Origin of the sequence: Streptosporangium sp. NBC_01810, assembly GCF_035917355.1 — a bacterium.
Classification (GTDB): domain Bacteria; phylum Actinomycetota; class Actinomycetes; order Streptosporangiales; family Streptosporangiaceae; genus Streptosporangium.
The window spans coordinates 1,085,147-1,200,489 of sequence record NZ_CP109070.1; the positions used below are offsets into that span (position 1 = coordinate 1,085,147).

Below are 115,343 nucleotides of genomic sequence, written 5' to 3' on the forward strand. Positions count from 1 at the left end.
CGCCGGGGTGGAGTGCATCGAGGTCAGCGGCACGTTCTCGTTGTCGCGCAGGTCGGGATCGGGCAGCGGGTTGTTCTTCCGGTCGGTCTGTAGCTCGCCCTCGGGGTCGCCGGTCGACACCTCGGCCCAGATCGCCTTCTCCACCGGGGCGGGCAGCTTGCTCAGCCCGTGCTCCGCCATGGCCGCGTCCAGCTTTCCGGCGAACTCCAGCTTGGTGCCGCACCCCGTACCGGCCAGGGATCGCAGCGCCGCCAGCAGCGCGTCGCGCTGCTCGAACTTGGCCACCGCCTTGGCCTCGGCCACCGTGTCGGCGGTCTCGGCGGTCACCTCGAACCGCTGCCGGAGCGGGCGCTCGACGGTGATCCGCTGGTAGCCGAACGCGTGCCGCGGGAAGACCTTGACCTTGGGGTTCGGCTCCTGGCCGTCGGTCAGGGAAAGGACCTCGCGGTAGAGGTCGGTGATCTCGGCGATCCGGTCGTCGGGGATGAGCTTGCGCTTGTCGCCGAGGGACTTGCGCATCTTGGCCCAGCGATCCCGGGCGTCCAGCAGGATCACCTTGTCCTTCAACGCGGGCGCCTTGCGGTTGGACAGGATCCAGAAGTAGGTGGAGATCCCGGTGTTGTAGAAGAGCTGGTCGGGCAGGGCGACGATCGCCTCCAGCCAGTCGTTCTCCAGGATCCAGCGGCGGATCTCCGACTCGCCGGAACCGGCGGCGCCGGTGAAGAGCGGGGAGCCGTTGAAGACGATCGCGATGCGGGAGCCGCCCTGGTCGACGGGCTTCATCTTGGAGATCATGTGCTGGAGGAAGAGGAACGACCCGTCGTTGATCCGGGGGGTGCCCGCGCCGAACCGGCCGGCCCAGCCGAGCTGGTCGGCCTCGTCCTGCACCTGCTTCTGGACCTTCTTCCACTCCACGCCGAACGGCGGGTTGGCCAGCAGGTAGTCGAACCGCCCCTCGGGATGGCCGTCCTGGGTGAAGGAGTTACCGAAGGCGATCTTCGTGGGGTCCTGGCCCTTGAGCATCATGTCCGAGCGGCAGATCGCCCACGACTCGGGGTTGAGCTCCTGGCCGGAGACCTTGACCGTGGCCTTGGTGTTGTAGCGGGTGATGTGCTCCTCGGCGGCCGAGAGCATGCCGCCGGTGCCGCAGGCCGGGTCATAGATCGTACGGACGATGTTGGGCGTCATCACGTCCTTGTCGTCCGGCGCCATCAGCAGGTTGACCATCAGCCTGATGACCTCGCGCGGGGTGAAGTGCTCACCGGCGGTCTCGTTGGAGATCTCGGAGAACTTCCGGATCAGCTCCTCGAAGACGTAGCCCATCTGGTGGTTGTCGACCACGTCCGGATGCAGGTCGATCTCGGCGAACTTCGAGGTCACCAGGTAGAGCAGCCCGGCCTCCTCCAGCCGGGTGATCTGGTCGTCGAAGCGGTACTTCTCCAGCACCTCGACCGCGCCCGGGGAGAACGCGCCGATGTAGGAGCGCAGGTTGCGGGCGACGTTCTCGGAATCCTTGCCCAGGGTCCCGAAGTCGAGCGGGCTGGTGTTGTAGAAGCTCGCGCCGGAGGCGTTCCGCAACTTGAGCTCGACCAGCCGGGGCGGCAGCAACTGGCCCTTCAGCTGTTTCGCCTCGGCGAGCACCGCCTCCTTGGTGGGCTCCAGCACGCAGTCGAGCCGCCGCAGCACGGTGAGGGGCAGGATGACCTTGCCGTACTCCGACTGCCGGTAGTCGCCGCGCAGCAGGTCGGCCACCGACCAGATGAAGTCCGCGTACCTCTGGTGGTTACCGCTCAAGGTTTTTCCTTCACGTCGTTCTCGGTGTTCTCAGTGTGCTCGGTGTTCTTGATGTCCTCGGTGGACGGCCGGACGGCGCCGTGGGTCAGGCCGTCGGATATCAGCTGGATCAGATCCTCGCCGAGGGTGGCGACCCGGCGCAGCGAAGCCTCGAATTCCGCCAGTTTCCGGAACGTCTCGCCGTACCCGCGCTGCTCCTCGATCGGCAGGGGCGGGAGTTCCGCGCGGCGTACGTCCACCTGGGCGCGGCTGCCCACGGTGACGTAGTTGCGCAGGTTGACCGAGCCGCTCAGGAAGCCCGCCACGAAGTGGGGGTCGAGCAGGGCCGGGTCGGGGCGGAGCAGGGAGAGGCGGAGGCCGAGGACGGGGCCGCCCTCCCCGGCGACCCGCGCCACCGGGCGCCGCGCGATGTTGGGCACCAGCACGTCACCGGGCCGCACGATGATCTCGTGCTGTACGGCTACGTCCGGCGTGGTCGCGGTCGGCGGGGTGCCGTCGACGACGTCCTCGGCGGTGAGGACGGTCAGCCCGTCCGCGACCTCGGACGGCTCGCCGGGTCTCACCGGGCTCTGGTGGTGGATCGTCAGCATGCCGCGCCGCAGGAGTTCGGCGAGCGGGACCATCGGGAGGTCCTTCGGCTCCGGAGCCGACTCGACGGTCGGCACCAGCTCCGCGGCGAGGCGGAGGAAGTCGGCTACTCGGTTCCGCTGCCCGGTGACGCGCTCGGGCGACAGGTCCGCAGACGGTGGCGCGAGATACCGGGCGGGGGTGAGGTCGACGTCGTCGTCGAGCAGTTCGATGGAGGGGACGGCCCGGCTCACGCCCGGCTCGTCGGCGCCCGCACCGGCCTCGAAGCGCGCCCAGGCAGCCGCGGCGACCCGCGCGAAGTCCTCCGGACGGTCGGAGGTGTCGACCATCAGGACGTGATCGGGTGTCTGGGAGTCCGCAGGTCTGCGCAGCACCCACAGGGCCAGGGCGACCGCCATGTTGGGGATGCTCCCGAGCGGGAGTGTGATCACCGCTTTGAGCGCTCCCCGGCGGATCAGCTGGGCGCGGATGCGGCGGCCGGATCTGCGGCCGGCGACGGCGGGTGGCATGAGTACGACGGCTGTGCCGCCGGGTTTCAGCTGGAAGAGGGCATGCTGGATCCAGGCGAGTTCTGACTCCATCCGGGGTGGCAGGCCGTACTCCCAGCGGGGGTCGGCGGTCAGCTCCTCGTATCCCCAGGCGCGGTCGTTGAACGGCGGGTTGCACACGACCGCGTCCACCCGCGTGCCGGGGAACGCGTTCTGGCGGAGTGAGTCGCCGTGCGAGACGCGCACGGTGGCGGCGTGCAGCGCGAGATGCGCGGCGGTCAGCCGGGTGGTCGCCTCGTCGGCGTCCTGGCCGAGGAGATGGCGGACCTGGTTGCCGGGGCGGTCGCGCAGCGCTTTCAGCAGGGCTCCCGAGCCGCAGGCCGGGTCGAGGACGATCTCGGGGGAGGGGCCGCAGAGCTCCGCCATGAGCCGGGCGACCGGTTCGGGGGTGGCGTACATCCGCTTGCTGTGCAGTTCGAAGTAGCGTTCGCGCAGGAAGGTGAAGGTCTCCTTCGCGCCGTCCTCGGTGGCGAGAGCGGCCACCCGGCGCAGCAGCGGCAGCCGGTCCCGGATGAGGCACTTCGGCGGCGGCGGGTTCTGCATCGGCGCGGCGCACGCGGCCAGGACCCGTTCGGGGAGCACGGCCGCCACGGCCGCGTCGTCGGTGGCGGAGAGTGCCGCCCAGTCGTCGTCCTCCCGATCGAGGTAGACCAGGAAGGCGCCGAGGTCGGCGATCAGGTCGGCGAGTTCCTCCTCGGGCACGCCCGCGCGCAGGTCCTGCCAGAGCCACTCGCGCGCCGGGAGCGGCTTACCGTCGCTGTGGCCGAGCAGCCACTCCTTGATCTCGCCGAGGGAGAAGGCGGGGCTGGTCGCGGTGCCGCCGACGGGCTGGGGGAAGTCATCGTGCCTGCGCCGCCAGTTGCTCACCGCGGCGCGGCCCACATCGCCCAGCCGGGCGATGTCCGCCGCGGTCACCTGGACGTCCCTGTCCATCGGTTCCTCCGTGTCCGCCGTGGTCACCTGGGCGTCTCTGCCCATGGGCGCCTCGTCATGCCCGCCGCGGTCGTCCGGGCGTCCCTGTCCATCGGTTCCTCCGTGTCCGCCGCGGTCACCTGGGCGTCCCTGTCCACCGCTCCTCCGTCCGCTGTCGATCGGACCGTACCCGAGCGCGTCGCCTGCATGCAACGTCCCCAAAATTGTTGGTCGATTCCATCAACACGTGTTTTACTGAATTTAATTGGACACTAAGCATCATCATCACGGAAGGAACCGATGACACGTGATCACCCCCACCACGCGCATCGATCAGTTCCAGGCCCCCACGTCACGCGGCAGGAGGCGCCTTCGCTCCGGGCGGGCCGTGCACCTGCTGGACATCGAGAACCTGACAGGGGCCAGTCGCCCCACCACCTCCGAGGTCGCCGAGGTCATGGCCCGCTACCGGCGGACCGTCCCGATCGGCCCGATGGACCAGTTCGTCGTCGCGGTCAACCACGGCGCGCTCGTCGCGGTCGGGATCGCCTTTCACGGTGTGCAGTTACTGGCCCGCTCCGGCCCCGACGGCGCCGACCAGGCCCTGGCCGAGGCCGCCCGGGGCGACCGGATGGACCAGCGGTTCGACCGGGTCGTGATCGGCTCGGGGGACGGTTACTTCGCCGACCTGGCCGCCTGGCTCGTCGACTGTGGTGTGCACGTCACGGTCGTCTCCCAGCGCGATTCGCTCAGCCGCCGTCTGCGCGCCGAGGTGCCCGCCGTCATCACGCTGGAACCGCCCGCCGTCATCACGCTGGAACCGCCCGCCGTCATCACGCTGGAACCGCCGGCTGTCATCACGCTGGAACCGTCGGCCGCACAGGTGGCCTGACCTTTGTGCGGAGGGTCGGGAATGGGGACGGTGCCCGCGTCGGGTCTGGCGTTCATACTTTCACCATAGGAAGCGGAGCATGTTCGCGTCATGGTCCAATCACGGCAAACTGGACCGGTGCTCAAGAACGTTTCGCGCGACGCCCGGTGCTTTCAGTACGGGCGGCCCCGCTAACCGGCGGCCGTGGGAACCCTGTCGTTCACGGCCAGTGCCACTCGATCGAGGCCGCGGCGCGGCGCTCGGCCAGCCACTCGGTGAACGCCACCCGCCCGGCCGCGGCCAGGGTCCGCTCGTCCGCCGACGAGGCCGTACGCCCCAGGACGACCCCGGCGAGGAAGGCGGTGCCATGGGCCGTCGGCCCGACGACGTCTCCTGGCTCGGCGTCCCGCAGCGGTTCGGGCAGCTCGAAGGCGAAACGCTCGGCGATCGTCGTCTCCACCTCGCCGGCCGGACCCGCGAGCGCGGGAAGGAGGCCGTCCGGTGAATCACCGGCGAGGTCCGCGAGGACCCGCTCCGGCCCGATGCTCCAGAGCGCGCGTACCCGGTCGAACTTCCCGGCGTGCGCGGCCAGGTAGGCCGGGCCGAGCTCGGCCTCCCTGCGGCGGCGGAAGTTCCGGCGCCTGGCGATACCGCCGATGTAGCCGTCGAACTGCTGGAGGGTCATCCCCACCTCGGCCAGCCAGGCCAGCGTCGTCGCGCGGTCGTGCAGGCCCCGCCCCCGGCGGAACTCCTCCGAGGCGGCCTGCAGGTCCTCGTCGCCGACAGGCGTGTCGTCGTGCTGGATCTCGTCCAGGACCAGGCACTGGTCGACGATCTCGTCGTGCGGCGTCGCGTCGCGGCGTGACAGCGAACGGATCATGGTGAGCGCCTGGGCGACCGACAGGTGTATCCCGTCCACGCTGACCAGCTGGCCCGCCGCCCAGTGCGTGGAGTGGTCGATCAGCCAGGGGACGCCGTCGTCGGCCTGCGCGGTGAGCGCGATCGTCCCGCCTTCCGGGTCCTGGAACAGCAGGTCGAAGTCGACCACCGAGGTGCCGGGACGCTCGTCGACGACGAGCTCCGCCTTCAGCCCGGGGTGGTCGGCCGCCCACGCGGCGGCCGTCCGACGGGCCTGCGGCACCTGTGCGCGGCGGCGAGGCAGGCCGCGCAGCAGCCGCACCCCGGAGGCGAGCGTCGTTCCGAGGTCACTCATCGAATACCTCCAGCGAAAAAACCCCGGGTCTCGGTCGTGGGCAGGAAGTCGGTCCTGGTGTCCGCCGCCACCAGCCAGTCGGTGATCGCGTCACTGATGGGCAGCCCCGCGCGCTGCTCCAGGAAACCCCAGGCCCCGTTGGGATTGATCTCCAGAAACACGTACTCCCCTTCGGGGGTGAGGATGAGGTCGATGGCGCCGTAGTTGAGGCCCAGCCCGCTGACCAGTTCCACGCATCCGCGCTCCAGGTCGCCGGGGAGCCGGTGCGCGGAATAGAGCACCCGGTCGTCGTCGTAGTGCCGCCAGTCGTCCCTGGCGGTGCGCGACGCCTGGGAGTCGATCGCGGCGGCGAAGACCCGCTCGCCCACCACGACCACGCGCAGTTCCACGGCCTTGGGAACGTACGGCTGCAGGATGACCGGTTCGTGACGGAGACGGTGGCGCGCGGTGAGGTGGCGGCGGGTCAGGACCGTGGTGTACGTGCGGTGGTCGACGCCGTCGATGTCGAACTCGTCGGAGTTGATCTGCTTGGCGATCAGGCGTCCCGAGGCGCGCTCGTAGGCCGGCACCAGTTCCGCCGGGTCGTTCGTGAAGACGGTCTCCGGTACGGAGAAGCCGAGCGCGGCCGCGTGGGCCAGGTGAATGATCTTGTTGTGCGCCCGGCGCTCGGTGTCCCGGCGCGCGGGCAGCCACCGGGCCGGCGCCAGCTCCCAGGCGCCGTCGAGCAGGAACTCCGCCTGCCAGACCACGTGACGGCGGTGGGAGGGGTTGGTCACGCCGTCGGCCGGGGTGGGCGCCTTGGGGCGCCGCCGCCACACCGCGCGTACCGTCGACAGATCCAGCCGCTCGGTGCCGGTGTCGAGGGTGAACCGGTGCCCGTCGCCGGTGAAGGTGGCGGTGAGCGTGCCACGGGAGGGATAGTCGCCGGGGTCCCACCAGGTGACCGGCGTTCCACGGCGCCGCAGCTTCGGCAGCACCAGGTCGACCGTGTCGTCCTTCCGGTCGCTCAGTATCAGGATCATCGAATATCTCCAGCGTGGAGACCCCGAGCCTTGGCTCCGGGAAATCAGGCTCGTCTCGTCATGAAGGCGCGGCGGAACGGGAATCCCGGTCCGGCCGGGTCGGTGCTTTTCCGAGGGTCGGCGCTTTTCCGAGGGTCGGCGCTTTTCCGAAAGGAAGGGCGCCGCCCCGGGCGGGGTCTGATCCCACCCAGGGCGGCGAGCCGACCGTCAGCTGACCCACCACTCGCTGGCCTGGCCCTTGCTGTTGCGCCAGGAGACGGTCATCCGGCCGCCGGCGACCTCGCCCAGCTCGGCCTCGGACAGCTCGGCACCCTCGAACGGGATGTCGTCAATACTGATCTTGGACATGTTCGGTCCCCTCCGTAGACCGGGCGCGGCGTTCCTTGTCGAGTGCGGCGCCCGGTGTTTTCCGTTACGTCGAGGACGCTAGGTACCGGCTCTTGTGATCATCTGAAAGATAACTTGGTAACCACTGGCCGCGCTGGTCACGACGGTGAACGGGCCCGTGGCGGGTCGGTGGCGGGCCGGTGCGGAGGGGGGTTGACGCCGGAGTGAGCCGGCGCCCTGAGGGCGGACGGGGTGGGCGATCCTTACTCGTCCCCACCACAACTGTGTTCTCTTCTGTCACTCGCGTGAGCGTCCGTTTGGCGAACAGAGTGCCGACAGTCTGGAATGATCGCGTAGATATCCTGTCGGACATCGAGACTGACGGACAGTGACTGATGCCCCCCATCGATCAAATCACCACCTTCGCATCCGACCAGCCGGTGTTAACGATCATCATCGGCGTGTTCGCTCTCGCGCTCCTGGTCGTGTCCTACTTCGTGCTCCGTGCCATCCTGCGAATGGCGGTCCGCTTCTTCCACTCCCATGTCGCACCTCGTCCGGTGGAGGACATCCTCACCATCGTCGCCGCCAGCATCGCGACGGGTGTCTCCGCCCAGGGCATGTGGCGCTTCTCCGGTGACGTGCTCGGCTTCGACGGCCCGCTGCGGCTGCTGCTCTTCGCCTTCATCGAGGTCGCCGTCATCACCAGCGCGGTCCGGGCCCGCCGCAACATGCGGGAGAACTTCTCGGCCGGCATCGACGGCATCGCGGTGTGGGCGCTCACCGGCCTGACCGCGGTGCTGTCCAGCATGGACGCCCGCAGCATGGCCGAGGCCATCTTCCGGCTCGCCGCGCCCCTGGTGGCGGCGTGGCTCTGGGAGCGCGGCATGGCGATCGAACGCCATCGCATCAGCGGGCGCGCGCGCATCAACTGGCGGCTAACCCCCGAGCGGGCGCTGGTCCGCATCGGGCTGGCCGAGGTCAGCGACCGTACGGCGAGTGAGGTCGACGCCCACCGCAGGCTGACCCGGGTCGCGCTGGCGGCCAAGCGCGCCCGCGCGCTCCGCGAGTCCGGGGCGTCCGAGCGGAAGATGCGCGTGGCTCTCGGCAAGCTGGACCGTGCCATGGACCGGGCGGTGGAGCACACCGGCCTGGCCGTCGACTCGGTACGCCAGGAGGCCCTGCTCTCCCAGATCGGCGCCCTCTACAACACCTCCGCGCTGATCGACCTGTCCCCGCCGGTGCCGTGGGACCCGGAGCCCGAGCCGGTGCGCCCCGCGGTGGCCGCGGGGCGGTCGGTCATCGACGACGATGACGACGAGGTCCAGGTGCTGGACGGCCCGCCGCCGGTCGTCGACACGGCGCAGCGCGCGGCCCTGATGCGTGCCGCGCGGGAGTACTGGGACAAGCAGATCGAGCGGAAGTTCGTGCCCCGTGCGACGGACATCGCCCACGAGACCGGCGTCTCCCTGGCCACCGCCCGCGAGTACCGGGCGCTGTGGAAGCTGGAGCCCAAGGCTCACGCGCTGCTGGAGGCGGCCTTCCACGAGCACGGGATCATCGACACCGGCACCTTCCCCGCCATCGAGACCGAGCAGGTTCTGACCGTGAACGGCTCGTCCGCGAACGGCTCGTCCGCCGCACGCTGACCCCGTACCGAACGGCTCGCCCCCTGTCCGCCGAGCGCGGCCGGGGGGCGGCTCAGGTCGACTCGCCTTCCTGCCGAGGATGTCGGCGAAGCCCTCCGGTCGCAGTGCCGCCGCCGGGGCTGTCGAGCGGGCCGGTGATGGTGGCGATGGGCGTGGGTGGGGCCGGAACGATCGTCACGGACCCGGTGAGGATCCGTGGGCGTGCCTAGTCGACCTCGGCGCTCCCGTTGACGCGGAGCTTGCGGCGGGCGCGCTCGTAGAAGCTCGTGGTGCCGAGCCGGACCACCCACGCGGCGGCGCGCATCGCGGTGACGGTGAGCTCGTCCCCCGGCGACAGGTGCGCGCCCACCGAGCCGTCCACCTCCAGGGCCAGCCGGCCGCTCGTCGGCAGCAGGCCGAGCACGACCCGCTCGTCCGCCGACAGCACGAGGGCCCGGTTGAACGACGAGTGCGCCGCGGCCGGGACCACGAGGAACCCCTCGACCGTCGGCGACACGATGGGACCGCCCGCGGAGAAGTTGTAGGCGGTCGACCCGGTGGGAGTCGCGACGATCACCGCGTCGGCCGCGTAGCGCACGAAGGGGTGCCCCTCCACGGCGATCGACACCGCCGACAGCCTGTGGCCCGGTATCCGCACCAGGGCGATGTCGTTGAACGCGGTCACCGAGGTGCCGTCGGGCAGGGCGGCCCGCACCGCCATCCGCGGTTCGACGGTGTAGGCGTGGTCGTCGATGGCCGACAGCGCGAAGGGCAGCTCGTCGACGTCGATCTCCGCGAGGAACCCCAGTTTGCCGAGGTTGACGCCGAGGATCGGAGTCCGTCGCCCCGAGATGAGCCGCATGGTGCGCAGCATCGTGCCGTCGCCGCCGAGGCTGACGAGCAGGTCGGCGCGGTCGACCAGGGTGGTGCTGTCGACGGACACCGCGCTGCAGTCGATGCGCCCGACCTCGTCGGGCAGCCCGAGCACCGTGACGTCGCGGGCGCGGGCCCATTCCACGATCGTGTCGATGGCCACCTTCGAATCGCGTTGCGGGTGCAGAACCAGCCCCACGGTTTTGACCATCCCCATGGCTCACACTGTACGGGGATTCACCATCGCCCGTACGCCGGAAATCCTTGGCGCGAAGGGGGCGGGAGGGCTCTCGGCGCGCTGTCGCGCGGGAGGCGGGAGGCGGGAGGCGGGAGGCGAACTCGGTCTTTCCGCGCCATGGGAACCGCCGTCCGGGGAAATGAGCACACAATGTCCGGAATAACGGATATCCCCAGTTCACAAACCCCTTCATGTGAGCTGAACCGTAGCCATCAATGGGACATTCAATATTTTTCGGGCATTTGGCGATGGCGCCTTTATTTATTATTGGCTCGATCGTATTCAATGCTTGACAAGATATTTAAGGGCCACCCAAAATTGAGGCGCCCACGATGGCGGAGCGAATCTGGAACCGCGCATCGGGAGGTCGGTTTTGCCGTTTCCATAGCGGTTAACTGATGTTTCCTCCTGGTTGATTCATCTCTTCGCTTTCCCCCTGTCAGTACGAGCACGGATCGGTGGTGTGTGTTGTGACGGAGTTCGAGGCTGGCCGGTCGCAGCTGAGTCTGAGTACGGACGCCGCGCGTAACCTGGCGACGACGACCAAGTCGACTCCCCAGATGCAGGAGATCACCTCACGGTGGCTGCTGCGGATGCTTCCCTGGACACAGGTGTCGGGCGGCACCTACCGCGTCAACCGGAGGCTGTCCTACACGATCGGCGACGGGCGGGTGAGCTTCAGCAACGCCGGATCGCAGGTGACGGTCATCCCCGCCGAGTTGTGTGAGCTGCCCCTGCTGCGCGGGTTCGACGACTCCGGCACCCTCGACGCGCTGGCGGGCCGGTTCGTCCAGCGGGAGTTCCGGGCCGGCGACGTGCTCGCGGAGTCGGGGCAGCCGGCCGACGAGGTGGTGCTCATCGCGCACGGCAAGGTCAACAAGGTCGGCGCCGGGCCGTACGGCGACGAGATCGTGCTGACGGTGCTGGCCGCGGGCGACCACTTCGGCGACGAGACGCTGGTCGGCGCGGACAGCGAGTGGCCGTTCACCGCCAGGGCGGTCACCAGCGGCACGGCGATGGTCCTGCCCCGGCACGCGTTCCTGGAGCTGGCCGAGCGCTCCGAGGAGCTCCAGGCCCACCTGCGGCGACGGGAGACCGCCACCAGCGGGCCGCAGAACAAGTACGGCGAGGCCGCCGTCGAGGTGGCCGCCGGGCACGCGGGAGAGGCCGACCTGCCGGGCACGTTCGTCGACTACGAGCTCAGCCCGCGCGAGTACCAGCTGAGCGTCGCGCAGACGGTCCTGCGGGTGCACAGCCGGGTGGCCGACCTCTACAACGACCCGATGGACCAGATCGAGCAGCAGCTCCGGCTGACGATCGAGGTGCTGCGCGAGCGGCAGGAGCACGAGCTGATCAACAACCGCGAGTTCGGGCTGCTGCACAACGCCGATCTCAAGCAGCGGATTCACACCCGCAGCGGGCCGCCCACCCCCGACGACCTCGACGAGCTGCTCAGCCGCCGCAGGAGCACGAGCTTCTTCCTGGCCCACCCCCACGCCATCGCCGCCTTCGGCCGGGAGTGCAACGCGCGCGGGCTCTACCCGCAGGGCGTCGACGTCGGCGGTAGCGGGGTGCCCGCCTGGCGCGGCGTCCCCATCTTCTCCTGCAGCAAGATCCCCATCACCGACACCCGCACCACCTCGATCCTGGCTCTGCGCGTCGGCGAGGACAACCAGGGCGTCATCGGCCTGCACCAGACCGGCATTCCCGACGAGTACCAGCCCAGCCTGTCGGTCCGGTTCATGGGCATCAGCGAGAAGGCGATCATCTCCTACCTGGTCAGCGCCTACTACTCCGCGGCCGTCCTGGTGCCCGACGCGCTCGGCATCCTGGAAGACGTCGAGATCGGCCACTGAGACCTCGGCCTCAGTGGCCGAGGTCTCCGGTCCTGACGGACACGTTTCCCGCGGGCCGCCCGGCCCCGGCACCTCGGCCGTTCCGGCCGCATCGCTTTTTGGAACGGCCGAGTCAACGACCCTCTCCTGAGGGAGGGGGCTTGAGGCGCAGCGATGCGCTTCGAAGCCCCCTGTTGACCAGCCCTAGCCGTCACGAACTGGAGGTATCGGATGACGACCACTGAGATGAGGACGGACGGGCGGTCCGCGGACGAGGTGCTGGCCTGGAGCCGGAACATGGTCGAGACGACCATGCGTCCGGCGACCGACACGCTGTCGGCCCCGATGAGGCACATCGCCGGTTACCACTTCGGCTGGTGGGACGAGCAGGGCCGACCGTCCGCGACCGGTGGGGGCAAGGCGCTCCGTCCCGCGCTGGCCCTGCTGTCGGCCGAGGCCGTCGGGGGCGCCGCGGCCCTGGCGCTCCGTCCGGCGGCGGCGGTCGAGCTGGTGCACGACTTCTCCCTGCTGCACGACGACGTGATGGACGGTGACCGGACCCGCCGCCACCGTCCCACGGCCTGGGCCGTCTTCGGTGTCAGCCCGGCCATCCTGGCCGGTGACGCGCTGCTGACGCTGGCCTTCGACGTGCTCGCGACCGGCGGGCACTCGATCACCGCCGAGGCGACACGGGTCTTCAGCGCAGCGGTCCAGGAGCTGCTTGAGGGCCAGAGCGCGGACGTCGCGTTCGAGGGACGCCATGACGTCGGGCCGGCCGAGTGCCTGGGCATGGCGGCGGGCAAGACCGGCGCCCTGCTGGGGTGCGCCTGCGGGCTCGGCGCCCTGTTCGGAGGCGGCGGCCCCGAGCAGGTCGAGCACCTCGCGGCCTTCGGCAGGGACCTGGGGCTGGCGTTCCAGCTCGTCGACGACCTGCTGGGCATCTGGGGAGATCCCGAGGTGACCGGCAAGCCGGTCTACTCGGATCTGCGCAGCCGGAAGAAGTCCATCCCGGTCGTCGCCGCCCTGACCTCGGGCACCCCGGCCGGACAGGAACTGGCCGGTCTCTACCACCGAGAGCAGCCGCTCTCCGACACCGACCTGACCCGCGCGGCCGAGCTCGTCGAGACCGCGGGCGGGCGGGCCTGGACCCAGTTGGAGGCCGATGAGCTGCTCGCGCGGGCCCTACGTCATCTGCGGTCCGCGGGCGCGCTGCCCCGGCCCGCCGCCGAGCTGGCCGAACTCGCCCGTCTCGTCACCCGCCGCGACCGCTGACCGGAGCCGTCCGAGCGGAGCCGTCTGAGCGGAGCCCTCGCCATCCGGAGCCGGGAATGCGCGAAGACGGTGTCGCACGGAGACGGTGTCGCACGGAGACGGCGGAAGTCCGGGGTGTCCCGGGCTTCCGCCGTCGGCTGCCGTCCGGCCGCGGCGCGGCCGTCAGACCGGCCGTCAGACCGGCCGTCAGACCGGCCTATCGGTGATAGCTGTAAACGCGCACCCAGTCGGACCGGCTCCTGCTCTCGGAGAGGTCGTCGGTCCCGTCGAAGATCGCGCGGTACTCACCGCTCTTGGTGGCGCGGGCCTTGGCACGGAATGTGCCCTTCCAGCCGGTGTCGGCGGAGGTCACGTACTTCCAGGCACTGGAGCCGCGCTTGCGGAAGTAGATCTCCACCTCCTCGCCCCGTGCGCCCTTCCAGTAGTGGTCGTCGACCTGGAGACGGCCGGTGAAGTAGACCGAGCGGCCCTTGCGGACGGAGTTGGGATCGGCGGAGAACCGGTAGACGCGGGTCTCGGCCTTCTCCTTCTTCTCGTGCTTGACGGAGAAGTTGACCTCGTCGGTGACCTTCTTGCCGTCCTTGTTGTACGCGTCGGCGATCGCGACCCAGCGGCCCTCGAAGTCGGAGGCGTCGAAGCTGGTCGTGAAGCGCCACAGGTCGCCCTGGTGGAAGATCCGGGGCTTGCGTGCGTCCTGGGTGCGGAGCTGGTCGCTGACCGGCTTGAGACGCAGTTCGACGCGGGTGGCCTCGGTGGTGCGGACCTCGATGGTGACTCTCGTGTCGTCGTCACCCGTCACGACGACCGGATTCGGGTTGACGCTGTCGATGCGCACGCTGAGGGCGACTCGCTCCGCGGAGGCCGTTCCGGCGGACATGAGCAGCGAGCCGCTCACGGCCGCGGACAGCAGGCCGATGGCGATTCGTTTCATGAAGATAATTCCTTTTCTCCCCGTTGACGGAGGCGGTCGGGAGTGACCGTCTTCTCCCCATAAGACGGCCTAGAAGTAAGTGATGTTGCCCGAAGTCCCAAAAAAAGTGGCGCTAAGTCTCCGTAAAGTAACGTTTCTCCGCGGAAATGGGCAGGTCAATCGCCGATCGCCGTCGTCAGAAAAGTTTTTCCACTAAAAGAGATATGTCCGATTTGTCGGGAATAAGGGTTGCGGTGGCGTGTGGCGCCCGCTCGGGGTGGGATGGAGTGCCAATCGGACATATCGGACGTGACGTTGCGGTCTCCGCGGGCGGATAGCGTTTACGCATGAGTGCCACCATCGTCGCCAAGGATCTGGCCGCCGGACACGGCGACCGAGCGCTTTTCGCCGGGCTCGACCTGGTGGTCGCCCCAGGCGACGTCGTCGGCCTGGTCGGTGTGAACGGCGCGGGGAAGTCCACCCTGATGCGTATCCTCGCCGGGCTGCTGCCCCCCGAGCACGGCTCCGTACGGCTCAGCCCACCGTCGGCGTCGGTCGGTTACCTGCCGCAGGAGCGCGAGCGACGGGCGGATGAGACGGTCGCGGACTTCCTGGCCCGCCGCACCGGGGTGGCCGCCGCGCAGCGCGCGCTGGACGCCGCGACCCAGGGGCTGGTCGAGGGCCGCCCGGGTGCCGACGACGAGTACGCCGTCGGTCTGGAGCGCTGGCTCGCCCTGGGCGGTGCCGACCTGGAGGACCGGGCGGGGGAGGTCGTCGCCGAACTCGGCCTCGCGGTGGAGCTCGACAGGCCGATGACGGCGCTCTCCGGAGGTCAGGCGGCGCGGGCGGGCATGGCCTCTCTGCTGCTCAGCCGCTACGACGTCTTCCTGCTGGACGAACCCACCAACGACCTCGACCTGGAGGGTCTGGAGCGGCTCGAACGCTTCGTCGCGGGCCTGCGTGCCGGGACCGTCCTCGTCAGCCACGACCGTGAGTTCCTGGCCAGGACAGTGAACCGGGTCGTCGAACTCGACCTCGCCCAGCAGTTGATCCGCCTCCACGGCGGCGGCTACGAGGCGTACCTCGCCGAGCGCGAGGTCGCCCGCAGGCACGCCCGCGACGAGTACGAGGAGTACGCCGGCACCGTCGCCTCCCTCAAGCAGCGCGCCGGGATCCAGCGGGCCTGGATGGAGAAGGGCGTCAAGAACGCACGGCGCAAGGCGCCGGACAATGACAAGATCGGCCGCAGCTTCCGTAGCGAGACGACCGAGAAGCAGGCCGCGAAGGCCCGCCAGACCGAGCGGATGATCGAGCGGCTGGAGGAGGTCGAGGAGCCGCGCAAGGAGTGGGAGCTCCGGATGGAGATCGCGGTGGCCCCCCGCTCCGGAGCCGTCGTCGCGACGCTGCGCGAGGCCGTGGTCCGGCGTGGCGCGTTCACTCTCGGCCCGGTGAACCTGCAGGTCGGCTGGGCCGACCGGGTGGCCGTCACCGGCGCCAACGGCTCCGGCAAGTCCACGCTGCTCGCCGCGCTCCTGGGCCGGATCCCGCTCCAGGAGGGGGACGCCTCGCTCGGTCCCGGCGTGGTCGTCGGCGAGGTGGACCAGGCGCGTGGGCTGTTCCTCGGTGATGAGCCCCTGGTGGACGCCTTCGGTGCCGCCGTGCCCGACATGGCCCCCGCCGACGTCCGTACCCTGCTGGCCAAGTTCGGGCTGCGCGCCGCGCATGTGCCGCGCCCGGCCGTCACCCTGTCGCCGGGGGAGCGGACCAGGGCCGCGCTGGCGCTGCTCCAGGCACGCGGGGTGAACCTGCTCGTGCTCGACGAGCCGACCAACCACCTGGACCTGGTCGCGATCGAACAGCTGGAGTCCGCGCTCGCCTCCTACCCCGGTACGCTGCTGCTGGTCACCCACGACCGCCGGATGCTGGACGCGGTGCACACCACCCGGCGGATCCACGTCGACGCCGGTCGGATCACCGAAAGCTGAACGGGGCGGCTATCCGGGCGCTTGACTCTTGACGTAACTTTCGCAAGTTTACGCAAGTAATTGCTTCTTTTGCCTTATAGTTTCATCATGACGCGACGGCTTGCAGAAGTGGCCAAGAAGGTCGGGATGAGCGAGGCGACGGTCAGTCGCGTGCTCAACGGGAAGCCGGGGGTGTCCGAGGCGACCCGCGAGGCCGTGCTCACCGCGCTCGACGTGCTCGGCTACGAGCGGCCGACCCAACTGCGGGGTGACCGGGCGAGGCTGGTCGGGCTCGTGCTCCCCGAGTTGCAGAACCCCATCTTTCCCGCTTTCGCCGAGGTGGTCGGTGGGGCACTGGCCCAGCAGGGGTTCACCTCCGTGCTGTGCACCCGCACCCTGGGCGGCGTCTCCGAGGCGGAGTACGTCGACCTGCTGCTCCAGCAGCAGGTGTCGGGCGTGGTGTTCGCCGGAGGTCTGTTCGCCCAGGCGGACGCCTCGCACGAGCACTACGAGCTGCTGCGGGAGCGGCGCCTGCCGACCGTGCTGGTGAACGCCGCGGTCGCGCACCTCGCCTTCCCGCAGGTCTCCTGCGACGACGTGGTCGCCGCCGAGATGGCGCTCGGTCACCTGCGGTCGCTGGGCCACGAGCGGATCGGCATGGTGCTCGGACCCCCCGACCACGTGCCCTCACAGCGCAAGCTGGACGCGGCGGGGCTTGACCCGGAATTCGTGGAGCACACCATGTTCTCCCTGGAAGGCGGGCATGCGGCGACCGCGCGGCTGATACGCAGGGGTGTGACCGGCGTCATCTGCGCCAGCGACGTGATGGCCCTGGGGGCGATCAGGGCGGCCCGCAGGGCGGGCCTCTCCGTGCCCGGCGACGTCTCGGTGATCGGCTATGACGACTCCGCGCTGATGAACTGCACGGACCCGCCGCTGACGACGCTGCGCCAGCCGATCGACGCGATGGGCCGCGCGGTCGTCGACCTCCTCGCGGCCCAGATCGACAAGGCGCTGGTCCCGGCCGACGAGCTGCTGTTCGAGCCCGAGCTGGTGGTCAGGGCCTCGACAGGCCCGGTGAAGCGCTGAGGGAACTCGCCGGCCATCGCTGTTCTCGTAAGCGTTTGTCGTGAGCTTGGAAATTTACATTGGAATATTACGGAAATGTGCTCTAGAGGTAGACGCTTAATATTGGTGATTTCCAAAAAATAACTCTTTCCTTGCGAATCCGGATCGGTTTCCGCCTCGGGCCGGTTCCCATCTCGGGTCGGCCCGCCGAAGGGCGATGTGCTCACTCTGGGGCGTCGCGGGGCCTGTCCGGCCCTTTGGGCGTTACCGGGCCATCTGTGGGTCGCCATTTTGCCATTTCGGTCACGCTGTGTAGTTGCTGATCTCTTAAGGTGATCGGAGCGGGTGTGGAAGATCCAATGCTTGCTCGTCCCCCCCGAGGACATGCTCCGTCATTCGGAAGGAAGAGACCTTGCGTAAGAGATTCGCCGCACTCACCTCAGCGGGTGCGGGCGTCCTGCTGTTCATCCTGGCGGCTCCGGCGGTGGCGGCCCCCAGCGCCGACACCATCGTCACGTTCACCGTGTCGGCGGGAAGCCTGGACATCACCGCGCCGGTCGGTCCGATCAACATCGGCTCCGCTCCTCCGGCCGGTTCGGTCACCGGGCAGATCGGCCCGGTGTCGGTCTCCGACACCCGTGGCGGGGCCACCTCGGTCTGGACCGCGTCGGTGTTCGCGACGGACTTCACCGTCGACGCCCTGACCGTTCCCTTCGCCGCGGTGCAGTACTGGTCAGGTCCGGCGACCGCCACCACCGGCGGCGGCACCTTCACCCCGGGACAGCTCACGGCAGGCGACGCCATCGCCCTGACCGGTACGACGGAGACCGCCGTGACGGCCTTCGGCCACACGGGGGGCACCGGCGGCAGCACGGCCACCTGGAACCCCACTCTGATCGTCAACGTCCCCATCACGACCGAGCTGGGCACCTACAGCGGTACGGTGACACATCAGGTGGCATAACCGGCTCGCTGGATCGTTCATGCTGACGCTGCTGGCCGCGTTGTCCTCCAGCGCGGCCGGCGCGAGCCCGGTCACAACGAGCCCGGTCACAACGAGCCCGGTCACAACGGGCTTGGTCACAACGGGCCCGGTCGCCGCCGACCCCCATGGCACGATCGGCATCCGTCTCCTTGAGGCGCCGGTCAGCCACCGCAACGACCCGCGTGCGCTCTCCTACATCGTCGACCATCTCCATCCGGGCACCACCATCCAGCGAAAGCTGGAGGTGTCCAACACCTCCAGGAGGGCCCAGCACATCAGCCTGTATCCGGCCAGTGCCGACATCGTGCGGAATGCTTTCAGCGCGCCACCGGGCCAGGTCCAGAACGAGTTGGCGAGCTGGATGTCACTCGACCGTCCCTCGATCGACGTGGCACCGGGCGCCAAGGAGATCGCGCAGGTGACGATCAAGGTGCCGCCCGCCGCCTCGCGGGGCGAGCGGTACGGCGTCGTCTGGGCGGAGAGCATGGCCGAATCCGACGACGCCAACCCGGTGCGCGTCATCAATCGTGTCGGGATCCGCGTCTACCTCGACGTCGGGAGCGGTGGTGAGCCGCCCTCGGACTTCCGGATCGAGAATCTGACGCCCAAGCGCGCCCCGGACGGTAGTCCGCAACTGGAGGTACTGATCCGTAACACCGGTAAGCGGACGCTGGACATGAGCGGGACGCTGTCGCTGTCCGACGGGCCCAGCGGCCTGCAGGCCGGGCCTTTCCCCGCCGATCTGGGGGTCACGCTGCTTCCGGGTTCCGCCGCTCCGGTGAGCGTGACCCTGGACAAGCAGGTACCGGACGGCCCCTGGAAGGTACGGCTGACCCTGATGAGCGGCATGGTGAAACGGATGGTCACCGCCACCGTCACCTTCCCCGCGACCGGCACGGGCTCGTCCGTCACGCCCGACCAGGACTACCTGCCCCTGGCGGGGCTGATCGCGGGGCTGGTCGTGCTGCCCGCCACCGTCCTCGGCTTCGCGGTACGCCGCAGGCGCCGGGCCGTTTCCCCGGCGAGCTGACGCTCTCAGCGAGGGGCGGGCCCGGCGGCCATGCCGGGAGGCCGGGGGGAAACCCTGGCCGCCGGTCACTTCGAGACGTAGAGGACCTTGCCGGGAGGCCGGGGGGAAACCCTGGCCGCCGGTCACTTCGAGACGTAGAGGACCTTCCAGCTACCCGCGTACAGGCAGTTCACTGAGGGCTTGGAAGCCTTGGCCCCCGAGCAGACCTTCAGTTCGAGCTGGTAGAGGTTGCGCTGGGTGAACGCGAACGACTTCGGGGTGCCGTACGAGCAGTCGACGACGCTGTGGTGCTTGAACGGCAGGTTCCCGCCCGCGGTCCGGTAGGTGAGGCGGAAGACCGCCCAGCCGCACGAGGACCCCTTGGTCAGGTCGTAGACCTTGCCGGAGATCCGGCTCGTCGCGGCGGCGGGGATGTCGGCGTGGTCCTCGCCGGAGACCGTCAGCGAGCCGTGTGTCTTGGCCTTCCGGCCGGGAGCGTACTTGGTGCTCCACTGGATGGTGCCCTGGGTGGCGCTCCGCGCGGCCGTCGTGCCCTCACCGGCCGGGCCGGTCGCCGCCTGGGCGGCCGCCGGGGTGATCGAGATGAGAACGGCGGCAAGGGCGAGCCCTGTCAGGGAACGGATGGTCATCATGGGTAGGGTTCCTTTCCGGCTGCGATGCCCAAAGTCTGAAATAGGCTGCTTTCAAATGGGTTGATCGCCATCTGCAAACGAGTATCAGCCGTCGATCAGGGGGAAGAGGAGCGGCAGGAGGTGGGCCCATGGAAGCACTGGGAATCGACATCGGCGGGTCGGGAATCAAAGGTGCGCCGGTGGACGTCGCCACGGGGCGGCTGACACGGGAGCGGCTGCGCATCCCCACACCGAAGCCCGCCAAGCCCAGAGCGGTGGCCGAGGTGGTGGTGCGGATCGTCCGGCACTTCGGCTGGAACGGACAGGTGGGCGTGACCTTCCCCGGAGTCGTGGTCGACGGGGTCGTCGGCTCGGCCGCCAATGTGGACAAGGAGTGGATCGGCACGAACGCGCGGGAGTTGTTCTCCGCGGAGACCGGCCTGTCGGTGACGGTGCTCAACGACGCCGACGCGGCGGGCCTGGCCGAGGTGGCGGTGGGGGCGGCCAGGGACAGATCGGGTGTGGTCATGCTGCTGACCTTCGGCACCGGGATCGGCAGTGCCCTGCTCATGGACGGCCGTCTGGTGCCCAACACCGAACTCGGCCACCTGGAGCTCAAGGGCAAGGAGGCCGAGAAGCGCGCCTCGGACCACGCGCGGGAGGCGCACGGCCTCGGCTGGGACGAGTGGGCCGACAGGGTGGCCGAGTATCTCGAACACCTTGAGGCGCTTTTCTCTCCCTCGCTGTTCGTCATCGGCGGAGGGGTCAGCAAGAAAGCCGACAGGTTCCTGCCCCGGATCAAGATACGTACCCCGATCGTTCCCGCCGGTCTCCAGAACGAGGCGGGCATCGTGGGCGCGGCCATGGCGACCTTGCAAAAGCCACGGAACCGGACCGCTTAGGTCCCCTCTCGCGGATCCTGCCGTGGCGGGGGCCGGCCGGAGCACCATTCCGGACCGGTCCTGGACAGGGTTCTGAAACTTTCATCGGGTTCGAAACCCGCTCTCTTTCCCCGGTGGGGGATCCGGGGGGTGGATGTGGGGGTGGATATTGGGATGCGGGGAAGCGGCGGGCCGGGCAGCATGAACGGTTGGGGCTTCACACGGGGGCCTTCGCAGGGCACGCGTGAGCCTTCACGCGCGGGCCGAAAGTATCCTGGGTTTCAGTATGGGAACGCCTCCTTTGACATCTCCGCTCTCCGAGCTGCACGCGCGCCTGCCCGAGCTCACGCTCCGTGATCAGCGGCGGCTACGACGCAGGCTCGACGGCGCCCGCAAGGTCAGAAACCGGGCCGCGCAGCAGAAGATCACCACCGAGATCACCGCCGACATCGAGCGGGCCGAACGCCGGGTCGCCCGGCGCCGCGCCGGCGTCCCCGCGATCACCTATCCGGAGGCGCTGCCGGTCAGCCGGCGCAAGGACGACATCCTGGAGGCGATCCGCGACAACCAGGTCGTGATCGTCGCCGGTGAGACCGGCTCGGGCAAGACCACCCAGCTACCGAAGATCTGCCTGGAGCTCGGCCGGGGTGTCAGAGGGCTGATCGGGCACACCCAGCCCCGCCGCATCGCCGCCCGTACCGTGGCCGAACGCGTCGCCGAAGAGCTCGACACCCCGCTCGGCGACGCCGTGGGCTACAAGGTGCGCTTCACCGACCAGGTGAGCGACGGCACGCTCGTCAAGGTCATGACGGACGGCATCCTGCTGGCCGAGCTGCAGAACGACCGCGACCTCGACCAGTACGACACGCTGATCGTCGACGAGGCGCACGAGCGCAGCCTCAACATCGACTTCATTCTGGGCTACCTCAAGCAACTCCTCCCTCGCCGCCCCGACCTGAAGGTGATCATCACCTCGGCGACCATCGACCCCGAGCGCTTCTCCAAGCACTTCGGCGACGCGCCGATCGTGGAGGTCTCCGGCCGGACCTACCCCGTTGAGGTGCGTTACCGGCCGATCGCCGAGGACGACGACCAGATCCAGGCGATCGGCAACGCCGTCGACGAACTGTGTGCCGAGGGGCCCGGAGACATCCTGGTCTTCCTCAGCGGCGAGCGGGAGATCCGCGACACAGCCGAGGCGCTCTCCAAACGCAAGGACGCCGAGATCCTGCCGCTGTACGCCAGGCTGTCCGCCGCCGAGCAGCACAAGGTCTTCCAGCGGCACACCAACCGCAGGGTCGTGCTGGCCACCAACGTGGCCGAGACCTCACTGACCGTGCCCGGTATCAAATACGTGGTCGACCCCGGATTCGCCCGCATCTCCCGCTACAGCCACCGCACCAAGGTCCAGCGCCTCCCCATCGAGGCGATCTCCCAGGCCTCGGCCAACCAGCGCAAGGGCCGCTGCGGCCGCGTCTCCGACGGAATCTGCATCCGGCTGTACGAGGAGGACGACTTCGTCACCCGGCCGGAGTTCACCGACCCGGAGATCCTCCGCACCAACCTCGCCTCGGTCATCCTGCAGATGACCTCGATCGGCCTGGGCGACATCGGGGCCTTCCCGTTCGTCGAGCCGCCCGACCAGCGCCAGGTCAGGGACGGTTACGACCTGCTGCAGGAGCTGGGCGCCTTCGACCAGGGGCGGCAGATGACCCCGCTCGGCCGCAAGCTGGCCGGGCTCCCCGTCGACCCGCGACTGGCCCGCATGGTGCTGGAGGCCGACCACAACGGCTGCGTCCGCGAGGTCATGGTCATCGCCTCCGCCCTGTCGATCCAGGACCCGCGCGAGCGCCCGGCGGACAAGCAGCAGGCCGCCGACGACAAGCACCGCCGCTTCGCCGACAAGGAGTCCGACTTCGTCTCCTACCTGAACCTGTGGAACTACCTGCAGGAGCAGCAGAAGGAGCTGTCCTCCAGCGCGTTCCGGCGCCTGTGCAAGGCCGAGTTCCTCAACTACCTGCGGGTCCGTGAGTGGCAGGACGTCTACGGCCAGCTACGCCAGACGTCGAAGACCCTCGGCGTCGCCCTCAATAGCACCCCCGGCGACGAGCAGAAGATCCACATCTCACTGCTGTCCGGTCTGCTCTCCCACGTCGGTGTCAAGGACATCGACAAGAAGACCGCGGAGCCCGGCGCCCGCCGCGGCACGAACGAGCCGCGCAGGCCGATGGCCGAGCCGCGTAGGCCGTTCACGGAGTATGTCGGCGCGCGCAACGCCAGGTTCGCGATCTTCCCTGGTTCCGCGCTCGCCAAGAAGCAGCCGCTCTGGGTGATGTCCGCCGAGCTGGTGGAGACCTCCCGCCTCTGGGCCCGGGTCAACGCCAAGATCGAACCCGAGTGGGTCGAGCCGCTCGCCGCGCACCTGATCAAGCGCACCTACTCCGAGCCGCACTGGGAGAAGAAGCAGGGCTCGGTGATGGCGTACGAGAAGGTCACCCTGTACGGGGTGCCGATCGTGGTCCAGCGCAAGGTCAACTACGGCCGCATCGACCCCGAGCTGAGCCGGGAGCTGTTCATCCGGCACGCCCTGGTCGAGGGCGACTGGGAGACCCACCACGCCTTCTTCGCCGAGAATCGCAGGCTTCTCGAAGAGGTCGAGGAACTGGAGGAGCGGGCCAGGCGCCGCGACATCCTCGTCGACGACGAGACCCTGTTCGACTTCTACGACCAGCGCGTTCCCGCCGACGTCGTCTCCGGACGCCACTTCGACTCCTGGTGGAAGAAGGTCCGCGCCGACCAGCCCGACCTGCTCAGCTTCGAGAAGTCGATGCTGATCAGCGAGTCGGCGGGCGACGTCAGCCAGCGCGACTACCCCGACGTGTGGCGCCAGGGCGGCCTGCGCTTCCCGCTGACGTACCAGTTCGAGCCCGGCGCCGACGCCGACGGCGTCACCGCGCACATCCCGCTCGCGCTGCTCAACCAGGTCAACGTCGAGGGTTTCGACTGGCAGATCCCGGGGCTGCGCGAGGAGCTGCTCACCGCGCTCATCCGGAGCCTGCCCAAGAACATCCGGCGCAACTTCGTTCCCGCCCCCAACTACGCCAAGAAGACCCTGGAGCGGGCCAAGCCCACCCAGGAACCGCTGCTCGCGGTGCTGGAGCGCGAACTGCTCAACCTGACCGGCGTCCAGGTGTCGCGCGAGGACTGGCAACCCGACCTGGTCCCCGACCATCTCAAGATCACCTTCCGGGTGACCGACGGCCGCAAGCAGAAGCTGGCCGAGAGCAAGGACCTGGCCGATCTCAAGCGGCGCCTCGCCCCCAAACTCCGCCAGACCCTCTCCAAGGCCGCCGACGGCCTGGAGAAATCCGGCCTGACGGGGTGGACCGTGGGCGCGCTGCCCAAGACGTTCGAGCAGCGCAGGATGAAGGCCTATCCCGCGCTCGCCGACGAGGGCGTCACCGTGGCCGTACGAATGTTCGAGACCGAGGCCGAGCAGCGCCAGGCCATGTGGGAGGGCACTCGCAGGCTGCTGCTGCTCAACACCCCGTCCCCGGCCAAATGGGTGCTCGGCCGCCTCGGCAACCAGTCCAAGCTCGCCCTGAGCCGGAGCCCGCACGCCGGTGCCGTCGCCCTCTTCGACGACTGCATCGCCTGCGCCGCCGACCACCTCATGAACGAGTACGGCGGGCCGGTCTGGGACGAGTCCGCCTTCACCGCCCTGCACGAGGCGGTCCGCGCCGAACTCTTCGACACCACGGCCGAGGTGGTCGCTCGCGTCGAGAGCATCCTCAAGGTCTGGCACACCGTCTCGACGCTGCTGCCCGAGTCTCGCTCAACGCCGGCGATCGAGGACATCCGCGACCAGGTGGCCAACCTGGTCTACCCGGGTTTCGTCACCGAGACCGGCTACAGGCGTCTGCCCGACCTGCTCCGCTATCTCAAGGGCGCCGAGCGGCGGCTGGAGAAGGTGCACGAGGACGCGTTCCGCGACGGGGAGCGGATGGGCAAGGTGCACGACATCGAGGACGACTATCACGAGCTGGTCGAGAAGCTTCCCCCGGCCCGCCGCTCCGACGACGACGTCCGGCAGATCCGCTGGATGATCGAGGAGCTCAGGGTCAGCTACTTCGCCCAGACCCTCGGCACCCCGTACTCGATCTCCGACAAGCGCATCCGCAAGGCGATGGAGAAGCTCTGACGGTTCACTCAGGGGGTGAACCGTCGGCGCCGGAGGCCTTGTTGGCTCCGGCGTTGTGCGCGAGGTTTCCGGCTTGATTTCGGCGGAACCATTGCCGCAGGCCGAGGTTCCGCCGGATCGCGAGAGCTAGAGGAAGATCGAGGTGTCCAGGTCGAAGTCGACGGGGGAGGGGATCCGGAGCGGCTTGCCCATCTCGGTGTGCGTCATGGTCCGGTAGCTGCCGTCCTCGGGATCGCTGAGGACGGTGACCATCGGTGGCGAGGCGACGGGGTCAACGATCAGCATGATCGGGATGCCGCAGCCCGCGTAGATCCGGGGCTTCGTGGCGCGGTCCATCTCCATGGAGCCGGGCGAGACGATCTCCGCCACCAGAATCAGCCCAGAGGAGAGGATCTCCCGATCGCCCCAGAGCGGAGCGTCCACGGGGACCAGGCAGTAATCGGGGATCAGAGTGTCACGTGGCCCCTCGATGCAGATATCGACATTTCCCGCGAAACTCTCCCAGTCGTTTTTCTCCAGGATGGGCTGCAAGGCAAAGGCGAGGCGCATGGCGATCCGGCCGTGCTTGGGAATGCCAGATGGGCTCACGATGAGGTTCCCGTCGATGATCTCGGCGCGAAGGCACAGGGTTGGGGGAAGGGACTCGAAGATCTCCCTCGGGGTGCGAGGTAGCGGACGGTCCTCAGGTGCGGCGGGCTGAGCGGGCGGCTGGGGCGCGGTGCGCGAGACGGATCGCTGAGACGCTGTCATCACCATGAGTGTGTATCCCTTCGTGTCCGAACATGCACTCTAAGTGTTCCATGGGATGTCGCCGGTCGTGAGAGAAATGCGCGGCGATTGTGGATCGGCTGTGGGCCGTAGCGTGGCCGAGAGCGCGTCGAAAGCAATCCCTGTGTCGCGCTGACCTTCCGCCACCGAAATGTGGGCCGGTGCTCCGGCCTTCAGGTGGGGGAGGACGTCAAAGGAAGATCGAGGTGTCGAGGTCGAAGTCGACGGGGGAGGGGATCCGGAGCGGTTTGCCCAGCTGGACGCGCGTGATGGTCTGGTAGGCGCCGTCCTCGGGGTCGCTGAGAACCGTTGCCGTCCCAGGGGTGGCGATCGGGTCGACGAGCAGCATGATCGGCACTCCGCCCGTGGCGTAGATGCGGGGTTTGTCGTCGCGGTCGGTTCGGGCGCTCCCTGGGGAGACGACCTCGGTGACCATGATCAAACCGGCGGAGCGCAGCTCCAGGGCGCCCCAACGCGGGCAGTTCGCGGGAGCGATGACGAAGTCGGGGATGAGGCTGTCTCGGGGGTCGTCGATGCAGATGTTCACTCCGCCCACGTGTGCGCGCCAGTCGCGCTCCATGACGACCGGCTGCAACGCGTAGGAGAGGAGCGTCGCGCTCCAGCTGTGCTCGGGGGTGCCCACGGGGCTCACGATCAGACTCCCGTCGATGACTTCGGCACGGAAGCCGGGTGTGGGGGGCAGCGTTTCGAGGAGATCTCGCGCCGTACGGGCGGGTGGCGGATCCTTCGGGGAAGCATGGTGTGAGGGACGTCCCCGTGTCGTTGTCGCCATTGACTTATCCCCCTCCGTGTTCGAACAAGCACCCTAAGTGTCGCACGGACTCTCTTTGGACACGGGACACATGCCCTCCGGTTATGGATCGGCTTGGCGGGGCGTTGGCAGAGGGGCGGGTGTGCCGGTGTCCGGGCGCGTCCGTTCGGTCATGCTCCCGCCTGATGTCGTTTTGTCGGGTCGGGCTACGATCGGATGGGCTTGGGAAAGGGGTGGCGTGGTCAAGGCGCTGGTGTTCGACGTGGGTGAGACGCTGATCGACGAGACGCGGATCTGGTCGCGCTGGGCCGACCGGCTCGGCGTCACCCGGTTCACCATGCTCGGCGTGCTGGGCGGCATGGCCGCGCTCGACCGGTCGTTCGAGGACGCGTTCCGGCTGCTGCGGCCCGGGTTCGACGTCGAGGCCGAGCAGGAGGCGTGGAAGCGTGACGACCCCGCCGGGCTCCGGGTGAACTTCGACGCCGACGACCTCTATCCGGACGTGCGGCTCGGTCTGGCCGCGTTGCGTGGGCTCGGATACGAGCTGATCATCGCGGGCAACCAGCCGCCGCAGGCCTATGACGCGCTGGCCGCGATGGATCTGCCCGTCGACGCGATCCACACCTCCGACGGCTGGGGCGTGTCCAAGCCCGATCCCGGCTTCTTCGCGAAGGTCGTCGCGGTGTCGGGGCGCGAGGCCGGCGAGATCCTCTACGTGGGCGACCGGCTCGACAACGACGTCCGGCCCGCCCGCGCGGCCGGAATGCGGACCGCCCTGATCCGCCGGGGGCCGTGGGGTCACCTGCACGCCGCCCGCCCCGAGGCGGCCGAGGCCGACCACGTCATCGACGACTTTCCCAGCCTCGTCGAGGCAATGGTTCGCAGGACCGCCGGCTGACCGCGTACGGCTCCGGCGGCATCCTCGGCGAAAGGTATCGCCAAGGGCCGGATCAGTCGGGTTCGATGTGGATGGCGCGTTCCTCGGCTGACAGGTCTCCGCTGTCGGGGCCGACGTCCCGGGCGTACTCCTCGGCCGTCTCGTCCGGGCCGATGCCCTCATCCGGCGCCACCAGACGGTTCTCCTCGCGCGGGACCCGCTCGTGGTTCGGGGCCTCGCGCCAGAGACGTTCGTCAAGCGTGTCGTGATGCTCGGGGTCGTTCGGAAGAATCTCGTGGTGCAGACCGAGGTCATCGGTCCACTCCTCGACTTCTATCGCCTGCTCGTCGCTTAGACCTTCACGGTCCGGGGGCTTTTCCGTCATATTGCGGCCTTACCCGTTCTGCGCCCGAAAACCCACAGGTCAGAGCATGGTTCGGCGGCAGTCCCTTCGGCCGCCGAGCCATCTCGTGTCAAGTGGGTACGGTTACCCGTCGCCGTCGCCGTCGCCGTCGCCGTCGCCGTCGCCGTCGCCGTCGCCGTCGCCGTCGCCGTCGCCGAGCCAGACGAGGCCGGAGCCGAGCCGGTGGGCCGCGCTCTGCGCGCTCATCCACCGGCCGAATCCCCGGGTCGCGCCGACGGTGGCCGCGTCGCCGCCCGGCAGGGCCAGCCCGTACGCCACCAACCGCGCGATGATCTCCTCACCCTCTCCCTCGGCCTCCCGGACCAGCGCGAACACGCGGGGCAGTCCCCCGGCCAGTGCCCGAACCTCCTCCCTGCCGAGAGCCGAATCGGACTGCCAGGACAAACCGCCTCCGCCTCCTCCGGTCTCGCCGCGCCACGAGACCATGCCGTGGTAAACAGTCGGGTAGTCGGAACCGTTGAAGTGCTCCATCTCGGGTGCTTCCTTCCGGCTTCGGGGCCGGGGCGAGCGTGGCCTGTCAGCGAAGCCCGCCCCGGTCTCTTTATCTTCCTTGGGGTGCGTGCGACCACAGGGCTCTCTGGTTGACCGGTAACTGCTGAACCATGCACTTATTGTGATCGCTCTCTCACTCTGGGTATAGTTGCATGCACGATACGTGCTCCACAAGTTGTCCAACTTGATTGTTTGAATTGGCTTCCGGTTTGCGTGGATCTGTTCAGAAAGGAGGAGTGTGGCTGCTCCAAAGTGGGTCACGTTGCGTTCTCAGTGGCTTGGTCAGCAACTCCGAGAGCTGCGCGAGGCCAACGATCTGCTCCTCAAGGACGTGGCCGAGTACCTGCAGCGCGATCCGGGCACCGTCAGCCGCTTCGAGTCCGGCGGTTATCCGATCCGGCGCCCGGACCTGCTGGCCCTCCTCGATCTGTACGGGGTGGCCGACAGCAGGCGACGTGAGAGCCTGATCAAGCTCAGCCAGGAGGTCTGGCAGAAAGGTTGGTGGGACGGATACGCCAACGAGGTCGCCGGTGCGTTCGTCGACTATGTGTGGCTGGAGTCCCGCGCGGCCGAGATCCGCTCCTTTGACAACACACTGCTTCTCGGGTTGTTTCAGACGCAGGAGTACGCGCGGGCGGTGATCGCGGCGGCGGAGTTCGGTGCCGAAAAACAGCAGATCGAGCGGTGGGTCGAGTTGCGCATGACTCGTCAGGAGATCCTCCGAGGTGATGACCCTCCGCGCCTGTCAGCGATCATCGATGAAGCGGTGCTGCACCGTGAGGTCGGTGGGCCGGAATGTCAGATGGCGCAGCTACGCCATCTGATCGAATGTGCCGCCCGGCCGGATATCGAGATCCGGGTGCTCCCGTTCAGTGCTGGCGCGCATGCCAGCCCGACAGGTGCTTTCCGAATACTGGCGATGAGGAATCCCTATCCCGAGGTCGCCTATGCGGAGACCCCGAAGGGCGCTATTTACGTGGAATCACCCGATGCTGAGAGCTTCGTGCTGACGTACGATAATTTGCGGAAGCTCGCCCTCGGCCCCGAAGACTCGGCCGAACTCATCTCCGCAATAGCAGAAGAAATGCGGTGAACGCGATGCAAGAGCACAGCAAGCCCAGCTCCGCTGAACTGGCCGGTGTTGCCTGGCATATCAGCACGAAGAGCGAGAACGGCGGCGGAAGCTGTGTGGAGGCTGGGCCGTTGGCGGATGGTAGTGGGCGGGTGGCGGTGCGGCACAGTCATCGGCCTGATGGTGAGGTGATCGTCTATACCCGCGCCGAGTGGGAGGCGTTCGTCGGCGGTGTCAAGGACGGGGAGTTCGACTTCCCCGGCGTCTGATTCTCCCGGCGCGAACCGTACATATTCCCCGACGGCAGCAGAGTTGCGGTGAACGCGATGCGGGAGCACAGCAGGCCCAGCTCCGGTGAACTAGTAGGGCCTGGTCAGGTGGAGGTCGACCCGGCGAGTCGCCCAGTGGCAGGGCCTCAGGTGGAGCGATGATTGGATATCATCCGTCCCACCTGGGGCCCTGTGTCTCTTCCGCCTCGCCTGCAAGGGACCGACACGCCGCCGCGTCCGAAGCCGACCAGACCCTATTAGGTCATCCGCAGAGGTCGGTGATGAACTGGGTAAGGATGTCTGCCAAGTTCTCGGGAGCTTCCACCTGGGGGGCGTGGCCGACGCCCGGTATGAGTTGTACCGCGCCGCGCCAGAGTGTCGGCATGGCGAGTCCGCGCAGGTAGTCCAGACTGACCAACTGTTCGCCCTCGCCGTGCAGCACCGCGATGGGACGCGTGAGTTGAGCCACGATCTCGACCTCGTCGGCGAATCCGCCACTCCCGAGAGTCGCGAAGAGGCTGGTGCGGGCTGTGCCGTCTGTGGCGAGGATGTCGGCGACGAGCTCGTCCGTCGGCAGGACCGATCCGGGGGCGAGGAAGCTGCCGGCGTAGGACTCCGCCGCTTTGGTGTCGACATCGGCGGTGAAGCCCACGTTCACGGCGGGATTCGGCAGGAATGCCTTGCCGAAGTCAGCGGCGGTGCCGACCGGCGGAGTACCGAAGACGACGAACCCCGCGGCCTCGGGCATCTCCGCCGCCGCTTCGAGGGCGATGTGCCCTCCCAGGCTCCATCCGACGATCACGGCGTCCTCGGCACCCGTCTTCCTGGCGAACTCCGCAAGAACCGCGGCGTACCCCGGCAGTGAGTAGTCGTCCGGGTGCCTGGCGGGAGCCGACCTGCCGTGGCCGGGCAGATCAAGTGCCAGACAACGGAACCGCTGTCCGAAGGAGCCGGTCAGCAAGGGCTGCCAGACGCGAGCGGATGAGGAGTTTCCGTGCACGAGGAGTACGGCTCGTCCAGTGCCCTCCGACGCGATGAACGCGATGTCGTTACCGGCGATGCTCAACTGCTGTTGGTCCACAGCGTGTTCTCCTTTGGTGGCAGCCTGGCAGGCCCTGGCTCGCCCCCCGCCCGGCGAGGTGGCGTGCGTGAGCTCCATGATCTCCCCGACGCAGGCTGCCGAACAAGGGCATCTTTTTGCCGAGGGAAGGCTTTTGCCACCTCAACCCGCGCTAGTCGGTGTTGCCTGGCACATCAGTACGAAAAGCGACAACGGTGGCGGAAACTGCGTGGAGGCCGGGCCGTTGGCTGACGGCAGTGGGCTGACGGCAGTGGGCGGGTGGCGGTGCGGCACAGTCATCGGCCTGATGGTGAGGTGATCGTCTATACCCGCGCCGAGTGGGAGGCGTTCATCGGCGGCGTCAAGGACGGGGAGTTCGACTTCTCCGGCTGAGACGTGATGCCTCCGCCTCGTCTGTCAGGACCGGCCCGTCGGTTACTCGGTGTCCGACAGGTAGATGGGGCGTCGGTCGCGTAGGGCGAGGCGGGCGGTGCGCAGGCGGGTGGCGGCGCTCTCCGGAAGGAGGGTGGCGGCGGTATCCCACGGGAGGAACGCCGCCTCGTCAAGCTCCTCAACCTGCAACCTGATCTGGCCGAGGTCATTCAGGACGCCGCCGTCGAACATGAAGGTGATCAGTGGGCGGGGGCGTTCCCCCGACGGCGGGCTCCAGTGGACCACGAGGAGATCGCCCACCTCGGCGGACACGCCGAGTTCCTCGGCCACCTCCCGCATCGCGGCGTGATGGGGCGCCTCACCGTCCTCCACGACCCCGCCGGGGAAGCCCCAGCCCGGCCGGTAGTTGGGCTTGACCAGCAGAACCCGGTCCTCACCGTCGGTGAGCAGCAGGCAGGCGGAGATGAACACGCTGGGCAGAGTGGCGTACCAGGCGGCGGGCTCGATGTAGGTATTGCTCACCCCCGCCACGTTACCGCCGCGAGTCGTCCGCCGTGGGCAAGGCCCGCCAGGCCGTCTGTCGGCCTTGATGAGATTCCTCAGATGCGCCTCGCTCGTCCAGCCGGCCAGGCTCGACTCTCCCCGGTACGCCGACTCGACCAGAGACAGTACGGGGAGAACGTCCGCGAACGTGGCGGTACGGAAGGTTGGCCGCGTGGTCCGCGAAGGGCTGTCCGTCATGTTCAGCGAGGGTACTGCCGGGTTCAACCGGCGGGTGATCAACTGGGCGGCCACGACTCCGGTGGCGGTGATGGTGATCGCGCTCGCCGGTGGGGTCGTCACCCACGTTCTCGCACCCCAGGGGATCTTCCCGTTCGCGGGCCTGGTCGCGATCGGCTCGCTGGCCGCCGCCCGGTCGCCCCGGGTGTCGCTGCCCGCGCTCGCGGCGCTGCTCGGTCTCACCGCGCTGAACTTCCTCACCGGCCCCGCCGAGGACACGCGGTTCGCGATGGCGTCCCCGGTCATCGCCTGGGCGCTCGGCGAGGTCGTACGCAACCGACGGGTGGCGATCGACCAGGAGTTGCGCCGGGTGGTCAGCGAGGAGCAGGCGCGGATCACGCGCGAGCTGCACGACGTGATCGCGCACAGTGTCTCGGTCATCGTCGTGCAGGCCGCCGCCGTCGACGTCTTCGACGAGCGCCCGGACCAGGCGCGCGCCGCGCTGCGCTCGATCGAGTCGGCGGGGCGCGAGGCGCTCGGGGAGCTGCGCCGCCTGCTGGCCGTGGTACGGCCTGGTACGGTCCAGGCCGTCGTACTGGCGTACGACGTGGGGCTCGTACGACCGCGCTCCACCTGAAGGGGGAGATGCGCGGCCGGATTCGGTCCGAGGGAGGTGCGCCGGGCTCCGGTCGAGGGGGCGCTCCGCTGCGTTCTTCGTCCGTCCCGAGGACTGGTGGGGGGTCACCGCGGGCGTCGCGCTGATCGCGTATCCGCGGCAATCGGATCTGATTCCAGAATCAGACTCCCCGAGTTCGCCACGATCCAAGCCTTAAAGGAAAATTAATCCTTTCGTAGTCTTGCCGACGTCATCGCGACGCCTGATTCGTTCTTTTGAATCGAAATGAGAAAGCCGAAAAGATTATCACAGAAAACAACGATGTCAAGCTGTTGATCGTTTCCGTGAAGTGTGATCGACTCGGCATTCAGATCCCCACGAAACGAGGCCTCCGGTGCGATTACCTAAACTTCCGATGCTGCTGCTCGCCCTCGCGCTCGCGGTCAGCAATACGGCCACCTCGGCGTATGCGCTCACGCTCTCGTCGGACGATCCGCCAAAGCCCGGCGAGCAGATCGAGAAGGAGCCGTTCAGCTACCTCTCGCCCGAGACGAAGAAAAGAATGGATGTACAGGAACCACTCCGGCGGGCAGCCAAGCCGATCATGGACGCCGTGCTTTCCGACACGAAAGACCTGGGATTCGCCGGGCTCAAGCTGGAAGACGGCTTCGTTCAGGTCTGGTGGAAGGGCGATGTTCCCGCTCACATAGATCCGGTTCTTGCCGAGGCGCGTCTGAACGCTCCGGTGAAGGTGGATTCGGCTCGATTCTCACGGGAGGAGCTCAGGGGAACTGCGGCGGCGATAAGGAAAGACTTGGCCGACAACCCTCGCGGGCCACTTCATGCTGTCGGTATAGAGTCCGACGGCAGCGGGGTCTACGTCGAGGCCGAGACCTCGCGAGCCAAAAGGGATCTCGGTAAGACATACGACTCGCTTGGCTCTTCCGTGCCCATTGAGGTCAAGATCGTCGAGCGAGCGGTTCCCAGCGGGCGCATGAACGACACCGCGCCATTCTATGGAGGAATGCGTATTGTAAGCGACGACGGTCCGATCTGCACCGCGGGATGGCCGGTGGCGGCGACGAGCAATCCCGGCTTTCAATACCTGCTTACCGCGGGTCACTGCACCGGTATGTATACAAACTGGCAAAACGGCAATCGCTCCGTGAACATCGGCCAAACGGTCCTCGAAAGAGCCGACCATGACCTGGCGCTGATTCATGCTCCGAACGGCGTGGGAAGGCACATGTGGGACGGCGGAGTGCCGGGAGGGTGGAACACCTCAGCCGAGTTCACGAAGCGTATCGTAGGCTGGGACCACGTGTACGAAGGACAGTGGCTCTGCCAGTCCGGGCAGACGAGCGGCGCGGTCTGTAACTTCGAGGTCGTGACCAGCGGCGATTATGCCTACTGTGGTAACGACGCATACGGTAACTACGAGTGCTACTACGGCCTGTTCCGCGCCAATCAGATCTACGGGCAAGGGGCGCGCTCCGGCGACAGCGGGGGGCCGGTTTTCTACCCGGACACGGCCGGGCAGGTTCATCCGGTCGGCGTGACATCTGGATCGAGCTCGAGCAGCATGATATTCCAGGATATATACACCGCGCTGGTGGACTTCCCGATACAGATGCGAACCTACTGACGGTCCGAGGGTGTGTGTGACCGGGAGTGAAACTCCGCCGGAAGCGGTGATTTCACGGCATTTCAACCGGCACAGGATTACCGTGCTGATCGACAACGACCCTTCCCTCCAGTGGTCGATCGATTCGTACGGTTCCGCTCCTCAGCATCGCGAAAGCCGGCCGATCACAGCCGGAGTCCGCGGCACTTGATTCACCGGTAAAGATCACCACGGTGGACTGGAGTTGACCGGCTTCGAAATGATCGCCACCCGTTGAGCCGTCGCAGGGATTCGGGTCGGCGATCATTTCGAAGGAAAGCGAAGTTTTCGACGCGTCCAGAGACACGCTGTTAATCGTCGCCGACCGCCTTATTTTACCTAGGCGCCAAAACGCGTCAGGTGTCACCGCCGGCCAGCTTACCGACCCTCCATCGTCCGTGTAGAAGCTCCATGAGGGAAGTGACAGCGACCCTCTGTCCGTCATCCACTCCAATTGATTCAGACGTGCTTTGACGACAGTCATTAAATTAGTCTCGCCGGGTAACTGTCGAAGCTGTACAGAAAGATAATCGAAAGCATCTGCTGCTGATATCTGAGTAAGGCTTACCCTGCCTCCATGGAGTAGGATCTCCTGGCTTTCCGGCGGGTCGTCGGACAGTTTTTTCCGCAAAGTGAACTGCGTTCCCGGCTTAGCGTTTCCCAAGGATTTGGGGAGATCTTCAATAATGACTATCGGACGTGGATCGCGTGCGTACGGAAACTCGCGCCATTGATCCACTGCCGCGCGAGAATCACCGCCCACTCCCGCCTGCCCGGCACAGGCCGACACGAACATAATCGCGGAGCACAACAGGATCATTTTTTTGGTGGTATGAATGTCGCCCATGCCCGGAACGCTACTTCATGGTAAGGTATCGCGCCAGTGCCGGATAAGCGGCGACGTATATCGCAGGGCACGCATGATGTCCTGCGACAGGTACTGCATTCGTAGATCATGGAATGGGTGCCGGGTGTAGCCCGTTGACCAGGGATGACGGATACCATCACCTATGATCGGATCGTGGCTTGGGAGGAAGATCTTCGCGAGTTGAGTGAGGAGATCGCCGGGCCGTTGTTCACCCGTCCGGAGCCGAGGGCGACGTTCGCGGATCTGGTGCGCGGCCTGCTGGCCGATGTGGCTCGTAAGAACTCCTGGCAGCTGGCTGATCATGTCGGGCATGGCACGGCGTATCGGATCGAGTGGCTGTTGAACGGCGCCAAGTGGGACGCCGCCGACGCCGACTACGGCCGCGACCCGGACCTGCGGGAGTTCTGTCATCGGCGCGAGGTCGCCTACGCGCTGGCGGTGCCGGTCGATCTTCCCCTGGTCGAGGTACGCGGACAGGCCGAATGCGCGGGTCATGTCCTGGATCGTCGGTGGCCACGATGAACGTCCATGCTCGCCTGCCGTTGAGGGCGCCGTGATGAGATTCCGTGTTCTCGGTGCGCTCACCCTCCTTCTCGTGGCCGGCCGGACCGTACGCGGGGCAGGCCCGAGTAACCCCAAAACCCACATCTGACGGGGTCTCCACAGGCCGAGGGCGTGGCTGTCAGTCGACAGGTGGGGCTGCACGTAGCACCTGGCGTCGACGCGTTCCATGCCGCGTTCGGTCGGTGCTGACATGGCGGTCTCCTCTGTCGTGGATGCGGCCGAGGTCGGCCGCTCGCGGGCTGGTGGTGGCCCTGCGGCGGACCGGCTCAGCTACCCACCGCCACCGGCTTGGCGGCGCCGCGGAGCGGGACCTGGCGAATGAACAGGGCGACGACGATGCCGATGGCGGCCACGGCCGCGCCCCAGGTGAAGAGCACGGTGACGCCGTCGGTGACGGCCTGCTGGAACAGGTGCCTGGCCGCTTCGGGCAGGGCTCGCAGCGCTTGGGGGGTCATCGAGGTGGCGGAGGCGGCCACCCCCTGCGTCGCGGTCCCGCCACCTGTCAGGGAGTCGGTCAGTTGGCTGGCGTAGACGGCGCCGAGCAGGGAGACGCCGAGCGAACTGCCCATGTTGCGCAGGAAGGTCGATACCCCTGTGCCCGCGCCCATGTCACGCAGGTCGAGGCTGTTTTGGGCGATCAAGGTGCTGGTCTGCATCATCGCGCCCATCCCGGCGCCCAGGAGCACCATGTAGATGCCGGAGGTGAACGTGGAGGTGCCGAGGTCCATGGTGGCGAACAGTGCCAGGCCGGCGGTGACCAGGATGGCACCGATGATCGGCAACGATTTGTAGTGCCCGGTCTTGCTGATCAGCACGCCACCGCTCAGGCTGACGACCATCGCGGCGATCATCATCGGCATCAGAGCCAGGCCGCTGTTGGTGGCCGAGGAGCCTTGGACGAACTGCTGGAACTGTGGCAGGAAGCTAATGGCGCCGAACATCGCGAAGCCCGAGATGAAGGCGACCACGCCGGACAGCGTGAAGTTGAGGCTCTTGAAGACCCGCAGCGGCATGATCGGCTCGGCCACTCGCCGCTGGACGAAGACGAAGGCGATGAACGCGACGATTGCCAGCGCCGCCAGGCCGAGGATCTGTGCCGAGCCCCAGTCGTACTGGGTGCCGCCCCAGCTGGTGATGAGCACCAGCGCGGTGATCCACACGGTCAGCAGGGCGGTGCCCCACCAGTCGATCACGGCCTTGCCGCTGCCCTTGGGCAGCTTGGCGAGCGTGATCCAGCACAGGGCCAGGGTGACGACGCCGAGGGGCACGTTGACGTAGAAGGCCCAGCGCCAGCTGAGGTTGTCGGTGATGAAGCCGCCGATGAGCGGGCCGCCGATCATCGCGACCGGCATGACGGCCATCATCACGCCCTGGTACTTGCTGCGGTCCCGCGGCGGGATCATCTCCCCGATGATCGACAGCACGCCGACCATCAGACCGCCCGCGCCCAGGCCCTGGACCGCGCGGAAGCCGATCAGCTGCGCCATGTCCTGGGACACGCCGCACAGCATCGAACCGATCAGGAAGATCGCCACAGCAGCGACAAAGGTGATGCGCCGGCCGTACAGGTCGCCGAGTTTGCCCCAGATCGGCGTGGACACGGTGGAGGCCAGGACGTAGCCGGTGGCCACCCATGCCAGGTGGTTCAGGCCGCCCAGCTCGCCGACGATCGTCGGCAGCGCCGGAGCGACGATCATGTTGTCCAGCATCGCCAGCAGCATGGCGATGACCAGGCCGCTCATTGTGACCAGGATCTGGCGGTGGCTGAACCCCAGCCCGGCCTCCTTTTCTGCCGCAGGGGGACTGTCCGCGCCTTTCGCGCTGTCCTTCTCCACCACTGTTTTCCCTCCAGGTTCCAACAACTTACCGGTCGGTCGGTAAATTTACTTGCTAACCGGCCGGTAAGCAAATGGGGGAGAAGCGATAGACTCCAGGGGCAGTGCGGCGTTCCCGGGACACGGTCCAGCCGGATGACGAGAGCTGGGCACACCGCGACCGCGGGTGCCGGCGGCACCATGTCGGCGACTCCCGGCGGCTCCCGGAGCGTGCGGCATCGGATCAAGGGCGAAGGCGGAACGGGTGACGGGTACGCGGCGCAAGGGCAGCGACAGACGGGCCGAGATCCAGGAGGTCGCGTTGGCCCTGTTCACCGAGCATGGCTACGACGCCACGTCGATGCGCGAAGTCGCCGAGCAACTCGGTATCACCAAGGCCGCGCTCTACTATCACTTCGAGAGCAAAGAGGCGATCATCCTCAGCCTCTTCGAGGAGCACCTGCGCACGCTCGACGAACTCCTCGACTGGGCCGCCGAGCAGCCGCACTCTCCGGAACTGGCTTCCGAACTCCTCGGCAGATGGCTCACCCTGGCCGCCGCTCGGGGGCTGCGGACCATGCGTTTCACGGCCGCCAACCAGACCGCGCTGCGCACGGCCCTGCCTTCGAGGCAGGGCGGCGCACTGCAGCGCCTTGAGAAGGCCGTCTCGATCATGTTGGGGCCGGGTGCACCCCTCCAGGACCGCCTGCGTATCCGGATGGCCCTGCTCAGCGTGCACAGCACCGTAATGGCCGCCCAGGGCACCGAGGCCGACGACGCCGACATCCTCACCGCCGCGATGCAGGCGGCAACGCTACTGGTCGAGGGCCTGCTTCCCGCCCCGAAGCTTCCGGCCGTCGGACGATGACGGATGCGACCGGCAACCGTGCCGAACCCTGCCCGGCGGTTTCGCCGGCGGGCGCGGGGAGAACTGGAATGACCGGCCTGGTGGTCTCCCTGGCGGTCTCCGCCATCGCGGGAGGTGGCCCGGGTCAGGCCGTGGTGAGGGAGCGGTCGCGGTTGACGAGGGCGGCGTAGGGGCCGCCGGCGGCGAGGAGGTCGTCGTGGCTGCCGCGTTCGACGATGCGGCCCCGGTCGAGGACCACGATCTGGTCGGCGTCGCGGATCGTCGACAGGCGGTGGGCGATCGTGATGGTGGTACGGCCGCGAGACAGGGTGTCCAGCGCCTCCTGGACGGCGCGCTCGGTCTGAGTGTCGAGGGCGCTGGTGGCCTCGTCGAGGACCAGTACGGGCGGGTCGCGCAGCAGCGTCCTGGCGATGGCCAGGCGCTGCTTCTCGCCGCCGGAGAAGCGGTAGCCGCGTTCGCCGACCACGGTCTCGTACCCCTCGGGCAGCGCGGCGATGTGGTCGTGGATCCGGGCGGCCCGGGCGGCGGCGACGATCTCCTCGTCGGTGGCCGAGGGGTTGGCGAAGCGCAGGTTGTCGGCGATCGAGGAGTGGAACAGGTAGGTCTCCTGGGAGACCACGCCGACCGTCTCGGCCAGGGCCTCGAAGGTCAGCTCGCGCACGTCCACCCCGTCGATGGTGATCCGCCCGCCGGTCACGTCGTACAGACGGGGCAGCAGGTAGCTCAGCGTGGTCTTGCCCGAGCCGGTCTCGCCGACCACGGCCAGGGTCGTGCCCGCGGGGACGGTGAGGTCGATGTCCGACAGGGTCGGGGTCTCGCCGTAGGAGAAGTCGACGTGCTCGAAGCGGATCTCGCCGCGTACGGTCTGCGGTGTGTGGGTGCCGGGGTGGATGTCCACGGCCAGGTCCAGGTACTCGAAGATCCGGGCGAACAGCGCCAGGGAGCTCTGCACGTCGACGCCGAGCCGGAGCAGCGACACCGAGGGGCGGAACAGGTTCAGCTGGAGGGTGGTGAAGGCGACGACGGTGCCGATGGAGATCGCCGAGGTCAGTCCGGTGGCCCAGTAGATCATCGCGGGCATGGCCGCCATGATGATCTGGATGGTGGACTGCCGCCAGCGCCCGGCCATGCTGGAGCGGAGCTCCAGGACGGCCAGCTCGTCCGAGGCGGCGGAGAACCGGCTGGCGAGCTCGGGGCCCTGGCCCATCGTCCGGCCCAGCAGGATGCCGCTGATCGACAGCGACTCCTGGATCATCGACGACATGGCGGCCATCTTCCGCTGCCGTTCGGAGGTGATCCTCCTGCGCTCCCGGCCGACTCGGCGGCTGATGCCGACGAAGAGCGGGAGCAGCAGCAGCGACACCACGGTCAGCCGCCAGTCCAGCACGAGCATCGCGATGACCGTCGCGATCACGGTGGTCAGGTTGGAGACGATCGCGGCGGCGGTGGAGGTGACCACCAGTTGCATGCCGCCGATGTCGCCGGCGATGCGCGACTGCACCTCGCCGGTCCTGGTGCGGGTGAAGAAGGCCATGGACATGCGCTGCAGGTGGCCGTAGACGGCGGTGCGCAGATCGTGCATGACGCGCTGGCCGACTCCGTTGGAGATCAGCATCTGGATGACGTCGAGCACGCTGGTGACGACGGCGACCGCGACCATGCCGAGTACGAGCAGCGTCAGCAGGCCGGTCCTGCCGTGCGGGATGGCGTCGTCGAGCACCGCACGGAGCATGAACGGCGAGGACAGCGAGACGAGCGAGGACAGTCCGATGAGGGCGCCCACGACGACCAGCCGGCCCCGGTAGGGGTGGAACAGGCCGACGACGCGCCGCAGGGGCGCGCGGGGCTCGTCGCTCGTGGGGGGTACTTCGTCTTCGAGGGGGGCTTCGTTCGCGCGGGGATCGTCGGTCATACGAGGTGTTTCGTGCCGTTCGGCACTCCCGGTCTGTTCCGCCATGGAGCTCCTTTCTGATGTTTGCTCAAACAGAGGCTACCTCACATTCATTCCGGGTGGCACTGGGATAGGTTCGGCGCTGTGGAGACGGAACTGGCCGATCTGGTGCACGGTGTCGGCCATCGACTACGCCGGGGATACGGCGAGCGGCTCGGCCCGCTCGGCCTGAGCCCCGGCCAGGCGCGGGCGCTTCGGGTGATCGTCGACTCCGAGCCGCCGCTCAAGATGGTGCAGCTCGCCGAGAGGCTGCGGATCGTGCCGCGCTCGGTGACCCCGGTGATCGACGCGCTGGAGGAGGCCGGTCTGGTCCGCCGCGAGGTCGATCCGGCCAACCGCCGCTCCACCCTGCTCGTGGTGACCGGCGAGGGTCGCGAGCTGTACGAGCAGGTACGTGAGGCGCGCAGGCAGGTGGCCGAGGAACTGTTCTCGGTGCTCACCGCTGAGCAGCGAGACCAGCTCAGGGAACTGCTGGGCGCGGTCGACGCGCAGCTCGCCTAGTGTGCCGCCCGGGAATCCTCACCGGCTTCCCGGATGATCCGAGCCGAGGCCGTCTCCGTGACCTCGGCTGTCGGACCCGGAGAGCGTGGGCAAATTTAATGTTTAACCAGCGTCCACGCAGACGCTTCAACTCCGATTAACTTCGAATTAACTTCAAATTAACTTCGAAGACCCCGAAAATTCGGAGCAATTTTGCTACCCTGGCCCGGGAGGTGTCGCGGATGACGCGTCAAGCCCACGGAGTCGGCGCCGATGAGGCGAGGTTCGGAACTGTGCTGAGGGCCGCGTCGGTATTTTGGCGCGCGGGCTGCTGGTTCCGTGCCACCTGCGTGGCCGGAATGCGGACAGTCGTGTTGACCGTGTATCCCGACAAACTGTTGCGTGCTACCATGCGTTTGATCGGAGCCAGTGCCGCTGTCGCCACTAAGAGGCTTAGATCATTCCGGACAGCGGAATCTGCGGCCGCGGGCTACGCAACCGACTGAAGTTCTATGTATTCGTCGAGGACTTCGTTTGGCGTCCGGTAACCAACAGATGAGTGAAGTCGGCACCGATTGTAGAAGCCCTCGATGTAACGAACCGCAGCTCGGCGAGCTTTGGCCTGAAGGGCCGCACCTGCGCCGGCAGCAGGCCCAGCTCGCGCATCAGCACCCGCACCAGCTCAGCCGAGCAACGCTCACCCCGGCGCAGCAATTCGGCATGGACGCGCCGGTAGCCGTACACCTCCTCGTGCTCGTAGAAGATGCCCGAGACCAGGTCCTGGAGGAGGTCGCGACGCTGTGCGGTCGCCGAGGCGGGCCGGTCGCGCCACTCGTAATACCCCGAGCGGGACACCTCCAGCCAGTCGCACATTTTCACAATCTTGTGGTTGGCCTTCTCCGCGTCGATCAACTCGAACTTCGCGGTCACCGATTGTTCTCGGCCGCGAAGAAGGCCGCGGCTTTTTTCAGAGAGGAAAGCTTCTCTCGGAGCTCGGAGTTTTCTCGCTCAAGTTCACCCAGCAGGGCGCGCTCGGGGCCGCTGAGGGAGTGCGGTTCTTCTTCCGCGCGTGTCCGCTTGTAGGTGTTCACCCAGTTGCCGAGCGTGGTGTCGTGGACGCCGAACTCTCTGGCGACCTCGGCGATCGTACGGGGGCCATCGAGGACCATGCGCACAGCCTTGTCCTTGAACTCCTGACTGAACCTACGCCTGGAACCTTTCGGCATGTTTCTATCTTCTTCGGACTATTACCAGCCTAGCGAGTGGTCTATCCGGAATCTTTGGGGCACCTCAATCCGAGGCCGCCTGACGATCCACGAACAGGACGCCGGGATGGCGCGAGATCCGCGAATTACCGATGTATCTAAGGAAATTCTTAGTTCCAAATGGGTGATTATCCAGCGAAAGTGTGGTGCCCAAACCAAACCCCAGGAGGCTCGGATGGACCATAGTGAAGTGCCAGCACTGGGCGCACGCGGATGCCTGGGCCAGTTGAACCCGTTGATCCGCCGGCTGCGGGACACCGGCCCCATCGTCCGGGTGCGTACCCCGGTCGGCGATGAAGCGTGGCTGGTGACCCGGCTCGCCGAGCTCAAGCAGCTCCTGCTCGACGACCGACTCGGGACCACCCACCCGGACCCGCCGAACAGGGCGCGGTACCTGGACAACCCGATGTTGGATCTGATCGTGTCGGACCAGGATCCGGCTGACGCGCGTCGTACGCATCACGCCCTCCGATCGAGTCTCACCCCGTATTTCTCGGCCAAGCGCATAGCCGGCATGCGGTCGCGCGTCGGCGCCGTGGCCGACGAGCATCTCGACGCCATACTTGCCAAGCAGCCGCCGGTAGACATGCACACCGAGTTCTCGCTGCCGTTCTCCTATCAGATCCTGTGTGACCTGCTCGGCGTAGCGGATCCAGCGGAATACCAGGCGGTGCTCGACCGGATCAGCAGCGTGGGGGCGGGACTGGACCAGGTGCAGGAGCTGTTCGGATACCTGGGCGAGGTTGCCGAGCGTAAACGCGTGCAACCGGGCGACGATCTGGCCTCGGCGCTGTGCCAAGCCGGACTCCCCGACGAGTTCGTCGGTGCGTTGCTGGCTTTTGTCACCATGTCGTACCAGGTGACTCCGCACAGCATCAGCGCGGCGATCGGGCTGTTCGCCACGAACCCGGATCAGCACAAGCTGGTGCTCGAAGACCCGGAACTGTTGCCCGGCGCGGTGGAGGAGGCACTGCGGATGAGCAAATTCGCCGAATCCGCGCTGCCCCGGTACGCCAGCGCGGACATCGAGATCGGCGGGGTCACGATCCGCGCCGGCGACCTCGTTCTGTGCGACCACGGCTCGACCGCGTTCGACGACCGGGTGTTCGAAGACCCGGAACGGTTCGACGTCACCCGATCGCCCAACCCCCACCTGGTGTTCAGCCACGGAATGACCTACTGCATCGGCGCCCCACTGGCTCGGCTGGAAATTAGCGAGGTACTCGCCAGGCTTCTGCCCCGGCTGCCCTCCATGCGCCTGGCGATCCCGATCGGCGATATCCCGGTCTCCGGCGAGCTGAGCGAACAGAAGGTCGGTGGCGGCATCGCCCAGCTACCGATCACCTGGGATCTGCCGGTTCCCTCCGCGTACTGATCGCCACCGGTACCTACACCGGTCCGCCAACCCGCCAACCCGCCAACCCGGCCGCGCATCGTGCGGCCGGGCTGCCGCGCCGAGACGTACTAAGGGAATCTTTACTTCCAAAGGGGTGATGATCTAGCGAGAGCGTGGTGCCCAAACAAACCTCGGATGACCATAGCGAAGTGCCGGTCCTGGGCGCATGTGGATGCCGGGCCAGTTGAACCCGTTGATCCGCCGGCTGCGGGACAGCGGCCCCATCGTCCGGGTGCGTACCCCGGTCGGCGATGAAGCGTGGCTGGTGACCCGGCTCGCCGAGCTCAAGCAGCTCCTGCTCGACGACCGGCTTGGGACCACCCACCCGGACCCGCCGAACAGGCCACGGTACCTGGACAACCCGATGTTGGACCTGATCGAGGGGGCCTACCCCTCTGTGCCAAGCTCAAGCGGTCTACGTGGAGAACCTCGCCGTGTCCGGACTCGGCCGCACCCGGCTGGCCACGTCGGTTCACGACGCCGGATGGACATAGTTTATCGGGATGTTGGAGTACAAGGCCGCTCGGTACGGCCGGACGTTCGTCAAGATTGACCGCTGGTTCCCTTCCTCGAAACTGTGCTCGGAGTGCGGCACCCTGCAAGAGTCGATGCCGTTGAACGTCCGCGACTGGGTATGCGCCTGCGGCGCAACCCATGACCGAGACGTCAACGCGGTCATCAACGTGCTGGCCGAAGGACGACGAGTCGTCGCCGCTGGACGGAAACCTGCCGCTGAGATGCGGCAGGAGGCGGGCGAGCGGCGGGCCGCGGTGGACGTCCTGCGCCAGGCCCAGGACATCTACCGCAGCCTCGGCAACCAGGCGGGGATGGGCCGCACCCTGGAACTCCTGCGCCGTACGGAGGGCTGAATGGAGAAAAATGCGGTGCATTTGCGGACGTGGCACATGGACATCGGCAATTACGGAAATAGGTCCTATGTGTTAACTGGCCATACGTAAAGGGGCGTATAAACTTGGCGGCGATGAACGACTTCACGCGTTGGATTGATCTTGAAGGTGCCGTCAACGTACGCGACCTCGGCGGGCTCGCCACGGTGGACGGCGGAACCACACGCTTCGGCCGCATCTACCGGGCCGACAACCTGCAGGGGCTGACCGAGCGGGACATTCAGCTGCTCGTCGCAGACCTGAAGCTCCGCAACGTCGTCGACCTGCGCTCCGGTCCGGAGGTGCGCCTGGAGGGGCCGGGGCCGCTCACCGGGGTGCCGGAGGTGAGCATCCACCACCTCACCCTGTTCGCCGAGGGCGGCAGGTACACCGATGTCGAGGCCGACACCATCGAGGGTGACAGGGTGCTGCCCTGGACGGCGCGGGACGAGGAGGACCTCGCCGAGCTGCGGGTGACCGGCTTCTACTACGCCTACCTCCGGGACCGTCCCGACTCGGTCCTGGCGGCCCTGCGTGCCATGGCCCGCGACGACGGCGCGGCCCTCGTGCACTGCGCGGCGGGCAAGGACCGCACCGGTGTCGTCAGCGCCCTCGCGCTGGAGGTCGCCGGTGCCACCCGTGAGGCGATCGTCGCCGACTACACCGCCACGGGTGACCGCCTGGAGGGCATCCTGGCACGGCTGCGCGCCAGCGCCACCTACCGCGACGACCTCGACGCCCGCCCGGCCGACGATCATCGTCCGAGGCCCGAGTACATCGAGCAGTTCCTGCACATCCTGGACAACCGTTTCGGCGGCCCGCTCGAATGGCTCGCCTCGCACGGCTGGAGCGAGAGCGACTCCGGTCTCCTCCGCGCCCGCCTGCGCGACTGAGGCCCCTTGGCAGGTCGCGCGACCGGCCCGCGCTTCCAGTACGGAGGCGCGGTATCCGGATGCGACCGCCTTGAGCGGTGCGTCGTCAGGTCGTCGTCAGGTCGTCGTCAGGTCGTCGTCAGGTCGTCAGAGGGTGACGACCCGGCGCTCGGCGGCCGAGCGACGGGCCGCCTCCAGCACCGTGAGAGCCTCGACGACCTCCTCGGGGTCGACCGGTGGCGGAGCACCCTCGCGCAGGCAGGCGGCCACCGCCCGGTAGAAGCCGGCGTAGGTGCCGGGTTCGGTGGGGACGACACGGTTGTCGTCGTCGGTGCCAAGGGTGCCCCACCGCTCGGGAGGCTCCGCACCGAAACCGGGAGAGACGGGGGTGAGACCGGCGCGCAACTGCTCCTCCTGCACGTCCAGCCCGTACTTCAGGTAGCCCGCCCGCGAGCCGAGCACCCGGAAGCGGGGGCCGAGCCGGGGCGCGACCGCGCCGGCCCACAGGTGGGAACGGGCCCCGCTCGAATGGGAGAGGGCGATGAAGGTGTCGTCGTCGGCGTTCACCCCCGGGCGCCGCACATCCGACTCGGCGTAGACGTCGACGACCGGACCGAGCAGGCGCAGAACCTGGTCGACCAGGTGGCTGCCGAGGTCGTAGAGCAGCCCGGCGACCTCGTCGGTGCCGCCCGTCTCGCGCCAGCCGCCCTTCGGCACCGGCCGCCAGCGCTCGAATCGCGACTCCAGCCGGGTGACCTCGCCAAGCTCGCCCGCCGAGACCAGCCGCCCGAGCGTCAGGAAGTCGCCGTCCCAGCGCCGGTTCTGGAACACGGTCAGCATCAGGCCCTCCGCGCGCGCCAGCTCCACCAGGCCGCACGCCTGTCCGGCGGTCGCGGCCAGCGGCTTGTCCACCACGACCGGCAGGCCGGCCTTCAGGGCGGCCTCCGCCAGCGGAACGTGTGTGCGGTTGGGGGAGGCGATCACGACCAGGTCGACCGGGTCGGCGCCGTCCCACAGGACGGTGGCGTCGCCGACCACCCGCGCGCCGTACTTCCCCGAGACCTCGGCGGCCCGGCCGGGGTCGCCGGTGACCACCGCGGACAGCCGCATACCGGGGGTCGCGGTGATCAGCGGGGCATGGAAGAACGCCCCCGCCACCCCGTACCCGACGAGGCCGACGCGCAGCTCAGTCACCGCGTTGCTCGTCACGTTCGGCCAGGAACGCCTCGAACTGGGCGGCGAGCTCGTCGCCGGTCGGCATCTCCGTGGACTCGGCCATCAGGCTCTCGTGCTCGGCGCCCGCGGCGAACGCGTCGTACTGCTGTTCCAGGCCGGTGATGGCGGTGGACAGCTCCTGGGAGGCCTCGATCTGTTCGGCGATCTCGGCATCGGTCTTGCCGGCGGCCTCGCGCAGGCCCTCCAGCGGGAACACCAGCCCGGTGCTCTTGGTGACCGACTCCAGCACGGTCACCGCGGCCGAGGGGTATTCGGCCTGGGCCAGGTAGTGCGGAACGTGCACCGCATAGCCGAGGGCGTCGTGCCCCTTGGCGCCGAGCCGGAACTCGATCAGCGCGGTCACGCTGCCGGGCACCTGGACCTTGCCGAAGGTACTGGTCTGGCCGGTGACGAGCTCGGGCCGGCTGGCGTGTCCGGTGACGCCCAGCGGGCGGGTGTGCGGGACGGCCATCGGGATGCCGTGGGCGGTCACCAGCTTGCCGACGTTCAGCCGGTTGACCAGCGTTTCGACGGCGGAGGTGAACAGCTCCCACTCGCGGTCCGGCTCGGGGCCGCTGAGCAGCAGGAACGGCGTGCCCGTGGTGTCGTGGACGAGGCGCAGTGCGAGCTCGGGGCTCTCCACGGCCACCCAGCGGTCGCTGTCGAAGGTCATGGTGGGCCGCCGGGAGCGGTAGTCGAGCAGGCGGTCCACGTCAAAGGTCGCCACGACCTGGTGCTCCAGCTCGTCGAGCAGGTGGGTGACGGCGAGCCGTCCGGCACCGCCCGCGTCCACGAACCCGTCGAAGTGGTAGAGCAGCACCGGATCGGTCAGCTCAGGGACGTCTCCGCTGAGCCGGTAGAGATCCGTCGGGTCGAACACCGTTTTCCAGCCTTTCGTCGGTCGTCTCTTCAGCTCAACCCGCTCCGGGTCCGCTGAATTCCGGCTGCCCTCGGCGATCACAGGCACCCTATCGGGGCACAGTGGGTCACATGCAGCCTGACCCTGAGCTTGAGGAGTTCGCAACCCGTCTGTTCGACCTGGCGATAGGCGGCGAGAGGTGGCGAGACGGAGCAGCTCCGTGCCTACGTCGAGGCCGGGGTTCCGGCCGATCTCACCGACGGCAGGGGCACACGCCGCTGATGCGCGCCGCCTACCACGGCTGCGCGCCGCCTACCACGGCCACGCCGGAACGCCCTCGGCGACGGACGCGGCCCGGATGTTCGGCCAGGACGAATACCTGAAATGGTTTGGGCATTAAGTCGGAAATTGCGATATCCAGGTGTTTACCGATGTATAGGAAAACTGTCGCCCTTCAGTCATCCTTGGAGGGTGGGAACTACTACTACGCGTAGGTCAGGCCTACCACTTCGCGTCCCCCCGTTACCCTGCCCCTTCCCCAGCGAGGTCAGCCCCCATGTCGAAAGGGTCAACACCGAGACCCTCGACTGGCTGGTGGACACGGGCATCCTGGAGGACGCCGAGACCGTGGAGCGCTACCGGCAGGCGAAGTACGGCTGGCTGGGGGCTCGTACGTATCCCTACGCCGAGCACCACACGCTCCGGCTGGTGACCGACTGGTGTGTGTGGCTGTTCGCCTTCGACGACGCCTTCTGTGAGTCGGGCCGCGGCGCCGGCGAGCTGACCCGCGCCCTGCCCCGGCTGTTCACCGTCCTCGACGACCTGGAGGCCGGGCAGGAGGTCGACGACGTCTTCGCCAGGACGCTCCTGGAGATCAAGGGCAGGATCTCCGCCTACGGGGACGACGACCAGCTCGACCGCTGGCGCTCCGTTACCAAGGACTACCTCTTCGCCCAGGTGTGGGAGGCCGCCAACTGCGAGGCCGACGTGGTGCCGCAGGTGGACGACTACCTCTTCATGCGGCGGCGCACCGGTGCCATGCTCACGGTCTTCGCCCTCATCGACGTCGCCAGCGGCCGCCCCCTCACCCCGGAGGAGTGGCGCCACCCCGACGTCAAGGCGATCACCGAGAGCGCCAACGACGTCGTCGTCTGGGACAACGACCTCATCTCGTACGCCAAGGAGAGCGACGGCGTCAACTCCCGCAACAACCTGGTGAGCGTGCTCACCAGGCACCGGGGCTACTCCCGGCAGCAGGCGATGGAGGCGATCGGCGCCATGCGCAACCGGGCGATCGCCGACATGGTGGCGCTGCGCCCCTCACTGGAGGCGCTCGGCTCCGAGGCGGTGCTCGCGTACGTGCGCGGCCTGGAGTTCTGGATCAGCGGCAGTGTCGACTACTCGCTGACCAGCTCCCGCTACACGACGGCCTGGCAGCGGGAGGGAGAGTCCGCCGGGTGACTCACCCGGAGAGCGTCTGACCGTCCTCGTGGTCTCCGAGCGCGAGGACGATCAGCTCCTCCAGGTTCAGCCTCCTGCCCCGGGAGAAGGCCTCCTCGTGTGCCTCGTCGCCGAGGAGGCGCCTGCACTCCTTGACGCAGCGGTCGTGCTCGGTGTTGAAGAACGGGGAGCTCATCTGCGGCATCCCGAAGGTCCGCCAGTTGGCCTGCCCGCCGCCCATCAGCAGGGAGGCGAGCACCGGCTGGCCGTCTTCCAGCGCCTGTTTGGCGACCACCTCGATCGCCAGGCCGATGCCGAGCACGTCATGGAAGTAGCGTTTGAGGCGGAGCGCCTCACGGGCGTTCGACGTGGCCTCGGGCGAGCGGCCCATCGCCTGGCACACGCTGGCGAGTGCGTAGATGGCGTACGAGCGCAGCCACAGCTCGCCGCGCTGGGTGCAGACCGCGATGCAGTCGCGCAGCAGCACCTCGGCCTCGGCCGGCTCGTTCTGGATGAGCAGCACCATGGACAGCTCGACGATCGAGGGGAGCAGTCCCGGGTTGAGCTCCCGCCCGCTCTTGTGAAACTCGATCGCCACGCCCAGCAGCGCGCTCGCCTTCTGCAGGTCGTTCTGGAGGAACGCGGCGGTGCCGAGCATCTTGGTGGCCAGGATGACCGCGCCCGAGTCGCCGACCCTGACGGCGTCCGAGCTGCACTGCTCCGCGGCCTCGATGGCACCGCTGATGTTGCCCTGCGCGCTGTTGATGTAGGACAGCACCCAGAGCGCCTTGCACCGCTCGGGGCTCGGCCGGCGCGCCAGCTCCAGGGTCTTCTCCAGATAGAGCCTGCCCTCGCGGGCCAGCCCGCAGGCGACCCACATGAACCACAGGGAGGACAGCAGCTTCAGCCCGGACTGCACCTCGCCGGGGGTGCGCAGGCAGTAGTCGAGCGCGACCCGGATGTTGTCGTGCTCGTGGCGCATCCTGACGTACCAGTAGACCTGGCGGGCGCCCGACCAGGCGTCCTCGCTCCTTGAGGCCAGCTGCAGGTAGTAGTCGCGGTGCTTCTTCCGGACCCTGTCGCTCTCGCCGAGTTTGTCCAGCCACTCCTCGCCGTACTGCCGCAGGGTGTCGATCAGCTGGTAGCGGTGCCCGGACGGCGTGCCGTCGCTCAGCAGGATCGACTTCTCCACCAGGCTGGAGATGAGGTCCATGATGTCCTCTGAGGGGAGATTGTCCCCTGAGCAGACGTAGCGGGCGGCATCGAGCTCGAAGTCTCCCGCGAAGACCGACAGCCGTGCCCACAGGAGCCGCTCGGCCGGCTCGCACAGCTCGTGGCTCCAGCCGATCGCGGCCCGCAGCGTCTGGTGCCTGGGCAGCGCCGTGCGGCTGGCCCCCGCGAGCAGGCTGAACCGGTCGGCCAGCAGGCCGAGGATCTGCTCCACGGACAGCGCGCGCATCCGGACCGCGGCCAGCTCGATGGCGAGCGGGATGCCGTCGAGACGGCGGCAGAGCTCGGACACCGGGCCGATGTTGCCCTCGTCGAGCATGAAGTTGGGCACCACCGCACCGGCCCGCGCGGCGAAGAGCTGCACCGCCTCGTTGGTGAAGACGTCCTCGCCGGGGGAGTCGCCGGGGACGGCCAGCGGCGGGATGGTGACCGTGTGCTCGCCCCTGGCGTTCAGCGACTGGCGGCTGGTCGCCAGGATGGTCAGGCCCCCGGCGTTGCGGAGCAGGTCCTCGAAGAGCGCGGCGCACGCGTCGACCAGATGTTCGCAGGTGTCGATGATCAGGAGGATCTCGCGGTCACCCAGCCACTCGATCAGCGTCTCGTCCGCCGAGCGGGCGGACTGGTCGGCGATCCCGAGGGCCGAGGTGATCGTGTGGCGGACCATCCCCGAGTCCTGGAGGCGGGCCAGGTCGGCGAACCAGACGCCGTCCTTGAACTGGCTGCGCATCAGGTGCGCGATCCGCAGGGCGGTGCGGGACTTGCCGACCCCTCCGATGCCGGTCACCGTGACCAGGCGGTGCTCGCCCAACCGCTGCCTGAGTGTGGTGAGCAACCTGGTGCGCCCCACGAAGCTGGTCAGCTCGTTGGGGAGATTGCCGTCTCGCCGCCATCCTGCTGGCGTTGTCATGGCGCCTCACGGAAGTAGCCGAAACCTGCCCAAGCATCGTACCGTCTGGGCTCTCGCCTGTCCCGGCGTCGCGGCGCCGCGGTGGCTTTCTCGCGTGGGGGAGGAATGACAGGTCACTCGGATGATTAGCATGGGCGTGTGACAGTGCCCGAACCCGATGACCTGCGTCCCGTCGATCTCGCCGACGACGGCCTGCCGATCCTGCCCGATCAGACCGCCGACGACACCGATGTCGGCTGGAGCGAGTGGCGCGAGGCCGACGACGACGCCCGCCTGATGGAGGAGCGCCCGCCGCACTGGGGCTGACCCGCGTTCACGCCCCTCCGCGCCCGGACCCGTCAGGCGCGGAAAGGGACATGTCAGGGCGGCCGCACCCGGGTGAGAAACGCCGATCGGCCGTTCCAGGCCCCCCGCCAGTGCCCCGCCGTCGTGGCGACCATCGGTCCCACACCACCTTAGAGAGTTCAGCCGACGCCGGCTTGGAGAGTTCAGCCGACGCCGCTGACGGGGCTGCAGATCCACAGGACGCCGGCCACCTCGGTGCCGTCGTTGCGCACGTGGTGCGGCGTGCTGCTGCGGAACTCGATGCTGTCGCCGGCCCGTAGCACGTACGTGGCGTCGTCGAGGGTGAGTACGACCTCCCCTGCGGTGACGATGAAGACCTCCTGCGAGTCGCCATGGGTGTACGGCTCGTCGCCGGTGCTCGATCCGGGATCGAACTCGCCGCCGTAGATCTCCAGGTTCCGCAGCGGGCGCTGGGTGATCAGGTATTTGCGCGCGCCGGGCTCGCTGGCCAGCCGGGGATGCTTCTCGAAGCGCACCGCCTGCGGCTTGGGCTGCTGGTCTTCGGCGAACAGGTCGGCCATGCTGACGCCGAGCGCCTCGGCGACGCTGCGCAGCGAGCCGATGCTACTGGCCAACGGGATCACCTCGATCCACACCATCCCGTTCGCCGCCTCCGACGAGGCCGCCCTGCGCGACGCCCACCGCCGAGGCGATTACCTTCGACGAGGCGGCCCGGATGTTCACCTCGTGGGCCGCCGCCGGCGGGCACGAGGACCAGGTACGCGGCGCGCTCAAGCACGGCCTGGCCGGGGACGCGGTGATCCTCTCGCACGACGTGTCCACCGTCGCCGACGCGGACCTGTTCGACGTGCGCGTCGCGCGCACCATCATCGCCGGGATCGCCCGCCACACCGGAAGGACCTCGGCGTGACGGTCAACGGAGAGGTGTCGTTCTGGTACCGGGAGATCGGCCTGCCCGCTCCCCGCCCCGCGCTGGAGTGCTCCATCGAGGCCGACGTGTGCGTCGTCGGAGAATGTGCCGATGGCAGGCCCTAGAAGTGCACTGAAAATCTTGCGTTCTGGTCCCGCCTCGGATGATTCGGGGCCAGACTCGTTGCGTGCAGGGTGAATGGGCTGGAGAACCGGTAGGGCCGGATGTGTGGCAGACCTGCCGGGAGCTGATCCCAGCCGGGAGCGTTTTCGCGTTCCTGGCCGAACATCGGCAGACGCTGTTCCCAGCAGACATGTTCACGGACATGTATCCCTCGGCGAACGGGCGGCCGAGCATGCCGCCGCAGGTGCTCGCCACAGTGATCGTCCTGCAGAGCCTGCACGGGCTGTCGGACTTCGAGACGGTTCAGGAACTGCGTTGTGACCTGAGGTGGAAGGCCGCCTGCGGCCTGGGTCTGTACGACACCGCGTTCGACCCGTCGCTGTTGACCTACTTCCGACGGCGCCTGCAGCGCTCGGCCGATCCGAACCGGCTGTTCACCAAGGTCAGGGAAGTCGTCGCGGCCACCGGCGTCCTCAAAGGCAGGCAGCGCCGGGCGTTGGACTCCACCGTGCTGGACGACGCGGTCGCCACCCAGGACACCGTCACCCAGCTCATCGCCGCGATCCGCCGGGTCATCCGCGACGTCCCCGGCGCCGAGCCGGTCGCCGCCCAGTGGTGCACCGCCCACGACTACACCGACCCCGGCAAGCCGAAGATCGCCTGGAACGACCAGCAGGCGCGGGACACACTGGTCGACGCCCTGGTCACCGACGCCCTTAATCTCATCGCTCACGTGCCCGGCCAACCGCTCGGCGAGACGGCGGCAGGCGCCCTCGGACTGCTGGCACTGGTCGCAGGACAAGACGTCGAGCCCGCCGACGGCTCCGACGGCCGATGGCGGATCGCCCGGCGCACCGCCCACGACCGCATCGTGTCCACGGTCGACCCCGAGGCCCGCCACATCCACAAGAACCGCACCCGCCACCAGGACGGCTTTCGCGCACATGCCGCGTTCGAGCCCGAGGCGGGGCTGTTCACCGAGGTCGCCCTCACCGCGGGCAGCGGCGCGGACAACCACGAGGCCGCCGTCGCCCGAAGCCTCCTCGCCGGCGACGACGATGCCCTGACGGTACTGGGCGACACCGCCTACGGCACCGGCGACCTGCGACAGACCCTCCAAGCCGACGGCCACACCCTGGTGATCAAGCCGCCGCCGCTACGCCAAGCCGTCCCCGGCGGCTTCACCACCGACGATTTCCAGGTCGACACCCAAACCGGCCGCGTCACCTGCCCGGCAGGCCACACCAAAACCCTCGGCCGCCCGCTGGCAGGTGGTAACCGCCAGGCCCAGTTCAAGATCCTGTGCCGCACCTGCCCACTGCGCGAACGCTGCACCACGTCCAAGACCGGACGCACCTTCAACGTCCACCCCCACTATGACCTCCTCAAAACCGCCCGGCAGCAGGCCGCCACCAGTCAGCGATGGCAGCAGGAGTACCGCCGCTGGCGACCACCCGTCGAACGCGCCATCGCCTGGCTGGTCGCCAAAGGCAACCGTCGCGTTCCCTACCGCGGCGTCCTCAAGAACAACATCTGGCTCCACAACCGCGCTGCCGCACTCAACCTCCGCCGCCTCATCAACCTCGGACTCACCCACACAGGCGGCGCCTGGGCACTGAACCCCGCCACTGCATAAGCCGCCGGGGCGCCTGCTCCGCGCCGATATCCACTCAAACCAAGATCTTCAGTGCACTTCTAGGAGACCACGTCCTTGACGCGGAAGCGGCGGAAGGCGAACGCGATCATGATCGCCGAGTAGGTGACCGAGACGGCCACCCCCTTGAGCATGCCCTCGTACGAGGGCTGGGCCGCCAGGGCGTCCAGCCACGCGTTGCTCCAGAACGTCGGCAGGAACTCCCTGAGCGGGCCGAGCGCCTCGACCGCCTGCAGGATGTTGCTGACGATCACCAGGCCGACCGCCCCGCCGACCGCCCCCAGCGGGGAGTCGGTGCTGACCGAGAGCAGGAAGCCCATGGCCGCGACCACGAACTGGCTGACCAGGACATAGCCGATCACCACCCCGAACCGGGGCAGCACCTCCAGGGCGGCGATCGTCTCGCCGGTCTGGGGTACCCGGACGTCGTTCCAGCCGAAGACGAGGCTGCCGGCCAGCAACGCCATCACCGGCAGGCAGATCACCGCCGCCGCCGAGTAGCCCATCGTGACGATCAGCTTCTGCCGCAGCAGCCGGTCGCGCGGGATCGGGGCGGCCAGCAGGTAGCGCAGCGACGACCAGCCGGCCTCGCTGGCCACGCTGTCGCCGCAGAACAGCGCCACCGCGACGGCCAGCAGGAAGCTCGCCGACACCAACAGGGTGAACGCCGCGAAGTTCAGCCCGCCCTGGGTGGCCAGGTCGGCGACGCGCAGCCCGGTGCCCGGCTGCCCGGGCACGGTGCCGAACTTGAAGGCGATCACCAGGATCCACGGCAGCGCGAGCAGCAGGCCGAACACGATCAGCGTGCGGCGCCGCTTGAACTGCCGGACGATCTCCACGGCGAGCGGCAACGTGCGTCCCGGCGCGTACCCGCGCGCCGAGCCGTTCTGCGCGAGTCCGCCGCCCGGAGAGCCGGTCGGGGTGGTGAGGGCAGCGTTGGAGTCGCTCATGCCTTGTTTCCGATCAGGTCCAGGAAGACGTCCTCCAGGCGGGGGCCGGAGCCGTTGACCGGGGTGTGGCTGGCCAGCAGCTCGCTCACGGTTCCGGCCGTGACCAGGCGCCCGCGGTGCATGACCACCGCGTGGCTGCAGGTCTGTTCCACCTCCGACAGCAGGTGGCTGGAGACGATGACGGTGCGGCCCCCCTCCGCGTAGCGGATCAGGACCTGGCGCATCTCGCGGATCTGGGGCGGGTCGAGCCCGTTGGTGGGCTCGTCCAGTACGAGCAGGTCGGGCAGGCCGAGCATGGCCTGGGCGATGGCCAGGCGCTGGCGCATGCCCTGGGAGTAGGTGCGGACGGCGCGGTCCAGCGCCTTGCCGAGCCCGGCGATCTCCAGGGCCTCGGCGAACCTGGCGTCCTCGGCGGGCCGCCCGGTCGCCTTCCAGTACAGCTCCAGGTTCTCGCGGCCGTTGAGATGCGGCAGAAAGCCCGGGCCCTCGACGAACGAGCCGAGCCTGGACAGGACCGGGGCACCGGGCACCACCCGGTGACCGAAGATCCGGATCTCGCCGCCGTCCGGCCGGATCAGGCCCATCAGCATGCGCAGGGTGGTGGTCTTGCCCGCCCCGTTGGGGCCGAGCAGACCAAGCACCTGGCCGTGCTCCACGGTGAACGACAGGTCGTCCACCGCGCGCTCGCCGTTCCGGTACGCCTTGGTCAGCCCACTGATCCGCAGCGGTACGGAGCCCAGCTCGGGATCGTGCTCATCGGTGGTGCGGCGGCGGCCGGCGAGCAGCAGGACGGCCGCGACGACGAGGGATGCCAGCGGCAGTGCCCAGATCCACCAGACGGGGCCGGTCTGCGGGGTGCGCAGGGTGGCGTGGGTGGGGACGGTCACGGCCGGCGAGGCCAGGGCGACCTTGTGGACGGCCGGGGCCGCCGGGGTGCCGTAGGCCAGGTCGGTGGTGGTGAACGCGACCCGCAGCCGGTGTCCGACGTCGAATCTGTGGTCGATGGCGGGCAGGGTCACCGTGGCCTCGCCCGAGCCGTCCGCGCCGATCGCGATCCTGAGCGGGGCGACGAGCCCCTCGGGCAGGATCGGCGCCTGGGTCGCGCCGGCGATGTCGTAGAGCTTGGCGAACAGGGTGACCTCGCCCGCAGGGCTCTTCGCCTTGTCGCTCCCGGTCCGGGTGTCGCCCGCGCCGCCTTCCGCGTCATCGGTGGACGAGCCGGTGGACGAGCCGGTGGCGGCCTCGGCCGCGGCGGGGGACCCGGAGGTCTCGGATGTCACCCGGACCCGCACGGTAGAGCTGCCGGTGACCTGGAGCGGGGCGGTCAGCAGGGCGGAGTCGAAGACGGCGCTCTGCCCCGTCATGTCGACGGACAGGTTCACCGTGGCGCCACCGCCACCGCCGAGGCCGCCGAAGCCGGGCACCGCGGAGATCGAGGAGGGAGAGCCGCCGGGCGGGGTGGCCACCGACTGGTCGGGGCCGTTGAGCGGTACGGAGGTCTGGCCGCTGCCCGACAGCCCGGGGTAGCCGTCGGCCGTGGCGTGCAGCTGGATCGGCTGGCGGGTGCCGGGGTCGCGGCCGCCGCTGCGGGTGACCGTGAAGGCGCCGCCGGCCTGGGCCGCGTCGCCGGTCTCCTTCAGGTAGCGATCGAACCAGCCGAGCGTCCTACCGTGCAGCCAGTCGACCTCGCCGTCGCCACCGTCGTGGCCGCCGTCGAACCAGGCGACCTGTACCGGGGCGCCGGTGGCGGCGATGGCCTTGGCGTTGGCGTCCGCGTGGCCCAGCGGGAACAGCGAGTCGCGCTGTCCTTGCAGCAGCAGCGTCGGAATCCTGATCTTCCCGGGCACCGAGATCGGGCTCGACCTGCGCAGCGTCTCCACCGCGCTCGCCGTCGCCCGGCCGCTCTGGGCCACCTGCTGGTACATGTCGCAGATCTCCGGCAGGAACCGGCCGCAGCGCACCTCATCGGCGGTGAGCGGCCGCTCCTGCGCCTGCCGCTCCGGGCCTCCGCCGTTCCCGCCACCGAGGGCGGCCGGGCCGGCGACGGCCGGTGTGGGGCCGCCCCGGCTGAAGAAGAGCCCGGCCCACATGCGCTTGAACACCCCGTTCTCGGGCCCCTGCCCGGTGGCGTCGGGGAACAGCGCGTCGGCCAGGTCGTACCAGGTGATCTGCGGGACGATCGCGTCGATCCTGGGGTCGTGGGCGGCGGCCATCAGCGCGATGGCGCCGCCGTACGAGCCGCCCGCGATGCCCACCCGCGGGTCGCCCGCCGCGTCGAGCCGGACCTCGGGTCGCTTCGCGACCCAGTCGACCAGCTGGCGCACGTCCTTGACCTCGTAGTCGGGGGAGTTCAGCGCGATCTGCCCCGAGGAACGGCCGAAACCCCGCGCCGACCAGGTCAGCACGGCGTAGCCGTCCTGGGCCAGCCGCACCGCGGCGTCCCTGACGCTCTGCTTGCTGCCGCCGAAGCCGTGCGCGAGCAGTACCGCCGGGGCCCTGCCGCCTCCGGCGGGAGGGAAGAAACTCGCGTCCAGCGTAACCCGCTGGTCGTCGCCCGGCCCGTCGAGCACCGTGATCATCTGCTCCTGGGCCCGCACGTCCGGTGTGGACGGCCAGACCAGCCAGGCCACGACACCGACGGCCAGCACGGTGACCACCGCGACCCAGGCGGCCCACCTTGCCCCACGTTTCACCAGTTCTCCTTGAGCGTGGGAGTCCCCTCCCTTCGAAAGAGGGAAGGATGTCACGGCGCGAGCTTACTGATCCAAGCTGAGATGCTCCTGAGACGATTCTCAGGAGCATCCCCACCGGTCAGCCGCCGTGGTGCGACGCCGGAAGTGAACAAGGACGATCACCTGTGCCGGAAGGACGGCAGTCGCCCCGATGGTTCGGGGATGTCCCTGATTGCGGACCGAGGTGAAGGGGCGGCATCATTTCGACACGTGAAGCCAGTAGAAAGCCTCCGAAGAAGAGCCACTCCGGTCATCGAGTGGGCTCTGCCGTATTGGACGCGAGGAAAGGCCGGCAGGGAGACCCCGGAGGACCTGTTCAGGCTCCTCTACCTCGGGTGGCTGGTGGCTTTCTCCTTCAAGGTGCTGGGGGCCTCCTGGGACGTCTCCTGGCACTTCAAGTGGCTCCGTGACGACCTGGCCCCGCCGCACCTGCTCAACAGCGTCGGCACCGCCATCGCCCTCGCGCTCACGATCATCCACATCTACACCGGTTACGGCGTCGACAAGCTCGCGCAGCGCCTCATCACCTGGGGCACGGCGGTCTTCCTGATCGCGGTTCCGCTCGACCTGATCAACCACCGGGTCAACGGGCTCGACATCACCTCGTGGAGCCCGTCCCACCTGATGCTCTACATCGGCACGCTCTTCATGGTCTGCGGCGTCCTCTGGGGCTGGTTCATCCGGGCGGTTCCCGGCCGGACGCGCACGCTGGTCCTCGGCGGGCTCTTCGTCTTCCTCTTCGAGAACGTCTGGTTCCCCGAACAGCACCAGGAGTACGGGGTCTACGGCCTCGCCGCCTGGGACAGGGGCGAGCCGGACGCGGAACCGATCCTGATCAGGTTCGCCGCCGACCAGATCGGCCTGCCGGTGGACGACAGGGCGGTGGCGCTCCACTTCACGCTGCCCGTGCCCGACCAGCTCTACCCGCTCTACGCCGTGATCGCCGCCATGCTGGTGGCCGTCTATGCCCGGGCGATGATCGGCCGGATGTTCTCCGCCACCGCGGTGGTCGGGGCCTACGTGGTCTTCCGCGCCCTGATCTGGCCCCTGCTCGCGGTCGCCGACTTCCCGCGCTCGGCGGTGCCGGTCTTCCTGATCGCCGGAGCGCTCGCCGTCGACCTGGCGTTCCTGATCAGGATGCCCGTGGTCAGGGCGCTGGTCGGCGCACTCGGCGTCACCCTCATCGTCGACCAGGCGCTCCGCCTCCAGCACGAGATGTTCATGGCGCCCCCGCTGGTGACCCCCGCGACCATGCTGATCGGAGGGGTGGGACTCGCCGTCCTGTGGCTGGCGGCCGAATGGTCCTTCGGCCGCTGCACGCTCCGGGCTCAGGACAGGGAGGCCGTGGTCAGCGCCACCGCCACCCCGTAGGCGAGCCCCATCACGGTGATCTCGGCCGCCGCCCACGCGACGACCGCCGTCGCCCGCCGCTCCGCGATGTGCGGCAGCAGGCGGAAGCGGATGTGGGCGGCGAACGGGATCAGCAGCGCCACGCAGACGACCTTGGCCACCACCAGCGGGCCGTACTCACCGCTCAGCAGCGCCCCGGGTAGTTCCACCCCGGGGGTGAGGGCCATCGTGGCAAGCCCGTTCACCAGCCCGGAGACGCTGACCAGGACCAGCGCCAGGGTGGCCAGCCTGGAGAACTTCGGCAGCACCCGCGCCAGCAGCTCCCGGTCCGCGGCGACCAGCAGAATGATCGTGAGCAGGCCGCCGGTCCACGCCGCCGCGCCCATCACGTGCAGCTCCATCGAGATCATGATGGGGTCGTGCCAGACCGAGTCGACGGCGTGGCCGGTGACCGGGATCGGCAGGAGCCCGAAGAAGGCGATCACGATCCGCAGTTCGGCGGGGACCTTCTCGCCGTACCGCACGGCCAGCAGCCCGATCCCGGCGTAGGAGAGCGCGCAGGCGGCGGTGAAGAGCATTCCCTGCCCGGCGCCGACACCGTCGACGTACTCGGCGATCATCGACGGAGTGGGGATCAGCCCGGGGTTCAGCTCGGCCGTCTGGAAGACGATGATGACCAGCGCCAGCAGCGCCCACGCCCAGGCGAAGGTCACGGCCATCGGTCGCGCCCGGCGCATCACCGGCTCGGTCCGCTCGGGGTCGTCGAATCCGAGCATCTTCGGCAGCAGGCTCAGCCCGACCACCGCCACCGTCGCCAGGTCCAGCAGCACCCGCAGCACCGGCAGGCCGTACTCCACCAGCGGCCCGGGGATGACGATCCCCGGCACCACCTCCTGCGCGGTGAACGCGGTCGCGGCCAGCACGGCCAGCACGGCACCCGACACGAACCCGCCGGCCACCAGCCTCCTGGCGGTGCCGGCCTCGGGAGCCCGCTCGGTGGTCACGGTCATCTCGTGTCCCCCTCCTTGGTACGGCGCATCGCCACGACGGTGGCCCCGCCCAGCAGGACGATGGAGGCGGCGATCCACAGCACGGCCATCCCGGCTCCGCCGTTCTGCGCGGCCTCGGCGGCCTGGGCGCCCAGATCGGGGCTCTGGGCCGCGGCGGCCGCGGCCGCCGGTGCCGGGTCGGTGGCTGCCGGGCCCGCGGGGGCCTGCTCGGTGGACGCCTGCCCCGAGGAGGCAGGGCCGGGCGCCGTCAGGGTGAAGGTGATCTTGCTGGAGACCGGGTGACCGTCGGAGGAGAGGATCCGGTAGCCCACCACGTACTCCCCGGCGGGGCCGAGGGCCTTCACGCGGACGCTGGCCTTCGCCCTGTCGACCGCGGTCTTGCCGTCTTCCCAACGCGTGCCGTCAGGGCCGGTCACGCTGATCTGCGCGAAACCCTGCCGGACAGGCTGGTCGAAGGTGAGTGTGATCGTCTCGGGTCCGGTGGCCAGCTCGGCACCGTTCTTGGGGTCGCTGTCGATCAGCACGTTGTGGGCCTGCGCCGGGGTGACCGCGCCGAGCAGCGCGGCGCACGCGAGCAACAGGACCGTGAGTAGCCGCCTCACCGGTCGTGGCCTTCCGTTGGGTCCGTCATGACCTGGACATGGTCCCACGCTTGCGTGTCCGGGACGCGGCCACCCGGGCGATGGCCGGGCACGGAGGGAAAAGGGGGCGTCCCGGGTCGAGGAGCCGGAACGGCTTTTCGCCCGTGAGCGGTCCGGAGCCTGCCCGCGGGCGGAAACGGCCCGCTCGTCGTGGGGGCACGCGTCTCCCGGGCCGTCCGCCCACGGGTGAAGCCCGGAGGGTGCCTTGCGAGGCGTCCATCCAGGCTTCGGCCCCGTTGAGAGGCTCCGCGCGTCGCTCTCCAGTGGCCCCACACCGAACGTTGACCGGGAAACCCGCAGCGGGGAACAGTGGGCGGGGAGGCCTACGGCGTTCCCGCCCGCGACCGCCACCGCTTCCCGGAGGGAGCCGGTGGTGGCCGGGGCTGTCGGTGTGGGAGGGGGACGGCGTACCATCCGGGCACGCCTCGTGTTGTCGGGCGCTTGTTCGGAGTCGTGAGTCACGAGGATGCGAGGCCATATGGGCGTTGTCCAGCCTGTTCCCGATCCGAGGGCGGCGCTCGCGGAGCCGACGCGCCGGGTGGGGTCCTGGTGGGTGGCCGGCATCTCGCTGGCCAACCTGGCGCTCTGGATGGGCTACTTCGGGCCGCTCCAGGTCCTGCTTCCCTCGCAGGTGGCGCTGGTCGACCCGGCGGGCAAGGAGGGGGCGCTGGCGCTGGTGACCGGGCTGGGGGCCGCCGTCGCGATGCTGTTCAACCCCATCGCGGGGGCGCTGTCCGATCGCACGGCAGGGCGGTTCGGGCGCAGGCACCCGTGGTCGCTGGCAGGGGCGCTGGTCGGCGCCGGGGCGCTGGCCCTGCTGGCGGGGCAGGGGTCGATCGCCGGCCTGGCGGCCGGCTGGTGCCTCGCGCAGGCCGGGCTCAACGCGATGCAGGCCGCGCTCAGCGCCGAGGTGCCCGACCACGTCCCGGTGAGCCAGCGGGGTGAGGTGTCGGGCTGGATCGGGATTCCCCAGACGCTCGGGGTGGTGCTCGCCGTGGTCCTGGTCACCATGGTCGCCACCACCACCGAATCCGGATATTTCCTGATAGCGGCGCTGATGCCGCTCTGCGTGCTTCCCTTCGTCCTCACCACCCACGACCCCCGCCTGGCGGCCAGACCACCCTTCGAGCTCGGGGCCTTCCTGAGAGGTTTCTGGATCAGCCCCCGCGCTCACCCCGACTTCTTCTGGGCCTGGCTGACCCGCTTCCTGATGCAGCTCGGCAACGCCGTCGCCACGCTCTACCTGCTGTACTTCCTCACCGACGCGGTCGGCTACGAGCGGCTCTTCCCCGGCGAGCGGGCCGAGGACGGCCTGCTCACGCTGATCCTGATCTACACCGCGACGGTCGTGCTCACCACCGTCGCCGCGGGCGTCGTCTCCGACCGGCTCGGCCGACGCAAAGCGCTCGTCACGGCCTCCGGCCTGATCAGCGTGATTCCCGCGGTGATGCTCGCGTTCTGGCCGCAGTGGCCGGTGGCCACGGCCGGCGCCGCGATCATGGGGATCGGCTTCGGCATCTATCTCTCGGTCGACAACGCCCTGGTCACTCAGGTCCTGCCGGCCGCCGAGGGACGTGCCAAGGATCTCGGTGTCATCAACATCGCCAACTCGGGACCCCAGGTGCTCGGCCCGGTCATCGCCGGTCCCATCGTGGCCGGTCTCGGTGGCTATCCGGTCCTCTACCTGACCTCCGCGGCCCTCGCCCTGCTCGGCGCCGCCCTCGTCTGGAAGATCCGCTCGGTGCCCTGACCGTGCGGACGGACGCCGCCCGCCACCGGGAGCAGTGCCCGGCGCATGTGCGGCACGGTTCTTCGTCCGGGAGCAGTGCCCGGCGCATGTGCGGTTAAGGCGGAAAGTCCTGTGAGGGTACGAGGTCCCTCGCGCCGGTGTGACGTCCTTCACTCAGTGTTGTATTAAGGCCACTCCCGCTCCGATCGGTGATGTCTCCGTCGCTGCACGTGATGGAACCCTTTGGGTATGGCAGTGGTTGTAGCCCCCCGGCCCGTCCTGGGAATCGTTCTCCTGACCTTCGTCAGCGCCGCCTGGGGGTCGGCTTTCCCGCTGATGAAGGACCTCATCGTCCGCATGCCCGTGGCGGACCTACTCGCCGAGCGGTACGGCATCGCCACGTTCGCGCTGGTCGCGTGCCGCCCGCGCAGCCTGCGAGGGCTTTCCGAGAGCACCTGGCTGACCGGCATCCTGCTCGGCCTGCTGTTCGGTGTCGGCCAGACGGTCCAGGCGGTCTCGCTGCACGACCTGCCCTCATCGGTCTCGGGGTTCACGGTCGGCTCGTACGTGGTGATCACCCCGGTTCTCGGGCTGGTCCTGCTCGGCGCCAGGACCTCGGCCAGGATCTGGGCCGCGGTGGCGCTGGCGGCCGTCGCGATGACCGTGTTCACCCTGCTGAAGGGCGCGGAGGGCGACATCTCCGCACCCGCGCTGGTCGCCACCCTGGTGTCGGCGCTCCTGTACGCGGCCCACACGCTGGCGCTCGGCAACTCCGCCGAGGCGCGGCGACACGCCTACGCGGTCACGGTCATCCAACTCGGCACCATCGCCGTCATGACGGGTGTCCTCGCCCTGCCGGACGGGCTGACCCTGCCCGCCACGCCGTGTGACTGGGCGATCCTCGGGCACCTGTCGATCGTGGCCTGCGCCCTGGGTTTCCTGGCCCGCTCGTGGGGCCAGGTCCACGTATCGCCGGTGCCCGCAGCGGTGATCCTGTCGGCCCAGCCGCTCTGGGTGACCATCCTGGCGGTCGCGCTGTACGGGGAGTCGCTCACCTTGAGTATCTTCCTCGGCGGAGGGCTGATCGCCCTCGCCATGCTCCTGGTCGTGCTGCCCAGGGGGCTGCTCAGCTCAGTTCGGCGGGGGATAGGCCCAGTTCCGCCGCGGCGGCCGTCTGGATGAGCTCGGTCATGCGCGCCCGGGGGAGCAGCCGCCTGTGCACCGTCACCTGAGTGGCCAGGCCGTCGATGAGAGACATGATCCGCCAGGTCGCGCCCTCGGGGTCCGCGCAGACGAAGATTCCCACCTCGACGCCGTCGTCGATGATCGCGTGAAGTGTCTCCTTCCATCGCATGTCGATCCTGCGGGACGTCTCCTCAAGCTCTGAGTTACGCATCGACTCGGCCCAGGCGTCGATCCACAGGGCCCACGACTTGGTCTTCCCGCCGGGAGGATAGAACCGGAGCAGGGCCCGCAGCCGATCGAGGGGGGAGCCGCCCGACTCCGCCACCTTGGTGAGCGCGTCCAGATGGAGTTGGGCCGCGTAGGAGAAGGCCTGGGCGAACAGCTTCTCCTTGGTCTCGAAATGGTAGAAGAGCAGTGCCTGGCTGACGCCGGCCGCCTGCGCGATGTCCGCGGTCCGTGTGTGACCGAACCCCTGGGCCGCGATGACATCGCAGGCGGTTCGGAGTAGATCTTCACGACGTAATCGCCCAAATCCCCGTGCCACAAGGGAACACTAGCGGGTCAGGGGCCGCCCTCCCGGCCGGGGTGCAGGGGGATGCGCAGGACGAATCGCGCGCCCCGGGTGCTGTCCTCCAGCCTCAGGATGCCGCGGTGCGCGCGGGCGATCTCCCTGGCGATGGGGAGTCCCAGTCCGGTGCCTCCCTCGTCCCTGTTGCGGGAGGCGTCCAGCCGGGCGAACCGCTGGAAGACCAGTTCCCGCTGCTCGGACGCGATCCCGGCGCCGTCGTCGAGCACCTCCACGACGGCCGTTTCGCCGTCCACGCTCACACTCACCGAGATCTGGGAGTCGGCGTGCCGTTCCGCGTTGTCCAGCAGGTTCGTCAGCAGCCGGGCCATCCGGAGCCGGTCGCCGGTGATCGCCACCCCCGGCTGCAGATCCCTGTCGACCCGGACGTTGCGCCTGCGCCTGTCCAGCTCGTCGCCGACAAGCGCGCCCAGGTCGATCCGCTCGTGCCGGGCGGGCACCCCGGAGTCGAGCTTGGCCAGTGTCAGCAGGTCCGAGATGATCGCCTGGAGCCGGTCCAGGCTGGTGAGCATCGCGCCGGCCTTCGCCTTCCAGTCGACGTCGTCGGGGTAGCGCAACGCCTCCTCCACCTGGGCGCGCATGGCGGTGAGCGGGCTGCGCAGGTCGTGTGAGGCGTCGGAGGCGAACCTGCGCTGCTGCTCGGCCGAGGCCTCCAGCCGGTCCAGCGTCTGGTTGATCGTCTCGGCCAGCTGCCTGATCTCGTTCTGCGCGGCCGGTACCGGCACCCGGCGGCCGATGTCGGTCGCGGTGATCTCCTCCAGCTCGCGTCTGATCGCCTTCACCGGCACGAGCGCCGCCTTCACGGTCCTGAGCGTCGCGATCGCGAGGAGGGCGACCGCCGTCACGATGGCCGTCGTGACGGCGGTCAACGTCAGCCGACGCCGTACCGACCGCGCGTTCCCCGCGAACACTTCACTCCTCGGCGCTAAATAGGGCCATTAAACGGATTAATTGCCGTTTCCTGGTGATTGATGGCCAAGAAGGGGCAAATATCCTTCCACCTTCCCCTGTAGAGCATTGCTCTGTACGGCTGATCGGGCGCCGGCTAGCGTAAGTGAGCACTGATTGGAGCGGGCATGCACCCCGGGGTCATCGAGTTCCGCGACGAGCTGCCCCGCACGCCCACCGGGAAGCTCTCCCGCTCCAGGGTCCGGGAGGAGTATCTGGCCTCCTAGCCGTTCCGTTGCGGAATGCCGGGCTAGCGGGTGATCCACTCGGTGGAGGTGGTGACCTCCCGCAGCACGCCGGGGATCGGCTCGACGCCGATGCCCGGCCCGGTGGGGACGCCCAGGTGGCCGTCGCTCAGCTCGAAGGGCGGGGTGATGTCGGTGGTGTAGTAGCGGCGGGAGGCGGAGGTGTCGCCGGGCAGGGTGAAACCGGGCAGGGCGGCCAGGGCGACGTTGGCGGCGCGGCCGATGCCGGTCTCCAGCATGCCGCCGCACCAGACGGCGACGCCGTGGGCGCGGCACAGGTCGTGGATGCGCCGGGCCTCCAGGTAGCCGCCGACCCGGCCGGGTTTGACGTTGACCACTGAGCAGGCGCCCAGCGAGATGGCGGCGGCCGCGTCGGCGGCCGACTCGATGGACTCGTCCAGGCAGATCGGGGTGGCGATTCTGCCGGCCAGCCGGGCGTGCTGGACGATGTCGTCGTGGGCCAGCGGCTGTTCGATGAGCAGCAGGCCGAAGTCGTCCAACCTGGCGAGGTGGGCTGCGTCGCTGAGGGTGTAGGCGGCGTTGGCGTCGACCTGGAGGAGCAGGTCGTCGCCGAAGCGCTCCCGCACCGCGCGGACCGGGGCGAGGTCCCAGCCGGGTTCGATCTTGAGCTTGATCCGGGCGTAGCCCTCGTCGAGATAGCCCGCGACCGTGTCCAGGAGTTCGGGGACGGAGTTCATGATCCCGACCGACACCCCGGCGGGGACGCGGTCCGTGGCGGCGCCGAGGAAGGAGGCGAGGGACACACCGGACGCGCGCAGCTGGGCGTCCAGGACCGCGCTCTCCAGGGCGGCCTTCGCCATCCGGTGGCCCTTGAAGGGGTGCAGCGCGCGGCCCACGCCGTGGACGTCGAGGTGGGCGGGCAGGGCCGGGATGAGGAAGCGGCGCAGCACGTCGGCGGCGGCGTCGACGTACTCGGGGGAGTAGAGCGGGTCGGACATGGCCACGCACTCGCCCCAGCCCTCCGCCTCGGGGGTGACCACGCGGAGCAGGAGCACATCGCGCTCGGTCTCCGTGCCGAAGGAGGTACGGAACGGTGTGACCAGCGGCATCGCGATCCGCCTCAACTCGATCCCGGTGATCTTCAAGTTTCCTTCTCTCGTTCGTCGCACCGGGTTCCATTGTCACGCCGCTCTCCGTCGCCGTGTCGGCGAGGCTCGCTCAGGCGGGCCTTCCCAGCTCGGCGCGGAACAGCCGATGCACGTTCCCGCCGATGATCTTCACGATCTCCTCGTCGGCGAAGCCGTGCTTGAGCAGGGCGTCGGTGACCAGGGGCAGGCCGCTCGGGCCGGACAGTCCGGGCAGGGTCGCGCCGACGTCGACGCCGCTGTAGCCGACCTCCTCGCAGCACGGGGGAGTGACGTCGTGCATGACCTCGCGGATGAAGTCGGGACCGAGACCGACGTGGTCGATCCCGCCGACGCTCGCGACGTGCTCGATGTGGTCGACCAGCCGGTCCACCGTGTACTCGGTGATGTCCTCCGTCAGGAAGGCGGGCAGGAAGTTGACGCAGATCACGCCGCCGGTGGCGGCGACGGCACGGATCTGGTCGTCGGTCAGGTTGCGGTGGTGGTCGCGCAGCGCGCGGGCCGAGGAGTGGGTCGCCATCACCGGCCTCCTCGCCAGCTCCAGCACGTGCCCCACCCCCGAGGCGCCCAGGTGGGAGACATCGAAGATCATGCCGAGCCGTTCCATCTCCCGGACCGTCTCCACCCCCGCCGCGGTGAGCCTGCTGCCGGTGGCGTCCTCGCCGCTGCCGTCGGCCAGCGCGGTACGGCCCCAGTGCGCGATCGAGGCGACCCGCACGCCCAGCCGGTGCAGCGTGGGCACCAGCTCGACGGCCGAATCCAGCCCCGGCATGCTCTCCAGCGCCAGGACCAGGGCGATCCTCCCCCCGGCGAGGGTCTCGTCGATCTGCGCGCCGTCCAGGCAGAGCCGTACGGCGTCGGCGTTGCCCTCGGCCAGCACGTGGGCGCACTCGATCATGCGCAGTGTCTGCCGGAGCGCGCCCTCGGGCCGGTACTGGTCGTCGATGAAGACCGGCAGCACCTGGAGGTTCACCCCGCCCTCGCGCAGCTGCGGCAGCCAGCGCTCGCGGAAGAACGACGCCCAGCGTTGTGGCGGACGCGCGGTGACGGCCATCAGCAGGTCGTTGTGGGTATCGGCGACCACGGAGTCGCGGTGGAGGTCGGCGGACACGGCGGGCCCTTCTGCGCGTACGGCTCTCGTTCGCCACGACGGTATCGGCACCTCACCTCCCGCGCCTCGCGAGGGAGCGTGGGTCAGCGCGCGAAGTGGAAGTCGTCCGGGCGTGCGGCACCGGTGACGCGGCGGTAGGCGGTCGTCTTGCCCGGCCAGTTGTTGGTCACCCGGCCGGCCTCGTTCTTGTACCAGCTCGTGCAGCCCGCCTGCCAGACCATGCCTGCCATGGCTTCGTCGAGGGTCTTCCGCCAGGTGGCCATCGTCTCCGGCCTGACCTCCATCGGCCCGCGCGCGGCCAGCTGCGGCAGGCAGCCCATGATGTACCGGACCTGGCACTCGATCATGAAGACGATCGAGCTGTGGCCGAGGTTGGTGTTGGGGCCGTACAGCAGGAACAGGTTGGGGAAGTGCGGCACGGCGATGCCCAGGTACGCCTCCGCGCCGTCCTTCCACTCCTCGGCCAGATACCGGTCGCCGCGCCCGGTGACCTGGATGGAGGCCAGGAAGTCGGAGGTCTCGAAGCCGGTCGCGTAGACGATCGCGTCGGCCTCGTGGAGCCCGGCGGCGGTCTCCACACCGCCGGGGACGATCCGGTTGATCCGGTCGGTGACGACGTCCACGTTGGGGCGGGTCAGCGCGGGATAGAACTTGCTGTCGGCGACGATCCGCTTGCAGCCGACCGGGTAGTCCGGGGTCAGCTTGGCCCGCAGCACCGGGTCGGGGACCTGGTTGTGCAGGTGTTCCAGGGCGCGCTTGCGGAGCGGGTCGGAGCTCCAGCCTCCGGCCAGGGCCGGGTAGAGGGTGATCTCCGTGTACCGGTAGATCCACTCGCGGTAGGCGCGCTGCAGGAAGGGCACGTAACGGAAGGCGGTCCTGGCTCCGGAGCCGAAGACGGCGTCCGCCTTGGGGATCACCCAGTTTGGGGTCCGCTGGAAGACATCCAGGTGATCGGCTACCTCGGCGACCTTCGGGATCAACTGCGCCGCCGAGGACCCGCTTCCGATCACGGCCACCCGCCTGCCGGTCAGATCGAAGGAGTGGTCCCAGCGGGCGGAGTGGAAAGCCGCGCCATTAAACGTTGACATTCCCGGAATGTCGGGCAACTGGGGTCGGTTGAGCTGTCCCACGGCCGACACCACCACGTCGAACAGCTCGTCCCCGGCCGTGGTGCGGACCCGCCACTTCCCCAGCGACTCCTCGAAGGTGGCGGCGATGACCGCGGTGTTCAGCCGGAGGCGGGGTCGCACGTCGTACTTGTCGGCGCACCTCTCCAGGTAGTCCAGGATCTCCGGCTGCTCGGGAAAGCGGCGCGTCCAGCTGGAGTACTTCTCGAAGGAGAAGGAGTACAGGTGCGAGGGGATGTCGCAGCCCGCCCCCGGATAGGTGTTGTCGCGCCAGGTGCCCCCGACGTTGTTCCCCTTCTCGAAGATCGTGTACGAGCGGATGCCGGCCTTCTCCAGCTGGATGGCCATGCACAGGCCGCCGAATCCGGCACCGATGATCGCGACGTTCGGACTCATGCGTACGTCCCCGGGTTGATGTTGTCACGGCAGCGGCCCCCGATGCCGGCAAGGGTCAGGCGCCGGTAGACGTCCGCAAGCTCCAGCTGCCGCCTGCGTCCACGTCTCCCCAGCTCCACACCTCTTCATACACCAGGAGTGTTGTGACAAATACTGGAATAAATACTGGAATCCGCCGCTGCCCATGGGGCAGTGTCCGCTTACATCAGGTGATCCGTTCGTGCCGGGGAACAGGCCGATAGTCTGCGCTGGTGCCTACGCTTGCCGACATCGTCACAGAGCTGGAATCCCGCTACGACCCCCGCTGGGCGGAGTCGTGGGACGCGGTCGGACTCGTCTGCGGAGACCCCGCCGCGGAGGTGCGCAGGATCCTGTTCGCGGTCGACCCGGTGGCCGCCGTCGCCGACGAGGCCCTCGGCTGGGGCGCCGACCTCATCGTCACCCACCACCCGCTCTACCTGCGCGGCACCACGAGCGTCGCGGCCACCACCTTCAAGGGCCGCCTGATCCACACGCTGATCAAGAACGACATCGCGCTCTTCACCGCCCACACCAACGCCGACATCGCCGATCCCGGCGTCTCCGACGCGCTCGCCCGCGCCGTCGGCCTGACCGGCACGCTCGTCCCGCTCATGCCCGCGGCCGACGACCCCAGGCGTGGTCTAGGCCGGATCGGCTCGCTGCCGGGCCCCATCCCCCTCGCCGAGTTCGCCCGGCAGGCCGCGCGCGGTCTCCCCGCCACGGCGGGCGGCCTGCGGGTCGCCGGAGACCTCGGCCGCCCCGTCCAGCGGATCGCGGTCAGCGGGGGATCCGGAGACTCCCTCCTCGGGACGGCCCGCGCCGCCGGAGTCGACGTCTTCCTCACCGCCGACCTGCGCCACCACCCGGCGAGCGAGTTCATGGAGGCCGACGGCCCCGCGCTGATCGACGCCGCCCACTGGGCCACCGAGTGGCCATGGCTCGCCGACGCGGCGCACCATCTGACGTCCGCATCGGCCGCCAGGGGGATTACTGTTGAGACGCGCGTTTCCGAGACGGTCACGGACGCCTGGAAAACAACAGCAAAGTGCGAGGATTTCACGTGAAAGCAGCCCCTGCGGCCCAGAAGCGTCTGCTTGACCTGGCCGAACTCGACTCCGTCATCGACCGGCTGGCCCACCGCCGCCGTACCCAGCCCGAGCTGGCCCAGATCGACGAGCTCTCCGCTCGCGTCGCCCGCATCGCGACACAGGTGATCGCCGCCGAGACCGAGTCCGGAGACCTCGCCAGAGACCAGACCAAGGCCGAGGCCGACGTCGACTCGGTCCGCATCCGCGCCGAACGCGACCAGAAGCGCCTCGACTCCGGCCAGGTGTCCTCGCCGAAGGACCTGGCCAGCCTCCAGTCGGAGATCGTCTCCCTGACGCGCAGGCAGGGCGACCTGGAGGACGTGGTGCTGGAGATCATGGAGCGCCGCGAGGCGGCCGACGCGCAGGTCGCCAAGCTGGTGGCCGAGCGCGACGAGCTCACGGGCACCCGAGGCGTCGCCGAGGATCGCAGGGACGCGGCCTTCGCCGAGATCGACAAGGAGAAGAACGAGGTCCAGAGCAGGCGCACCGAGGTCGTGAAGGACATCCCGGCCGACCTGCTCGCCCTCTACGGCAAGCTGCGGGAGCAGTTCGGGGTGGGCGCCGCGATGCTCCAGGGCGGCCGCTGCCTCGGCTGCCGCACCAGCCTGTCCATCGCCGAGATCAACCGCATCAAGGCCGCCGCCCACGAGGAGGTCATTCGCTGCGAGGAGTGCCGCCGGATCCTGGTCCGCACCGCGGAGTCCGGCCTGTGACCTTGTACGTCATGGAGGCCGACGGCGGCTCGCGGGGCAACCCCGGGCCGGCCGGCTACGGCGCCGTCGTCAAGGACGCCGCCGACGGCCAGATACTGGTCGAGACCGCCGAGTCGATCGGCACCCAGACCAACAACGTCGCCGAGTACCGAGGACTCATCGCCGGCCTGGCCGCCCTGCTCGCCCTCGCCGGAGACGGCGCGAAGGTCGAGGTCCGGATGGACTCCAAGCTGGTCATCGAGCAGATGGCCGGCCGGTGGAAGGTCAAGAACGAGGGCCTGCGCCCGCTCGCCCTGGAGGCCGCGGCCCTCGCCAGGCGGCTGAAGGTGACCTGGCGCTGGATCCCGCGCGAGAAGAACAAGGACGCCGACCGCCTGGCCAACGAGGCCATGGACGCCGCGGCCAAGGGCCGCATCTGGCGATCCTCGGGTTCCTCCTCTCCCATCGAGGGAGTGAGCGGCGGCCGTACCTCCGGCAGCGGCGCCTCCGGGAGTCGCGCTTCCGGTGGTGCTGTCTCCGAGATCCCTGCCTCCGGCAGCGGCGCCTCCGGCAGCGGCGCCTCCGGGAATGGTGCCCCCGCCACCCTCACCGGTGGAGGGCCCGCCGAGGATCTTCTCCTCTTCGACACCGATGACCTCGGCGCCGGTGACTCCGGTGGCGGTGTCGTCACCCGGGAGCCGGCGGGGCAGGCGGCACGGACGGCCATGCCCACGGGGCGCGGCACCGGCTGGCGCCCGCCTACCTCGGTCGCGACCTCGCTGTACCTGCTCCGGCACGGTGAGACGACGCTCTCCATCGAGCGCAGGTTCTCCGGGCTCGGCGATCCCGAACTCACGCCCAACGGCGTCGCCCAGGGCGAGGCAGCCGCCGCCAGGCTGGCGGGGGAGGCGTACGGCATCCAGGTGATCGTCAGCTCACCGCTGAAGCGCGCCCGCGCCACCGCGGAGATCGTCGCGGCCAGGACCGGTCTTGAGGTCGTCGTCGAGGAGGGGCTGCGGGAGACCGACTTCGGCGACTGGGAAGGCCACACGTTCACCGAGATCCAGCGTCGCTGGCCGGACGAGCTCGCCGCGTGGCTGGCGGACCCGTCCGCCGCGCCGCCGGGTGGGGAGAGTTTCGGGAAGGCGGCGCGGCGGGTCCAGGCGACCGGGGACCTGCTGATCGAGCGCTACGAGGGCAAGACGATCCTCGCCGTCTCCCACGTCACGCCGATCAAGATGCTGCTGCGATTCGCGCTGCTCGCTCCCCTCAGCGCGTTGTACCGCATGCATCTCGACCTGTCAGCCCTGTCCCTGATCGAGTACTACGCCGACGGTCCGGCGGTGGTGAAGGCGTTCAACGACACCTCCCACCTGCGCTGAACCGGCGGTCTCGCGTCCGAAGGAACTCGGCTGTCCCGTCCCGCTTGATTCATATTTCAGCGCAGATGACTTGCCGTTCGGTTGGAGCCCACTTGGGACCCGTTAGGCTTGGAACATGGCGGACGAGCCGGCCGGGCGGCCGCGTCGGGTCTCTTCGGAGACCCGCCGAGGAAGGTCCGGGCTCCACAGGGCAGGGTGGTCGGTAACGCCGACCCGGGGTGACCCGCGGGAAAGTGCCACAGAGAACAGACCGCCTCCCCTCGCGGGGAGGTAAGGGTGAAACGGTGGTGTAAGAGACCACCAGCGCCCACGGTGACGTGGGCGGCTCGGTAAACCCCACCCGGAGCAAGGTCAAGAAGGGGCGCTCTCCGGAGCGTCCCGCGCGCGACGTCTGAGGGCTGCCCGCCCGAGCCGCGCGGGTAGACCGCTTGAGGCCGTCGGCAACGACGGCCCTAGATGGATGGTCGCCTCTTCACGCGAGTGAGGAACAAAACCCGGCCTACAGGCCGACTCGTCCGCCCTTATGGCTTTGACCTGCGACGGAGCAATCATTACTGGTGATCAAAGGTTGGCGTTACCCTGAATGTCGCTTGCCAGCTTGATGGGACCACCTGGTTGCCACGAGGAAGGGACCACCTGGCCGTGTAGTCGATCATAGTGATCTTCCTCGGTTCGTTCCCGGCGACGCCCCGTTGCCGGAGTCGTGATCGGGGTGGATGGTGGGTCGTTGACGCGTCCGGTGAGCGGGTCGCGCCATACCTTCAGGTCGGCCAGTACCTGCTGCGGCGCGTTGTCGGCCCACTGCTCGATCGCGGTCAGCGAGTCGCCGCCCACCGCCGCCGTCGCACAGGCCACCACCGCCAGGACCGAGACCAGTGAGTGGCGTCGCCCTCTCCGCGAGCGCGGATCGGTAATCAGGGCGAACCGGCCCAGAAGCTCCAGGCGGGCCGAGGAGCCGGCATTCGTTTCCTCAAGCTGCTCGCGGTCGACAGCAGCGATTAGCGATGATGGCGTGACGGGCACGGTTTCCTCTTTGGATCAGACGGCTTCAGAGACCTCTGATCTTCGGGAACCGTGCCCTTCCTCATGCGCGAACTGGGCCGGCCATTACCCAGCCCGTACCGCTGTACCTGGCTTGCACCTCACGCTTGGCCGTGTCAAAGAAATCAAACCCGAAAGAAATTAAACCCGGACGAATCCTCGATGTGCCGGGGCCCTGGTAGCCCCGCGACCTGTATTTTCTCCCGAAACAACCCCTGTTAAAACATGAAGCAGAAATTACGTCCCACATGCTTTTCCCGGCTCGCGCGCAGGATTTCTTTTTCGTAGGAAGAAATAATCTTCCCGCGGCGGGAAAGAAGATATTCCTCTTCTTGTCGCGAACATCTTCGCTCCCCTGAGAAGCTGAAGCCATGCCGCGCAAGGAAAAGTTCGAGTACATTACGCCAGATCGGCTGAGAGCGTTCCTCCCTCGGCATTCCTACTTCGTCTCTCGTGCACTTCTCGCCCTTCGCGATGAGATCACAGTTCACTGCCGGGTACTGGGCGATCAAGGTCGACATGAGGATATTTTTGAGATTAATGTGATCGGTCCGCTGGAGGATGGAGCGATCGATCTCGTCCTGGGGCCGTCACCTCCGTACCCCGAGAAACACGAAGCGTTGGATTCTCTTGGGCTGTACACCACCCAACTCGAAGCGATGGCGCCCATCAATGATCCTCTCGACGCGGTCAGCTTGGAGCAACTGGTCAGCAGGGGGCCGTTGCTGTTGGCGCCGTCAGGGAGTCGATCACGAAAGCCAAGGCGAGGCCGAGATGTCCGATCGCGGAGAAAATGCCATGACGCGCCGCATCCCCATGTTCACCCTCGACGGCGTCCCCGACGCGCGGACGAGCACGCATTCGTTCACCACCCAGGACGGCCTGGGGCTGAGCATGCTCAGGTTCCTCAGGGAGCCGGCCGACGACGTCGTCCTTGTGATCCACGGGTTGACGACCTCCAGCGACATGTTCATCATGCCCGAGCACCCCAACCTCGTCCGCTACCTCCTGGACAACGGCTACCCGGACGTGTGGACGCTGGACTACCGGATGAGCAACCGGCACCCGTACAACCGCTCGATGCACCGCTTCACCATGGACGACATCGCGCTGTTCGACTACCCGGCCGCGCTGCGCACACTGCGCGCGGAGGTGGGGGACCGGCGGGTGCACGTCATCGCGCATTGCCTGGGCTCGGTGTCGTTCATGATGAGCCTGTTCGGCGGGGCGGTGGACGGCATCGCCGGCGTCATCGCCAACAGCGCCGCGCTCACCCCGAGGGTGCCCGCCTGGTCGCAGCTCAAGTTGACCGTGGCGCCGGCGTTCATGGAGTACGTCCTCGGCTTCCCCTACCTGGACCCCAAGTGGGGCGAGGAGCCGGCGCTCACCCGCGGGTGGCTGTTCTCGAAGGCGGTGGACCTGTTCCACCCGGAATGCGATGAGTCCTCCTGCCACATGCTGAGCCTCATGTGGGGCACCGGCTGGCCCGCCCTCTACGGCCACGACAAGCTGCACGCGATCACCCACGCCCGCAGCGGCGACCTGTACGGCGCCACCGGCCTCCACTACTACCGGCACGTGCTCAAGATGGTCCGGGCAGGCCGCGCGGTGAAGTACGACCCGCGGGACCCCCGGCACAGCGCCCTGCCGGGCGACTACCTGGCGAACGCCGCCGAGATCACCACCCCCGTGCTACTGACCACGGGCGACCGCAACCGCGTCTTCGCCGACTCCAACGTCGTCTGCCACGACCGGCTCAACGCCGTCGCCCCGGGCCGCCACGAGCTCGTCGTCTTCCCCGGCTACGGCCACCAGGACGTCTTCATGGGCAAGAACTGCCACCAGGACGTCTTCCCGGTAATGACCGACTTTCTCAAGCGTCAGGGGGCGTGACCGTGTCCCAGACCTACCGGCCCACCAGCCACGAGGCCTTCCAGCACGGCACGCTGCTCAGTCTCGCCTACGACTGGGAGCGCGTCGCCGACCCGGGCGTCCCGCCGCGCTGGCCGTTCAGGGTCTACCTGCCGCGCGACACCGACGACGTCGTCAGAGCCGTGCGCGAGGCCCGTGACCGCGGCGAGCGGCTGATCGTCCGCGGCCACGGCCATTCCAGCAACAATCTCGTCACCGGCGAGGGCGCCACGGTCCTGCTGACCGACCGGATGAACGAGATCATCAACGTGGACGAGCGCCAGGCGTTCTGCACCATGCAGGGCGGTGCCGTCCTGGCCGACGTGGACGCGCACCTCGCGCGGCGCGGCTGGGGGCTGTCGATCATTGGCGACCACGACCACATCACGGCCGGCGGCTTCGCATCCGTCGGCGGCATCAGCCCCGCGTCCCACCGGTACGGGCTGTTCGTCGACACCGTCACCGAGCTGGAGTACGTCGACTGGGACGGCGAGGCGCACATCTGCGGCCGCGAGCGCGACCCGGACCGCTTCCACCGTGTCCTGGCGGGCACCGGCAGGCACGGCATGATCACCTGGCTCACGGTCGCGATCGTCCGCGTCGACAAGCACCGGACCGTGCTGAAGAACGACCGGCTGCTCACCACGAACCTCGACGACTACATCCGCCGCTCCGGCGAGCTGATCCGCGACCCCGGCGACGCGCTGATGGAGCGCGGCGTCTGGGCCGACTTCCCGACCCCGGCCGGGCCGCTGCGGCTCGGCCAGTTCTCCTCCTATCACGAGACCCCGCAGAACCCGCTCAAATCACTCCTCAACAACGTCGCCTACGGCTACCAGCGGTTCCTCGGCTACTGGGCGGGCCGCCTGCCCTCGGTGGTGGACGAGATCGTCAAGTACCTTGGCATGGCGACGATCATGCTCAGCCCCGCCTACGCCAGCGGCAAGAACATCGAGCGCTTCACCGACCAGGTGCTCGACTCCACCGTCGGCGACCCGACCCGCATGCTCGTCGCCCTGGCCCCGGCCGAGCGCTACGAGTCGCTGTTCAGGCAGTTGTACGAGGCCGCCGTCGAGGAGCGGCGCGCCAGCGGGGGGATCACGTTCATCTCCGTGTACGTGAAGGCGATCCGCTCGGCGTACCTGTCGAGAGGGGACGAGACCAAGCGGCACTGCGAGCTGATGCTCTACGTCGGTGTCAACCCCGAGCAGATGACCGAGAAGATCCTCGAACGCCTGGTGGACCGGGTCGACGACATCGTCATCGACCACGGCGGCTTCCGGTACATGCATTCACGCACCAGCAGCGATCCGGAACGGCGGCGACTGCTGGACCCGAACGCCCGGTACGCCGAGCACGCCACCGAGCCGGTCCCCGGCAAGCCGCGGAAGGGATGATCGCCCATGGCCGCCAGAGCACACCGGCGCGACGAGGACCCGAGTGGCGCGGCAGTCCCCGCGCCGACGCGGCAGAAGCCCGCGAGCCGAGCGGCGGCGACGACCGTACGCGACCGTGCGACGATCGCACGCGACCGTGCGACGACCGCCACGGACGGCATCCGGGCGACAACGGCCGCGGCGGGCGGCCGGTCGGCGGCGACGCGACGGGCAGGGGCGACGGCCGTGGCCGCCAGGCGGGCGCCGGTGCTGCCCGAGCGCAGCGTGCCTGAGCAGGTTGACGCGGGCGCTGGGTTGACCTTCCACGAGAAGATGTCCGGATATTTCGCCATGGGTTATGCGGATCCGCACGAGGGCGCCCGCGCGGGCCGCCGCACCCGGTGGCGGCTCACCTTGCGCGCCACCGTCACGATCGCCGACATCGACGCCTTCGTCGCCGACCCGCTCCACCACGGGACCCTGCGCGGGGAGGTCGAACTGCCGGGCGTCGAACACCGCATCCCGTTCCACGACGGGGTGTTCCGGCTCTTCGCGCCGTCCGGGCGGCCCGACCTCACGCTGCTGGTGTACGAGGCGCCGTTCTCGTACGGCGGGCAGGCGTACTACCTGGCCGGGCGCAAGAACGTACGCGACGACCTGGGCCTGGACCTGTGGCCCGACACGACGACGCTCGACGTGCGGCTGCACCGGGGACCCGACGTCGGCGGCGAGGTGGTGGGGGCCGGGGTGCTGCGGCTGGGTGGCGCCGACCTGGTGGCGCTGCTGCTGTCGATGCGCGCCACGAACGTGGCCTCGCCGGTCGAGGCGGCCCGCGTGCTGGGGACGTTCGGGCTGTTGTTCGCGCGCAGCCTGCGCAACAGCTATCTGCAGTGGCTGCGTGCCTTCATCCTGAAGGAGGGACGATGAGTGCCGAGCCTTTGACACCGTCCACTGAACACGTCGACGCCGTGGTGGTCGGCTCCGGATTCGGCGGATCCGTGTCCGCCTACCGGCTGGCGGAGGCCGGCCTGCGAGTGGTCGTGCTGGAGCGCGGCCGCGCGTACCCGCCCGGGAGCTTCGCCCGCACGCCACAGGAGATGAGCAGGAACTTCTGGGATCCGAGCGAGGGGCTGCACGGCCTGTTCGACATTTGGACGTTCAACGGGTTCGACTCCGTGGTGAGCAGCGGGCTGGGCGGCGGCTCGCTGATCTACGCGAACGTGCTGCTCAGGAAGGAAGAGCGGTGGTTTGTGAGGCGCGAGTCGCTGCCCGGTGGCGGGTACGAGACGTGGCCGGTCACCAGGGACGACCTGGAGCCCCACTACGAGGCCGTGGAACGCATGCTGGGCGCCACCCGCTATCCGCTGCACGCCCCCGCGTACGCCGACACGCGCAAGACCCTGGCGATGCGGCTGGCGGCCAAGAACCTGGGGCTGGAATGGGAGCTACCGCCGCTCGCGGTCAGCTTCTCGGCGGGGCCCGAGGAACCGCCCGGCCTGGGGCTGCCGATCAAAGACGCGGAGTACGGCAACCTGCACGGGCTGCCCCGCCGTACCTGCCGGTTGATCGGGGAGTGCGACATCGGCTGCAACGACGGGGCGAAGAACACGCTCGACCACACGTACCTGTCGGCCGCGAAGGCGGCGGGCGCCGACATCCGCACCCGCTGCGAGGTACGCGGCCTGCAGGCACGGGACGGCGGCGGATACGAGGTCACCTACGTCGAGCACGACGAGGCGAACGAAGGCCGCCGCACGGACACGCATGCGCTGCCGCTCCGCACGATCACCTGTGACCTGCTGATTCTCGGTGCGGGCACGTACGGCACGACGTACCTGCTGCTGCGCAACCACCGCACCCTGCCGGGACTCAACCTGCCCGCGCTCGGCAGGCGCTACTCCGGCAACGGCGACCTGCTCACCTTCCTGCTCCCGAAGAAAGGCTCCGGCAGCGCGCTGGAGGCCAGCCGCGGGCCGGTGATCACCAGCTCGATGTTCGTCCCCGACCGGCTGGACCGCCCGGACGTCATGGGGCGGGGCTTCTACGTGCAGGACGGCGGGTACCCGGGGTTCGTCGACTGGCTGGCCGAGAGCGCGGACGTGACGCGCACGGTGTTCCGGGCGGGCGAGTTCGCGATGCGGGCGCTGATGGCCCGGCTGTTCGGCACCCCTGACACCAGCCTGAGCAGCGAGATCGCGCGCCTGATCGGGGACGGAACGCTGTCGGCGGGCTCGCTGCCCCTGCTCGGCATCGGCCGCGACGTGCCGGATGGCGTGATGCGGCTGCGAGGCGAGCGCCTGCAGGTGGACTGGACGACCGAGACGAGCACGGAGTATTTCGCCCGGGTCCGGCGCACCATGCGCGACATCGCCGACGCGCTGGACGCCCGGTACGTGGACAACCCGCTCTGGTTCTTCCGGAAGATCATCACCGTGCATCCGCTGGGTGGCGCCGCCATCGGCCACAACAGGACCGAGGGCGTGTGCGACCCGTACAACGCCGTGTTCGGCCTGCCCGGCCTGTACGTCGCCGACGGCGCGGCCATGCCGGGACCGGTGGGCCCGAACCCGTCGCTCACCATCGCGGCGTTGGCCGACCGCATGTGCACCCGGCTGCTGGAGAACCGTCCGCACCGGAACCGCCGCCGCGCCCGCACGACCACAGCGACCCCCACGAGCAGCGGGCCCGCGGAAGAAGGGCGGCCGTCGTGAACCGCATCGCCGTCGCGATCGTGCACGGCGTCGAGATCGCCGACCCCGCCTTCGCCGCGGAACCGGCCAGGCTGCTGCGCCGCAGCTTCGCCGCCGAGCTCGGCCTGAGCCCGCTCGACGCCGACAACGCGCTGGTCATCGAGCCCGTCTACTGGGCGCCGCACATCGAGGGCCGGCAGCGCGAGCTGTTCGCCAAGATGTGCGGGGACGACGCCGGAACGTTCTTCGACGACCACCTCGAAGGCATCGTCAAGAGCGTCAACGCGGGATCGGCGGCGTCGCTGGCGCGGCTGCTCGCGTCCCTGGTGCGGCGGACCACGCCCGAGATCCGCACGCTGCACTACCCGACGGCGCGCTGGCTGACGCTGCACTTCGTCGGCGACATCATCGCCTACGACCGGAAGCTCAACGAGGAGAACTACGTCGCCGCGCACCATGTGCTCGCGCAGGCGCTGGCGGTGCTCGCCGACAAGGCGGGTGACCGGGCGCCGCTGTGCGTGCTCGCGCACTCCTTCGGTTCCGTACTGGTCAGCGACTACCTCTACGACCAGCAGGAGACCCTGCGCGGGCGCAAGCTCGTCCCCGACGCGGTACGCGCCGTCATGGGCACCTCGCCGCTCGCCCGGGGTGAGACCCTCGCCTGGCTGTACACGATGGGCAGTCCGCTCGCCCTCTGGAGCCTGCGCAACCCGGACGCCGGCCTGGACCGGCCCATCGACTTCCCCGGCGCCGACATCGCCGGCCGCGGCTCGCGGCTGAGGAGCGAGTGGGTCAACTTCTACGACCGCGACGACGTGATCGCCTATCCGCTGCGGCCGCTCGGCCCCGCCTACGCGCGGCAGGTCACCATGGACCGGCCGGTGACGGTGCGGGGGCCGTGGCCGGTGTTCGCCACGCCGCTGGTCCACCCCTTCTACTGGACCGATCCGCAGGTGATCGACGCCATCGGCGGCTCGCTGGCCGCGGGCTGGCGGAACCTCAACCCGGACTGAGGGACCCGTCGCCGAGCTCGACGCCGCGCAGCGCCGGTCGCGTCCGCGCAGGTGGTGTACGAGTGTTTGAGATCGGTACCTGCGTCGCGCCTGGCTGATCGCCGTTGAAAAGCGCGGCGTAGTCCGTGGGGAAAAGCGCAGCGAGGGCGGTGGAGTGGTTGGGGGCCGCTCACCGGTGTCGCGTCGTGCGGGGTGGAAGGTCAAAAGCGCGGCGAGGGCGGTGGAGTGGTGTGGGGCCGCTCACCGGTAACGCCTCGTGCGGGGTGGGGGCGGGCGTTGGTCGGGTGTGGGTGACCGGGGGCGGGCCGGTGGAGCTCCGGGAGGGGGCAAAGCGGGTCATGGCGGGCGTGGAGGCGGGGCCGTGGTGGTGACGATCGGGGATTTTCCATGATCTGGGTGAGTTGGCACGCTGGGGGCGTGCGGATTCACCCAGATCAAGGAAAGCACAACTCCGGCCCCTCGGGGTGGGCCGCTTTTCGTGGTGGAAGGCCCGGTTCGTCCCCGCACCCGGCCGGGGGCGACCCGTGACCGGACGCCCCGCGGACCTTCGTACCCCGCACGGCGAGAGCCCCGCGCGAGGCGGCGGCGAGCAGCGGCGAGGAGCGGCCCCGAATCCTGCCGCACCGCGGCGGACCCGTACCGATGAGCGGTCTTGGGCCACTCCACTGCCCTCGCTGCGCTTTTGATCTTCGACCCCGCACGACGCGACACCGATGAGCGGTCTTCGACCCCGCACGACGCGACACCGATGAGCGGTCTTCGACCCCGCACGACGCGACACCGATGAGCGGTCTTGGGCCACTCCACTGCCCTCGCTGCGCTTTTGATCTTCGACCCCGCACGACGCGACACCGACGAGCGGCCCTGAACCACTCCACCACCCTCGCCGCGCTTTTCCCCACGGACAACGCCGCGCTTTTCCACCGTGACCGGCTTACCGGACTCGGATGCTCGTACACCACGTCCGTGGACGCGACCGTCAAAGGATGGCAGCGTTCCCGTAGGTCAGGAGGCAGGTCGCTGGCCGGCGTGCAGGTCGTGAGCACGCCGGATCAGAACCCGGCCTACAGGCCGACCCATCCGCCCTTATGGCTTTGACCTGCGACGGAGCAATCACTACGTGCCCGTGTTCCGCGGGATCAGTGGCCGCTGATCCCGGAGGCCGGTTGATGAGCGGCTGCGGTCACGTAGGCGATCGGACCGCCGGACGTGGATTTGAGGCGCTTGCCGAGAAGGAGCTTGGCGATTCGCAGGTCGTCGGCTGTACCGATCGTGATCATGTTGGTGGCCGTGTCGAGGTCGCTGATGTAGCCGGCGAGTCTCGCGTCGAAACGATGACGGGTCAGGCCATTGTCGGTCAGTTTGGTGTCCCAGCTGCTCAGTCCCGTTAGTACGGCGACAACGAATCCGCCGAGTGTCACCGGGAGAATCCCTGCCTGGGCGATCTTTTCCGGTCTCCCCACCCACCATCCGCGCAGCGCCTCCAGCAGGTCCTCAGGTGTCAGATCGGCGTGAAAGCCGATGAAGGGGCGATCTTCATCTGGGACATGCTTCGCCACGTCGACGCGCAACACCGCCATCGTGGCGTTGCCCGTTGTCGTTGACAGGAGGTGATGTAGCGCCACAGCGGAGCGAGCCCGGATCCGTTGCGCCACGTCCGTAGGGATGACCGGCTTGTCGCCGTGTTGACCGACCGCAGGAAGCAGACCCGCAGCAGCGATCTTCTGTAGGGCGGCGCCGGGGAGGTCGAAGCGGACGGCGGCTTGCCGCAGGGTGATGAGGGTCATGGGCTTGTGAGGTCATCTCTCGGCTCGCTGCGTTTGGACTTTCGAAGTCGATCATGTGGAAGTGCGAGTTGTCCAGAAGGGGGGACGCAGGCTGGGACGGCGAGCATTCCAGGCGGTGATGGGGGCGCGACGCGGACGCACGTGTGGATCCCTGCTCACCGTGGAGGTGAATATCGGATCCTCGCCCCGAGGTGTGTCCGGCATATAAAAGCTCTGTCGGATGCCAAGTCGATACAGGAATGATCATATTGATACCTATTGCTATCGATATAATCGTTTTGGATCCTATTCTCCATTTTAGGAGTATCTCTGTGCGTATCCGGTCTCTGCTGACGGCCGCCGTGCTGGCCGCCGGAGTGGTCGTCGTCTCCTCGCCCGCCCACGCTGCGGGCCCTGCCGTTCAGATCACCAAGATCTACTACGATTCGCCCGGCTCGCCGGACTTCGGCGCGAACAGCAGCCTGAACGGCGAGTACGCGCAGATCAAGAACACCACCAGGAAGGCCGTCAGCCTCAAGGGCTGGACCCTCCGCGACAAGACGAAACGGCCGGATCACATCTACACGTTCGGCACGTTCACCCTCGGAGCCGGGAAGACGGTCACCGTGCGGACCGGCAAGGGTAGGAACACCGCCACTACCCTCTACTGGGGCAGGAGCGGAGGAACCTTCGCCTACATCTGGAACCAGGGCCAGGACGCCGCGTACCTGCGGAACGTGTCCGGCACGCTGGTGGACTCCTGCTCGTACAGTTCGACGCGGCACGGCTACAAGATCTGCTGACCTCGGCCGGACATACGAACGGCCCGCGGCAGGTGCCGCCGGGAGGCAGGAAAGGTTGACAGGTTCCGGGTCGAGACCGGCTTGGCCTTCAGCCTGGTGTAACTCCACGAATTAAAGATAGGTGAGCCCCTGGCGTAATAGTTGATCTTGGTCGACAACCCTTCCGTCGGGGGCTTCCTCATTTGCCGATCAAGGCAACTTGGTCGCAATCGGCTCGCGGCCTGCGAGATCAGGTTGGCATGAGTTCGGTATCTCTGCTATCGGCGCACCACATACCAGTACAGCGTCGAAATGTGGATCGTTTCAACGCTTCTCAAACACGCCCTTGGCGTCTTACACTCGGCGTGTATGCAATCCAGCACTTAGAGGTGCAGTTATGCCTGAGCCGGTCATCTTTGGGGTCTACCATCTCGGCAAGCTTGGCTGGAATGCCCGAAAGTGGGCCAAAGAACTGGTGCTCAAGCCATTCACCTACGAGAACAGCACCGGTAAAGATCTCTATTGTGCGATGCATCTGTACTCGACCGACAGTTCGATGGGATGGCTTCACGTTCCCTCTGGAGGCCGGAAGGTGGTGCAGATACCAGTCCCTCGTCTTGGACGAGCATCGGTGATCGTCTATGCCCGTACGTCAGGTGGAAAACGCGAATACGGGGGCAGGGGGCTTTTGGCAACCTCGTTTCATGTCGCGCTTCCCACTGGGGGAGGGAAAATCCGCGAGTCGCACAAGTTCGCAATCGACAACGCCGGTGCGGACTTCGCAAGCTTGCGCATGAACGCTGGGGGAGCCGAAAGACTGGTCAGAGTCGACGGCCGTGAGTTCTATTTCACCGGCCCCCCTACGTACAGGTATCCGCAGGACGTGGAAGCAGCACCCTCCCGGTATGAAATGGGTTACTAGCGCCCCTATAACGAAATAGGAGAAGGTGTGACGGTGCCGGCGTTGCTTGCGATACTCAACGCACGGCCGCGTTGACACGCAGCGAAACGGATCGCCTACCGAGTGGGACTGGGTATGAACGATGCGGGGACGGAGTCGCACTCCTCCACTGACACTGCCGACTCGGGGACCGCTCGCGGCGCCGTCTGGCGGACGAACATTCTTGTCGGGCTCGGCTCGGTCGCCGACATCGCAGCCGTGACGCAGCTGATCACCAGCGGCTCGCGGCAGGGAATACTCGTCGCAGGACTGCTGTCGGTCCTGGCCGGCCTGCTCGGACTGATCCAGCTCTTCGGGCGGCCGGTCGGGCTTCGGGCGATGATGATGGTGATACTGATCGGCACCGGCGCGGGAGTGACCGGTGCGATGATCGAGCAGTACCTCAATGAACCCGCCGACGTCACATCGGCCGCCACTGCGCACTCCTCGCCCTCCCCTTCCTCCTCGGGTATCCCGACGCCTGCCGGCACCACGCCGGCTCCCAGGCCCACACCGTCGGCTCCCAGGCTCACGCCGTCGGCTCCCAGGCTCACGCCGTCGGCTCCCAGGCTCACGCCGTCGGCTCCCAGGCTCACGCCGTCGGACACGACATCTCCACTCACGGCCGGTGAGGTTCTGTACGAGGCCGAGGTCTCCCTGAAGGACCAGGACTACCTGGACGCCGAGACCGGAAAGATCGGCGAGGTGCGGCCGAATGTCAGCGATCTCTGGTACGTCAGCCCCTACCGTGCGCTGTGGACGGCCGGCGGCGGAGCCCTCCCCATCACCCCCATCGACATCGACGGCCGCCCGGACAGCGCTGCGTGCGCGGACGCGCTGGCGACTCACGACTACGGCATGGTGGAGGTCGGCAAGATGAAAGCCGGTGACTGGGCATGCGCGCGCACCGCGGAGGACAATCTCCTCGCGGTCCAGGTCCGCGCCGTGCCGGTGGGCGACGCGCCGCTGGAGATCTCGTACGTCGTCTGGCGCAAGTGACCGCCGCAAGGTCGGCCGAAACCGTTCATGTTCAGGGACTGGCCGGCCTTGTGCGCACCTCCGCGGGGGTAACGGGCCCACGGCGGCGGGTCGCGCCGATGCCTGCCAGGGCTGACCTCGGTGGCGAACCGGGGTCAGGGCGCGCGAACGTACGCGACGCCGAACGTACTGTCGCCACGGGCCCCCGTGGGGGTGTGACACCAGACATAGATGGATAAACGGGGTGGTGCGGCGTACGAGTCGATGGTGCCGAGGTGGCAGTAGCCGCCGCCTGCTCCAGTTGCGGTGACCTGCACGCTGTCGCCGGTTTTGCCCAGCGTGTTCCAGGTCAGACGGTAGTAGCCCACGCCGAGCCGGGCGACCACGGGCACCTCTCCGTTGCCGCTGAACGAGCGGGCCGCGTCCACGACCGGGTCGGCCGGGTCACCGGTGACGCCGACGTAGGCGGCCGGTGTACCCGCGTCCCGGTGCAGACCCGCACCGTCCACGTAGGACAGCAGCCATGGCGAGTCCGCGGGCTGTGCGGTGGCCGCGCCGCCGATCGCGTAGCAGGCCACGGTGATTTCCACCCGGCCCGCGCCGGGCGTGGTGCCCGACGGGTTGCAACGTACCGCTGCCCCGGCGCCGTACGGCGTCACCTGAACGTACCCGGCTCCCGCGGCGAACGCCGTACCCTCCAGGATCACCCGGTACCGCCCGGTGCCCTCACGCAGTACGCGGTTGACGCCACCGCCCGAGTTCACCGTGCCATTGTTGTGGACCGGGTCCACCGTGGCCGTACCCCCGGCGCCGTCGTCGTACCGGACGGTGGCGTAGGGGCGCGTCCCGCCGCTGGGCGCGGCGAAGAAGATCGTGAACCACCAGTCCACCGGCGCGCCGGCTTCGTTGAGGCAGCGCACCCGGATCAGCTCATCCGGGCCGTCGGGAACGTGGCTGACAACCCCGCAGGTACGGCCACGGTACACGGTCCGGTACGCGGTCACGTGTGCGATCCCGGTCGCCGAGGCGACCCCGGGAAGGCGTACCTCGTACTCGCCGGTGCCGGTGTGCACCACGGTGGCGCGCCGGTCCGCGGTGGCAGGGTCGAGTCGGCCGGTGCTCCACTGCCAGTACGGGTTGAGCGGCGTCACCGCACCGATCGGCGCTTCGGCCGTGGTGGCCCGGTCCATGTACGCGTAACCCCAGCGCGGCGCCGCCCCGGGTGCCGTGCTGCTCGCCGCGACCAGCGCGTCGATGACGCGCGCCCGGTGGCGTTTGATCTCCGCCGTGCCCATCTCGGGGACCGGCGCGGGCAGGGCCTGCCCGGCATCCGGCGAGACACCGATGCGGAACCCGAGGCGTGCCCAGTCGTCGGCGCCGTCCAAGGTGTCGTCGTAGCCGTACTCCACCGGGTAGTCGTACCCGTTCGCGACCTTCGCTGTGTCGCCCGGCACGGCCGGCGTCTCGCACCGCCCGTTGAGGCCGGCGTAGATCAGCCCGTACCTGGACAGGTCATCGGTGCCGGGGGAGGGCGCGGTCTCCAGGTCGTCGTTGTTCGGAGGGGTACGGTCCGGGTCGGTGCCCTCGACGCACTTCTGGAACTCGCCGTTGACGTCGACCGCGACCGGAGCGGCGTCGAGCGTGTCGTCGAGGTCCCAGTCCAGCCCGGCCGAGCCGTCGCCCACCCGCAGGGTGCCCTCGTTGTCCCACCACGCCGCCATGGTGTCGGTGCTGATGCCGATACCGGTGTGCTCGTCGAGGCGCCGACGGTCGAGCGGCGGCAGCACGGCCCGGGAGTAGTCGAGCGTGCTCACCTGGTCGAGTGCCACTCGAAGGCGGGTGCCCCCGTCGGTGGCCGGGCCGATCGCCTCTATCCGCGCGCGCCATTCGCTGATGTCCGGCAATCCTACGAACTGGTAGTTGTAGTTCATCACCGACAGGTGGTTCGGTTTGTGGTTGACGTCGTCCGCGCCGCCGTGGCCGAGGCCGAGGGCATGGCCGAGTTCATGGGCGAGCGTCCCGCTCTGCGCCCGTACCGGCACGTCCGGCCAGGTGCCGAGGGTGACCATGAAGTCCCGCCCGTGGCAGCACCATCCGCTGCTGTCGGTGTCGTCGTGCTGGAAGCCCCAGAGGTTGTAGCGGAACAGGTCGGACCGGCCGGGCGTGAAGTTGGCCTCCCGGAAGCGGAGGAAGGGCTTCTGCCCGTCCTGTTCCATGTTGAGCGGCTGCCGGCGCTGCTCCGGGGTGACCGGGATCGCGTCGTCGACGTCCACGAGCAACTGGATGCCGGGCTCCGGCGTGTGGCCGTACGGGCAGGTGGGCCGCGCCGGGCGCGGCGCGGCGTCGAACATGGTGACCACCTCCTCGATCGCCGCGGTGTCCGGCCGGTCGTCGCCGGCGTCCGTACCGTCATCGAGCCAGTCGAGCTCGATCGCGATGGTGCCGCGGCACGGGTCGGCGCCGTGCTCCGGCAGCCAGGTGTCCACTGTGCCGTCGGCGCGGGTGATGCCCTCCAGTTCGACGCGGTCGGTGAGGCCGTCGCCGTCGCCGTCCAGGTCGAGGGTGCTGAAGGTCTGGTTGTCGTTCTTGCGGAACCGGTGCAGGAACTGGCCGGGCGGTGCGGCGCGGTCGATGAGCACCGTGCCCGTGTCGCGGTCCACGATGCGCAGGGCGGCCAGATCCCAGTTGTCGGCACTGATGTCCGGAGCGTCCGAGAGATGGTGGAACACGAACCCGTCGCGCAGGGCGCTCACCGGCAGACACGGTGACAGCACCGCGTTCCAGGTGAATGTGGCATGAGGACGGTCACCGGTGCCGCCCGAATGGAATTGACGCAGCGGCTCGGGGTCGGGCGTGCCGTCGCCGTCGGCGTCCTCGAAGAGGAAGAACGGACCGGTAGGCCGGTCGCCGAGGCGGATCGACTCCAAGGAGTCGTCGCGCAGGCCGTCCCCACCGGTGGTGATGGTGAAGGCGACCCGGCACAGTTCGCCGGGCAGGGCGTGCGCGGTCGGCGGGGCTCCGGCCATCGTCGCCGCCACCGTCAGGATCGTCACCGCCACCATTGCGCCTGGCAGAGCCTTCGAGGGGGTTCGTCCCCACCATGACGTCATGCGCCCGTCCCTCCGCGTGGCTCCGGTACCCCCAAACGCATCGAACCGCGCCATATGACCGGTGACAAGAATCTGAGACGCACCGAATTCTTTGGACAAGTGTCCGCGTTCCTTGATGTGTAGTGAAATCGCCCTCGGGCGACCTGTCTCGCTCACATCCGATATGGGGATGCCCTGCGCAGACACCGTGCCGGTAGGAGGATGCCGTGTCCCTGGGAGATGTGGCCTTCGCGAGACAGGTTCGTTCCCGTCGGGCGAGAGCTCGCCGAGGACGGCTCCGGGTTCATAACGATCGGCGCGTCCGCCGTAACCCTGACCTCCCCGGACGCTGATAAGACGGGCATGCGCCTCCCCGCGGGGTCTCGCCGTCGTCGTCTCCGCCATCTGTCTTCTCGGTCGGCCGGACCGCCCGTATCGGTCGGCTGCAGAGAACCACATCGATGTGTTAACGCTGTCAACGCGAAACATGTCCCGAATCTTCGGGATAGTGTGTACTCTGCTGGAGATGTAGGGACCTACTTACTTACAACATAAGGGCTTGTCGGTCGTCGCTGGGCCCCGTTCCCGGCGCCGGGTGCGTGGAGAGCGAGAAGTCCTGTGAACTTCGAGCAGGTGGCAAGCCGGTTCCGTCTCCTGGGAGCCGTGGGTAAGGGCAACATGGGGGAGGTCTACCGCGCCGAGGACCTCCAGGCGGCCGAAGACGACAGGGATCGCGTGGTCGCGGTGAAGCTGATCCTGCGCAGCCGCTCCGGTGCGATCATCGACTCGTACGCCGACGCCAAGGCGGTCCAGCGGTTCGAACGCGAGGTGCGCATCATGCGCAGGCTCGACCACCGCAACCTCCCGCGCATCATCGACGGCGGGGTGGACGGCACCGGTCTGCCCTACATCGCGATGGAGCTTCTCGACGGGGAGACCCTGCGAGACCTGGTGGGCGAGCATCCGCAGCTGCCCGTCGGCTGGGTCGCGGCGCTGGGCGCTCAGATCGCGGACGGGCTGTCCGCGGCGCACACCGCCGGTGTCATTCACCGCGATCTCAAGCCCGCCAACGTCATGCTGCTGCGCGGTGGAGTGGTCAAGGTCCTCGACTTCGGCATGGGGCGGATCCTCGACGACATCGAGAACGGCAAGGTGACGAGCACGGGTGTCACGGTCGGCACCGCCCGCTACATGGCCCCCGAGCAGTTCCTCGCCGCGACGGTGACCCAGGCGGCCGACCTGTACGCCCTCGGCTGCGTGCTGTTCGAACTCCTCACCGGTGTTCCGCCGTTCCACAGCGAGTCCGCGCACGAGCTCGGCCAGAAACACCTCACCGAACCGGCACCCCCGGTACGGCTGCTCCGCTCCGACGTCCCCGAAGAGATGTCGAGACTCATCGAGCAGCTGCTCGCCAAGGACCCGGCCGACCGGCCCGCCGACGCCGTCGCCGTCCGTGAGGCACTGCTGCCGTTCGCCGTGGGGGAGGAGCACGTTCCCGGCTGGCAGGAGCTCGATCCGGTACGGCACCTCGCGACGGTGCGCGCCGAGAGCCGCCTTCCCCGGCCGGCCACCGACCTCGCGGACACCCCCGAGCCCCGGGCGCCCGGATCCGGGATGGATGTCTTCGGAGTGCACCGCAAGCTCATCAAGGACTACCGCTCGTTCACCGAGGGCGGCACGGTCATCCGCGACGATCGGATCGCGGCCTTCGTCGAGAACGACCTGGATGCCAAGTCCCAGTGGCCCGACCCCTGGCTGTCGCTGAACCCGTTCTTCGCCTCGGGCGGCACCGTTCTCGAACTCGCGACCGAAGGGGTGCTGCACCCGGAGTGCGCGCGCATCTTCCAGGCGGGGAAGACCAAGGACGGTACGGTATGCGACGGTCGTCCGCTCACTCTCCACCGCCACCAGCGTGAGGCGATCGACACCGCCCGGTCCGGCGCCTCCTACGTGCTGACCACCGGCACCGGCTCGGGCAAATCCCTCTCCTACATCGTGCCGATCGTCGACAAGGTGCTGAGGGACCGCGAACAGCAGGGGTCCGAGGCCCGCAAGCGGGTCCGCGCGATCATCGTCTACCCGATGAACGCACTGGCCAACAGCCAGATCAAGGAACTCGACAAGTACCTGCGCGACGGTTACGGCCCCGGCCGCGAGCCGGTCACCTACGCCCGGTACACCGGCCAGGAGGATGAGGCGCGGCGCAAGGAGATCCGTGACAACCCGCCGGACATCCTGCTCACCAACTACGTGATGCTGGAACTGATGCTCACCCGTCCGGGCGACCGGCGCTCTCTCATCAAGATGGCCAAGGGGCTGGAGTTCCTCGTCTTCGACGAGCTGCACACCTACCGCGGCCGCCAGGGCGCCGATGTGGCCCTGCTCATCCGCCGGGTTCGTGAGGCCTGCCAGGCCGAGCGCCTGCAGTGCATCGGCACCTCCGCCACCATCTCCAGCGAGGGCACCGCCGAGGACCAGCGAACGGCCGTCGGCCGCGTCGCCACCACCCTCTTCGGCACCACAGTGGGCTCTGAGAACGTCATCGGTGAGACGCTGGTGCGCGCCACCGACGAAGCCCCCGACAGGGTTCCGGTCGAGCGCCTCCGGGCTCCGGGGGCTCCGCGCGCCTACGCCGACCTGGTGAAGGATCCCCTCGCCCGCTGGATCGAGACCCGCTTCGGCCTCGCCACGGACGAGGCGGGGCGCCTGGTCCGGCAGAGACCCGCCAAGATCGAGGAAGCGGCCCTCGAACTCGCCGAGGACAGCGGGCTGACCGCGGCCGAATGCGCGCGGGCGATCCGCCGCACGCTGGAGGCCGGTTCCGAGGCCGGGAACCCCGTCACCGAGCGCCCCCTGTTCGCCTTCCGGCTGCACCAGTTCCTCTCCAAGGGCGACACCGTCTACGTCACCCTTGACGACAAGCCGGCCCGTCACCTGACGCGCGACTACCAGCTCGTCCAGCCCGGTTCGGACGGCAAGATCCTGCTGCCGCTGGCCTTCTGCCGCGAGTGCGGTCAGGAGTACCCGACCGTGTGGCGCACCGAGAAGAACGGCCGCGTCGTCTACGAGCCGCGCCGGGACACCGCCGCCACCGGTGGCCGCGCCGGGGACGGCTACCTCTACGTCGACTCCGACCGCCCCTGGCCGAGCACGCCGGAGGAGGCCATCGCCGATCGCTGGCTGCCCGAGTCCTGGCTGGAGATCGACGAGCGGGGACAGGAGGTCGTGCGCGCCTCCTACCGGGTGCGGCTGCCCAGAGCCGTCACCGTCGACCCGTACGGGGTCGAGGGGCAGGGCGAGCTGAAGGCGGCCTTCATCCCCTCACCGTTCCTCTTCTGCATGCACTGCGGAGTGAGTTACGAGCAGGTCAGGGGAAAGGACTTCGCCAAGCTCGCGACCCTCGACCAGGAGGGCCGCTCCTCGGCGACCTCCCTCGTCTCCGCCTCCATCGTCCGCTCGCTCAAGGAGGTCCCCGCCGAGGCACTCAAGGAAGCGGCCCGCAAGCTGCTCACCTTCGTCGACAATCGGCAGGACGCCTCTCTCCAGGCCGGTCACTTCAATGACTTCGTGCAGATCGTCCAGCTGCGCGGCGCCCTCTACCAGGCGGCTGTCGAGGCGGGCGAGGAGGGCGTCAACCACGAGGAGCTCGCCTCCCGCGTCTCGGTCGCCCTGGGCCTGGAGCTCGCCGACTACGCCGGCAGCGCGGACCTGCCTCCTTCGATGGCACGCAACGCCGCGAAGACCCTGCGGGACGTCATCGCCTTCCGCCTCTACCTGGATCTCGAACGCGGCTGGCGCATCACCATGCCCAACCTGGAGCAGACCGGCCTGCTGGAGATCCACTACGAGGACCTGGAGTGGCTCGCCGAGCAGCAGGACCGGTGGTCCGAGACTCACCTGAAGCTGCGTGAGGCGGCCCCGGGCCAACGTGCCGAGATCATGCGGGCACTGCTCGACGAGATGCGCCGCGCCCTCGCCATCGACGTGCAGCACTTCCGCGAGGACTTCGACACCCTCCAGCGCGCCAGCGAGGAGCGCCTCGTCGACCCCTGGGGGCTCGCCGCGGGTGACCGTCCCAAGGTCGGCACCGCCTACCCGCAGGGCTCCAGGCCCGGCCTGGACCGCTCGGGTCTGTTCCTGTCCGGCCGGGGCAAGTTCGGCAAGTACCTGCGGCGGGTGCACTTCGGCAAGGATCTGCCGGTTGACGACACCCAGCTGATCATCGTGGAGCTGCTGAAGGTGCTCGCCAGAGCCGGGCTGGTCAAGGAGATCGCCGCGGCCCCGCAGCGCGCTGGCCGCTTCCGGGGCACCTCCGGCCCGACCATCACCGGTTACCGGATCTCCGCCGCGGCCCTCATCTGGCGGGCCGGAACAGGGGAGACCGGCACCCACGACCCGCTGACCCGCACCTACGCCAGCGGCGACGGCCCCCGCGTCAACGCCTTCTTCCGTGACCTCTACCGGGGTGCGGCCGGTGCTCTCAGCGGCCTCGTCGCCCGCGAACACACCGCCCAGGTCACCCCGGAAGAGCGGGAGAGGCGCGAGGAGGCCTTCCGTAGCGCGAAGCTGAAGCTTCTCTACTGCTCGCCGACGATGGAGTTGGGCGTCGACATCGCCGAGCTCAACGCCGTGATGATGCGCAATGTGCCGCCCACCCCGGCCAACTACGCCCAGCGCAGCGGCCGGGCCGGTCGGTCCGGGCAGCCCGCACTCGTCACCACCTACTGCGCGACCGGAAACAGCCACGACCAGTACTACTTCCGCCGCTCCGAGCGCATGGTCGCGGGAGCCGTCGCCCCGCCCCGTCTCGACCTCGCCAACGAGGACCTGGTCCGCTCCCACGTCCAGGCCATCTGGCTGGCCGAGGCCGGGCTCAAACTGGGCAACGCCATCCCCAACATCATCGACATCGGCTATGCCGAGGACGCACGCATCCCCAACCCCAAACTTGCCCTGCAGGACCACATCGCCGAGGCCCTGCGCGACACCGTTGTGCAGGAGCGCGCGGTGCAGGCCGCACACAAGGTCTTCGGTGGACTGCTGACCGACTTCGCGGCCACCGCCTGGTGGTACAACGAGTGGATCGAGGACAAGGTCCGTGCCGCTCCCGCGCAGTTCGACCGGGACCTTGACCGCTGGCGTGGCCTGTTCAGGGCGGCCCTGGTCGACCAGGCCGAGCAGAACCGGCGGGTCCTGGACCACACCCTCTCCGAGCGCGACCGCAAGATCGCCGTCGGGCGCCGCCGGGAGGCCGAGACCCAGCTCAACCTCCTCAAGAACGAGAGCGCGGACAGCAAGTCGGTACTCTCCGACTTCAACCCCTACCGCTACCTCGCCGGCGAGGGCTTCCTGCCCGGCTACTCCTTCCCGCGCCTGCCGCTCGCCGCCTACATCCCCACGGTCGGCAGCCGGTTCGGCGACGGCGACTACCTCCAGCGCCCCCGCTTCCTGGCCATCCGCGAGTTCGGGCCCGGAGCCCTCGTCTACCACGAGGGCGCCCGCTACCAGGTCACCCGCATCCAACTGCCGCCGGACGCGACGGGCGACGTCGTCACCAGTAGCGCACGCAGGTGCGCCGGTTGCGGCTACCACCACGACATCCACGACCGCGTCGACCGCTGCAAGATGTGCGACGAGCCGCTGGGCGAGACCACGTACGGGCTGCTTCAACTGCACACCGTCTACACCAAGCGTCGCGAGCGGATCTCCTCCGACGAGGAGGAGCGCCGCAAGGCGGGTTTCCGGCTGGTGACCTCCTACAGCTTCCAGAAGCATGGCGAGCGTTCGGGCCGTCAGGACGCCCTCGTCTTCGAGGCCGGAAACAAACTCGCCACCCTGTCCTACGGGGACTCGGCGATCGTCCGCATCACCAACGTCGGCCGGGTACGGGCCAAGCCGAACGAGCCGGACGGCTTCTGGCTCGATCCCGCCGACGGCCGCTGGATGAACGAGCGCGACGCCGGTGAGGCCTCCGGCGACTCCGGTGAGATGCCCGTCATCGACGCGGACGGCAATGAGAAGCGCCGCAAGAAGCGGGTCATCCCCTACGTCCAGGACAGCCGCAACATCCTGGTGCTGAAGCTGGACGAGCCGCTGGACGAGCCTGTCGCGCTCTCGCTCATGTACGCGCTGGAACGCGGCATCGAGGCCGCCTTCGAGCTGGAGGACTCCGAGCTGAGCAGCGAACTGCTGCCGCCCGACGACGGTCCCCGCGACCGGATGCTGTTCACCGAGGCCGCCGAAGGCGGTGCCGGTGTGCTGCGCCTGATGCAGTCCGAGCCCGGCGCGCTCGCCCGCGCCGCCGCAGAGGCCCTGGCCATCTGCCACTTCGACGCCGACGGCACCGACCTGGGCGGAGCGCACCCCGACCGTCCCTGTGCCAAGGGCTGCTACGAGTGCCTGCTCACCTACGGCAACCAGTTCAACCACGCCTTCATCGACCGACACTCGATGCGTGACCTGCTGCTCCGGATCGCGGGTTCGACGGCCCGTACGACCGGCCGGGGCGAGTCCCGTTCGGAGCAGCTGGCACGGCTGACCGCGCAGTCGGACACCGCGCTGGAGGCCAGGCTCATCACCTGGCTCAAGGAACGAGGGCTGCGCCTGCCCGACGAGGCGCAGACCCTCGTCGCCGAGGCGCGTGCCCGGCCCGACTACGTCTACCGGCTGCCCGGCGTCAACGTCGCGGTCTTCGTCGACGGCCCCGTCCACGAGCACGCCTCGGTCGCCGAACGCGACCGCGAGGCGGAGGACCGGCTGATCGACAAGGGCTGGGACGTGGTCCGGTTCCCCCACGACGCCGACTGGTCCGCCATCGCGGCGGAGTTCAGGCGTTACTTCGGGACCGGTGCCTGAACCGGAGAACCGGCAACGATCAACTACCCAAGGACCCCCCTCCGATGACGATCACCCCCACCGTCGGTTCCCTGGTCTCCGCCCGAGGCCGTGACTGGGTGGTGCTGCCCGAAAGCGCCCCCGACATGCTCGTGCTGCGCCCCCTGGGCGGAGCGGACGACGACATCGCGGCCGTCTTCCCCGCCTTCGAGAAAGTCACCAGCGCCCAGTTCGCACCCCCGTTGGCCGCCGACCTCGGCGACGAACGTGCCGCAGGCCTGCTCCGCTCGGCCCTGCGCATCGGCTTCCGCTCCGGTGCCGGCCCCTTCCGCTCGCTCGCCGGGATCGCCGTCGATCCCCGCGCCTACCAGCTCGTACCGCTGATGATGGCGCTGCGCCAGAAGACCGTACGGATGCTGATCTCCGACGACGTCGGCATCGGCAAGACCGTCGAGGCCGGTCTGATCGCGAGCGAGCTGCTCGCCCAGGGAGGCGCGAAGGGGCTCGCCGTACTCTGCTCGCCCGCGCTGGCCGAGCAGTGGCAGCAGGAGCTGCGCACCAAGTTCGGCATCGACGCCGAGCTGGTGCTGGCCTCCACGGTCTCCAGGCTGGAGCGCGGCCTGGACCTGGGCCAGTCCCTCTTCGAGCGGCACCCCCACGTGGTGGTCTCCACCGACTTCATCAAGTCCACCCGGCACCGCGACGACTTCGTCCGGCACTGCCCCGACCTGGTCATCGTCGACGAGGCCCACACCTGTGTCGCCGCCGACGAGAACAGCTCCACGCAGAACCAGCTCCGTTACGAGCTTCTCCAACGCGTCGCCGACCCCAAGGCCGGCCGCCACCTGCTGCTGGTGACGGCGACCCCGCACAGCGGGAAGGAGAGCGCGTTCCGCAACCTGCTGGGCCTGGTCAGGCCGGAGCTCGCGACGGTCGACTTCGGCTCGGAGGAGGGCCGCAGGCTCCTGGCCGCGCACTTCGTGCATCGCAAGCGGGCCGACGTCCGCCGGTTCCTCACCGTGAACGACGGGTTGGCCGACAACAGCCTGGCCGAGGAGACCACGTTTCCCTCGGACCGGTACTTCAAGGACGAGACCTACAAGCTCTCTCCTGCCTACCAGGCCCTCCTCGACGACGCCATCGCCTACGCGCGTGAGCGGGTGACCGCCGCCGGTGACCGGGGCAGGCGTGAGGCCCGGATCGCCTGGTGGTCGGCGATCGCGCTGCTCCGCTCCCTGGTCTCCTCACCGCGCGCCGCCGCCCAGACGCTGCGCACCCGCTCGGCGGCGGCGAAGGCCACCACCGCCGAGGAGGCCGACAGGCTCGGTGCCCCCCTGACCAGCGACTCCTCGGAAAACGACGCCCTGGAAGGTCTCGACGTCGCCCCCGGCGCGGAGATCGGGGAGGTCGCGGAGATCGGGGAGGTCGCGGAGGCCGGGGGGATCGCGGAGACCGGGGAAGCGGGCACACGGCTCGCCGAACTGGCCGACAGGGCGGCCCGCCTGGAGGGAACGGCCGGTGACCTGAAGCTGGCGGCGCTGGTCAGGCACCTCAAGAAGCTGCTGGACGAGGGTTACCACCCGATCGTCTTCTGCCGCTACATCCCGACCGCCGAGTACGTCGCCGAGCACCTGGACGGCAAGCTCGGTAAGAAGACCGTCGTCCGGGCCGTCACCGGAACCCTCTCCCCGCAGCAGCGCCTGCAGCGCATCGAGGAACTCGCCGACGAGGCGGGCGACGACAGCGCGGCCCGCCGCGTCCTGATCGCCACCGACTGCCTCTCCGAGGGCGTCAACCTCCAGCACCACTTCGACGCCGTCGTCCACTACGACCTGGCATGGAACCCCACCCGCCATGACCAGCGCGAAGGCCGCGTCGACCGCTACGGCCAGAAGAGGGACATCGTCCGGGTCATCACCCTCTGGGGCAGTGACAACGGCATCGACGGCAAGGTCCTCGAAGTCCTCATCAAGAAGCACCGCCAGATCCGCAAGGACCTGGGCATCTCCGTCTCCGTTCCCGACGCGGCCTCCTCCGGGGTGACCGACGCGATCGTCGAATGGATGCTGATGCGCGACCGGCAACGCGGGCAGGAGACGCTCTTCGGCCTTGAGGAGCTCGGCGCGATCGACGACAGGGCCGCCGACTTGGAGACGGAGTGGAAGTCCGCCGCCGAACGCGAGAAGACGTCCCGCTCCCGCTTCGCCCAGCGTTCCATCCACCCCGAGGAGGTCGCCCGCGAGGTCGCCGCGATCCGCGACACCCTGGGACGGTCGGGTGAGACCCACGACTTCGTCCGGCATGCGCTGGCCGCTCTCGACGGCGTCCTGCGCGACGACGCGAGCGGCACCGGCGACTTCACCGCGGAGGTGAGCGGCGCTCCCGCCGGGCTCCGCGACGTCCTCGCCCCCGTTCTCGGCGGCGACGCCGTCGAGCTGGGCCGTCCGGTCCCGTTCCGTACGACGGCCGCGGTGGCGCGCGGTGAGGCCGCCCTGGTCCGCACCGACCCGGTGGTCGGCGCGCTCGCCGGTTACGTCCTCAACGCCGCCCTCGACGGCAAGGCCGAAGGCCCCCGCCCGGCCCGCCGCTGCGGAGTGATCCGCACCAGAGCCGTCGGCAACCGCACCACGCTGCTCCTGGTCCGCTACCGCTTCCACCTCACCTTGCCGTCCAGGTCGGGGGAGCGGGAGCTCGTCGCCGAGGACGCCCGGCTGCTCGCCTTCGAGGGCTCACCCGCGAACGCGGTGTGGCTGCCCGCCGAAGCCGCGCTGGGGCTGCTCGACGCGACCGCCGACGAGAACACCGACCCCACCTTCGGCGAGCGCACGATGAGCCGCGTCCTGGACGGCCTGCCCACCGTGACCGCACATCTGGAGGCGTACGGCGTGGAACTCGCCGACGAACTCCTCGCCTCGCACCGCCGGGTCCGCAGCGCCTCCGGCGAGATCGTCCGTGGGGTGGACGTCACCGCGCAGAAACCCGCCGATGTTCTCGGCGTCTACGTCTACCTGCCGGCCTCCGGCGCCGTCACCCCCACCGTCACCGTCCCCGGGGGAGCAGCCTGATGTCCGCCACCGTCCGCAACCAGGTCTTTTCCGCGGTCCACACCATCGGCGGTCTCATCCCCGCCGACATGCTGGTCCGCATCTCCGAGGGCAGGGACGTCAAGGGCTCCCTGCCCACCGACTACCGCGTCATCGGCTCCCGTTCGGTCCGCGACGACGCCGAGCGCCACTGGGACTACCTCAAGTCGGTCTGGAGCGAGCTGCGCGCGAAGCTCCTCGTCGCCCCGGAGCTGGAGGCCCCGTCCGACCCCACCGGCGTCGCGATCACGCAGTGGCTCGAACCGCTCTTCATGGAGCTCGGCTTCGGCGAACTGACGGCGGTCGGAGCGGCGGGCATCCCGTCCGACGACGGCGGCAAGATCTTCGCGATCAGCCACCGCTGGGGCCGCGTTCCCCTGCACCTGGCCGCCTGGAACGCCGCGCTGGACAAGCGTCCGGGCGGCGCGGGCACGGTCCCGCCGCAGTCCCTCGTCCAGGAGTGCCTCAACCGGACCGACGCCCACCTGTGGGGAGTCCTCACCAACGGCCGCCGGCTACGCCTGCTGCGCGACTCCAGCGCGCTCGCCACCGCCTCGTACGTCGAGTTCGACCTGGAGGCCATCTTCGACGGCGAGCTGTTCAGCGAGTTCGTCCTGCTCTACCGGCTGCTGCACTTCTCCCGCTTCAGGATCGAGGAGGGCCAGGCGCCGTCGACGTGCTGGCTGGAGAAGTGGCGCACCGAGGCGATCGCGTCCGGCACGCGGGCGCTGGAGAACCATCGCAAAGGAGTCCAGAAGGCCATCACAGCGCTCGGCACCGGCTTCCTCAAGCACCCCGACAACGCCGACCTCCGCAAGAACCTGGACGTCGACGCCTTCCACGCCGCGCTGCTCCGCCTCGCCTACCGGCTGATCTTCCTGTTCGTCACCGAGGACCGGGACGCACTCCACCCGCCCGGGACGGACGACAGAGCCCGCAAGCGATACGCGGACTACTTCTCCTCCGACCGGTTGCGCCGCCAGGCGAGCCGCCGCCGGGGCACCGCGCACACCGACCTCTACCAGGCTCTGCGGATCGTGCTCAAGGCACTCGGCGACGAGAAAGGCCGTCCGGAGCTGGGCCTGCCCGGCCTCGGCGGGCTCTTCGACGACACCGCCGCCGACGCCCCGCTGCACGGTTTGTTCCTTTCCAACACGCACCTGCTGGAGGCGGTACGCCACCTCGACCGGGTCCGCGACGTGAACTCGGCCCGCTGGCGCCAGGTGGACTACCGCAACATGGGCTCGGAGGAACTCGGCTCCATCTACGAGTCGCTCCTTGAGCTCGTCCCCAAGCACAGCGCCGTCGACCGGACCTTCGAGCTGGTCAACCGCCTCGGCAACGACCGGAAGAAGACCGGCTCGTACTACACGCCGAGCTCCCTGATCGAGACCCTGCTCGATTCCACCCTTGACCCGGTCATCGACGACGCGCAGAAGCGCGGCGAGCAGCGGGCCTCGGCAGCGGGGGAGCCGGACCCGGCCGAGAGCATCGTCGCCGAGCTGCTCTCCCTGACCGTCTGCGACCCGGCCTGCGGCTCCGGCCACTTCCTGGTCGCCGCCGCCCGCCGGATCGCCAAGCGCGTCGCCGCCGTACGGGAGCGCAACCCGGAGCCCACCCTGGACGCGGTCCGGCACGCCCTGCACGAGGTCATCGCCCGCTGCGTGTACGGCGTCGACCTCAACCCGATGGCCGTCGAACTCGCCAAGGTGTCGCTCTGGCTGGAGGCTCTGGAGCCGGGCAGGCCGCTTGGCTTCCTTGACGCGCACATCAAGCACGGCAACGGTCTGATCGGGGCGACACCGGTCCTGCTGCGCGACGGCATCCCCAGCAAGGCGTTCAAAGCGGTTGAGGGCGACGACGACAGGTACGCGAAGTTCCTGGAGAAGCAGAACAACGAGGAACGCGCGGGACAGGGCGGACTGTTCGACCTGGCAGGAGAGACGAAGGTGGCCAACACCACCTTCGCCTCCGGCTTGCGCCGCATCACCAACGCCCCCTCCGGCACCCTCGAAGAGGTCCACCGGCAAGCCGCGGACTACCGCAAGTGGGAGACCTCCGCCGCGTACGTCCACGCCGTGCACGTGGCAGATGCCTGGTGTGCGGCGTTCATGTGGCACAAGACCAAGGACGCGCCGCCCCCGGTCACCTATGACGTCTTTCGCGCACTCCAGGATCCGGACGCCACGGCCGCCTCGCAGGCGACCCATGATGAGATCGTGCGGCTCCGCGATGAGTACCGCTTCTTCCACTGGTACCTGGCGTTTCCCGATGTCTTCACTGTCCCTGACGACGGCGCGGGCGTGGACCCCGCTACCGGCTGGGCGGGCGGTTTCTCCTGTGTACTGGGTAATCCGCCATGGGACAAGGTCGACTTCGAGGACAAGAAATATTTCAGCGTCGTTGACCCCTTGATCGCCGCGATCTCCGGGACTGCGCGGCGGACCCGGATCGCCGGGTGGGCGAAGGAAAACCCGGAGGCGGGTAAGCGCTACCAGGCGGAGCGTCGCAAGGTGAAGTCGACTTTCCTCTTCGCGGGCGGTTCAGGGGCGTACCCGCTGTGCGGCAAGGGCCTCACTGTCAAAGGCGTCAACTCGCTCCAGACCGACCAGCTCTTCGCCGAGCGATTCGCCTCCATCGCCGCGCCCAAGGGTCGCTTCGGGTGCATCATCCCGACGGCCATCGCGACGGGCGCTGGGGCGCAGCACCTCTTCAGCGACCTCACCCGGCGCGGCGCCATCGCCTCCCTGTACGACTTCGAGAACCTCAAGCCGCTTTTCGTGGGAGTGCACTCCAGCTACAAGTTCTGCCTGCTCTCGATGACCGGCCGGAAACTGCGCGAACCGGCGGCGAAGTTCGCGTTCTTCCTTGAGGACACGACCGACCTCGACGACTCCAAGCGCGTCTTCGCGCTCAGTCCCGAGGAGATCGCCCTCATCAACCCCAACACCGGCACCCTCCCCATCTTCCGCACCCGCCAGGACGCTGACCTCACCGTTGCGATCTACCGCCGTGTCCCGGTCCTGTGGAACGAGACCGAGAAAAACGGCAACCCGTGGGGCATCACCTTCAAGAACTTTTTCAACATGACCGACGACTCCGACCTTTTCCGCACGCGGGATCAGTTGGAGGCGCAGGGGTGGGAATTGCGCGGGAACGTGTTCATTCGGGGTAAGGAGCGCATGCTGCCGCTCTATGAGGGAAAGATGGCCCACCACTTCGACCACCGCTGGAACTCTTACTACGATACGGGCAATGAGGATCGCCGTCGCCTGACATTTGATGAAAAGCAGAACCCATCGGTGGCAGCCGATCCCCGCTACTGGATCGCAGAGAACGGGCTAATCTCAACCATTAGGAAGAACAAGGAGGTCGAGATCCCGGGTATTACCCTCCGCTTGGAGGATGTGGGTTGGGGCCGGGACTGGCTCTGTGGTTGGCGTGACGTGTGTCGTACGACCGATGAGCGTACGGCTATCCCCGCCTTCCTCCCGCGCGCGGCTGTCGGCCACACGTATCCTCTGATGCTGCCACGTGTCTCACCTGTCCTGACTGCTGCCCTTGTCGCTGCTCAGAGCTCTCTGGTCTTCGACTTTGTGAGCCGCCAAAAGGTGGGTGGCATTCACATGGCTCTCATGACGTGGAAGCAACTCCCCGTTCCCGCTCCCCAGAGGGTGGAATTCCACACATCGTTCCTCGCCCCCCGCGTTCTCGAACTCGTCTACACCGCCCACGACATGGCCGGACTCGCCCGTGACCTCGGTGACTCCGGTGCCCCCTTCAAATGGGACGAGAACCGCCGAGCCCAGATCCGTGCCGAGTTGGACGCCTACTTCTTCCATCTCTACGGGATCAGCGCCTCCGATGTGGACTACATTCTGGAGACCTTCCAGACCGAGAACGGCGGTCTCAAGAACAACGAGATCGCCAAGTACGGCACGTACCGCACCAAGGACCTCGTCCTCGCCGAGTACGACCGCATGGCCGAGTCCGGCGTAAGCCTCACCACCACCCCCCTCATCGACGGCGAGAACTACACCTCCACCCTCACCCCACCTCCCGGCCACGGCCCCCGCCATCCCGTGGCGCACACCACAGCCACCGATCGAACGGAAGGCGAAGGAGTCTGAGGCCCCGGGCGAGCCCCCTGAGTTCCAGTGACGTATATGACAGGCTGCTTCGGCTATACGCCCAACATGCATATATCAGCATTCGTCGACGGGAAGCACCTTTTGGTCCACCGCATATCTACAGGCGGCTTTTCATTGCCGCCAGAATTGGAATAGCCTCGATCTTCTGTTGGCTCAAGCTGTCCCAATAGAGCCCTTGTGGTCGGCGCTGTGGTCCGCACTCGATGACCTCATCCGGCGTCACGATCAGATCGACGCTGAAGTCATGCTTGGTTTCCGGCAATTCGTCGTCAACCACCTGCAGAGAGTGCACCGTCGTCACGATTGTCGTCTCAGGCCCGATTAACCCCGCCTCTTGTAGCAGGGCTACCTCGATGTCGGAGTAGCCGGCGCCCTTACCCAGCCGGACACCACGCCGGTTGACCGCGACGCTGCCGCACACGATCAGATCGACTGGCCGCATGTCGCCCACGCCGATCTTGCGTGCCACGGTCGCGGCCACCTTGCTCGACGCGGCTTCGGCCGGAGGTACGGTCAGCGTCGCCGGATCGAGTAGGTAGAACGGCAGTTCCTCGGCCAACTTGGGCACGGCCATGTAGACCAACCGGTTCTCAGCGAGTGCCCGTACCCGGACCGGGAGCTGCGCCTTGTCCGGTACGGACTTGATGACCTGGGCGGCCTGCCACACGGGCAGCTCGGCTAGGCGGTCGGCGGCTGCCTCGGCTCCGAAAAAGGCGGGGATACGGCCGTGGACACCGGGCGGCGCAGCCCGCTCGCGCTCCAGCAGTGCCCACACTCGCTCGCGGATCGCCTGTTTGGCCTGGTCGATGTCCAAACTGGTCAACTTCGCTCCTTACGCCGCTGCCATAAGGGTGAGTAGGCGGTCGTACACGTCCTGGACGACCGGCATCCGTCGCCAGGGACGCAGTTCACGGCCCGCTCCGAAGACGATGCCGAGCCCACCACCACCCCAGGTCATCTCTACCACTTCTATAGCGCTGTGCAGCCAAGCCGCGGCCTCGTCGAGCTTCTTCTGACGGATACAGGCGAGGGCCAGATTGCCGAGCACAATCGCTTGGGACTTCGACCGATCGCGGAGGGCTTGCGCGATACCTTCAAGGATTTGTTCAGCGCGTCCGGCATCGTTGAGGAACAGGTAGCAGGAGCCCGCCAACCGGCCATGTTGGGTCGGCGAGAACAGATCAGCCGCCGCATCCGCAGCGCCGATCTGTTCGAAGTGCACCTGTGCCCGGCTCAAGGCCTGTTCGCAATCCTGCCGTTGCCCGAGCATGGCTCGCGCCTCCGCCGCGTGCAAGGTGGCGAGGCCCGCCAGGACGTGGCTGTTGCCTTTGACAGCCTCAGCTGTCTGCATGGCGAGTACCAATCCGGCCTGCGGGTCTTTCTCGCCGTAGAGGGCAACGAAGCTCGTCCGAAGCAAGGCCAGCCCTTCGGCTGTTGGCTCGTGGATCTGCCGCGCTGCTTCCACGGCTTGCCCGAGGTAGGCGCGAGCCGTGGCGTGATCGCGGCGCTGTGAGGCGTCCCAAACAAGCTGACCCATGAGCGTTGCCGCTTCGGCCTCGACCGCGAACAGTTCGCGGCGCACTCGGCTTGTGGCGGCGTGCGCTCTGAGGAAGCTGACCTGCCCCAAGCACTGCCCGGCATCAGCCAGTAGGGAGGTGGACGGTGCCCTGTCGTAGCGCACGTCAAGTTCTTGCACACGCTCGCGCAGCCGAGCCACAGCTATCAGATCGACACTGCCGGGGTGTTCGAGGACGTGATTCAGTCGCTCATCGGCAACCGCTTCGGGTTCTCCGGCCTCGGTGAGCAACTCGTCAAGCTGCTCGATGGACACCTGGAGGGCGCGCGCCAGCTTCGGACGCAACCAGGGCAACGGCTCGGTCTCGCCTGACTCCCAGCGCGTCACCGTCGACCGGTCGATGCCGAGCCGTTCGGCCAATCGCTCTTGGCTGAAACCCACGGTTTTCCGGCGCTGAGCGAACCGCTGTCGCCGTGATGCCACGTCTTCCGCTCCCTTCCGTCAGTTCGGGACGCGTTTCCGCTGGTCAGAGGTCTGAACGCCGCAATCCTGAGACAACGGTGCGGTGGTTCCGCTCTGGTAGGTCTCCGCTACTCCCTGTTGTATTCAGGTTACGGTGCGCAGATGCCAGGAGGGAAGCGGCTATGAAAAGAAAGGATTAGTTGCTTCTTTCGATTTTGATCCGTTTTCGACATCTCATACCACGGCAGCCGTAAAGGGTCACGGGTGGGCCGCTCATGAACCGGGACGGTTTCTTGTGATCGACAACAGTTGGCCACTCATAGAGAGGGTGACAACGGTCATTGAAGATATCCGTACTCGGCTGGCCTCGTCATCGCGAAAGGGTTAACGGAGATATGACGGTGCTACCCGTGCCCAAGGCAATACCACTCGCCAAGCTTGGCAACCTCGCGAAAGGTCGACGGCAGGTGAAACTGCGAGCCGGTGTGGTCGGTCTCGGCAAGCAAGCCTTAGATGACCACATTCCGGGCCTCCGTTCGTCCGATGGCGCCGAGCTGGTAGCCATCTGCGATGAGAACTCCGAGATCGTCCGCGAGCATCAGTACCAGCTCCGTGTCAACGGCTACACCGACTTCCGGGAGATGTTCAGGACCGAACAGCTCGACATGGTGATCGTCACCGTACCGCACCACATCGGCCGGACGGTTATCGAGACTGCAGCCGAATATCGCATTCATGTGCTGAAAGAGAAGCCGTTTGCCACCAGCATGAGCGAAGCGCAGGAACTCGCCAAGCAGTGCGAGGAGTCCGGCATTCAGCTCATGGTCACGCTGCAACGCCGCTTCAATCCGATCTACACCAGCTTCACGCAACTTGCCGACCAGATCGGCACGCCATTCGTCGTGGACGCGCAGTACACGCTGTTCATTGACGACCCCTCCGAGGGCTGGCGCGGCCTGACCGCCAAGGCCGGTGGCGGCTGCATCATCGACATGGGATACCACCTGATCGACATGATCCTGTGGTACTTCGGTCTGCCGGATCGTGTGCTGGCTGACGTCTCGGTGGGTGCCCGGCCGGATCGTGAATACGATGCCGAGGACACCGCGCTCATCCACTTCGGCTACGACAGCGGCCTGTACGGCTCACTGCTGCTGTCGCGCTTCATCGGCCCGAAGACCGAACGGATCCGCTTGGTCGGCAGCAAGGGCATGGTGCACCTGGAGCGCGGCCGTATCCAGAGGCTCACCAATGGCGGCGACGTCATCGAATCACTGTCGCGTGAGCAGGCATGGCCGTCGGCGGCTACCTGCCAGATCGACTACTTCTGCAGGGTCATCGAGGGCTTGCGGCCGAACACCAGCGGCCCGAAAGAGAACTTGGCGCACATGAGTTTCATCGCTGCTTGCTATGAGTCCGCCAAGACCCACGTCTACATCAACCCCAAGGAGATGCTGTGAACTCACCCCTGGCGCTGCTCGGTGGTGCACCGACCATCACCCAGCCCGGACCGCACTTCACCTGGCCACCGGGTGAAACCACCGCGGCGGCCGTGCTGAGCCAACTCGGGCAGGGTATCTCGATCTACAACCGCTCGGGCGTCATCGAACTGCTGGAGAACGAGCTGTGCGACTACCACGGCACCGCGCACGCCATCCTCACCAGTTCAGGTACAGCGGCGCTCCATTCGATGTACGCAGCCTGCGAGCTCGGGCAGGGAGATGAGGTGATCGTGCCCGCGTACACGTTCTTCGCCACGGTTACGCCACTGCTGCACCTGGGCGCGGTCCCCGTCCTGGCCGACTGTGACGAGTCCGGCAACCTCGATCCGCATGACGTCGTACGACGGATTACCCCGAGCACCAAGGCCGTGGTCGTCATGCATATGTGGGGACAGCCGGCCGCTATGCAGGCGCTCAAAACCATCACGGACGAGCACGGCCTGATGCTCCTGGAGGACGGTTCGCATGCCCACGGCGCAACCGTCGACGGCCAGCGGATCGGCACCTTTGGACGTGCCGCCGCCTTCAGTATGAACGGACCCAAGCCGCTCTCAGCCGGGGAAGGTGGCTTCGTCCTGACCGACGACGATGAGGTCTACTACCGCGTGCTGCTGCACAGCCAGTACAACAAGCGGTGTCGCGGCGAACTGCCATCCGGCCACCCGCTCTACCGCTACGCCACCACCGGCATGGGGCTCAAGTCTCGCATCCACCCGCTGGCAGCCAGCATCGCCCTTGATCAACTCGGACATCTGGACGACTACCTGAAAGGACGTGCCACCACTGCGGCGTATCTGTGCGAGCGCCTGTCCGAGTTGCCGGGCATCATCGTGCCGGAACGGCCGCTCGGCGTGCGCGCCTCCTGGTACGGCTTGCCGCTCCGCTACGTCACGGATGAGCTTGACGGCCTGCCCATCGAGCGCTTCTACGAGGCGCTGCACGCCGAGGGGTGCCGCGAGGTAGATCGGCCCGGCTCGACCTGTCCACTCAACCTCCTTCCGCTGTTCCAGGAGCCGGGGCCACTGTTTCCCGAGTACAGCGAAAGGCTCAACTATTCGCCTGGCGCTTTCCCGAAGGCCGAGGCGATTCACCACAACACTCTCAAGCTTCCGGTATGGCACAGGGAGGAGGATATGTCGCTGGTCGATAGCTATATCGAGGCGTTCCACAAGGTGGCCGAGAATTATCGCGATCTTCTCTAGGACAAGGAATCATGGATCAGTCTTCTCTTCTCGAAGAACTCAGTGCCGAGGCCGAACGCGACGGTGTTCAGCAATTCGTCGTCGGCGCGGTCGTGCAACACGACGACAAGGTGCTTCTCCTCCGGCGACCGGAGGACGATTTCATGGGCGGTATCTTCGAACTGCCTAGTGGCAAGGCCGAGGCGAGTGAAGCGCTGGACTCGGCACTGATTCGGGAGGTCAAGGAGGAAACCGGCCTCGACGTCGCCGCTATCCGCGACTACCTGGGCAGCTTCGACTACACGTCCGGCAGCGGCAAGAAGAGCCGTCAGTTCAATTTCGCCGTGGACGTGACCGCTGCCGAACCCATCAAGCTCCAGGAGCATGACGCCTACATCTGGAGTGCGATCGCCGACGAGCCGCCCGTGACGGACGCGGTGAAAGACATTATCAGAAAGTATCGAGAACTGCAGGGTGAGTAGCCGAATTTCCTTAGCGAGATTGCGGCATCACATCGGTAATTCGGCTGCGGGGTCACCGCCATAATTTGACCTCAAAGTAGAAGTAGCTCGCTCAAGCGGCGCACTTCGTAATGCACGCGTAGCGAGGGCGATTTGTATTCGAGATGGCATGAGAGATACCCGCTCGGCTCATCGCAGTTGTATCCGTGCATCGGGTGGACGTACTCGCGGTTCTACTTAATGCGCGGCCCGTCCCACCAATTGGTGTAATGCGCTCGTTTCGGCCATGGCGAGCGGAGACAACCCCCGGCGTCCTCGGGCGTGGTGACTCAACCACCCGCCCGAGGACTGGATCAGGAACTCGGAGCCCTCTGACCTATGAAGAACCCTAGCTTCATCCCTCCACATCCCGTAAGAGACGACAAGAACACCCGGGAGGCGTGCTGGGATATGCCCGCCGATCCCGAAGTGGTCGGCAAGGCGCGGCGGCTGGCGCGGGAAGCCCTCGTCGCCTGGGGCATCTCCGCCGTCACGGAGGGCGTGGCCATGGTCGTGTCCGAACTGGTGAGCAACGCGGTAGTGCACGGGCGGGCGCCGATCACCCTCTCGCTGCACCGGCACGGGCGGATCGTGTGCGGGGAGGTCACCGACCACGGCGCGGTGTGGCCGACCCCGCTCCTGGCCGGTCCGGACTCGGAGCACGGTCGCGGGCTGGCGATCGTCGCGGCCTACGCGGACCGGTGGGGCGTGGAGTCCGCGCCGGGGGGCAAGACCGTCTGGTTCGTCTGCGTGGAGCCGGGATCTCGGTGAGCGGCCCGCTGCCCATGCTGGACCTGCCCGGCGACGTGCGTGTCTGTGCGCGGTGCGGCACCTGCATCGTCACGCTGGCCGCCGCCGTACGCCTGATCTGGGCCGACATCACGGACGACGTGATCCCGGCCGAGGTCGTCGAGCAGATCACCGCGCCGGTCGCCGATGTCTGGGTCGACGTGCTCTGCAACCCGTCCTGCCCACCGGGCGACCATGAGCCGTACCCCGGCTGACTCGACGCCACCACACCGGGCGGCCCTCCCCGTCCGGTACCGGCCGCAGGGCGCCACCACCTCGTCTCTGACCAAGAGGTCAGACGTTCAGCCGCTGAGGTCGGCTTCGATGTCGCTCATTTTTCGAACCAGTCGCATGTTCCCCGGGACACGGATGAACCCGTACTTCTCATAGAAGCGCGCCGCCTCCTCATCGAGGGCGTCGACGACGATCAGGCGAGCGGCCACGCTCCGAGATGACTCCAGGGCCGTGCTGAGAGCGTGGACGAGCAGGCGACCGCCCAGGCCGCCGCCCTGCAATGTTTTGTGGAGTGCCAGTCGCGCCAGGATGACGGCGGGAATCTGGCTCGGGCCGCCACGGCCTGCCTTGGAAGGGACCTCGTCTTTCTGCAGCAGATGGCCGGCAAGGGAATAGTAGGCGACGACGTCGTGCTCCCCATCCGAGGTCCACACGAAAGTACGGGCGGTGCGGTTCCGTTCAGCCTGCAGGGCTGACGTGCTCAACCAGAAGTTCAGCTCCTCCTTCCCGCAGTCGAACGAATCCATGCGGTGCTGCTGGTTGAGCGGCTGAGGATCATACACCGTTACTTCCTTTTCGGAATCTCTCGGCTTTCCCGGGCGGCACGGGCCAGTGCCTCGTTCCGCTGCGGGGGAGCGTCGAGTGAGTCGATGATCGCCTCGAAGAAGTCGGGAGGCACCACGGTGATTCGTTCATTGCGCATGACCTCTTCGGCCGCGTCGAGGGCCGCGTGCAGAACGAACCCGGTGACGGTCTCCCGTCTGGCGCGGGCGGCTTGTTCGATCAGGTTCTTGTCTTCCGTGCTGATGCGGACTTCGAGTCGGCTTCTGGTGTCGTGCCTGGGGGAGGCGGTGCTGCCTGGCGCGGGACGGGTCATGACTACTGGCTCCTCCACAGCGGGTGTCGGCGTTGCGCCGGCACCGGTCGGGCGGTCGGCGCCGCAGTGTGCGGCGCTGTTCAACCGCAGGGAGATCACTCCCCGCCGCTTAGGTTCTGTACGGACAGTGTCCGTACAAGTTGGCTGGATGTCAAGGCGGAGCACAGGGCGTCCGGATCCCCGCTAAAGAGGTCTCGCCTCGTACAGCCCACGTATAGGGAAGCCGCCTTCCTGGATCGTGGCTCGTCGGTCTGGCCGTTGTTCAGCCGATGACGGCGCTCCACGCGCCGCGCCGCAGGTGGATCGTCCCGTCCGGAGTGACACGGGCCAGGGCGCCGTACAGCGGGAGTTGCCCGTGCCGCAGCCAGTGGTCACGGACCTCGTCCAGCAGGTCCCACAGGCGACGCGGGCCACCCTGATGCACCACGGGCGGCGTGTGCCGGGTCTGCTCGGCGCGCCCCCATGACCCGTCCTCGTGGAGCATGATCGCGGTGCGGGTGTCGCCGTCGGTCTCGTAGTGGTGCTCGATGTCGGGCGCGGCGAGTTCCAGCATGGATCGCACCTCCCATGACTCGATCACGTCCAGCACCGGGAAGCGACCCAGGTCGACGTCCTCGCCGTCCTCGATCCGGGCCCGTTCCAGGAGGGCTCGGTCCCGGGGCGGGTAGTCGGCGCCGGCGCGGGTGGGCATGAACATGGCCCAGTCCCGCTCGACGCGACCGATCGCGCCGCCGTCCTCGGTCTTCGTGGCGGTGAGGATGATCGACGTGTTCGTGATGGTGGTGGCGAGCCGTCCCCCGGCCGGGAGTGCTGCCAGCCAGGAGGTGGGGACCGGCCGCACCGACACCATGGCGACGATCCGATCCACCGGCCCCGGCAGAGAGCCGGTGGCGTCGCCGGTCACCATGGACGGCCGGTGGCCGAGTTCGGCCAGCCGCTCCCCGGCGGCCTTGACGAGGTAGGCGTCCACGTCGATCGACGTGACCCGGGCCGCGCCGAGACGGGCGCACAGCAGGGCCGTGCCGTACCCGGAACCGGTGCCCACGTCCAGGACGGTGGAGGTGTCCTCGACGGCGGCGTGCTCCAGCATCTGCACGACCAGGGTCGGCAGTGTGGACGAGGACGTCGGTTTGCCGGTCGGATTGTCCTCCGGTGCGGCGTGGTCGGCGTGCAACGTGCCGACCTGGGTGACGAGGCTGCGGTCGCCGTAGGCGGCGCCCATCCAGGCCTCCGCCTCGCCGGGCCCGTCCTGCAGGGTCCACGCTCCGTTGCCGGCGGCTTTCCACCAGCGGGGTACGAACGTGTGCCGAGGCGTGCTCGCGGTGGGGGTTCGCCACGGTGATCCGGGGCGGGTGACACGCTCGGCGAGCGCGGAGGCGTGCGGGATCCAGTCCATGGTCAGGAGTCTGCTCCCGCGGTACCGGCCGTCGCCACTGTGCGGCGACGGCGGGGGATGGTGACCGGCAGCAGCACCGGAGGCGGGGCGCTGCTCTCCGCCGGAGAGCAGTCGTTCCTGTCGCTGTTGGGGATGCTCGCGCGGACCATCCCGCTGTCCCGGGCCGTAGGTGGGGAGATGGTCTCGGCCGGGGAGCAGTCGTTGCCGTCGCTGTCGGGGTTGCACGCCGTGCTGGGGCGTCGGCGCGGCACCTGGGCGAGCAGGTTCCGCCACGCGGCACCTGTGAAGATGTCCACCAGCGGCGTCCGGCGGACGTTGCCCGCCGAGGGCAGGAACCGCGACAGTACGCACATGCGGACTTCGCCGTCGCAGGAGATGGCGGCGCGACCGTCGCCGCACCTGCCGCACAGCTCTGCCACGTTCGGCGTTGTGCGTGCCGGTACGACGCCTCGGCCGACACCACGCACCCGGTCGACGCGGACTCGGGTGACGCCGAGCCGCTCCAGTTCAGCGCGGGCCTGCTCGGTGCGCTGCCCGTCGCCGAGGTCGATGATCCCGACTCGGAGAGGGATGCCGCGGTCGAGTGCCTCGATGATCGCGGCCCGGGTACGGGCATGGCTGCCTGCTCGCCGAGTGAGCCGGTCGTGCTCGGCAGGATCATCGCTGTAGTAAGAGGTCGCCAGTTCGACACCGGGTTGGGAGAGCACCTGCCACAGCGGAGGGGGGATGTGCAGGAGGTTGGAGAACACCTCGATCTGCAAGCCGTTGCCGATCGCATGGTTGAGCAGATGCGCGAAGTCGGGGTGCATGGTCGGCTCGCCGCCGATGAGCTGAATCTTGCGGATGCCGGCGGCCGGCGCGGAGGAGATGAGCTGCTGCCAGTCGGCGGTGCTCATGGTGCCGTGGCCCTCGGTGGGCCCGGAGTGGGCGTAACAGTGCGCGCAGATTCTCTAGGCTATTCATCGTTGTCGTCTTCGATCTTGTTTGGAGCGGTCGGTGGAGATGGAGCAAGAGGAGGTCGACAAGGCTCGCACCCGCCAGCGCGTCCCCGTTTTCACCACCGCGTTCATCGCCCGGTTCCAAAACGACCCGGACTGCGTCGCCGCCGAGACCGATCTGGACGTGGCCGTCATCAAACGGCTCCTGGTGGGTGAGCAGGACACGGTGCTGGCCTCCTGCACCGATCACCTCGCCAGCCCACACGCCGATCCCGGGCTGCCCTGCCCGGCTTCGTTCCTGTCCTGCCTGGACTGCGAGAACGCCCGAGCACTTCCCCATCAGCTGCCGGTGCAGCTCGCCGCGGCGGAGCGCATTGCGGCTCTGCGCCCGCACCTGGATCCGGTGGTTTGGGATACGCGTTTGCGGCCGCGGCTCGATCAGCTCGAAGAGATCGTGAACACCTACACCGCCGCCGAACGGGAGCAGGCTCGCCGTGAGGTGACCAGCCGCCAGCAGCAGATGATCGACGAGTTCCTGGAAGGACGGTGGGACCTACGATGACCATGGGAAACCTCGCGCTGTCACTCGAGCAGAACGTCCCGCGCTGGCCCGATGACGATGTGGTGATTCTCCGCAATCGCGTCGTCAGGCCCGGCACACCTCAGGAACGGCTGTCCAGGTTCGATGATGCTGTCTGGGTCCTGCACCCCGCGCACCCTGACGCCCACCATGGCGTCAACAGCCTGCACTGGGAGAGGTTCCCGCCGCACCTGGTCTTAGTGTTCAAGACGTTCACACTGGCGGTCCTGGACCACCCCTATCCGCCGGTCCTGGCGATCGAACGGCACAGCCAGCGCATGGCCATCGACACCGTCGCTCTTACCCTCAGGGACCTGCGGGTGTTCGCGCAGTGGATGGCCGATCAGGGCTTGGAGAGTTTGCCGGAGGTGTCGGGCAGCAGGCTCGATGCCTACCACAGTCACGTGCTGGCACTGGCCACGTCCGCGTCACGTAAGGCCAGGCTGCTGAACTCCATCCGGATGTTGTGGGGTTACCGTGATCTCCTCCCCGAGCAGAGCAGACTGCCCGAGGCCGCCCCGTGGAACGGGGCCAGCGGTCACGGTCTGGCCATGGTCCCGCCCCGGGGAGGCGGCAACAAGACCCCACGGATCGCCCCGGCGACCATGGAATCCCTGCTGGCCTGGTCGCTGCGGATGCTGGAGGACTTCGGTCCCGACATCGCCGACGCCTGGGAGGAGTACAACCAGCTCTGCGACGGCACTCACTCGTCCCAGCGGCGCTTCGCTGGCGTTGCCCGTCGTGACTGCCTGGCGATCTTTCTCGCAGACGCGAGGGCGGAAGGAGTTTCACTGCCTGGCCGGCTCGGCCAGGATGGCGCCGTTGAAGTCGACGAAGCACATTTGCTGCGGCTTTTCGGCGGCAGGCGCGGCCGTCTGGGAGTTCGCTTACTCCGGCAGGTGCGAGAATCCGGGCTGCCCATCGCGGCCGGCAGTTTCCTCGGCACCATCGGTGGGCAGCTCGACGGCCGACCATGGCGGGATCGTCCGATCACCGTCGATGAGGTTCATGATCTGGTGCGGTTCCTCACGGCGGCCTGCTTTGTGATCGTCTGCTACTTGTCCGGGATGCGCCCAGGCGAGGCTCTCAACCTGCGGCGAGGTTGCCGGGATACCGATCCGGACACTGGCCAGCTCCTGCTGGTCGGTCGCGCCGGCAAGGGAAGCGACCGGCTGCCCTCGACCGGCGCCGACGATGTCTTGACGCGGCCCTGGGTCGTTGTCGCTCCTGTCCACGGCGCGATCGCCATGCTGGAGCGACTTGCCCCGCACCCCTTCGTGTTCCCCGCCAGCATCGTCGCCGCCCAGGGCAGGCGCAGCGCTGACCAACACGCCCGGGTATCCCGCTACATGACCCGTGACCTGGAGCAATTCGCCAACTGGGTCAACACCGCCTTCGCCGGCCCGGACGGCGAATCACCGATCCCGTCGGACCCGACCAAGCACATCCATGCCAGGCGCTTCAGAAGGACCCTCGCCTATTTCATCGTCCGCAAGCCGCGCGGGCTTATCGCCACTGCTCTTCAATACGGACATGTCAGCACGCGAGTGACTTTGAATTACTCGGGCACCGCCGACACGACATGGATGGAGGACCTCGCGGTGGAGCGGCTGGAACTGGTGCTGGAGCAGACCGACCGCGACTGGACGCTCCTGGCGGGCGGCGAGCACGTCAGCGGTCCCTCCGCAGCCGAATACCGTGACCGGATCGCCCGCGCCCGCAGGTTCGAGGGCCGGGGCGTTAAGTCGGCCCGCAACCTGGAACGGCTCTTGGCCCAGGCCGACTCCAACATCCACCACGGCGAGGCGATGACCTGCGTCTGGCGGGCCGAGACCGCGGCCTGCCGCAAAGCCAAGATCGAGCAGGGGCTGCCCTCCGACGACGCCCCCGACGAATCAGAATGCCGCACGACCTGCCAGAACCTGGCCTACACCGACCGTGACATCCAGCAGATCCGCCAGGAGGCAGCTGCGATGGAACAGGCTGCCGCGGACCAGCTCACACCCCGCCCGATCCGTGACCGGGCAGCCGCTCGTGCCGCGCAACGACGAGCGATCATCGAACGCCACCAAGCCTCCCGGCCCACAGCCGGAACGACCGAAGGCGAGGACCAGTGAGCCGTACTCCCCGGGAACGGGACGCCGAACACGCTACGATCCGGGCCGCCGCTGACCGGCTGCTGACTGGGACGCCGCTGAGGTCAGTATCGGGAAAATTGACCGTCAGCGAGCTGATCACCGAGTCCGGGCTGCGACGCGACGTCGTCTACTCCGACTACCGGGACCTGGTGGAGGAGTTCCAGGCTCGCGTCAAAGTTCAGGACTCTACCCCGCTGGCGATGCAGGATCTCGCTGAGCAGAACGCCAAGCTGAAGGAGAAGATCACCGAGGTTGCGGCCGAGCTCGCCAAAGAACGAGCCGCCGGGACCGCGCTACGCAGGGCGGTCGCTGAACTGTCTCTTGAACTCCAACAGGCCCGTGAAGAGCTCGCTTCGGTGGGGAACGTCGCTCGGCTTCCAGTTCGCGGCGGTGGAGAACTGATCGGACCGTGCTGACGCAGCGGAACAGGCTCCCGAACTGGATCGCTGCTGGTCGCGCCGATATCGTCCCAGAATGCGCATCCGCCAGTACGTCTACTTCGCGCTGTTCAGTCAGCGCATCTCCGCAGAGGAGATAGCGACGTGGCTAGGCATCGCACCCGATGAGATTACGATCCGCGGAAGCCGCCGCACCGCACCGGCAATTCCAGTCAGCCACAGTTGGAAGATCGTATGCCGTGAGCCTGGTCTGAGCGTCGATGAACAGATATCCCGCGTGCTGGACCGGCTCCGGCCTCACACCGACCGCATCGCCGAACTCGCCGAACGTCTTCGGGCCGAGAACGAGGAACACGCCGGCGCTGTCCTGGAGGTCGTGCGCTACCTAAACGATGACGAGGAAGACCCCCAACTCAATCCCTCAGACACCCGGCCCCCAGCGCCACCGGACGAGCCCAACTTGCTCGGCTGGCACCTCGACCGAGACGTGCTGGACTTCCTGACCGCCACCGGCGCCGCCCTGGACATCGACGAGTACGACCTCACCCCAGACGAGCCTGAGCCGACGCAGGTGCAGATCGAGCGAGATGCTCTACGTCGGGAACTGGGGGACCTTCGTGCATGGCTTTCCCGGAAGTTGGACGTCCTTCGCCGAGAGCCCGGTCCGCAGGAGATCACAGTCCTCAGCGTTCCGTCCGACCGGGAGATCCTCGCGGAGATCGAGCGGCTTCGTGTCGAGGTGGCGGCCTTGAGACAGCCTGAAGACGCCCCTGATCGGCGGTGGCTGGAGATCGACGAACTCATCCTCGCGCGCACTAATATCCAGGCGCTCCAGCAAATCCGCACTCTGTTCGAGTGCACCCTGCACGAAGCAGTGGGCCTGCTCGATGAGCGGTATCAGACGCTCCGACACCAGCGTCCCAACGGGTTCACCGAGGATTCTCACGAGCAAGAGCGACATCCGCTGCTGCCTTCACCAGACAGACAGCAAGCCGACAAAACTGATTCCGACAACGGGCTTGCCTAATGAACGCAGACGAGCTGGCAGCGGTTCGTGAGTTCGAGTTCGAGGAACTCGACGGACGCCGGTGTGAGCGGGGAAAGAGGATCGGTGACCATCATGTGCCCTTTCCGGTTGGGGGAACGTGCCGTGCCGTGAGGTGCGATGTAGTGCGCCTCCGCCCTCTGCTGGGAGGGCGCCGCCGTGGCGACCGTGGCTTCCGGCTGCGTGTAACGGAGCCGTTGTGCAAGCGGGGACGACGGCGCGGCGGCAGGTGAGCGGATGCCCCTGACGGTAGGAATCAGCGCATGCGAGGTTCAACGAACTTGCAGGTGCTTGCACAATTCACTGGGTAAGAGCATGTAGCGCGGCC

Annotated in this window: 93 protein-coding genes, 1 other RNA gene and 3 pseudogenes (2 of these 97 running past the window's edge); 54 read left to right on the top strand and 43 right to left on the bottom strand. The window is 68.2% G+C overall.

The window, feature by feature from the left end:
* Together OIE13_RS04955 and OIE13_RS04960 are read right to left on the bottom strand one after the other, a co-directional pair.
* A protein-coding gene (locus tag OIE13_RS04955; protein WP_326642456.1) for a type I restriction-modification system subunit M crosses the window boundary here: on the bottom strand, positions 1–1,794 show its 5' portion. 219 nt of this gene lie to the left of the window's left edge; the window shows 1,794 of its 2,013 coding nt (coding positions 1–1,794); the start codon lies at positions 1,792–1,794; the stop codon falls past the left edge of the window.
* Complete coding sequence (locus OIE13_RS04960; RefSeq protein WP_326829600.1) at positions 1,791–3,863, bottom strand: N-6 DNA methylase; 2,073 nt, start codon at positions 3,861–3,863, stop codon at positions 1,791–1,793. The genes OIE13_RS04955 and OIE13_RS04960 overlap by 4 nt, the downstream gene beginning before the upstream one ends.
* A gap of 286 nt (positions 3,864–4,149) precedes the next feature.
* On the opposite strand from OIE13_RS04960, the gene OIE13_RS04965 reads away from it, so the two are divergent.
* Entirely contained in the window at positions 4,150–4,734 is a 585-nt protein-coding gene (locus tag OIE13_RS04965) for an NYN domain-containing protein (RefSeq protein ID WP_326829601.1), read from the top strand.
* Between the two features lie 199 nt (positions 4,735–4,933).
* Here the strand turns inward: OIE13_RS04965 and OIE13_RS04970 are convergent, their stop codons facing one another.
* The 3 genes from OIE13_RS04970 to OIE13_RS04980 form a co-directional block, all read right to left on the bottom strand.
* Positions 4,934–5,926 carry a TIGR04500 family putative peptide maturation system protein gene (locus OIE13_RS04970; RefSeq protein WP_326642450.1) on the bottom strand — a complete coding sequence of 331 codons (993 nt, stop codon included), beginning with the start codon at positions 5,924–5,926 and terminating at the stop codon, positions 4,934–4,936.
* Positions 5,923–6,948, bottom strand: coding sequence for an MvdC/MvdD family ATP grasp protein (locus OIE13_RS04975; RefSeq protein WP_326642448.1), 1,026 nt, complete (start codon positions 6,946–6,948; stop codon positions 5,923–5,925). Before OIE13_RS04975 ends, OIE13_RS04970 begins: the two co-directional genes overlap by 4 nt.
* A 207-nt stretch (positions 6,949–7,155) precedes the next feature.
* The gene (locus tag OIE13_RS04980) at positions 7,156–7,296 is read right to left on the bottom strand and encodes a putative ATP-grasp target RiPP (protein WP_326642446.1); all 141 of its coding nucleotides are present in this window, start codon (positions 7,294–7,296) and stop codon (positions 7,156–7,158) included.
* A gap of 440 nt (positions 7,297–7,736) precedes the next feature.
* Here OIE13_RS04980 and OIE13_RS04985 point away from each other — a divergent pair, with 440 nt between their 5' ends.
* The gene (locus OIE13_RS04985) at positions 7,737–8,924 is read left to right on the top strand and encodes a hypothetical protein (RefSeq protein ID WP_326642444.1); all 1,188 of its coding nucleotides are present in this window, start codon (positions 7,737–7,739) and stop codon (positions 8,922–8,924) included.
* A 205-nt stretch (positions 8,925–9,129) separates the two neighbouring features.
* On the opposite strand, the gene OIE13_RS04990 is transcribed toward OIE13_RS04985, so the two are convergent.
* The gene (locus tag OIE13_RS04990) at positions 9,130–9,993 is read right to left on the bottom strand and encodes an NAD(+)/NADH kinase (RefSeq protein ID WP_326642442.1); all 864 of its coding nucleotides are present in this window, start codon (positions 9,991–9,993) and stop codon (positions 9,130–9,132) included.
* A gap of 491 nt (positions 9,994–10,484) precedes the next feature.
* Here OIE13_RS04990 and OIE13_RS04995 point away from each other — a divergent pair, with 491 nt between their 5' ends.
* Both OIE13_RS04995 and OIE13_RS05000 read left to right on the top strand, forming a co-directional pair.
* Positions 10,485–11,870: a family 2B encapsulin nanocompartment shell protein gene (locus tag OIE13_RS04995; protein ID WP_326642440.1), complete on the top strand. Its 1,386-nt coding sequence runs from the start codon at positions 10,485–10,487 to the stop codon at positions 11,868–11,870.
* A 210-nt stretch (positions 11,871–12,080) separates the two neighbouring features.
* Positions 12,081–13,121 (top strand): family 2 encapsulin nanocompartment cargo protein polyprenyl transferase, encoded by a 1,041-nt coding sequence (locus OIE13_RS05000; RefSeq protein WP_326642438.1) that lies wholly within the window; start codon positions 12,081–12,083, stop codon positions 13,119–13,121.
* A 196-nt stretch (positions 13,122–13,317) separates the two neighbouring features.
* Here the strand turns inward: OIE13_RS05000 and OIE13_RS05005 are convergent, their stop codons facing one another.
* Complete coding sequence (locus OIE13_RS05005; protein WP_326642436.1) at positions 13,318–14,052, bottom strand: hypothetical protein; 735 nt, start codon at positions 14,050–14,052, stop codon at positions 13,318–13,320.
* Positions 14,053–14,378: 326 nt separating this feature from the next.
* On the opposite strand from OIE13_RS05005, the gene OIE13_RS05010 reads away from it, so the two are divergent.
* The 4 genes from OIE13_RS05010 to OIE13_RS05025 all read left to right on the top strand — a co-directional run bounded on the left by OIE13_RS05010 (position 14,379) and on the right by OIE13_RS05025 (position 19,078).
* Positions 14,379–16,016 carry an ABC-F family ATP-binding cassette domain-containing protein gene (locus tag OIE13_RS05010; protein ID WP_326642435.1) on the top strand — a complete coding sequence of 546 codons (1,638 nt, stop codon included), beginning with the start codon at positions 14,379–14,381 and terminating at the stop codon, positions 16,014–16,016.
* An 87-nt stretch (positions 16,017–16,103) separates the two neighbouring features.
* Complete coding sequence (locus OIE13_RS05015; RefSeq protein ID WP_326642433.1) at positions 16,104–17,084, top strand: LacI family DNA-binding transcriptional regulator; 981 nt, start codon at positions 16,104–16,106, stop codon at positions 17,082–17,084.
* A gap of 391 nt (positions 17,085–17,475) precedes the next feature.
* Entirely contained in the window at positions 17,476–18,027 is a 552-nt protein-coding gene (locus OIE13_RS05020) for a hypothetical protein (protein WP_326829602.1), read from the top strand.
* Between the two features lie 19 nt (positions 18,028–18,046).
* Positions 18,047–19,078 carry a hypothetical protein gene (locus OIE13_RS05025; protein ID WP_326829603.1) on the top strand — a complete coding sequence of 344 codons (1,032 nt, stop codon included), beginning with the start codon at positions 18,047–18,049 and terminating at the stop codon, positions 19,076–19,078.
* A gap of 122 nt (positions 19,079–19,200) precedes the next feature.
* Here OIE13_RS05025 and OIE13_RS05030 read toward each other — a convergent pair whose 3' ends face one another.
* Positions 19,201–19,710: a hypothetical protein gene (locus OIE13_RS05030; protein ID WP_326642428.1), complete on the bottom strand. Its 510-nt coding sequence runs from the start codon at positions 19,708–19,710 to the stop codon at positions 19,201–19,203.
* 128 nt (positions 19,711–19,838) lie between these two features.
* Between OIE13_RS05030 and ppgK the strand changes: the two genes are divergently transcribed.
* Entirely contained in the window at positions 19,839–20,591 is a 753-nt protein-coding gene (ppgK, locus tag OIE13_RS05035; protein ID WP_326642426.1) for a polyphosphate--glucose phosphotransferase, read from the top strand.
* 265 nt (positions 20,592–20,856) lie between these two features.
* A complete protein-coding gene (gene hrpA, locus OIE13_RS05040; RefSeq protein WP_326829604.1) occupies positions 20,857–24,771 on the top strand; it encodes an ATP-dependent RNA helicase HrpA in 3,915 nt (1,304 codons plus the stop codon).
* 126 nt (positions 24,772–24,897) lie between these two features.
* Here the strand turns inward: hrpA and OIE13_RS05045 are convergent, their stop codons facing one another.
* Together OIE13_RS05045 and OIE13_RS05050 are read right to left on the bottom strand one after the other, a co-directional pair.
* A complete protein-coding gene (locus OIE13_RS05045) occupies positions 24,898–25,521 on the bottom strand; it encodes a Uma2 family endonuclease (RefSeq protein ID WP_326642423.1) in 624 nt (207 codons plus the stop codon).
* Between the two features lie 208 nt (positions 25,522–25,729).
* The gene (locus OIE13_RS05050) at positions 25,730–26,332 is read right to left on the bottom strand and encodes a Uma2 family endonuclease (RefSeq protein WP_326642421.1); all 603 of its coding nucleotides are present in this window, start codon (positions 26,330–26,332) and stop codon (positions 25,730–25,732) included.
* Positions 26,333–26,549: 217 nt separating this feature from the next.
* Here OIE13_RS05050 and OIE13_RS05055 point away from each other — a divergent pair, with 217 nt between their 5' ends.
* Positions 26,550–27,209, top strand: coding sequence for an HAD family hydrolase (locus OIE13_RS05055; RefSeq protein ID WP_326642419.1), 660 nt, complete (start codon positions 26,550–26,552; stop codon positions 27,207–27,209).
* A 52-nt stretch (positions 27,210–27,261) separates the two neighbouring features.
* Here OIE13_RS05055 and OIE13_RS05060 read toward each other — a convergent pair whose 3' ends face one another.
* Together OIE13_RS05060 and OIE13_RS05065 are read right to left on the bottom strand one after the other, a co-directional pair.
* A complete protein-coding gene (locus OIE13_RS05060; protein WP_326642417.1) occupies positions 27,262–27,573 on the bottom strand; it encodes a DUF5709 domain-containing protein in 312 nt (103 codons plus the stop codon).
* A 102-nt stretch (positions 27,574–27,675) separates the two neighbouring features.
* Complete coding sequence (locus tag OIE13_RS05065) at positions 27,676–28,083, bottom strand: hypothetical protein (RefSeq protein WP_326829605.1); 408 nt, start codon at positions 28,081–28,083, stop codon at positions 27,676–27,678.
* 259 nt (positions 28,084–28,342) lie between these two features.
* On the opposite strand from OIE13_RS05065, the gene OIE13_RS05070 reads away from it, so the two are divergent.
* Together OIE13_RS05070 and OIE13_RS05075 are read left to right on the top strand one after the other, a co-directional pair.
* Complete coding sequence (locus OIE13_RS05070) at positions 28,343–29,197, top strand: helix-turn-helix domain-containing protein (protein WP_326642414.1); 855 nt, start codon at positions 28,343–28,345, stop codon at positions 29,195–29,197.
* A 5-nt stretch (positions 29,198–29,202) separates the two neighbouring features.
* Positions 29,203–29,445, top strand: coding sequence for a DUF397 domain-containing protein (locus OIE13_RS05075; RefSeq protein ID WP_326646852.1), 243 nt, complete (start codon positions 29,203–29,205; stop codon positions 29,443–29,445).
* 262 nt (positions 29,446–29,707) lie between these two features.
* On the opposite strand, the gene OIE13_RS05080 is transcribed toward OIE13_RS05075, so the two are convergent.
* Entirely contained in the window at positions 29,708–30,526 is an 819-nt protein-coding gene (locus OIE13_RS05080) for an alpha/beta fold hydrolase (RefSeq protein WP_326642412.1), read from the bottom strand.
* Positions 30,527–30,659: 133 nt separating this feature from the next.
* Here OIE13_RS05080 and OIE13_RS05085 point away from each other — a divergent pair.
* Positions 30,660–30,898: pseudogene (locus tag OIE13_RS05085) on the top strand (DUF397 domain-containing protein).
* Positions 30,899–30,940: 42 nt separating this feature from the next.
* Here the strand turns inward: OIE13_RS05085 and OIE13_RS05090 are convergent.
* Positions 30,941–31,420 carry an NUDIX hydrolase gene (locus OIE13_RS05090; protein WP_326642411.1) on the bottom strand — a complete coding sequence of 160 codons (480 nt, stop codon included), beginning with the start codon at positions 31,418–31,420 and terminating at the stop codon, positions 30,941–30,943.
* A 193-nt stretch (positions 31,421–31,613) separates the two neighbouring features.
* On the opposite strand from OIE13_RS05090, the gene OIE13_RS05095 reads away from it, so the two are divergent.
* Positions 31,614–32,255: a histidine kinase dimerization/phosphoacceptor domain-containing protein gene (locus tag OIE13_RS05095; RefSeq protein ID WP_326829606.1), complete on the top strand. Its 642-nt coding sequence runs from the start codon at positions 31,614–31,616 to the stop codon at positions 32,253–32,255.
* A 394-nt stretch (positions 32,256–32,649) separates the two neighbouring features.
* Positions 32,650–33,879, top strand: a complete 1,230-nt coding sequence (locus OIE13_RS05100) for a trypsin-like serine protease (RefSeq protein WP_326642407.1) — start codon at positions 32,650–32,652, stop codon at positions 33,877–33,879.
* Between the two features lie 52 nt (positions 33,880–33,931).
* Here OIE13_RS05100 and OIE13_RS05105 read toward each other — a convergent pair whose 3' ends face one another.
* Positions 33,932–34,744: a hypothetical protein gene (locus tag OIE13_RS05105; protein WP_326642405.1), complete on the bottom strand. Its 813-nt coding sequence runs from the start codon at positions 34,742–34,744 to the stop codon at positions 33,932–33,934.
* A 144-nt stretch (positions 34,745–34,888) separates the two neighbouring features.
* On the opposite strand from OIE13_RS05105, the pseudogene OIE13_RS05110 reads away from it, so the two are divergent.
* Positions 34,889–35,272, top strand: a pseudogene (locus tag OIE13_RS05110) (hypothetical protein); the annotation flags it as partial.
* A gap of 323 nt (positions 35,273–35,595) precedes the next feature.
* On the opposite strand, the gene OIE13_RS05115 reads toward OIE13_RS05110, so the two are convergent.
* Complete coding sequence (locus tag OIE13_RS05115; RefSeq protein ID WP_326642401.1) at positions 35,596–37,164, bottom strand: MDR family MFS transporter; 1,569 nt, start codon at positions 37,162–37,164, stop codon at positions 35,596–35,598.
* A 244-nt stretch (positions 37,165–37,408) separates the two neighbouring features.
* Here OIE13_RS05115 and OIE13_RS05120 point away from each other — a divergent pair, with 244 nt between their 5' ends.
* Complete coding sequence (locus OIE13_RS05120; protein ID WP_326642399.1) at positions 37,409–38,011, top strand: TetR/AcrR family transcriptional regulator; 603 nt, start codon at positions 37,409–37,411, stop codon at positions 38,009–38,011.
* 124 nt (positions 38,012–38,135) lie between these two features.
* Here OIE13_RS05120 and OIE13_RS05125 read toward each other — a convergent pair whose 3' ends face one another.
* Positions 38,136–39,968 carry an ABC transporter ATP-binding protein gene (locus OIE13_RS05125; RefSeq protein WP_326829607.1) on the bottom strand — a complete coding sequence of 611 codons (1,833 nt, stop codon included), beginning with the start codon at positions 39,966–39,968 and terminating at the stop codon, positions 38,136–38,138.
* 78 nt (positions 39,969–40,046) lie between these two features.
* On the opposite strand from OIE13_RS05125, the gene OIE13_RS05130 reads away from it, so the two are divergent.
* Positions 40,047–40,463, top strand: a complete 417-nt coding sequence (locus tag OIE13_RS05130; RefSeq protein WP_326642396.1) for a MarR family winged helix-turn-helix transcriptional regulator — start codon at positions 40,047–40,049, stop codon at positions 40,461–40,463.
* A gap of 489 nt (positions 40,464–40,952) precedes the next feature.
* Here the strand turns inward: OIE13_RS05130 and OIE13_RS05135 are convergent, their stop codons facing one another.
* Entirely contained in the window at positions 40,953–41,372 is a 420-nt protein-coding gene (locus tag OIE13_RS05135) for an IS3 family transposase (RefSeq protein ID WP_326642394.1), read from the bottom strand.
* On the bottom strand, positions 41,369–41,668 hold the full coding sequence (locus OIE13_RS05140; RefSeq protein WP_326642392.1) for a transposase: 300 nt from the start codon (positions 41,666–41,668) through the stop codon (positions 41,369–41,371). The genes OIE13_RS05135 and OIE13_RS05140 overlap by 4 nt, the downstream gene beginning before the upstream one ends.
* Positions 41,669–41,774: 106 nt before the next feature.
* Between OIE13_RS05140 and OIE13_RS05145 the strand changes: the two genes are divergently transcribed.
* From OIE13_RS05145 to OIE13_RS05155, 3 genes and pseudogenes are all read left to right on the top strand, one after another.
* The gene (locus tag OIE13_RS05145; protein WP_326642390.1) at positions 41,775–43,082 is read left to right on the top strand and encodes a cytochrome P450; all 1,308 of its coding nucleotides are present in this window, start codon (positions 41,775–41,777) and stop codon (positions 43,080–43,082) included.
* Between the two features lie 428 nt (positions 43,083–43,510).
* Positions 43,511–43,972: pseudogene (locus OIE13_RS05150) on the top strand (RNA-guided endonuclease InsQ/TnpB family protein); the annotation flags it as partial.
* 113 nt (positions 43,973–44,085) lie between these two features.
* A complete protein-coding gene (locus OIE13_RS05155; protein WP_326642388.1) occupies positions 44,086–44,883 on the top strand; it encodes a tyrosine-protein phosphatase in 798 nt (265 codons plus the stop codon).
* Positions 44,884–45,009: 126 nt separating this feature from the next.
* On the opposite strand, the gene OIE13_RS05160 is transcribed toward OIE13_RS05155, so the two are convergent.
* Together OIE13_RS05160 and OIE13_RS05165 are read right to left on the bottom strand one after the other, a co-directional pair.
* Positions 45,010–46,056 carry a Gfo/Idh/MocA family oxidoreductase gene (locus OIE13_RS05160; protein ID WP_326642386.1) on the bottom strand — a complete coding sequence of 349 codons (1,047 nt, stop codon included), beginning with the start codon at positions 46,054–46,056 and terminating at the stop codon, positions 45,010–45,012.
* A complete protein-coding gene (locus OIE13_RS05165) occupies positions 46,049–46,957 on the bottom strand; it encodes a proteasome assembly chaperone family protein (protein WP_326642384.1) in 909 nt (302 codons plus the stop codon). The genes OIE13_RS05160 and OIE13_RS05165 overlap by 8 nt, the downstream gene beginning before the upstream one ends.
* Before the next feature lie 363 nt (positions 46,958–47,320).
* On the opposite strand from OIE13_RS05165, the gene OIE13_RS05170 reads away from it, so the two are divergent.
* On the top strand, positions 47,321–48,397 hold the full coding sequence (locus OIE13_RS05170) for a 4-epi-cubebol synthase (protein WP_326642382.1): 1,077 nt from the start codon (positions 47,321–47,323) through the stop codon (positions 48,395–48,397).
* Position 48,398: 1 nt separating this feature from the next.
* On the opposite strand, the gene OIE13_RS05175 is transcribed toward OIE13_RS05170, so the two are convergent.
* Positions 48,399–50,513 (bottom strand): ATP-binding protein, encoded by a 2,115-nt coding sequence (locus OIE13_RS05175; protein ID WP_326642380.1) that lies wholly within the window; start codon positions 50,511–50,513, stop codon positions 48,399–48,401.
* Positions 50,514–50,651: 138 nt separating this feature from the next.
* On the opposite strand from OIE13_RS05175, the gene OIE13_RS05180 reads away from it, so the two are divergent.
* Positions 50,652–50,819, top strand: coding sequence for a hypothetical protein (locus tag OIE13_RS05180; protein ID WP_326647127.1), 168 nt, complete (start codon positions 50,652–50,654; stop codon positions 50,817–50,819).
* A gap of 182 nt (positions 50,820–51,001) precedes the next feature.
* On the opposite strand, the gene OIE13_RS05185 is transcribed toward OIE13_RS05180, so the two are convergent.
* Complete coding sequence (locus tag OIE13_RS05185; RefSeq protein WP_326642379.1) at positions 51,002–51,433, bottom strand: cupin domain-containing protein; 432 nt, start codon at positions 51,431–51,433, stop codon at positions 51,002–51,004.
* Between the two features lie 77 nt (positions 51,434–51,510).
* On the opposite strand from OIE13_RS05185, the gene OIE13_RS05190 reads away from it, so the two are divergent.
* The 3 genes from OIE13_RS05190 to OIE13_RS05200 all read left to right on the top strand — a co-directional run bounded on the left by OIE13_RS05190 (position 51,511) and on the right by OIE13_RS05200 (position 53,488).
* A complete protein-coding gene (locus OIE13_RS05190; RefSeq protein WP_326646851.1) occupies positions 51,511–51,729 on the top strand; it encodes an amidohydrolase family protein in 219 nt (72 codons plus the stop codon).
* On the top strand, positions 51,726–51,854 hold the full coding sequence (locus OIE13_RS05195) for a hypothetical protein (RefSeq protein WP_326829608.1): 129 nt from the start codon (positions 51,726–51,728) through the stop codon (positions 51,852–51,854). Before OIE13_RS05190 ends, OIE13_RS05195 begins: the two co-directional genes overlap by 4 nt.
* 62 nt (positions 51,855–51,916) lie before the next feature.
* Positions 51,917–53,488, top strand: a complete 1,572-nt coding sequence (locus OIE13_RS05200) for an IS1182 family transposase (RefSeq protein ID WP_326639485.1) — start codon at positions 51,917–51,919, stop codon at positions 53,486–53,488.
* Positions 53,489–53,547: 59 nt separating this feature from the next.
* On the opposite strand, the gene OIE13_RS05205 is transcribed toward OIE13_RS05200, so the two are convergent.
* Both OIE13_RS05205 and OIE13_RS05210 read right to left on the bottom strand, forming a co-directional pair.
* On the bottom strand, positions 53,548–54,456 hold the full coding sequence (locus OIE13_RS05205; protein WP_326642375.1) for an ABC transporter permease: 909 nt from the start codon (positions 54,454–54,456) through the stop codon (positions 53,548–53,550).
* Positions 54,453–57,149 carry an alpha/beta fold hydrolase gene (locus tag OIE13_RS05210; RefSeq protein ID WP_326829609.1) on the bottom strand — a complete coding sequence of 899 codons (2,697 nt, stop codon included), beginning with the start codon at positions 57,147–57,149 and terminating at the stop codon, positions 54,453–54,455. Before OIE13_RS05210 ends, OIE13_RS05205 begins: the two co-directional genes overlap by 4 nt.
* A 249-nt stretch (positions 57,150–57,398) precedes the next feature.
* Between OIE13_RS05210 and OIE13_RS05215 the strand changes: the two genes are divergently transcribed.
* Positions 57,399–58,559 carry a hypothetical protein gene (locus OIE13_RS05215; RefSeq protein WP_326642372.1) on the top strand — a complete coding sequence of 387 codons (1,161 nt, stop codon included), beginning with the start codon at positions 57,399–57,401 and terminating at the stop codon, positions 58,557–58,559.
* Here the strand turns inward: OIE13_RS05215 and OIE13_RS05220 are convergent.
* Both OIE13_RS05220 and OIE13_RS05225 read right to left on the bottom strand, forming a co-directional pair.
* Complete coding sequence (locus OIE13_RS05220) at positions 58,517–59,548, bottom strand: copper resistance D family protein (protein WP_326642371.1); 1,032 nt, start codon at positions 59,546–59,548, stop codon at positions 58,517–58,519. The genes OIE13_RS05215 and OIE13_RS05220 overlap by 43 nt on opposite strands.
* A complete protein-coding gene (locus OIE13_RS05225) occupies positions 59,545–60,150 on the bottom strand; it encodes a copper resistance CopC family protein (protein WP_326642369.1) in 606 nt (201 codons plus the stop codon). The genes OIE13_RS05220 and OIE13_RS05225 overlap by 4 nt, the downstream gene beginning before the upstream one ends.
* Before the next feature lie 517 nt (positions 60,151–60,667).
* Between OIE13_RS05225 and OIE13_RS05230 the strand changes: the two genes are divergently transcribed.
* Entirely contained in the window at positions 60,668–61,939 is a 1,272-nt protein-coding gene (locus tag OIE13_RS05230) for an MFS transporter (protein WP_326642367.1), read from the top strand.
* A 228-nt stretch (positions 61,940–62,167) separates the two neighbouring features.
* Positions 62,168–63,100, top strand: a complete 933-nt coding sequence (locus OIE13_RS05235) for a DMT family transporter (RefSeq protein ID WP_326829610.1) — start codon at positions 62,168–62,170, stop codon at positions 63,098–63,100.
* Here OIE13_RS05235 and OIE13_RS05240 read toward each other — a convergent pair.
* The 5 genes from OIE13_RS05240 to OIE13_RS05260 all read right to left on the bottom strand — a co-directional run bounded on the left by OIE13_RS05240 (position 63,045) and on the right by OIE13_RS05260 (position 68,622).
* Positions 63,045–63,647 (bottom strand): TetR/AcrR family transcriptional regulator, encoded by a 603-nt coding sequence (locus OIE13_RS05240; protein ID WP_326642364.1) that lies wholly within the window; start codon positions 63,645–63,647, stop codon positions 63,045–63,047. The two genes, OIE13_RS05235 and OIE13_RS05240, sit on opposite strands and share 56 nt — an antisense overlap.
* Before the next feature lie 17 nt (positions 63,648–63,664).
* Complete coding sequence (locus OIE13_RS05245; protein ID WP_326829611.1) at positions 63,665–64,600, bottom strand: sensor histidine kinase; 936 nt, start codon at positions 64,598–64,600, stop codon at positions 63,665–63,667.
* A gap of 287 nt (positions 64,601–64,887) precedes the next feature.
* Positions 64,888–65,988 (bottom strand): o-succinylbenzoate synthase, encoded by a 1,101-nt coding sequence (gene menC / locus OIE13_RS05250; RefSeq protein WP_326642360.1) that lies wholly within the window; start codon positions 65,986–65,988, stop codon positions 64,888–64,890.
* Positions 65,989–66,061: 73 nt separating this feature from the next.
* Positions 66,062–67,099 carry a dipeptidase gene (locus tag OIE13_RS05255; protein WP_326642358.1) on the bottom strand — a complete coding sequence of 346 codons (1,038 nt, stop codon included), beginning with the start codon at positions 67,097–67,099 and terminating at the stop codon, positions 66,062–66,064.
* A gap of 83 nt (positions 67,100–67,182) precedes the next feature.
* Complete coding sequence (locus OIE13_RS05260) at positions 67,183–68,622, bottom strand: flavin-containing monooxygenase (RefSeq protein WP_326642356.1); 1,440 nt, start codon at positions 68,620–68,622, stop codon at positions 67,183–67,185.
* Between the two features lie 251 nt (positions 68,623–68,873).
* Between OIE13_RS05260 and OIE13_RS05265 the strand changes: the two genes are divergently transcribed.
* The 4 genes from OIE13_RS05265 to rnpB all read left to right on the top strand — a co-directional run bounded on the left by OIE13_RS05265 (position 68,874) and on the right by rnpB (position 72,323).
* A complete protein-coding gene (locus tag OIE13_RS05265) occupies positions 68,874–69,707 on the top strand; it encodes a Nif3-like dinuclear metal center hexameric protein (protein WP_326642354.1) in 834 nt (277 codons plus the stop codon).
* Entirely contained in the window at positions 69,704–70,444 is a 741-nt protein-coding gene (locus OIE13_RS05270) for a zinc ribbon domain-containing protein (protein ID WP_326829612.1), read from the top strand. The genes OIE13_RS05265 and OIE13_RS05270 overlap by 4 nt, the downstream gene beginning before the upstream one ends.
* The gene (locus OIE13_RS05275) at positions 70,441–71,805 is read left to right on the top strand and encodes a bifunctional RNase H/acid phosphatase (RefSeq protein ID WP_326642349.1); all 1,365 of its coding nucleotides are present in this window, start codon (positions 70,441–70,443) and stop codon (positions 71,803–71,805) included. Before OIE13_RS05270 ends, OIE13_RS05275 begins: the two co-directional genes overlap by 4 nt.
* A 123-nt stretch (positions 71,806–71,928) precedes the next feature.
* Positions 71,929–72,323, top strand: an RNA gene (gene rnpB / locus OIE13_RS05280) — RNase P RNA component class A.
* Positions 72,324–72,366: 43 nt separating this feature from the next.
* On the opposite strand, the gene OIE13_RS05285 is transcribed toward rnpB, so the two are convergent.
* Together OIE13_RS05285 and OIE13_RS05290 are read right to left on the bottom strand one after the other, a co-directional pair.
* Entirely contained in the window at positions 72,367–72,828 is a 462-nt protein-coding gene (locus OIE13_RS05285; protein WP_326829613.1) for a transposase family protein, read from the bottom strand.
* A 236-nt stretch (positions 72,829–73,064) separates the two neighbouring features.
* A complete protein-coding gene (locus tag OIE13_RS05290) occupies positions 73,065–73,367 on the bottom strand; it encodes a hypothetical protein (RefSeq protein ID WP_326829614.1) in 303 nt (100 codons plus the stop codon).
* Positions 73,368–73,644: 277 nt separating this feature from the next.
* On the opposite strand from OIE13_RS05290, the gene OIE13_RS05295 reads away from it, so the two are divergent.
* The 5 genes from OIE13_RS05295 to OIE13_RS05315 are packed head-to-tail and all read left to right on the top strand — an operon-like array spanning position 73,645 to position 79,836.
* Positions 73,645–74,739 (top strand): alpha/beta hydrolase, encoded by a 1,095-nt coding sequence (locus OIE13_RS05295; RefSeq protein WP_326829615.1) that lies wholly within the window; start codon positions 73,645–73,647, stop codon positions 74,737–74,739.
* The gene (locus OIE13_RS05300; RefSeq protein WP_326642341.1) at positions 74,736–76,154 is read left to right on the top strand and encodes an FAD-binding oxidoreductase; all 1,419 of its coding nucleotides are present in this window, start codon (positions 74,736–74,738) and stop codon (positions 76,152–76,154) included. The genes OIE13_RS05295 and OIE13_RS05300 overlap by 4 nt, the downstream gene beginning before the upstream one ends.
* 6 nt (positions 76,155–76,160) lie before the next feature.
* Entirely contained in the window at positions 76,161–77,060 is a 900-nt protein-coding gene (locus OIE13_RS05305; protein WP_326642339.1) for a hypothetical protein, read from the top strand.
* On the top strand, positions 77,057–78,844 hold the full coding sequence (locus tag OIE13_RS05310) for a GMC family oxidoreductase (protein WP_326829616.1): 1,788 nt from the start codon (positions 77,057–77,059) through the stop codon (positions 78,842–78,844). Before OIE13_RS05305 ends, OIE13_RS05310 begins: the two co-directional genes overlap by 4 nt.
* A complete protein-coding gene (locus OIE13_RS05315; RefSeq protein WP_326642335.1) occupies positions 78,841–79,836 on the top strand; it encodes a hypothetical protein in 996 nt (331 codons plus the stop codon). Before OIE13_RS05310 ends, OIE13_RS05315 begins: the two co-directional genes overlap by 4 nt.
* Before the next feature lie 1,139 nt (positions 79,837–80,975).
* Here OIE13_RS05315 and OIE13_RS05320 read toward each other — a convergent pair.
* On the bottom strand, positions 80,976–81,623 hold the full coding sequence (locus tag OIE13_RS05320) for a hypothetical protein (protein WP_326642333.1): 648 nt from the start codon (positions 81,621–81,623) through the stop codon (positions 80,976–80,978).
* Positions 81,624–81,934: 311 nt separating this feature from the next.
* Between OIE13_RS05320 and OIE13_RS05325 the strand changes: the two genes are divergently transcribed.
* The 3 genes from OIE13_RS05325 to OIE13_RS05335 all read left to right on the top strand — a co-directional run bounded on the left by OIE13_RS05325 (position 81,935) and on the right by OIE13_RS05335 (position 84,323).
* Positions 81,935–82,405, top strand: coding sequence for a lamin tail domain-containing protein (locus OIE13_RS05325; protein WP_326642331.1), 471 nt, complete (start codon positions 81,935–81,937; stop codon positions 82,403–82,405).
* Between the two features lie 376 nt (positions 82,406–82,781).
* Positions 82,782–83,306 (top strand): hypothetical protein, encoded by a 525-nt coding sequence (locus OIE13_RS05330; RefSeq protein WP_326642329.1) that lies wholly within the window; start codon positions 82,782–82,784, stop codon positions 83,304–83,306.
* Between the two features lie 114 nt (positions 83,307–83,420).
* Positions 83,421–84,323, top strand: a complete 903-nt coding sequence (locus OIE13_RS05335; protein WP_326642327.1) for a hypothetical protein — start codon at positions 83,421–83,423, stop codon at positions 84,321–84,323.
* A 134-nt stretch (positions 84,324–84,457) separates the two neighbouring features.
* Here OIE13_RS05335 and OIE13_RS05340 read toward each other — a convergent pair whose 3' ends face one another.
* On the bottom strand, positions 84,458–87,355 hold the full coding sequence (locus OIE13_RS05340) for a hypothetical protein (protein ID WP_326642325.1): 2,898 nt from the start codon (positions 87,353–87,355) through the stop codon (positions 84,458–84,460).
* 654 nt (positions 87,356–88,009) lie between these two features.
* On the opposite strand from OIE13_RS05340, the gene OIE13_RS05345 reads away from it, so the two are divergent.
* From OIE13_RS05345 to OIE13_RS05355, 3 genes are read left to right on the top strand one after another with little or no spacing between them, the layout of a single operon-like run.
* A complete protein-coding gene (locus tag OIE13_RS05345) occupies positions 88,010–94,246 on the top strand; it encodes a protein kinase domain-containing protein (RefSeq protein WP_326642322.1) in 6,237 nt (2,078 codons plus the stop codon).
* A gap of 44 nt (positions 94,247–94,290) precedes the next feature.
* Entirely contained in the window at positions 94,291–97,290 is a 3,000-nt protein-coding gene (locus OIE13_RS05350) for a DEAD/DEAH box helicase (protein ID WP_326642320.1), read from the top strand.
* Entirely contained in the window at positions 97,290–101,438 is a 4,149-nt protein-coding gene (locus OIE13_RS05355) for an Eco57I restriction-modification methylase domain-containing protein (RefSeq protein ID WP_326642318.1), read from the top strand. The genes OIE13_RS05350 and OIE13_RS05355 overlap by 1 nt, the downstream gene beginning before the upstream one ends.
* A 118-nt stretch (positions 101,439–101,556) precedes the next feature.
* Here the strand turns inward: OIE13_RS05355 and OIE13_RS05360 are convergent, their stop codons facing one another.
* Both OIE13_RS05360 and OIE13_RS05365 read right to left on the bottom strand, forming a co-directional pair.
* The gene (locus tag OIE13_RS05360; protein ID WP_326642316.1) at positions 101,557–102,282 is read right to left on the bottom strand and encodes a 5-formyltetrahydrofolate cyclo-ligase; all 726 of its coding nucleotides are present in this window, start codon (positions 102,280–102,282) and stop codon (positions 101,557–101,559) included.
* A 9-nt stretch (positions 102,283–102,291) separates the two neighbouring features.
* Positions 102,292–103,458: a helix-turn-helix domain-containing protein gene (locus tag OIE13_RS05365; protein WP_326642314.1), complete on the bottom strand. Its 1,167-nt coding sequence runs from the start codon at positions 103,456–103,458 to the stop codon at positions 102,292–102,294.
* Positions 103,459–103,832: 374 nt separating this feature from the next.
* On the opposite strand from OIE13_RS05365, the gene OIE13_RS05370 reads away from it, so the two are divergent.
* From OIE13_RS05370 to OIE13_RS05390, 5 genes are all read left to right on the top strand, one after another.
* Complete coding sequence (locus OIE13_RS05370) at positions 103,833–104,897, top strand: Gfo/Idh/MocA family protein (protein WP_326829617.1); 1,065 nt, start codon at positions 103,833–103,835, stop codon at positions 104,895–104,897.
* On the top strand, positions 104,894–106,141 hold the full coding sequence (locus tag OIE13_RS05375) for a DegT/DnrJ/EryC1/StrS family aminotransferase (RefSeq protein WP_326642310.1): 1,248 nt from the start codon (positions 104,894–104,896) through the stop codon (positions 106,139–106,141). Before OIE13_RS05370 ends, OIE13_RS05375 begins: the two co-directional genes overlap by 4 nt.
* A gap of 11 nt (positions 106,142–106,152) precedes the next feature.
* Complete coding sequence (locus tag OIE13_RS05380) at positions 106,153–106,602, top strand: NUDIX domain-containing protein (RefSeq protein WP_326642309.1); 450 nt, start codon at positions 106,153–106,155, stop codon at positions 106,600–106,602.
* Between the two features lie 429 nt (positions 106,603–107,031).
* A complete protein-coding gene (locus OIE13_RS05385) occupies positions 107,032–107,391 on the top strand; it encodes an ATP-binding protein (protein ID WP_326642307.1) in 360 nt (119 codons plus the stop codon).
* Positions 107,388–107,624, top strand: coding sequence for a hypothetical protein (locus OIE13_RS05390; RefSeq protein ID WP_326642305.1), 237 nt, complete (start codon positions 107,388–107,390; stop codon positions 107,622–107,624). The genes OIE13_RS05385 and OIE13_RS05390 overlap by 4 nt, the downstream gene beginning before the upstream one ends.
* Before the next feature lie 87 nt (positions 107,625–107,711).
* Here OIE13_RS05390 and OIE13_RS05395 read toward each other — a convergent pair whose 3' ends face one another.
* The 4 genes from OIE13_RS05395 to OIE13_RS05410 all read right to left on the bottom strand — a co-directional run bounded on the left by OIE13_RS05395 (position 107,712) and on the right by OIE13_RS05410 (position 110,863).
* A complete protein-coding gene (locus OIE13_RS05395; protein ID WP_326642302.1) occupies positions 107,712–108,170 on the bottom strand; it encodes a GNAT family N-acetyltransferase in 459 nt (152 codons plus the stop codon).
* 38 nt (positions 108,171–108,208) lie between these two features.
* Entirely contained in the window at positions 108,209–108,520 is a 312-nt protein-coding gene (locus OIE13_RS05400; protein ID WP_326642300.1) for a type II toxin-antitoxin system TacA family antitoxin, read from the bottom strand.
* Positions 108,521–108,782: 262 nt separating this feature from the next.
* Complete coding sequence (locus OIE13_RS05405) at positions 108,783–109,916, bottom strand: methyltransferase domain-containing protein (protein WP_326642298.1); 1,134 nt, start codon at positions 109,914–109,916, stop codon at positions 108,783–108,785.
* A gap of 2 nt (positions 109,917–109,918) precedes the next feature.
* A complete protein-coding gene (locus OIE13_RS05410; RefSeq protein WP_326646850.1) occupies positions 109,919–110,863 on the bottom strand; it encodes a radical SAM/SPASM domain-containing protein in 945 nt (314 codons plus the stop codon).
* Positions 110,864–110,912: 49 nt separating this feature from the next.
* Here OIE13_RS05410 and OIE13_RS05415 point away from each other — a divergent pair, with 49 nt between their 5' ends.
* From OIE13_RS05415 to OIE13_RS05430, 4 genes are all read left to right on the top strand, one after another.
* Entirely contained in the window at positions 110,913–111,416 is a 504-nt protein-coding gene (locus OIE13_RS05415; protein WP_326642296.1) for a hypothetical protein, read from the top strand.
* Positions 111,413–113,551: an integrase gene (locus tag OIE13_RS05420; RefSeq protein WP_326642294.1), complete on the top strand. Its 2,139-nt coding sequence runs from the start codon at positions 111,413–111,415 to the stop codon at positions 113,549–113,551. Before OIE13_RS05415 ends, OIE13_RS05420 begins: the two co-directional genes overlap by 4 nt.
* Before the next feature lie 98 nt (positions 113,552–113,649).
* Positions 113,650–113,988 carry a hypothetical protein gene (locus OIE13_RS05425; RefSeq protein ID WP_326642292.1) on the top strand — a complete coding sequence of 113 codons (339 nt, stop codon included), beginning with the start codon at positions 113,650–113,652 and terminating at the stop codon, positions 113,986–113,988.
* Positions 113,989–114,046: 58 nt separating this feature from the next.
* A complete protein-coding gene (locus tag OIE13_RS05430) occupies positions 114,047–114,997 on the top strand; it encodes a DUF4279 domain-containing protein (protein WP_326642291.1) in 951 nt (316 codons plus the stop codon).
* Between the two features lie 318 nt (positions 114,998–115,315).
* Here the strand turns inward: OIE13_RS05430 and OIE13_RS05435 are convergent, their stop codons facing one another.
* Positions 115,316–115,343, bottom strand: the end of a protein-coding gene (locus tag OIE13_RS05435; protein WP_326642290.1) for a DUF5753 domain-containing protein. 830 nt of this gene lie beyond the right edge of the window; only the last 28 of its 858 coding nucleotides appear in the window; its start codon lies beyond the right edge, outside the window; its stop codon occupies positions 115,316–115,318.

What these genes read in the sequence shown, in the direction of transcription:
- OIE13_RS04960 (WP_326829600.1), bottom strand. Translation starts at nt 3,863, where the DNA reads ATGGACAGGGACGTCCAGGTGACCGCGGCGGACATCGCCCGGCTGGGC.
- OIE13_RS04970 (WP_326642450.1), bottom strand. Translation starts at nt 5,926, where the DNA reads ATGAGTGACCTCGGAACGACGCTCGCCTCCGGGGTGCGGCTGCTGCGC.
- OIE13_RS04975 (WP_326642448.1), bottom strand. Translation starts at nt 6,948, where the DNA reads ATGATCCTGATACTGAGCGACCGGAAGGACGACACGGTCGACCTGGTG.
- OIE13_RS04980 (WP_326642446.1), bottom strand. Translation starts at nt 7,296, where the DNA reads ATGTCCAAGATCAGTATTGACGACATCCCGTTCGAGGGTGCCGAGCTG.
- OIE13_RS04990 (WP_326642442.1), bottom strand. Translation starts at nt 9,993, where the DNA reads ATGGGGATGGTCAAAACCGTGGGGCTGGTTCTGCACCCGCAACGCGAT.
- OIE13_RS05000 (WP_326642438.1), top strand. Translation starts at nt 12,081, where the DNA reads ATGACGACCACTGAGATGAGGACGGACGGGCGGTCCGCGGACGAGGTG.
- OIE13_RS05005 (WP_326642436.1), bottom strand. Translation starts at nt 14,052, where the DNA reads ATGAAACGAATCGCCATCGGCCTGCTGTCCGCGGCCGTGAGCGGCTCG.
- OIE13_RS05010 (WP_326642435.1), top strand. Translation starts at nt 14,379, where the DNA reads ATGAGTGCCACCATCGTCGCCAAGGATCTGGCCGCCGGACACGGCGAC.
- OIE13_RS05015 (WP_326642433.1), top strand. Translation starts at nt 16,104, where the DNA reads ATGACGCGACGGCTTGCAGAAGTGGCCAAGAAGGTCGGGATGAGCGAG.
- OIE13_RS05025 (WP_326829603.1), top strand. Translation starts at nt 18,047, where the DNA reads ATGCTGACGCTGCTGGCCGCGTTGTCCTCCAGCGCGGCCGGCGCGAGC.
- OIE13_RS05030 (WP_326642428.1), bottom strand. Translation starts at nt 19,710, where the DNA reads ATGATGACCATCCGTTCCCTGACAGGGCTCGCCCTTGCCGCCGTTCTC.
- ppgK (WP_326642426.1), top strand. Translation starts at nt 19,839, where the DNA reads ATGGAAGCACTGGGAATCGACATCGGCGGGTCGGGAATCAAAGGTGCG.
- hrpA (WP_326829604.1), top strand. Translation starts at nt 20,857, where the DNA reads ATGGGAACGCCTCCTTTGACATCTCCGCTCTCCGAGCTGCACGCGCGC.
- OIE13_RS05045 (WP_326642423.1), bottom strand. Translation starts at nt 25,521, where the DNA reads ATGACAGCGTCTCAGCGATCCGTCTCGCGCACCGCGCCCCAGCCGCCC.
- OIE13_RS05050 (WP_326642421.1), bottom strand. Translation starts at nt 26,332, where the DNA reads ATGGCGACAACGACACGGGGACGTCCCTCACACCATGCTTCCCCGAAG.
- OIE13_RS05060 (WP_326642417.1), bottom strand. Translation starts at nt 27,573, where the DNA reads ATGACGGAAAAGCCCCCGGACCGTGAAGGTCTAAGCGACGAGCAGGCG.
- OIE13_RS05065 (WP_326829605.1), bottom strand. Translation starts at nt 28,083, where the DNA reads ATGGAGCACTTCAACGGTTCCGACTACCCGACTGTTTACCACGGCATG.
- OIE13_RS05075 (WP_326646852.1), top strand. Translation starts at nt 29,203, where the DNA reads ATGCAAGAGCACAGCAAGCCCAGCTCCGCTGAACTGGCCGGTGTTGCC.
- OIE13_RS05100 (WP_326642407.1), top strand. Translation starts at nt 32,650, where the DNA reads ATGCTGCTGCTCGCCCTCGCGCTCGCGGTCAGCAATACGGCCACCTCG.
- OIE13_RS05105 (WP_326642405.1), bottom strand. Translation starts at nt 34,744, where the DNA reads ATGGGCGACATTCATACCACCAAAAAAATGATCCTGTTGTGCTCCGCG.
- OIE13_RS05125 (WP_326829607.1), bottom strand. Translation starts at nt 39,968, where the DNA reads ATGGCGGAACAGACCGGGAGTGCCGAACGGCACGAAACACCTCGTATG.
- OIE13_RS05140 (WP_326642392.1), bottom strand. Translation starts at nt 41,668, where the DNA reads ATGCCGAAAGGTTCCAGGCGTAGGTTCAGTCAGGAGTTCAAGGACAAG.
- OIE13_RS05145 (WP_326642390.1), top strand. Translation starts at nt 41,775, where the DNA reads ATGGCGCGAGATCCGCGAATTACCGATGTATCTAAGGAAATTCTTAGT.
- OIE13_RS05155 (WP_326642388.1), top strand. Translation starts at nt 44,086, where the DNA reads ATGAACGACTTCACGCGTTGGATTGATCTTGAAGGTGCCGTCAACGTA.
- OIE13_RS05170 (WP_326642382.1), top strand. Translation starts at nt 47,321, where the DNA reads ATGGTTTGGGCATTAAGTCGGAAATTGCGATATCCAGGTGTTTACCGA.
- OIE13_RS05175 (WP_326642380.1), bottom strand. Translation starts at nt 50,513, where the DNA reads ATGACAACGCCAGCAGGATGGCGGCGAGACGGCAATCTCCCCAACGAG.
- OIE13_RS05205 (WP_326642375.1), bottom strand. Translation starts at nt 54,456, where the DNA reads ATGAGCGACTCCAACGCTGCCCTCACCACCCCGACCGGCTCTCCGGGC.
- OIE13_RS05220 (WP_326642371.1), bottom strand. Translation starts at nt 59,548, where the DNA reads ATGACCGTGACCACCGAGCGGGCTCCCGAGGCCGGCACCGCCAGGAGG.
- OIE13_RS05230 (WP_326642367.1), top strand. Translation starts at nt 60,668, where the DNA reads ATGGGCGTTGTCCAGCCTGTTCCCGATCCGAGGGCGGCGCTCGCGGAG.
- OIE13_RS05235 (WP_326829610.1), top strand. Translation starts at nt 62,168, where the DNA reads ATGGCAGTGGTTGTAGCCCCCCGGCCCGTCCTGGGAATCGTTCTCCTG.
- OIE13_RS05260 (WP_326642356.1), bottom strand. Translation starts at nt 68,622, where the DNA reads ATGAGTCCGAACGTCGCGATCATCGGTGCCGGATTCGGCGGCCTGTGC.
- OIE13_RS05290 (WP_326829614.1), bottom strand. Translation starts at nt 73,367, where the DNA reads ATGTCGACCTTGATCGCCCAGTACCCGGCAGTGAACTGTGATCTCATC.
- OIE13_RS05295 (WP_326829615.1), top strand. Translation starts at nt 73,645, where the DNA reads ATGACGCGCCGCATCCCCATGTTCACCCTCGACGGCGTCCCCGACGCG.
- OIE13_RS05305 (WP_326642339.1), top strand. Translation starts at nt 76,161, where the DNA reads ATGGCCGCCAGAGCACACCGGCGCGACGAGGACCCGAGTGGCGCGGCA.
- OIE13_RS05310 (WP_326829616.1), top strand. Translation starts at nt 77,057, where the DNA reads ATGAGTGCCGAGCCTTTGACACCGTCCACTGAACACGTCGACGCCGTG.
- OIE13_RS05320 (WP_326642333.1), bottom strand. Translation starts at nt 81,623, where the DNA reads ATGACCCTCATCACCCTGCGGCAAGCCGCCGTCCGCTTCGACCTCCCC.
- OIE13_RS05330 (WP_326642329.1), top strand. Translation starts at nt 82,782, where the DNA reads ATGCCTGAGCCGGTCATCTTTGGGGTCTACCATCTCGGCAAGCTTGGC.
- OIE13_RS05335 (WP_326642327.1), top strand. Translation starts at nt 83,421, where the DNA reads ATGAACGATGCGGGGACGGAGTCGCACTCCTCCACTGACACTGCCGAC.
- OIE13_RS05350 (WP_326642320.1), top strand. Translation starts at nt 94,291, where the DNA reads ATGACGATCACCCCCACCGTCGGTTCCCTGGTCTCCGCCCGAGGCCGT.
- OIE13_RS05355 (WP_326642318.1), top strand. Translation starts at nt 97,290, where the DNA reads ATGTCCGCCACCGTCCGCAACCAGGTCTTTTCCGCGGTCCACACCATC.
- OIE13_RS05370 (WP_326829617.1), top strand. Translation starts at nt 103,833, where the DNA reads ATGACGGTGCTACCCGTGCCCAAGGCAATACCACTCGCCAAGCTTGGC.
- OIE13_RS05380 (WP_326642309.1), top strand. Translation starts at nt 106,153, where the DNA reads ATGGATCAGTCTTCTCTTCTCGAAGAACTCAGTGCCGAGGCCGAACGC.
- OIE13_RS05385 (WP_326642307.1), top strand. Translation starts at nt 107,032, where the DNA reads ATGCCCGCCGATCCCGAAGTGGTCGGCAAGGCGCGGCGGCTGGCGCGG.
- OIE13_RS05395 (WP_326642302.1), bottom strand. Translation starts at nt 108,170, where the DNA reads ATGGATTCGTTCGACTGCGGGAAGGAGGAGCTGAACTTCTGGTTGAGC.
- OIE13_RS05400 (WP_326642300.1), bottom strand. Translation starts at nt 108,520, where the DNA reads ATGACCCGTCCCGCGCCAGGCAGCACCGCCTCCCCCAGGCACGACACC.
- OIE13_RS05405 (WP_326642298.1), bottom strand. Translation starts at nt 109,916, where the DNA reads ATGGACTGGATCCCGCACGCCTCCGCGCTCGCCGAGCGTGTCACCCGC.
- OIE13_RS05420 (WP_326642294.1), top strand. Translation starts at nt 111,413, where the DNA reads ATGACCATGGGAAACCTCGCGCTGTCACTCGAGCAGAACGTCCCGCGC.
- OIE13_RS05430 (WP_326642291.1), top strand. Translation starts at nt 114,047, where the DNA reads ATGCGCATCCGCCAGTACGTCTACTTCGCGCTGTTCAGTCAGCGCATC.